The sequence below is a fragment of the Streptomyces sp. AMJ-169 genome, assembly GCF_055597585.1.
The window spans coordinates 1-115,343 of the sequence record NZ_JBVLTJ010000001.1; the positions used below are offsets into that span (position 1 = coordinate 1).

91 protein-coding genes, 1 tRNA gene, 1 rRNA gene and 1 pseudogene (1 of these 94 running past the window's edge) are annotated in these 115,343 nt (G+C 72.5%); 56 read left to right on the plus strand and 38 right to left on the minus strand.

The window, feature by feature from the left end:
• The 3 genes from rrf to ACYUD3_RS00015 form a co-directional block, all read left to right on the plus strand.
• Positions 1–68, plus strand: a 5S ribosomal RNA gene (gene rrf / locus ACYUD3_RS00005); the annotation flags it as partial.
• A gap of 113 nt (positions 69–181) precedes the next feature.
• Positions 182–844: a DegT/DnrJ/EryC1/StrS family aminotransferase gene (locus tag ACYUD3_RS00010; RefSeq protein ID WP_470963849.1), complete on the plus strand. Its 663-nt coding sequence runs from the start codon at positions 182–184 to the stop codon at positions 842–844.
• A 78-nt stretch (positions 845–922) separates the two neighbouring features.
• Positions 923–995, plus strand: a tRNA-Thr gene (locus ACYUD3_RS00015).
• A 61-nt stretch (positions 996–1,056) separates the two neighbouring features.
• Here the strand turns inward: ACYUD3_RS00015 and ACYUD3_RS00020 are convergent.
• Complete coding sequence (locus tag ACYUD3_RS00020; protein ID WP_470961344.1) at positions 1,057–3,795, minus strand: SpoIIE family protein phosphatase; 2,739 nt, start codon at positions 3,793–3,795, stop codon at positions 1,057–1,059.
• Between the two features lie 384 nt (positions 3,796–4,179).
• On the opposite strand from ACYUD3_RS00020, the gene ACYUD3_RS00025 reads away from it, so the two are divergent.
• From ACYUD3_RS00025 to ACYUD3_RS00070, 10 genes are all read left to right on the plus strand, one after another.
• Positions 4,180–9,225, plus strand: coding sequence for a HAMP domain-containing protein (locus tag ACYUD3_RS00025; RefSeq protein WP_470963852.1), 5,046 nt, complete (start codon positions 4,180–4,182; stop codon positions 9,223–9,225).
• Positions 9,226–9,470: 245 nt separating this feature from the next.
• Entirely contained in the window at positions 9,471–10,175 is a 705-nt protein-coding gene (locus ACYUD3_RS00030) for a response regulator (protein ID WP_470961347.1), read from the plus strand.
• A 208-nt stretch (positions 10,176–10,383) separates the two neighbouring features.
• Positions 10,384–13,128, plus strand: a complete 2,745-nt coding sequence (locus ACYUD3_RS00035; RefSeq protein WP_470961350.1) for a DNA translocase FtsK — start codon at positions 10,384–10,386, stop codon at positions 13,126–13,128.
• A 291-nt stretch (positions 13,129–13,419) separates the two neighbouring features.
• Positions 13,420–14,256: a helix-turn-helix domain-containing protein gene (locus tag ACYUD3_RS00040; RefSeq protein ID WP_470961353.1), complete on the plus strand. Its 837-nt coding sequence runs from the start codon at positions 13,420–13,422 to the stop codon at positions 14,254–14,256.
• A gap of 104 nt (positions 14,257–14,360) precedes the next feature.
• Positions 14,361–15,830, plus strand: coding sequence for a 30S ribosomal protein S12 methylthiotransferase RimO (gene rimO / locus ACYUD3_RS00045; RefSeq protein WP_470961356.1), 1,470 nt, complete (start codon positions 14,361–14,363; stop codon positions 15,828–15,830).
• Positions 15,827–16,594 (plus strand): CDP-diacylglycerol--glycerol-3-phosphate 3-phosphatidyltransferase, encoded by a 768-nt coding sequence (gene pgsA / locus ACYUD3_RS00050; protein WP_470961359.1) that lies wholly within the window; start codon positions 15,827–15,829, stop codon positions 16,592–16,594. Before rimO ends, pgsA begins: the two co-directional genes overlap by 4 nt.
• Positions 16,591–17,136 carry a CinA family protein gene (locus ACYUD3_RS00055; protein WP_470961362.1) on the plus strand — a complete coding sequence of 182 codons (546 nt, stop codon included), beginning with the start codon at positions 16,591–16,593 and terminating at the stop codon, positions 17,134–17,136. The genes pgsA and ACYUD3_RS00055 overlap by 4 nt, the downstream gene beginning before the upstream one ends.
• Before the next feature lie 109 nt (positions 17,137–17,245).
• Entirely contained in the window at positions 17,246–17,617 is a 372-nt protein-coding gene (locus ACYUD3_RS00060) for a helix-turn-helix domain-containing protein (RefSeq protein ID WP_470961365.1), read from the plus strand.
• Between the two features lie 179 nt (positions 17,618–17,796).
• Positions 17,797–18,267, plus strand: coding sequence for a Dps family protein (locus ACYUD3_RS00065; RefSeq protein WP_470961368.1), 471 nt, complete (start codon positions 17,797–17,799; stop codon positions 18,265–18,267).
• 123 nt (positions 18,268–18,390) lie between these two features.
• Positions 18,391–18,594: a hypothetical protein gene (locus tag ACYUD3_RS00070; protein ID WP_470961371.1), complete on the plus strand. Its 204-nt coding sequence runs from the start codon at positions 18,391–18,393 to the stop codon at positions 18,592–18,594.
• 108 nt (positions 18,595–18,702) lie between these two features.
• On the opposite strand, the gene ACYUD3_RS00075 is transcribed toward ACYUD3_RS00070, so the two are convergent.
• From ACYUD3_RS00075 to ACYUD3_RS00085, 3 genes are all read right to left on the minus strand, one after another.
• A complete protein-coding gene (locus tag ACYUD3_RS00075; RefSeq protein WP_470961374.1) occupies positions 18,703–19,467 on the minus strand; it encodes an SDR family NAD(P)-dependent oxidoreductase in 765 nt (254 codons plus the stop codon).
• A gap of 32 nt (positions 19,468–19,499) precedes the next feature.
• Positions 19,500–20,285, minus strand: coding sequence for an Fpg/Nei family DNA glycosylase (locus ACYUD3_RS00080; RefSeq protein ID WP_470961377.1), 786 nt, complete (start codon positions 20,283–20,285; stop codon positions 19,500–19,502).
• 78 nt (positions 20,286–20,363) lie between these two features.
• Complete coding sequence (locus ACYUD3_RS00085; protein WP_470961380.1) at positions 20,364–25,226, minus strand: ATP-dependent helicase; 4,863 nt, start codon at positions 25,224–25,226, stop codon at positions 20,364–20,366.
• Positions 25,227–25,460: 234 nt separating this feature from the next.
• Between ACYUD3_RS00085 and ACYUD3_RS00090 the strand changes: the two genes are divergently transcribed.
• The 4 genes from ACYUD3_RS00090 (at position 25,461) to recX (ending at position 29,399) form a co-directional block, all read left to right on the plus strand.
• Complete coding sequence (locus ACYUD3_RS00090) at positions 25,461–25,655, plus strand: DUF3046 domain-containing protein (RefSeq protein ID WP_470961383.1); 195 nt, start codon at positions 25,461–25,463, stop codon at positions 25,653–25,655.
• Positions 25,656–25,866: 211 nt separating this feature from the next.
• Complete coding sequence (locus ACYUD3_RS00095; protein ID WP_470961386.1) at positions 25,867–27,021, plus strand: AI-2E family transporter; 1,155 nt, start codon at positions 25,867–25,869, stop codon at positions 27,019–27,021.
• 479 nt (positions 27,022–27,500) lie between these two features.
• The gene (recA, locus tag ACYUD3_RS00100; RefSeq protein WP_470961389.1) at positions 27,501–28,634 is read left to right on the plus strand and encodes a recombinase RecA; all 1,134 of its coding nucleotides are present in this window, start codon (positions 27,501–27,503) and stop codon (positions 28,632–28,634) included.
• 6 nt (positions 28,635–28,640) lie between these two features.
• Positions 28,641–29,399: a recombination regulator RecX gene (gene recX / locus ACYUD3_RS00105; RefSeq protein ID WP_470961392.1), complete on the plus strand. Its 759-nt coding sequence runs from the start codon at positions 28,641–28,643 to the stop codon at positions 29,397–29,399.
• Between the two features lie 154 nt (positions 29,400–29,553).
• On the opposite strand, the gene ACYUD3_RS00110 is transcribed toward recX, so the two are convergent.
• From ACYUD3_RS00110 to ACYUD3_RS00145, 8 genes are all read right to left on the minus strand, one after another.
• The gene (locus tag ACYUD3_RS00110; protein ID WP_470963855.1) at positions 29,554–29,946 is read right to left on the minus strand and encodes a rhodanese-like domain-containing protein; all 393 of its coding nucleotides are present in this window, start codon (positions 29,944–29,946) and stop codon (positions 29,554–29,556) included.
• The gene (locus ACYUD3_RS00115) at positions 29,937–30,467 is read right to left on the minus strand and encodes a cupin domain-containing protein (RefSeq protein ID WP_470961395.1); all 531 of its coding nucleotides are present in this window, start codon (positions 30,465–30,467) and stop codon (positions 29,937–29,939) included. The genes ACYUD3_RS00110 and ACYUD3_RS00115 overlap by 10 nt, the downstream gene beginning before the upstream one ends.
• Positions 30,468–30,536: 69 nt before the next feature.
• Positions 30,537–30,584 (minus strand): hypothetical protein, encoded by a 48-nt coding sequence (locus ACYUD3_RS00120; protein WP_309506048.1) that lies wholly within the window; start codon positions 30,582–30,584, stop codon positions 30,537–30,539.
• Between the two features lie 125 nt (positions 30,585–30,709).
• Positions 30,710–32,338: an FAD-dependent monooxygenase gene (locus tag ACYUD3_RS00125; RefSeq protein ID WP_470961398.1), complete on the minus strand. Its 1,629-nt coding sequence runs from the start codon at positions 32,336–32,338 to the stop codon at positions 30,710–30,712.
• Positions 32,339–32,513: 175 nt separating this feature from the next.
• On the minus strand, positions 32,514–33,410 hold the full coding sequence (locus ACYUD3_RS00130) for an amino acid ABC transporter permease (RefSeq protein WP_470961401.1): 897 nt from the start codon (positions 33,408–33,410) through the stop codon (positions 32,514–32,516).
• Positions 33,407–34,072 (minus strand): amino acid ABC transporter permease, encoded by a 666-nt coding sequence (locus tag ACYUD3_RS00135; RefSeq protein WP_470961404.1) that lies wholly within the window; start codon positions 34,070–34,072, stop codon positions 33,407–33,409. The genes ACYUD3_RS00130 and ACYUD3_RS00135 overlap by 4 nt, the downstream gene beginning before the upstream one ends.
• 77 nt (positions 34,073–34,149) lie before the next feature.
• A complete protein-coding gene (locus ACYUD3_RS00140; protein ID WP_470961407.1) occupies positions 34,150–34,977 on the minus strand; it encodes a glutamate ABC transporter substrate-binding protein in 828 nt (275 codons plus the stop codon).
• A gap of 110 nt (positions 34,978–35,087) precedes the next feature.
• Positions 35,088–35,864, minus strand: coding sequence for an amino acid ABC transporter ATP-binding protein (locus ACYUD3_RS00145; RefSeq protein ID WP_470961409.1), 777 nt, complete (start codon positions 35,862–35,864; stop codon positions 35,088–35,090).
• A 312-nt stretch (positions 35,865–36,176) separates the two neighbouring features.
• Here ACYUD3_RS00145 and ACYUD3_RS00150 point away from each other — a divergent pair, with 312 nt between their 5' ends.
• A complete protein-coding gene (locus tag ACYUD3_RS00150; protein ID WP_470961412.1) occupies positions 36,177–36,863 on the plus strand; it encodes a response regulator transcription factor in 687 nt (228 codons plus the stop codon).
• Positions 36,864–36,875: 12 nt separating this feature from the next.
• Positions 36,876–38,279 carry a sensor histidine kinase gene (locus tag ACYUD3_RS00155; RefSeq protein WP_470961415.1) on the plus strand — a complete coding sequence of 468 codons (1,404 nt, stop codon included), beginning with the start codon at positions 36,876–36,878 and terminating at the stop codon, positions 38,277–38,279.
• A 2-nt stretch (positions 38,280–38,281) separates the two neighbouring features.
• On the opposite strand, the gene ACYUD3_RS00160 is transcribed toward ACYUD3_RS00155, so the two are convergent.
• Positions 38,282–39,280, minus strand: a complete 999-nt coding sequence (locus tag ACYUD3_RS00160) for a TAXI family TRAP transporter solute-binding subunit (protein ID WP_470961418.1) — start codon at positions 39,278–39,280, stop codon at positions 38,282–38,284.
• A gap of 109 nt (positions 39,281–39,389) precedes the next feature.
• Between ACYUD3_RS00160 and ACYUD3_RS00165 the strand changes: the two genes are divergently transcribed.
• Positions 39,390–39,800, plus strand: coding sequence for a pyrophosphohydrolase domain-containing protein (locus ACYUD3_RS00165; protein WP_470961421.1), 411 nt, complete (start codon positions 39,390–39,392; stop codon positions 39,798–39,800).
• Between the two features lie 87 nt (positions 39,801–39,887).
• On the opposite strand, the gene ACYUD3_RS00170 is transcribed toward ACYUD3_RS00165, so the two are convergent.
• From ACYUD3_RS00170 to ACYUD3_RS00180, 3 genes are all read right to left on the minus strand, one after another.
• Positions 39,888–41,411 carry a hypothetical protein gene (locus ACYUD3_RS00170; RefSeq protein WP_470961424.1) on the minus strand — a complete coding sequence of 508 codons (1,524 nt, stop codon included), beginning with the start codon at positions 41,409–41,411 and terminating at the stop codon, positions 39,888–39,890.
• 696 nt (positions 41,412–42,107) lie between these two features.
• Positions 42,108–43,331 carry a cation:proton antiporter gene (locus tag ACYUD3_RS00175; protein WP_470961428.1) on the minus strand — a complete coding sequence of 408 codons (1,224 nt, stop codon included), beginning with the start codon at positions 43,329–43,331 and terminating at the stop codon, positions 42,108–42,110.
• 6 nt (positions 43,332–43,337) lie between these two features.
• Positions 43,338–43,823, minus strand: coding sequence for a cation:proton antiporter regulatory subunit (locus ACYUD3_RS00180; RefSeq protein WP_470961431.1), 486 nt, complete (start codon positions 43,821–43,823; stop codon positions 43,338–43,340).
• A gap of 247 nt (positions 43,824–44,070) precedes the next feature.
• Between ACYUD3_RS00180 and ACYUD3_RS00185 the strand changes: the two genes are divergently transcribed.
• Together ACYUD3_RS00185 and ACYUD3_RS00190 are read left to right on the plus strand one after the other, a co-directional pair.
• Positions 44,071–45,069 carry a sensor histidine kinase gene (locus ACYUD3_RS00185; protein WP_470961434.1) on the plus strand — a complete coding sequence of 333 codons (999 nt, stop codon included), beginning with the start codon at positions 44,071–44,073 and terminating at the stop codon, positions 45,067–45,069.
• A complete protein-coding gene (locus ACYUD3_RS00190) occupies positions 45,066–45,710 on the plus strand; it encodes a response regulator (RefSeq protein ID WP_470961437.1) in 645 nt (214 codons plus the stop codon). Before ACYUD3_RS00185 ends, ACYUD3_RS00190 begins: the two co-directional genes overlap by 4 nt.
• Positions 45,711–45,732: 22 nt before the next feature.
• Here ACYUD3_RS00190 and ACYUD3_RS00195 read toward each other — a convergent pair whose 3' ends face one another.
• Complete coding sequence (locus ACYUD3_RS00195) at positions 45,733–46,896, minus strand: LLM class flavin-dependent oxidoreductase (RefSeq protein ID WP_470961440.1); 1,164 nt, start codon at positions 46,894–46,896, stop codon at positions 45,733–45,735.
• A gap of 161 nt (positions 46,897–47,057) precedes the next feature.
• Between ACYUD3_RS00195 and ACYUD3_RS00200 the strand changes: the two genes are divergently transcribed.
• Positions 47,058–47,588, plus strand: coding sequence for a MarR family winged helix-turn-helix transcriptional regulator (locus ACYUD3_RS00200; RefSeq protein WP_470961443.1), 531 nt, complete (start codon positions 47,058–47,060; stop codon positions 47,586–47,588).
• An 18-nt stretch (positions 47,589–47,606) separates the two neighbouring features.
• Here the strand turns inward: ACYUD3_RS00200 and ACYUD3_RS00205 are convergent, their stop codons facing one another.
• From ACYUD3_RS00205 to ACYUD3_RS00215, 3 genes are read right to left on the minus strand one after another with little or no spacing between them, the layout of a single operon-like run.
• The gene (locus ACYUD3_RS00205; RefSeq protein ID WP_470961446.1) at positions 47,607–48,674 is read right to left on the minus strand and encodes a ferritin-like domain-containing protein; all 1,068 of its coding nucleotides are present in this window, start codon (positions 48,672–48,674) and stop codon (positions 47,607–47,609) included.
• 37 nt (positions 48,675–48,711) lie between these two features.
• Entirely contained in the window at positions 48,712–50,793 is a 2,082-nt protein-coding gene (locus ACYUD3_RS00210) for a hypothetical protein (protein WP_470961448.1), read from the minus strand.
• A 24-nt stretch (positions 50,794–50,817) separates the two neighbouring features.
• On the minus strand, positions 50,818–51,099 hold the full coding sequence (locus ACYUD3_RS00215) for a hypothetical protein (RefSeq protein ID WP_470961451.1): 282 nt from the start codon (positions 51,097–51,099) through the stop codon (positions 50,818–50,820).
• 288 nt (positions 51,100–51,387) lie between these two features.
• Between ACYUD3_RS00215 and ACYUD3_RS00220 the strand changes: the two genes are divergently transcribed.
• Positions 51,388–52,140, plus strand: a complete 753-nt coding sequence (locus tag ACYUD3_RS00220; RefSeq protein WP_470961454.1) for an EboA domain-containing protein — start codon at positions 51,388–51,390, stop codon at positions 52,138–52,140.
• Between the two features lie 38 nt (positions 52,141–52,178).
• Here ACYUD3_RS00220 and asnB read toward each other — a convergent pair whose 3' ends face one another.
• The 4 genes from asnB to ACYUD3_RS00240 form a co-directional block, all read right to left on the minus strand.
• Positions 52,179–53,930 carry an asparagine synthase (glutamine-hydrolyzing) gene (gene asnB / locus ACYUD3_RS00225; RefSeq protein WP_470961457.1) on the minus strand — a complete coding sequence of 584 codons (1,752 nt, stop codon included), beginning with the start codon at positions 53,928–53,930 and terminating at the stop codon, positions 52,179–52,181.
• Between the two features lie 61 nt (positions 53,931–53,991).
• On the minus strand, positions 53,992–55,095 hold the full coding sequence (locus tag ACYUD3_RS00230; RefSeq protein WP_470961460.1) for a hypothetical protein: 1,104 nt from the start codon (positions 55,093–55,095) through the stop codon (positions 53,992–53,994).
• Between the two features lie 177 nt (positions 55,096–55,272).
• Positions 55,273–56,292 (minus strand): hypothetical protein, encoded by a 1,020-nt coding sequence (locus tag ACYUD3_RS00235; protein ID WP_470961463.1) that lies wholly within the window; start codon positions 56,290–56,292, stop codon positions 55,273–55,275.
• A 246-nt stretch (positions 56,293–56,538) separates the two neighbouring features.
• Positions 56,539–57,246, minus strand: a complete 708-nt coding sequence (locus tag ACYUD3_RS00240) for an SDR family NAD(P)-dependent oxidoreductase (protein ID WP_470961466.1) — start codon at positions 57,244–57,246, stop codon at positions 56,539–56,541.
• A gap of 138 nt (positions 57,247–57,384) precedes the next feature.
• On the opposite strand from ACYUD3_RS00240, the gene ACYUD3_RS00245 reads away from it, so the two are divergent.
• Both ACYUD3_RS00245 and ACYUD3_RS00250 read left to right on the plus strand, forming a co-directional pair.
• Positions 57,385–57,954 (plus strand): P-loop NTPase family protein, encoded by a 570-nt coding sequence (locus tag ACYUD3_RS00245; RefSeq protein WP_470961469.1) that lies wholly within the window; start codon positions 57,385–57,387, stop codon positions 57,952–57,954.
• Complete coding sequence (locus tag ACYUD3_RS00250; RefSeq protein ID WP_470961472.1) at positions 57,951–59,093, plus strand: phosphotransferase; 1,143 nt, start codon at positions 57,951–57,953, stop codon at positions 59,091–59,093. The genes ACYUD3_RS00245 and ACYUD3_RS00250 overlap by 4 nt, the downstream gene beginning before the upstream one ends.
• A 918-nt stretch (positions 59,094–60,011) precedes the next feature.
• Here the strand turns inward: ACYUD3_RS00250 and ACYUD3_RS00255 are convergent.
• Genes ACYUD3_RS00255 through ACYUD3_RS00280 form a run of 6 tightly spaced genes read right to left on the minus strand, consistent with a single transcriptional unit; the run spans position 60,012 to position 66,133 of the window.
• Positions 60,012–61,151, minus strand: coding sequence for a hypothetical protein (locus tag ACYUD3_RS00255; RefSeq protein ID WP_470961475.1), 1,140 nt, complete (start codon positions 61,149–61,151; stop codon positions 60,012–60,014).
• Positions 61,152–61,177: 26 nt separating this feature from the next.
• Positions 61,178–61,987: a histidinol-phosphatase gene (locus ACYUD3_RS00260; RefSeq protein WP_470961478.1), complete on the minus strand. Its 810-nt coding sequence runs from the start codon at positions 61,985–61,987 to the stop codon at positions 61,178–61,180.
• 4 nt (positions 61,988–61,991) lie between these two features.
• Positions 61,992–62,780, minus strand: a complete 789-nt coding sequence (locus ACYUD3_RS00265) for an SDR family NAD(P)-dependent oxidoreductase (protein ID WP_470961481.1) — start codon at positions 62,778–62,780, stop codon at positions 61,992–61,994.
• The gene (locus ACYUD3_RS00270; protein WP_470961484.1) at positions 62,756–63,823 is read right to left on the minus strand and encodes a hypothetical protein; all 1,068 of its coding nucleotides are present in this window, start codon (positions 63,821–63,823) and stop codon (positions 62,756–62,758) included. Before ACYUD3_RS00270 ends, ACYUD3_RS00265 begins: the two co-directional genes overlap by 25 nt.
• Complete coding sequence (locus ACYUD3_RS00275; RefSeq protein WP_470961487.1) at positions 63,820–65,007, minus strand: methionine adenosyltransferase; 1,188 nt, start codon at positions 65,005–65,007, stop codon at positions 63,820–63,822. Before ACYUD3_RS00275 ends, ACYUD3_RS00270 begins: the two co-directional genes overlap by 4 nt.
• A 58-nt stretch (positions 65,008–65,065) precedes the next feature.
• Entirely contained in the window at positions 65,066–66,133 is a 1,068-nt protein-coding gene (locus ACYUD3_RS00280) for an inositol-3-phosphate synthase (protein WP_470961490.1), read from the minus strand.
• A 449-nt stretch (positions 66,134–66,582) separates the two neighbouring features.
• Between ACYUD3_RS00280 and ACYUD3_RS00285 the strand changes: the two genes are divergently transcribed.
• From ACYUD3_RS00285 to ACYUD3_RS00310, 6 genes and pseudogenes are all read left to right on the plus strand, one after another.
• Positions 66,583–67,818: a M16 family metallopeptidase gene (locus ACYUD3_RS00285; protein ID WP_470961493.1), complete on the plus strand. Its 1,236-nt coding sequence runs from the start codon at positions 66,583–66,585 to the stop codon at positions 67,816–67,818.
• Complete coding sequence (locus ACYUD3_RS00290) at positions 67,815–68,678, plus strand: hypothetical protein (RefSeq protein ID WP_470961496.1); 864 nt, start codon at positions 67,815–67,817, stop codon at positions 68,676–68,678. The genes ACYUD3_RS00285 and ACYUD3_RS00290 overlap by 4 nt, the downstream gene beginning before the upstream one ends.
• Positions 68,675–69,793 (plus strand): nucleotidyltransferase family protein, encoded by a 1,119-nt coding sequence (locus ACYUD3_RS00295; protein ID WP_470961499.1) that lies wholly within the window; start codon positions 68,675–68,677, stop codon positions 69,791–69,793. The genes ACYUD3_RS00290 and ACYUD3_RS00295 overlap by 4 nt, the downstream gene beginning before the upstream one ends.
• A complete protein-coding gene (locus tag ACYUD3_RS00300) occupies positions 69,790–70,761 on the plus strand; it encodes an ABC transporter ATP-binding protein (protein ID WP_470961502.1) in 972 nt (323 codons plus the stop codon). Before ACYUD3_RS00295 ends, ACYUD3_RS00300 begins: the two co-directional genes overlap by 4 nt.
• Positions 70,758–71,558 carry an ABC transporter permease gene (locus ACYUD3_RS00305; RefSeq protein WP_470961505.1) on the plus strand — a complete coding sequence of 267 codons (801 nt, stop codon included), beginning with the start codon at positions 70,758–70,760 and terminating at the stop codon, positions 71,556–71,558. Before ACYUD3_RS00300 ends, ACYUD3_RS00305 begins: the two co-directional genes overlap by 4 nt.
• A 121-nt stretch (positions 71,559–71,679) precedes the next feature.
• A pseudogene (locus tag ACYUD3_RS00310) lies at positions 71,680–72,237 on the plus strand (ABC transporter permease); the annotation flags it as partial.
• Between the two features lie 115 nt (positions 72,238–72,352).
• Here the strand turns inward: ACYUD3_RS00310 and ACYUD3_RS00315 are convergent.
• A complete protein-coding gene (locus tag ACYUD3_RS00315) occupies positions 72,353–73,012 on the minus strand; it encodes a helix-turn-helix domain-containing protein (protein ID WP_470961508.1) in 660 nt (219 codons plus the stop codon).
• A 287-nt stretch (positions 73,013–73,299) separates the two neighbouring features.
• Between ACYUD3_RS00315 and ACYUD3_RS00320 the strand changes: the two genes are divergently transcribed.
• The 4 genes from ACYUD3_RS00320 (at position 73,300) to ACYUD3_RS00335 (ending at position 77,210) form a co-directional block, all read left to right on the plus strand.
• On the plus strand, positions 73,300–74,319 hold the full coding sequence (locus ACYUD3_RS00320; protein ID WP_470961511.1) for a helix-turn-helix transcriptional regulator: 1,020 nt from the start codon (positions 73,300–73,302) through the stop codon (positions 74,317–74,319).
• Between the two features lie 107 nt (positions 74,320–74,426).
• Positions 74,427–75,947, plus strand: a complete 1,521-nt coding sequence (gene miaB, locus ACYUD3_RS00325; protein WP_470961514.1) for a tRNA (N6-isopentenyl adenosine(37)-C2)-methylthiotransferase MiaB — start codon at positions 74,427–74,429, stop codon at positions 75,945–75,947.
• Between the two features lie 219 nt (positions 75,948–76,166).
• On the plus strand, positions 76,167–76,394 hold the full coding sequence (locus ACYUD3_RS00330; protein ID WP_470961517.1) for a hypothetical protein: 228 nt from the start codon (positions 76,167–76,169) through the stop codon (positions 76,392–76,394).
• Between the two features lie 33 nt (positions 76,395–76,427).
• A complete protein-coding gene (locus ACYUD3_RS00335; RefSeq protein ID WP_470961520.1) occupies positions 76,428–77,210 on the plus strand; it encodes a class III extradiol dioxygenase subunit B-like domain-containing protein in 783 nt (260 codons plus the stop codon).
• 170 nt (positions 77,211–77,380) lie between these two features.
• Here ACYUD3_RS00335 and ACYUD3_RS00340 read toward each other — a convergent pair whose 3' ends face one another.
• A complete protein-coding gene (locus ACYUD3_RS00340) occupies positions 77,381–77,614 on the minus strand; it encodes an antitoxin (RefSeq protein ID WP_470961523.1) in 234 nt (77 codons plus the stop codon).
• A 230-nt stretch (positions 77,615–77,844) separates the two neighbouring features.
• On the opposite strand from ACYUD3_RS00340, the gene miaA reads away from it, so the two are divergent.
• The 6 genes from miaA (at position 77,845) to hflX (ending at position 86,770) form a co-directional block, all read left to right on the plus strand.
• Positions 77,845–78,783, plus strand: coding sequence for a tRNA (adenosine(37)-N6)-dimethylallyltransferase MiaA (gene miaA, locus ACYUD3_RS00345; RefSeq protein ID WP_470961526.1), 939 nt, complete (start codon positions 77,845–77,847; stop codon positions 78,781–78,783).
• A gap of 108 nt (positions 78,784–78,891) precedes the next feature.
• On the plus strand, positions 78,892–79,458 hold the full coding sequence (locus ACYUD3_RS00350) for a hypothetical protein (protein ID WP_470961529.1): 567 nt from the start codon (positions 78,892–78,894) through the stop codon (positions 79,456–79,458).
• Positions 79,459–79,550: 92 nt separating this feature from the next.
• Positions 79,551–80,420 (plus strand): diaminopimelate epimerase, encoded by an 870-nt coding sequence (gene dapF, locus ACYUD3_RS00355; RefSeq protein WP_470961532.1) that lies wholly within the window; start codon positions 79,551–79,553, stop codon positions 80,418–80,420.
• A gap of 298 nt (positions 80,421–80,718) precedes the next feature.
• Complete coding sequence (locus tag ACYUD3_RS00360; protein WP_470961535.1) at positions 80,719–82,896, plus strand: RelA/SpoT family protein; 2,178 nt, start codon at positions 80,719–80,721, stop codon at positions 82,894–82,896.
• Between the two features lie 213 nt (positions 82,897–83,109).
• Entirely contained in the window at positions 83,110–84,840 is a 1,731-nt protein-coding gene (locus ACYUD3_RS00365; RefSeq protein WP_470961538.1) for a M1 family metallopeptidase, read from the plus strand.
• Between the two features lie 439 nt (positions 84,841–85,279).
• Complete coding sequence (hflX, locus tag ACYUD3_RS00370) at positions 85,280–86,770, plus strand: GTPase HflX (protein ID WP_470961541.1); 1,491 nt, start codon at positions 85,280–85,282, stop codon at positions 86,768–86,770.
• Positions 86,771–86,915: 145 nt separating this feature from the next.
• Here hflX and ACYUD3_RS00375 read toward each other — a convergent pair whose 3' ends face one another.
• On the minus strand, positions 86,916–88,118 hold the full coding sequence (locus tag ACYUD3_RS00375; protein WP_470961544.1) for a trypsin-like serine peptidase: 1,203 nt from the start codon (positions 88,116–88,118) through the stop codon (positions 86,916–86,918).
• Between the two features lie 168 nt (positions 88,119–88,286).
• Positions 88,287–89,486 carry a trypsin-like serine peptidase gene (locus ACYUD3_RS00380; protein WP_470961547.1) on the minus strand — a complete coding sequence of 400 codons (1,200 nt, stop codon included), beginning with the start codon at positions 89,484–89,486 and terminating at the stop codon, positions 88,287–88,289.
• 1,052 nt (positions 89,487–90,538) lie between these two features.
• On the opposite strand from ACYUD3_RS00380, the gene ACYUD3_RS00385 reads away from it, so the two are divergent.
• The 4 genes from ACYUD3_RS00385 (at position 90,539) to ACYUD3_RS00400 (ending at position 97,535) form a co-directional block, all read left to right on the plus strand.
• Positions 90,539–92,476, plus strand: a complete 1,938-nt coding sequence (locus ACYUD3_RS00385) for an aminotransferase class III-fold pyridoxal phosphate-dependent enzyme (protein WP_470961550.1) — start codon at positions 90,539–90,541, stop codon at positions 92,474–92,476.
• Between the two features lie 103 nt (positions 92,477–92,579).
• On the plus strand, positions 92,580–94,412 hold the full coding sequence (locus tag ACYUD3_RS00390; protein ID WP_470963858.1) for an IucA/IucC family protein: 1,833 nt from the start codon (positions 92,580–92,582) through the stop codon (positions 94,410–94,412).
• 77 nt (positions 94,413–94,489) lie between these two features.
• Positions 94,490–95,266: a GNAT family N-acetyltransferase gene (locus ACYUD3_RS00395; RefSeq protein ID WP_470961552.1), complete on the plus strand. Its 777-nt coding sequence runs from the start codon at positions 94,490–94,492 to the stop codon at positions 95,264–95,266.
• 295 nt (positions 95,267–95,561) lie between these two features.
• The gene (locus tag ACYUD3_RS00400; protein ID WP_470961555.1) at positions 95,562–97,535 is read left to right on the plus strand and encodes an ATP-dependent DNA helicase; all 1,974 of its coding nucleotides are present in this window, start codon (positions 95,562–95,564) and stop codon (positions 97,533–97,535) included.
• A gap of 177 nt (positions 97,536–97,712) precedes the next feature.
• On the opposite strand, the gene lexA is transcribed toward ACYUD3_RS00400, so the two are convergent.
• Complete coding sequence (lexA, locus tag ACYUD3_RS00405; protein WP_470961558.1) at positions 97,713–98,492, minus strand: transcriptional repressor LexA; 780 nt, start codon at positions 98,490–98,492, stop codon at positions 97,713–97,715.
• Positions 98,493–99,031: 539 nt separating this feature from the next.
• On the opposite strand from lexA, the gene nrdR reads away from it, so the two are divergent.
• The gene (nrdR, locus tag ACYUD3_RS00410) at positions 99,032–99,598 is read left to right on the plus strand and encodes a transcriptional regulator NrdR (protein WP_470961561.1); all 567 of its coding nucleotides are present in this window, start codon (positions 99,032–99,034) and stop codon (positions 99,596–99,598) included.
• A 162-nt stretch (positions 99,599–99,760) separates the two neighbouring features.
• Entirely contained in the window at positions 99,761–102,637 is a 2,877-nt protein-coding gene (locus tag ACYUD3_RS00415; RefSeq protein WP_470961564.1) for a vitamin B12-dependent ribonucleotide reductase, read from the plus strand.
• A gap of 58 nt (positions 102,638–102,695) precedes the next feature.
• Here ACYUD3_RS00415 and ACYUD3_RS00420 read toward each other — a convergent pair whose 3' ends face one another.
• The gene (locus tag ACYUD3_RS00420; protein ID WP_470961567.1) at positions 102,696–103,226 is read right to left on the minus strand and encodes a TerD family protein; all 531 of its coding nucleotides are present in this window, start codon (positions 103,224–103,226) and stop codon (positions 102,696–102,698) included.
• Between the two features lie 157 nt (positions 103,227–103,383).
• Between ACYUD3_RS00420 and ACYUD3_RS00425 the strand changes: the two genes are divergently transcribed.
• The 6 genes from ACYUD3_RS00425 (at position 103,384) to ACYUD3_RS00450 (ending at position 107,803) form a co-directional block, all read left to right on the plus strand.
• Complete coding sequence (locus tag ACYUD3_RS00425; RefSeq protein WP_470961570.1) at positions 103,384–103,989, plus strand: YdbC family protein; 606 nt, start codon at positions 103,384–103,386, stop codon at positions 103,987–103,989.
• A gap of 104 nt (positions 103,990–104,093) precedes the next feature.
• The gene (locus tag ACYUD3_RS00430) at positions 104,094–104,762 is read left to right on the plus strand and encodes a histidine phosphatase family protein (protein WP_470961573.1); all 669 of its coding nucleotides are present in this window, start codon (positions 104,094–104,096) and stop codon (positions 104,760–104,762) included.
• Positions 104,759–105,664, plus strand: coding sequence for an ADP-ribosylglycohydrolase family protein (locus ACYUD3_RS00435; protein ID WP_470961577.1), 906 nt, complete (start codon positions 104,759–104,761; stop codon positions 105,662–105,664). Before ACYUD3_RS00430 ends, ACYUD3_RS00435 begins: the two co-directional genes overlap by 4 nt.
• A gap of 107 nt (positions 105,665–105,771) precedes the next feature.
• Entirely contained in the window at positions 105,772–106,395 is a 624-nt protein-coding gene (locus ACYUD3_RS00440) for a TetR/AcrR family transcriptional regulator (protein WP_470961580.1), read from the plus strand.
• A 59-nt stretch (positions 106,396–106,454) separates the two neighbouring features.
• Entirely contained in the window at positions 106,455–107,156 is a 702-nt protein-coding gene (locus ACYUD3_RS00445) for a ribonuclease HII (protein ID WP_470961583.1), read from the plus strand.
• Positions 107,157–107,227: 71 nt separating this feature from the next.
• On the plus strand, positions 107,228–107,803 hold the full coding sequence (locus ACYUD3_RS00450; protein WP_470961585.1) for a hypothetical protein: 576 nt from the start codon (positions 107,228–107,230) through the stop codon (positions 107,801–107,803).
• Positions 107,804–108,091: 288 nt separating this feature from the next.
• Here the strand turns inward: ACYUD3_RS00450 and ACYUD3_RS00455 are convergent, their stop codons facing one another.
• A complete protein-coding gene (locus tag ACYUD3_RS00455; RefSeq protein WP_470961589.1) occupies positions 108,092–108,712 on the minus strand; it encodes a hypothetical protein in 621 nt (206 codons plus the stop codon).
• A 248-nt stretch (positions 108,713–108,960) separates the two neighbouring features.
• Positions 108,961–111,126: a RecQ family ATP-dependent DNA helicase gene (locus ACYUD3_RS00460; protein ID WP_470961592.1), complete on the minus strand. Its 2,166-nt coding sequence runs from the start codon at positions 111,124–111,126 to the stop codon at positions 108,961–108,963.
• A gap of 188 nt (positions 111,127–111,314) precedes the next feature.
• On the opposite strand from ACYUD3_RS00460, the gene ACYUD3_RS00465 reads away from it, so the two are divergent.
• Positions 111,315–113,225 (plus strand): DUF4192 domain-containing protein, encoded by a 1,911-nt coding sequence (locus ACYUD3_RS00465; protein WP_470961596.1) that lies wholly within the window; start codon positions 111,315–111,317, stop codon positions 113,223–113,225.
• An 857-nt stretch (positions 113,226–114,082) separates the two neighbouring features.
• Positions 114,083–115,343, plus strand: the 5' portion of a protein-coding gene (locus ACYUD3_RS00470; RefSeq protein WP_470961599.1) for a glycogen debranching N-terminal domain-containing protein. It continues 794 nt past the right edge of the window; 1,261 of the gene's 2,055 nt are visible here — the first part of the coding sequence; it begins with the start codon at positions 114,083–114,085; its stop codon lies beyond the right edge, outside the window.

A 115,343-nucleotide genomic window follows, 5' to 3' on the forward strand; every position in this document is an offset into this window, starting at 1 on the left:
AAGCTAAGCCTCACAGCGCCGATGGTACTGCAGGGGGGACCCTGTGGGAGAGTAGGACGCCGCCGAACTCCTTTTAGAGAGGCGGGCTCTGAACTTCGGTTCAGAGCCCGCCTCTTTTTTGTTGTCCGTCACTTGCAGTTCACGTTCCGCCTCGAACATTCCGCCCATGGGTACTGGAGCAATGCTCAAGGCGGCCGGTGTCGGACTCGGTGACGAGGTCGTCGTGCCGGCCTTCGGGGATGCCGGGCTCGCCGAAGAGGTGGCCCGGGTGGGTGCGATGCCGGTGTTCTCCGATGTCGATCCGGTGAGCTACTGCCTTGACGCGTCGGCCGTCGAAGCGGTCGTGACTCCTCGGACGGCGGCCGTTGTCGTCGTGCACCGGTTCGGGCGGTTCGCGGACCTGGGGCGGTTGCGGGAGGTCGGGGAGCGGCGGGGGCTGCTGGTGCTGGAGGAGCGGGACGGGATGGCCGCCGTCGACGAGATCGCTCAACGGCGGGAGCGGGCCGCTTACTTGGACGCGCGGCTCACGGGAGTGCGGACGCCGGACGGTGGCGACGGGCACACCTACCAGCAGTACGTGGTGCGGGTGCCCGGCAACGGGCGGCCCGACCGGGATGCTTTCGCACGGGCCCTGCGCGGCAAGGGAGTTGCCTGCCGGGTGCCGGTGAAGACGCCCGTGCACCGGCTGCCGGAGTTCCGGCGCTGTGTGTCGCTGCCCGAGACCGAGCTGGCCGCCGACGAGACGCTCGCGCTGCCCGTCGACGCCGCGCTCACGAAAAGGGACATGCAGCGCATAGTGGCCGCCTGTAATGCGCTCGGCGGGCTCTTGCAGCCGGCGTACTGAACGGGTTTGGGAATTCCGGCGCGACCGGGGTAAGGTCTTCCTGTTGCCAGCGGGGGAAACCCCGAAGAAAAGCAACAGGCCCCTATAGCTCAGTCGGTAGAGCGTCTCCATGGTAAGGAGAAGGTCAACGGTTCGATTCCGTTTGGGGGCTCAGCCATAAAACCCCCGCCCTGATCAAGGGCGGGGGTTTTCTCATGTCCGTTTCCGGTTTCTCACGCCACCCGCATGGCGAGGATCGCCATGTCGTCCGAGGGCGCGTCCGAGGCGAAGCGTTCCACGGCGCGCATGATGCGGGCGGCCACCGCGCCCGCCGTGAGACCGGTGCAGGTGGTGAGGACGTCGGCCAGACCGTCGTCGCCGAGCATGCGGGTGCCCTCGCGGCGTTCCGTCACGCCGTCCGTGACGCACAGGAGGACGTCGCCGGGGTCGAGGGTGACCGTCTGCTCGTACAGCTCCAGGTCCTCGATGACGCCCAGCAGGGGCTGGGGTTCGGCGGCCGGTTCGACCGTGCCGTTCTGGCGCAGGCGCAAGGGGAGGGGGTGGCCGGCGCAGACGACCTTCAGTTCGGCGCTGCCGTCGTCCTGGGGGCGCATCTCGCCGTAGAGGAGGGTCAGGAAGCGGCTGCGGGCGCCCTCGTCGAGGATCGCGGAGTTGAGGCGTTCCAGGACCGCCGGGCCGCTCAGGCCCTCCCTGGCCAGCAGGCGCAGGGCGTGCCGGGCGAGGCCGGTGACCGCCGCCGCGTTGGGGCCGGTGCCGCAGACGTCGCCGATGGCGAAGCCGTACGCGCCGTCGCGGATGGGGAAGACGTCGTAGAAGTCGCCGCCGACCTCGTTGCCCTCGCCGGCCGCGCGGTAGATGACGTCGACCTCGACGCCGTCGATCTCGGGCAGGCCCGGGGGCAGGAGGCTGCGCTGGAGGGACTGGCTGATGGCGGTGCGCTCGGAGTAGAGGCGGGCGTTGTCCAGGGCGAGGGCGGCGCGGCGGCTGAGGTCCTCGGCGAGTTCGAGGATCTCCTGGCGGAAGTGTTCGTCGGTGGGCTTGCCGAGGGTCAGCATGCCGATGACGCGGTTGCGGGCGACCAGCGGGAGAACGACCGTTTCGCCTCCGACGGCCGACGCGGTCGCGAGGGTCGGGCCGAGGCTGGTGCCCAGCTGCTGGATGGGGCCGCCGGTGAGGCCGAGGCTGCGCATGGAGCTGCGCAGCGCCGCTTCGTGGGCGGCCTTGCCGGGGGCGGTCCAGACGCGGGCGCCGGGGGTGGGGACCGGGTCGGGCGGGGCGATCTTGGAGAGCAGCGACTTGATGCCGTCGATGAGCTCCTCGTCCTCGTGCAGGACGTAGGAGAGGTAGGGGTCGGAGGCCTGGTCGGCGATGGTGTAGACGGCGCACCAGGTGGCCAGGGTCGGGACCGTCATCTGGGCCATGAGGGCGAGCGTCTGGTCGCGGTCCAGGGTGCCGGCGAGCAGGTCGGAGGCCTCGACGAGGAAGCTCAGGGAGCCTCTGCGCAGCCGTTCCAGCTCGCCGAGGCGGGCGGACTCGACGGCGAGGGCGATGCGGTCGGCGGCGAACTGGAGCCTGAGCGCTTCCTCGTTGGAGTAGCGGGCCGGGGACTCGGAGGCGACGCCGAGGGAGCCGGTGAGGCGGCCCTCGACCTTGAGCGGGACGGTGACGACCGCGCGCATGCCGGTGCCGTTGAGGAGGGGGACGGCGCCGGGGACGGCGGCGAGGTCCTCGTGGACGGCGGGCATGCGGGCGGAGCCGTAGCGGCCGGGGCCGGCCTCGACGGGGACGCGGGCGAAGCGCTGGCGGGTGGAGGGCAGGCCGGTGGAGGCGCGGACCTCCAGTTCGGTCTCGTCGTCGGTGGCCAGCAGCAGGAAGGCGGCGTCGGCGTCGAGCATGTCGCGGGCGCGTTCGACGGTGCGCTGGAGGAGTCCGTCGAGGTCGTCGGGGGCGGGCGAGCCGATGAAGACCTCGAAGGGGTCGGCGCCCTGGCCGCCCTCGGCCGTGGAGTCGGAGGCGGGGACGCGCGCCGGGGTCTGGAGGACGGCGCGTTCGTGGTCGCGCACCAGGAGGCAGACGGTGGAGGGTTCGCCGCCGGTGTCGCGTACGCGCAGGTGGGAGGCGTAGACCGGGGTGACGCGGCCATCGGCGCCGCGGATGCCGTAGCTGCCTTCCCAGCGGGAGAGCTGGAGGGCCTCGGCGATGCCGGTGGCGGTGCCGGGGGTGTGCGGCCAGGCGGCGAGGTCGGTGAGGGGTTTGCCGGTGACCTGGTCGGCGGGGTAGCCGAAGATCTCCTCGGCGTCCTCGTTCCAGGCGGAGATGCAGCCCGCGCGGTCGATCTGGACGACGGCGACGCGGACGCGGCCGTCGGTGAGGGGGAGCAGTCCGACGGGGAGCGCGGGGCCTGCCGAGCGGGTGCCGACCTGGCGTTCGGGCAGGGCGAGCTGGAACCACACGTTCTTGTGGGTGGAGGTGTACTCCACGCCCCAGCGGGCGGCGATGGCCGCGCACAGCTGGAGTCCGCGCCCGCCTTCGCGGTCGGGCCCGGCGAGCCCGGAGAGGGCGCCCTGGAGGGGGATCTCGCGCTCGGGGTAGCGGTCGGCGACCTCGATGCGTACGCCGCCCTCGCTGCGCAGGCACAGGACGTCGGCGTGGGTGCCCGCGTGGACGACCGCGTTGGTGACGAGTTCGCTCGTGAGGACGACGGCGTCGTCCACGATGTCGGCGAATCCCCAGCCTTGCAGGGTGTCACGGACGAAGGAGCGGGCGGTCGCGACCGACCGTCCGGCGGGCTCGAAACTGGCAGCCGCGCGCGCGGTGATCACAGAACTCCTCGGCCGGTCGTCGACGTGCGGGTCTTGCTGCTCGTCCGGGCCGCGCCGCGGTGGTGGTGGGCGCAGGCCGGTCGGACGAGGGTCCGGGGGCTGTTCCCCGGGGATCAGTCCGGTGGTCATGTGCGGCCTGCCCCTCCGATGCCCGTTCATGCGTGGTGCCACCGCCCGGACCGGTCGGGCCGGCGGCGGCACGGCAGCCGTGTGCAAGGTTACTGACCCTCCCCGCCCCCGCGGATGCCGGTCGGCTGTGTTGGCCCCGTTTCCGGTGCCCCGTTCCCCCGCGAGGTGTTCCTGCCTCGGAGGTGTGCGGACGATGTGCGAAGCTGCCGAACTGTTATGGCCTGGTTCGGTGAGGGTGAAACACTGGGCAGGCTTCTGGCGCGAGCGGTGGCAACAGGTGACGGTCGACCCCTGCGGGAGGGACAAGTGGAGTCTGGCACGGCGACGCGCGGCAAGGCGCGCGCGAAGAGCGGACCGTCCCTGGGCAAGGGGGGGACGACCGTGGTGGACACGGCGGCCCTCAACCGGCTGCTGGCCGCTCTGCTGTCGATGCGGGACGGCAATTTCCGCAAGCGGCTGACGGTGTCCGGGGACGGGGTGATGTCGGAGATCGCGGCCGTCTACAACGAGGTCGCGGACCGCAATCTGCATCTGACGGGCGAACTGGCGCGCGTACGGCGGATGGTGGGGCGCGAGGGGAAGCTGACAGAGCGGCTGGAGACCGGGGCCTGCGAGGGCTCGTGGGCGAGCGCCATCGAGCACTCGAACGCGCTGGTGGACGATCTGGCGCGGCCGGTGTCCGAGGTGAGCCGGGTGCTGTCGGCGGTGGCCGAGGGCGATCTGTCGCCGCGGATGGAGCTGCGGGCGCACACGCCGGAGGGGGCGGCGCATCCGCTGCGCGGGGAGTTTTTGAAGGTCGGGCGGACGGTCAACAACCTGGTGGACCAGCTGTCGACGTTCACGGACGAGGTCACGCGGGTGGCCAGCGAGGTCGGCACCGAGGGCAAGCTGGGCGGCCAGGCGCAGGTGCGCGGGATGTCCGGTTCGTGGAAGGACCTGACCGAGTCGGTCAACACGATGGCGGACCGGCTGACGGCGCAGGTGCGGGACATCGCGCTGGTGACGACGGCCGTGGCCAACGGCGATCTGTCGCGGAAGGTCACCGTGCACGTGGCCGGCGAGATGCTGGCGCTGAAGGAGACCGTCAACGCGATGGTCGACCGGCTGTCGGCGTTCTCCTCGGAGGTGACCCGGGTCGCCCGTGAGGTGGGCACCGAGGGCATCCTGGGCGGTCAGGCGCAGGTCGGCGGGGTGGACGGGGTGTGGAAGGAGCTCACCGACTCCGTGAACACCATGGCCGGCAATCTGACGGCCCAGGTGCGCGGGATCTCCGAGGTGACGACGGCGGTCGCCAACGGTGACCTCTCGCGCAAGGTGACCGTCCCCGCGCGCGGGGAGGTCGCGCAGCTCGCGGACACGATCAACCAGATGACGGAGACGCTGCGGATCTTCGCGGACGAGGTGACGCGCGTCGCCAACGAGACCGGCTCCGAGGGGCGGCTGGGCGGGCAGGCGAACGTACCCGGGGTGTCGGGTATCTGGAAGGACCTGACGGACTCCGTCAACACCGTCTTCCGCAATCTGACCACGCAGGTGCGGGACATCGCGGCGGTGACGACGGCGGTGGCCAACGGCGATCTGACGCAGAAGGTCACGGTCGATGTCGCGGGCGAGATGCTGGAGCTGAAGAACACCGTCAACGGGATGGTGGACCAGCTGTCGGCGTTCGGTGTCGAGGTCACGCGGGTCGCGCGGGAGATCGGTGTCGAGGGTGAACTGGGCGGCCAGGCGCAGGTGCTGGGCGTGGCCGGGACGTGGAAGGACCTGACGGACTCCGTCAACACGGCGTTCAGGAATCTCACCGGACAGGTGAGGAACATCGCGCAGGTCACGACAGCTGTGGCCAACGGTGACCTCTCGCAGAAGGTGACCGTCGACGTCTCCGGCGAGATGCTCCAGCTGAAGAACACCGTCAACCGGATGGTCGACCAGCTGCTGCTGTTCGCGGACCAGGTCACCAAGGTGGCCCGGGACGTGGGTACGGAGGGGCGGCTGGGCGGGCAGGCGCGGGTGGACGGGGTGTCGGGGACGTGGAAGGAACTGACCGACTCCGTCAACTTCATGGCGGGCAACCTGACGTCCCAGGTGCGGCAGATCGCGCAGGTCACGACGGCCGTGGCGCGCGGTGACCTGTCGCAGAAGATCGACGTCGACGCGCGCGGCGAGATCCTGGAGCTGAAGAACACCATCAACACGATGGTCGACCAGCTGTCGTCGTTCGCGGAGCAGGTGACCCGGGTGGCCCGTGAGGTGGGCACCGAGGGCATTCTGGGCGGCCAGGCCGAGGTCCAGGGGGTCTCCGGGACCTGGAAGGACCTCACGCAGTCCGTGAACTTCATGGCGAACAACCTGACCATCCAGGTCCGCAACATCGCCGAGGTCACCACCGCCGTCGCCAAGGGCGACCTGTCGAAGAAGATCACTGTTGACGCCAAGGGCGAGATCCTTGAGCTCGTCACGACGGTCAACACGATGGTTGATCAGCTGTCAAGCTTCGCGGAGCAGGTCACCCGGGTCGCCCGGGAGGTGGGTACCGAGGGCATCCTGGGCGGGCAGGCGCACGTACCCGGGGTCACCGGTATCTGGAAGGACCTCAGCGGCAACGTCAACCTGATGGCCAAGAACCTGACCATGCAGGTGCGCAACATCTCCCAGGTCGCCGCGGCCGTCGCCAACGGGGATCTGACGCGGCAGGTCACCATCGAGGCGCGCGGTGAGGTGCAGCAGCTCGCCGACACCTTCAACACCATGGTGCGCACGCTCAGTTCGTTCGCCGAGCAGGTCACCAAGGTCGCCCGTGAGGTGGGCACGGACGGCATCCTGGGCGGGCAGGCGCACGTACCCGGGGTGTCGGGCACCTGGAAGGACCTCACCGAGTCGGTGAACCAGATGGCGTCCAACCTGACCGGTCAGGTCCGCAACATCGCCATGGTGACGACGGCCATCGCGAAGGGCGATCTCACCAAGAAGATCGACATCGACGCGCGCGGGGAGATCCTCGAACTCAAGACGACCATCAACACCATGGTCGACCAGCTGTCGTCGTTCGCCGAGGAGGTCACCCGGGTCGCGCGCGAGGTGGGCACCGAGGGCGAGCTGGGCGGGCAGGCGCGCGTGCGGGACGTCGACGGGACCTGGCGGGACCTGACGGAGTCCGTCAACGAGATGGCCGGCAACCTCACCCGGCAGGTGCGGGCCATCGCGCGGGTGGCGACCGCGGTGACCCGGGGCGACCTCAACCTGAAGATCGACGTGGACGCCTCCGGGGAGATCCTGGAACTCCAGGGCTACATCAACAAGATGATCACCAACCTGAGGGACACCACGATCGCCAACAAGGAGCAGGACTGGCTGAAGGGCAACCTCGCGCGCGTGTCCGCGCTCATGCAGGGCCGCCGGGACCTCGCCGACGTCGCCTCCCTCATCATGAGCGAGCTGCCGCCGCTGGTCGCCGCCCAGCACGGCGCGTTCTTCCTCGCCATGGACCAGAGCGGGCCCGAGAGCTACGAACTGCGCATGCTGGGGTCGTACGGGTACTCCTCGGGGTCGATGCCGACGTCGTTCAAGCCCGGTGAGGCGCTGGTGGGGACGGCCGCCCAGGAGAAGCGGACGATCATCGTGGAGAACGCGCCCAGCGGTTATCTGAAGATCTCCTCCGGGCTCGGGGAGGCGCCGCCCGCGCAGGTCGTGGTGTTGCCGGTGCTGTTCGAGGGGCAGGTGCTCGGGGTCATCGAGCTGGCGTCGTTCACCAACTTCACGCCCGTGCAGAAGGACTTCCTCAGCCAGATCGCCGAGATGATCGCGACGAGCGTCAACACGATCTCCGTCAACACCAAGACGGAGCAGCTGCTGAAGCAGTCGCAGGAGCTGACCGAGCAGCTCAAGGAACGTTCCGCCGAGCTGGAGAACCGGCAGAAGGCGCTCCAGGCGTCCAACGCCGAGCTGGAGGAGAAGGCCGCGCTGCTGGCCCGGCAGAACCGGGACATCGAGGTGAAGAACACCGAGATCGAGGAGGCCCGCCAGGTCCTGGAGGAGCGCGCCGAGCAGCTCGCCGTCTCCATGCGCTACAAGAGCGAGTTCCTCGCGAACATGTCGCACGAGCTGCGCACCCCGCTCAACTCGCTGCTCATCCTGGCCAAGCTGCTCGCCGACAACGCCGAGGGCAATCTCTCGCCCAAGCAGGTCGAGTTCTCCGAGACGATCCACGGGGCGGGCTCCGACCTGCTCCAGCTGATCAACGACATCCTCGACCTGTCGAAGGTCGAGGCGGGCAAGATGGAGGTCTCCCCGACCCGTATCGCCCTCGTCCAGCTCGTCGACTACGTCGAGGCCACCTTCCGGCCGCTGACCGCCGAGAAGGGCCTGGACCTGTCGGTACGGGTCTCCCCGGAGCTGCCGGCCACCCTGCACACCGACGAGCAGCGGCTGTTGCAGGTGCTGCGCAACCTGCTGTCCAACGCGGTGAAGTTCACCGACTCCGGGTCGGTCGAGCTGGTCATCAGGCCGGCCGGGGCGGACGTGCCCGTCGCGATCCGCGAGCAGCTGCTGGAGGCGGGCTCGCTCACCGTGGCCGACGCCCCGCTGATCGCGTTCTCCGTCACCGACACCGGCATCGGGATCGCGGCCGGCAAGATGCGGGTGATCTTCGAGGCGTTCAAGCAGGCCGACGGCACCACCAGCCGCAAGTACGGCGGCACCGGCCTGGGTCTGTCCATCTCGCGGGAGATCGCGCAGCTGCTCGGCGGCGAGATCCACGCGCAGAGCGAACCGGGGCGCGGCTCCACCTTCACGCTGTACCTGCCGCTGCACCCGAGCGAACTGCCCCCGCAGGGCTACCAGCAGACGCCGCCCGCGCCGCCGGCCGGTGAACTCGCCGCCGCCGAGGGCGCGCTCGGCGCGCTGCCGGGGCTCGTGGAGACCGAGATCGAGACGCCGGCCGAGGTGAAGTCGTACCGGGAGACCCAGAACGGCGCCGCCGCGCTCTTCCGGCGCCGGCGGCGGGGCGGGGACCAGGAGCAGGAGACGGTGTCCTACGCGCGCTCGGGCATCCTCTTCGGCGGCGCGAAGGTCCTCATCGTCGACGACGACATCCGCAACGTCTTCGCCCTCACCAGCGTCCTGGAACAGCACGGACTGTCGGTGCTGTACGCGGAGAACGGGCGCGAGGGCATCGAGGTGCTGGAGCAGCACGACGACGTGGCGGTCGTGCTGATGGACATCATGATGCCGGAGATGGACGGGTACGCGACGACGACGGCGATCCGCCGGATGCCGCAGTTCTCGGGGCTGCCGATCATCGCGCTCACCGCCAAGGCGATGAAGGGCGACCGGGAGAAGGCCATCGAGTGCGGTGCGTCCGACTATGTCACGAAGCCGGTCGATCCCGACCACCTGCTGTCCGTGATGGAGCAGTGGATGGGCGAGGGGTGATCGCGATCTTTGTGAAGGTGCGGTGAGGCGCTGACTCAGGGTGTGCGCGCCCGGGTACCGGAGCGGTGTTCGGGGAACCTTCTGGTCCGCTACCGCGTTCCTGCTTCATACGCTGTGACATAGCGGTGACAGGGTGTGGCGGCGGTCGGGGTGCGGCTACCATGACCGGCACAGGGAAGGGCGGCGCAAAGGAGTCGTCCCCAGGGGCGGCGCCCGGTGCACTGCCGGGGCGAGGAGGGCGGGCCATGGTGCAGAAGGCCAAGATCCTCCTGGTCGATGACCGGCCGGAGAATCTGCTGGCGCTGGAGGCGATCCTCTCGGCGCTGGATCAGACGCTGGTGCGGGCATCGTCCGGGGAAGAGGCGCTCAAAGCACTGCTGACGGACGACTTCGCGGTCATTCTGCTGGACGTCCAGATGCCGGGAATGGATGGATTCGAGACAGCCGCGCACATCAAGCGTCGGGAGCGGACCAGGGACATCCCGATCATCTTCCTCACCGCGATCAACCACGGTCCGCACCACACCTTCCGGGGGTACGCGGCGGGCGCGGTGGACTACATCTCCAAGCCGTTCGACCCCTGGGTGCTGCGCGCCAAGGTCTCGGTCTTCGTCGAGCTGTACATGAAGAACTGCCAGCTGCGCGAGCAGGCGGCGCTGCTGCGGCTCCAGCTGGAGGGCGGCGGCCGGGCCTCCGCCGACGGCGGCGCGGGGCGGGAACCCGTGGGCCTGCTCGCCGAGTTGTCGGCCCGGCTCGCGGCGGTCGAGGAACAGGCCGAGGCCCTGTCCAAGCAGCTCGACGACGACTCCGCCGACGCGGCGGCGGTCGCCACGGCGGCCCATCTGGAGCGCAAGCTCACGGGGCTCAGGCGGGCGCTGGACGCGTTGGAGCCGGGGGCGCCGGGGGCTGCCAGCGGGAATGGTGCGCCTACGGTGCCTTCGCAGGGCTGAGATCCACTGGAGTCGCGCCCACGGAGAACGCGGGCGCGGCTCTTTCTGTATGAGGCGGCGTCAAGCGGGTGTCCGGAACTCGCTGTTGGGGTGGGGTTCGCCAAGGCGCTTAACGGAAGCGTCAGTTCCGCGCCTCGCGTCCGGCGACACGATCGGGTGAAGCTCCAACCACACGTGTCCCTTGCCGTCTCCCGGTAACCTCACACCCATGGCCTCACGTCCCTCCGCAGCCAAGAAGCAGCCCGCCAAGAAGGCAGCCGCTCCGGCGAAGAAGGCCGTGGCCAAAAGGGCCCCGGCGAAGAAGGCTCCCGCCAAGAAGGCGGCGGCCAGGAGACCCGCGCCCAAGCCGGCCCCCAACCCCACGGGCGGCGTCTACAAGGTCGTACGCACCCTCTGGCTCGGGCTCGCGCACGGGGTGGGGGCGGTGTTCCGGGGGATAGGGAACGGGGCCAAGAACCTGGACCCCGCCCATCGCAAGGACGGGGTCGCGCTGCTGCTGTTCGGGATCGCGCTGATCGTCGCCGCCGGGACCTGGGCCGATCTGCGCGGGCCGGTCGGCGACCTCGTCGAGATCCTGGTGACCGGTGCCTTCGGGCGGCTCGACCTGCTGGTGCCGGTCCTGCTCGGGGCGATCGCCGTGCGGTTCGTCCGCCACCCGGAGAAGCCCGAGGCCAACGGCCGGATCGTGATCGGGCTCTCCGCGCTCGTCATCGGCGTCCTCGGGCAGGTCCACATCGCCTGCGGCTCGCCCGCGCGCAGCGACGGCATGCAGGCCATAAGGGACGCCGGCGGCCTCATCGGCTGGGCCGCCGCGACCCCGCTGACGTTCACCATGACCGACGTCCTCGCCGTCCCCCTGCTGGTCCTCCTGACCGTCTTCGGCCTCCTCGTCGTCACCGCCACCCCGGTCAACGCCATCCCCCAGCGCCTGCGCCGCCTCGGCGTCAGGCTCGGGGTGCTGCACGACCCGGAGGAGGACTACGACGAGTACGGCCCCGACGACGAGCGCTACGACGAGCAGTGGCGCGAGGCGCTGCCGGGCCGCCCGCGCGGACGGACGGCCCAGGGCGGCGCGTACGACGCCGAGGACGCCGAGGAAGCGGCCCTCTCGCGGCGGCGCAGCCGGCCGAGGCGCTCCGGGGTGCCGCAGCCCGCGATGGACCGCCAGATGGACGCCGTGGACATCGCGGCGGCCGCCGCGGCCGACCTTGACGGGGCCGTCCTGCACGGCATGCCGCCCTCGCCGATCGTCGCCGACCTCACGCAGGGCGTCAGTGTCGGCGACCGCGAGCCGACCATGCCGACGCCCGTCCCGGGGGCGCGGATCAAGCCGGTGCCGGCGGCCGGGGCGGCTGCGGCTGGGACGGCTGCTGCTGCGGCCAAGGGGAAGGCCAGGCCCGGTGTCGTCCCCGATCTGACCAAGGCGCCGCCGGAGGAGACCCGGGACCTGCCCCCGCGCGCGGAACAGCTCCAGCTCTCCGGGGACATCACCTACTCGCTGCCCTCCCTGGACCTCCTGGAGCGCGGCGGCCCCGGCAAGGCGCGCAGCGCGGCCAACGACCTGGTCGTCGCCTCCCTGACGAACGTGTTCACCGAGTTCAAGGTCGACGCGGCCGTCACCGGCTTCACGCGCGGGCCGACGGTCACGCGCTACGAGGTCGAGCTGGGCCCGGCCGTCAAGGTCGAGCGGATCACCGCGCTCACCAAGAACATCGCCTACGCCGTCGCCAGCCCGGACGTGCGCATCATCAGCCCGATCCCCGGCAAGTCGGCCGTCGGCATCGAGATCCCCAACACCGACCGGGAGATGGTCAACGTCGGGGACGTGCTGCGGCTCGCCGACGCGGCCGAGGACGACCACCCGATGCTCGTCGCGCTCGGCAAGGACGTCGAGGGCGGCTACGTCATGGCCAACATGGCGAAGATGCCGCACATCCTGGTGGCCGGCGCCACCGGCTCGGGCAAGTCGTCCTGCATCAACTGCCTCATCACGTCGATCATGTGCCGCGCGACCCCCGAGGACGTCCGGATGGTCCTCGTCGACCCCAAGCGCGTCGAGCTGACCGCCTACGAGGGCATCCCGCACCTGATCACGCCGATCATCACCAACCCGAAGCGGGCCGCCGAGGCGCTCCAATGGGTCGTGCGCGAGATGGACCTCAGGTATGACGACCTCGCGGCCTTCGGGTACCGGCACATCGACGACTTCAACCAGGCCATCCGCGACGGCAAGCTGAAGACGCCGGAGGGCAGCGAGCGGGAGCTGAAGACCTACCCGTACCTCCTGGTGATCGTCGACGAGCTGGCCGACCTGATGATGGTCGCCCCCCGGGACGTCGAGGACTCCATCGTCCGCATCACGCAGCTCGCGCGCGCGGCCGGGATCCACCTGGTGCTCGCCACGCAGCGGCCCTCCGTGGACGTCGTCACCGGTCTGATCAAAGCCAATGTGCCCTCCAGGCTCGCGTTCGCGACGTCCTCCCTGGCCGACTCCCGGGTCATCCTCGACCAGCCCGGCGCGGAGAAGCTCATCGGCAAGGGCGACGGCCTGTTCCTGCCGATGGGGGCCAACAAGCCGACCCGTATGCAGGGCGCCTTCGTCACCGAGGCCGAGGTCGCGGCCGTCGTCCAGCACTGCAAGGACCAGATGGCGCCCGTCTTCCGGGACGACGTCACCGTGGGCTCGAAGCAGAAGAAGGAGATCGACGAGGACATCGGCGACGACCTCGACCTGCTCTGCCAGGCCACCGAGCTGGTCGTCTCCACCCAGTTCGGCTCGACCTCCATGCTCCAGCGCAAGCTGCGGGTGGGCTTCGCCAAGGCGGGGCGGCTCATGGACCTCATGGAGTCCCGGAGCATCGTCGGGCCGAGCGAGGGGTCCAAGGCGCGCGATGTGCTGGTGAAGCCGGACGATCTGGACGGGGTGCTGGACGTCATCAGGGGTGGGGGATAGGGGCCCTGGGCGGGTCCTCCAGGGCGCGCGTTCCGCGCAGGCGTGCTCTATAGGGTTGCCGGTTTCCGTGACTCACCCGTTAGAGAACGCAGGGCAACCGTTTCCCTTTGCCGTACGTCCAGTTGAGCGAGAGACAGGTAAGGGCGCCGTCGTGCCCGGTCTGTCGCGCCGTCGGCGTGTCCGGCCATACCGATGGCGTACAAAGTCCCACCGTCCGGTTGCCCGACCCTTCCGCACCCCCCCTAGACTGAATCTCCAGCACAGGTGGCTACACGCTCGAAAGGCGCCCCCGTGTCCATCGGCAACTCCCCTGAAGACGAGCGTCCGTTCGAAGACGTATCCGAGGAAGCCCACTCCATCGGCCGTGAACTGCGGCAGGCCCGGATCGCCGCCGGGCTGACCGTCGACGACGTGAGCAGCGCCACCAGGGTCAGGATCGCCATCGTCCACGCCATCGAGGCGGACGACTTCGCGCCCTGCGGGGGCGACGTCTACGCGCGCGGGCACATCCGGACCATCGCGCGGGCCGTCCGTCTCGACCCCGCCCCGCTGATCGCCCGCTTCGACGCCGGACACGGCGGCCGGCCCGCGCCCACCCCGGCGGCCCCGCTCTTCGAGGCGGAACGTATCCGTCCCGAGCGGCGCGGGCCGAACTGGACCGCCGCGATGGTCGCCGCGATCGTCGCCGTGATCGGGTTCGTCGCGTTCACCGCCTTCAAGGGCGACGGCGAGGGCGGCGCCAAGGACCAGGTCGCCGACGGCACCAACACGGCCGTCGACGCGTCGCCGGCGCCGGCCCCGAAGCAGGAGAAGCCGGCCGAACCCCGGCCCGTGCCCTCCGACAGCGCGATCGCCGCGGCCCCGCAGGACAAGGTGACCGTGCAGGTCAGCGCCACCGACGGGCGCAGCTGGATCTCCGCCAAGGACCACAACGGGCGGCTGCTGTTCGACGGGCTGCTCAAGCAGGGCGAGTCCAAGACCTTCCAGGACAGCACGAAGATCAACCTCGTCCTCGGCGACGCCGGGGCGATCGACCTGTGGGTCAACGGCAAGAAGCTCGCGAACGACTTCCAGCCGGGGGCGGTCGAGCGGCTGACGTACACCAAGGGCGATCCGCAGGTCGGCTGAGGGGGTGCGGTCGCGGGGGCGAGCGGTCGGGGCGGCGCGGGGGTGGCGGTGGGCGCCAACCCCGTCGACGTCCGATGTCAGTGGGACCACGTAGTCTTGAGCCCATGCCTGAACGCCGTACCGTCGCACTCGTCACCCTTGGCTGCGCCCGTAACGAGGTGGACTCGGAGGAGCTCGCAGGCCGTTTGGAGGCGGACGGCTGGCAGCTCGTGGAGTCCGCCGACGAAGCGGACGTCGCCGTCGTCAACACCTGTGGTTTCGTCGAGGCCGCCAAGAAGGACTCCGTGGACGCCCTCCTGGAGGCCAACGACCTCAAGGGCCAGGGGAGAACGCAGGCCGTCGTGGCGGTGGGCTGCATGGCCGAGCGGTACGGCAAGGAGCTGGCCGAGGCGCTGCCCGAGGCCGACGGCGTGCTCGGGTTCGACGACTACGCGGACATCTCCGACCGCCTCCAGACCATCCTCAACGGCGGCATCCACGCCTCGCACACCCCGCGCGACCGCCGCAAGCTGCTGCCGATCAGCCCCGCCGAGCGGCAGTCGGCCGACGTCGCGCTCCCGGGCCACGGCGCCCCGTCCGACCTCCCCGAGGGCGTCGCCCCGGTCTCCGGACCCCGCGCGCCCCTGCGGCGGCGGCTCGACGGCTCCCCGGTGGCCTCCGTCAAGCTCGCCTCCGGCTGCGACCGGCGCTGCTCCTTCTGCGCCATCCCGTCCTTCCGCGGCTCCTTCATCTCCCGCCGCCCCAGCGACGTCCTCAACGAGACGCGCTGGCTGGCCGAGCAGGGCGTCAAGGAGATCATGCTGGTCTCCGAGAACAACACCTCCTACGGCAAGGACCTGGGCGACATCCGCCTCCTCGAGTCGCTGCTGCCGGAGCTGGCCGAGGTCGACGGGGTCGAGCGGGTGCGGGTCAGCTACCTCCAGCCCGCCGAGATGCGCCCGGGCCTGATCGACGTCCTGACGTCGACGCCGAAGGTCGTGCCCTACTTCGACCTCTCCTTCCAGCACTCCGCGCCCGGCGTGCTGCGCGCGATGCGCCGCTTCGGCGACACCGACCGCTTCCTGGAGCTGCTCGACACCATCCGGAGCAAGGCCCCCCAGGCGGGCGTGCGCTCCAACTTCATCGTCGGCTTCCCCGGCGAGTCCGCGGCCGACCTGGCCGAGCTGGAGCGCTTCCTGAACGGGGCCCGGCTGGACGCCATCGGGGTCTTCGGCTACTCCGACGAGGAGGGCACCGAGGCCGCCACGTACGCGGACAAGCTGCCCGAGGAGGTCGTCGCCGAGCGCCTCGCGCGCGTGTCCCGGCTCGCCGAGGAACTCGTCTCGCAGCGCGCCGAGGAGCGGGTCGGGGAGAGCGTCCAGGTCCTCGTGGAGTCGGTCGACGACATCGAGGGCGTGTACGGCCGCGCGGCCCACCAGGCGCCCGAGACCGACGGCCAGGTGCTCCTCACGAGCGGCGAGGGATTGCAGGTCGGCCGTATCGTCGAGGCGAAGGTGGTCGGCACCGAGGGTGTCGACCTCGTGGCCGAGCCGCTGGGGCGCTCGGACGGGTGGAGTGAGGAGACGGGCAGATGACGGGTGTTCCGGCGTCGGCCGCGGGCGGCTCCTCGCGGGCCCCTGGCGCGGGCGGCGCGGGGCGGGGCACCGAGGGCGCCGCGGAGCGCCGTACGGACGCCTCTGAGGGGCGTGCGGGGTCCGACCGGGACGGGCGGCCCGCGCGCGGGGCGAAGATCGCCGCCGCGGCCGTCAATCAGGCGAGCGTGTGGAACATCGCCAATCTGCTGACGATGCTGCGGCTCGTCCTGGTGCCCGGGTTCGTCGCGCTGATGCTGGCCGACGGGGGGTACGACCCGGCGTGGCGGGCATTCGCCTGGGCCGCGTTCGCCGTCGCGATGATCACCGACCTGTTCGACGGGCACATCGCGCGGACCTACGACCTCGTCACCGACTTCGGGAAGATCGCCGACCCCATCGCCGACAAGGCGATCATGGGGGCGGCGCTGATCTGTCTGTCCGGGCTCGGGGATCTGCCGTGGTGGGTGACGGGCGTGATCCTCGGCCGGGAACTCGGTGTGACGCTGCTGCGTTTCTGGGTCATCAGGTACGGGGTGATCCCCGCGAGCCGGGGGGGCAAGCTGAAGACCCTCACCCAGGGGGTGGCCGTCGGGATGTACGTCCTGGCGCTGACGGGGTGGCTGGCTTCCCTGAGGTTCTGGGTGATGGCTGTGGCGGTCGTCCTGACCGTCGTGACCGGCCTCGACTACGTAAGACAGGCCATTGTGCTGCGCCGGCAGGGGATCGCCGCGCGGAAGGCGGCGGCGGGGGAGACGGAAGCGTGAATTCCACGGCCACTGACGTGGTGCGACTACTGACGGTGAGGGGTGAGCTGCTTGCCGTCGCCGAGTCGCTGACCGGTGGCCTGGTTGCGGCGCAGATCACATCGGTGCCCGGGGCGTCCAAGGCCTTCCGGGGGTCGGTCACCGCCTACGCGACCGAGCTGAAGGCCGGTCTGCTCGGGGTCGACGCCGCTCTGCTGGCCGCCGAAGGAGCGGTGAATCCGCAGGTCGCGGCCCAGATGGCGGCCGGTGTGCGCAAGGCGCTCGGCGCCGACTGGGGCGTCGCGACGACCGGTGTGGCAGGCCCGGACCCGCAGGATGGGCAGCCCGTCGGGACCGTCTTCGTGGCCGTCGACGGCCCCCTGGGAGCCCGTTCCGGTTCCGCCTCTGGCGGAAAAGTGGAGGCCCTGCGGTTGAACGGCGACCGTGAGGAAATTCGTAGAGAGAGTGTACGGAGCGTACTCGCACTGCTCCTGAAGGAGCTCGCGGGCGAACAGACCGGGAATGAGCGGGCACAGGATACGGAACAGAACGGGGGGTTTTGATGTTTGCAGCCCTGAGTGAACACGACATCGCTCCCCGCACGGCCGCAGCGCTAGGCGGTACGGTGGGGCGAGAAGGATGCGGCTACGCGGTCCGAGGAGGGAGCCACCGATGATTCTGCTCCGTCGCCTGCTGGGTGACGTGCTGCGTCGGCAGCGCCAGCGCCAGGGCCGTACTCTGCGCGAAGTCTCCTCGTCCGCCCGAGTCTCACTCGGCTATCTCTCCGAGGTGGAGCGGGGGCAGAAGGAGGCGTCCTCCGAACTGCTCGCCGCGATCTGCGACGCGCTGGACGTACGGATGTCCGAGCTGATGCGGGAAGTGAGCGACGAGCTCGCCCTCGCCGAGCTGGCCCAGTCCGCTGCGGCCACCCCAAGCCAGCCCGTGCCCGCACCGGTGCGTCCGATGCTGGGTTCCGTCTCGGTGGCCGGTGTGCCGCCGGAGCGGGTGACCATCAAGGCGCCGGCCGACGTGGTCGCCGCCTGAAGTCTGTACGTGTGTGGGGAGCCCCGGCCGGGGTGATCCGAGGGGACTCGGGTTCTGGCCGGGGCTTCCGCGTTTCGCCGGGGATTTCGGCTGCGGGGTCCGGGGTTTCTGCGTTTGCCGGGGTTCCGGGGCGCGCGCATCGTGGAGGGGCACGGTTTCGAGCGCCGGAGGTTTTGCGGATGTACGTCGTGAAGAGCCCGCTGTCCGATGCTGATTTGCGCACGGTCTCCGAGGCGCTCCAAGGGGCCCTCGTCGATCTCATCGACCTCTCGCTGGTCGCCAAGCAGGTGCACTGGAACGTCGTCGGGCCGCGCTTCCGGTCCGTCCACCTCCAGCTCGACGAGGTCGTCGACAGCGCCCGGCTGCACTCCGACACCGTCGCCGAGCGGGCCTCCGCGCTGGGGGTCTCGCCGGACGGGCGGGCGTCCACCGTCGCCGCCGGGAGCGGGATCGGGCAGGTCGCCGAGGGGTGGGTGAAGGACGCCGACGCGGTGGGGGCGCTGGTGTCGGCGCTGGGGGCCGTCATCACTCGTATGAGGGAACGGGTGGGGGCTACGGGGGATGCGGATCCTGTCAGCCAGGACCTGTTCATCGGGATCACCGCGGATCTGGAGAAGCATCACTGGATGTTCCAGGCGGAGAACGTGTAGGGGGTGGGGGTGCGTGCGGGTGGGGTGGGGGCTGGAGAGGGGGGTGGGGGCGAGGTGGGGGCTGGGGTTGAGGCTGGGTCTGGGTCTGGGGCTGGGCGAATAGTGCGGCTGGGGGGTGGGTTTGTGCTGGGGGTGGTGTGGTGGTGGGCCGTGGTGCGGCTGGTGGTGTCGCCGGGGGCCGGGGTGGTGGAGGGGGCGGTGGCTGCCGGGGGGTGGGGGTTGAGTCTGCTGCCGGTGCACTGTGTGCCCAAGGGGCGGGCGGTGGGGGTGGTCGCCTCGGGGAGGTGGCGGGAGGCTTGGCGGGGGAGTGGGGGTGGATCGGGGTGAAGGGGGAGCGTGTTCGGCGGTGAGGGGCGCGTTTCGCTGGCGTGCGCCGGGCGCTTTCACCGGCGCGTCAAGGCGTCTCCGGTGTGCTGGAGGCGGCGTACGCCGTCCTCACCCCGGCATCGCCACCCCGCCGTTGGGGCGCAGGTTCTGGCCCGTCACGAAGGCCGACGCGTCCGAGGCGAGGTACAGGACGGTGTGGGCGACGTCCTCGGGTTCGCCGACGCGGCCCAGGGGGGAGCGGCGGGCCATGTGGGACTCGGTGCGTTCCTGGGTCTCGTCGGGGTGGCGGGCGGTCATGGGGGTGCGGATCCAGCCGGGGGAGATTGCGTTGACGCGGATGCCGTGCGGGCCGGCCTCGGCCGCCAGGGTGCGGGTGAGCTGGAGGACGGCCGCCTTGGCCGCCGTGTAGCAGAGCAGGCCCGGGCTGCTGACGTCGACGGCGCTGGACGCCATGGTGATGATGCTGCCGCCGGAGCCCTGTCCGATCATCAGGGCGGCGGCCTCCTGGCAGGCGTACAGGACGCCCTTGAAGTTGACGGCCAGCACCCGGTCGAGGTCCTCGTCGAGGGTCTCCAGGACCGGGCTGCGGTGCATGATCCCGGCGATCGCGGCCAGGACGTCCAGCCGCTCGCAGGACGCCATGGCCTCCCGCAGCCGCGCGCGGTCCGTGACGTCGAGATGGTGGGTGCGGGCGGTGCCGCCCGCGGCTTTGACCAGGGTCGCCGTCTCCGCGAGGCCCGGCGCGTCCCGGTCCGCCGCGTGCACGGTGGCGCCCGCCTCGGCGAGCAGGACGGCGCTCGCACGGCCGATGCCGCTCGCGGCGCCGGTGACGAACGCGGTGCGCCCGGTGAGGTCGTACGCCTTGAGGGTCATGAGGCGACCGTACGAGGATTTCTGACGGTCCGTCAATTGGCTGGGCCGGTCTGGCAGGACGGGCACCAGTAGGTGGGGCGGTCGTCCTGGGTGCCCGCGCGGACGGGTGTCGCGCAGCGCAGACAGGGGCGGTCCGCGCGGCCGTACACGAAGAGCCCGTCCTGGCCGCGGCGGCCGGTCGTGGTGCGGACCGGGCGGGTGCGGTTGGCCTCCAGGAGGCGGTGGGCGAGGGCGGGGAGCCGGGCCGCGCGGTCGGCGGGGAGGGCGCCCAGCGGCAGCCAGGGGGTGGCGCCGATCAGGAAGCACAGCTCGCTCTTGTAGATGTTGCCGATCCCGGCGAGGTTGCGCTGGTCCAGCAGCGCCTCGCCCAGGGGGCGTGCCGGGTCCCTGAGGAGGTTTTCGAGGGCGCGCCCGGGGTTCCAGTCCGGGCCCAGCAGATCGGGGCCCAGATGGCCGACGCAGCGGTCCTCCTCGGGGGTGCGCAGCAGGTCCAGGACGGTCAGCCGGTAGCCGACGGCCGTACGGTCCGCCGTCCCCAGCACCGCCCGGATCTGGTGCCCCGGGCCGCCGCTCCAGCGCTCCCCGCCGGCATACACCCGCCAGGCGCCGTCCATCCGCAGATGCGAGTGCAGGGTCAGGCCGCCCTCGACGCGGGTCAGGAGGTGTTTGCCGCGCGGGGTGACGTCCAGGACGGTCCGGCCGGTGAGGTCGGTCGTCGCGTACTTCGGGACCCTGAGGTCCCAGCGGGTCAGCGGCCGGCCCGCGAGGGCGTCGTGCAGGCGCTTCGCCGTCTGCCAGACCGTGTCACCTTCGGGCATGGGGACAGGGTGGCATGAGGATGCTGCCGGGGCGGGGTGTCGGCGGGGCGGTACGCGCGCGTGCTGTTCGGTTTGTTGTCATGCGCGCAATCGCAATCCGCGCGGAGTGGCGATGAACCCCGCGTTCTCCAGGACGGTGCCGACGGGAGAGGTCAGCGCCTGGGCGCCGTTGATCCGCTCCACCGTGACCGTACCGAGCGTCCCCGCGCGGGCCGCCTCCGCCAGGGCCTGCGCCGCCTCGCGCAGCCGCGGATCGTCGTCCGGGGTGTCGGCCCCGACGGCGGGCCAGGCCAGCAGCGTCTTGCCGCCGCGCTCCATGTAGAGCGCCAGTTCCCCGTCGACCAGCACCACCAAGGAGCCCGCTTTCCGCCCCGGCTTGTGCCCCGCCTCCGCCGGCGGCTCGGGCCAGGACAGCGCCGCGCCGTACGCGTTCGCGGGATCGGCGGCGGCGAGCACGACCGCGCGGGACGCGGGTGTCCCGGGGACTCCGGTTCTTCCGCTACGGCGCTGGGGGGCGCGTCCGTCGTCGTACGGCGCGTCGGCCGGGGGCGGGGCGCTCCAGTCGTAGCCGGGGTCCTCGGCGGGCGTCAGGCCGCGCGCGGCGCTCGCCGGGAAGCCGTAGTCCGCCGGGGTGCGCGCGGGCGCGGGCAGGGCCTCGCCCCGGTCGCGGGCGCTGGCCACCGCGCGCAGCCGGTCCACCGCGCCGTCCATCGCGAACTGGGCCGCGCCCAGGCCCTCCACGACGTAGCCCCGGCGCGCCTGCCCGGACTCCTCGAACACGGACAGCACACGGTAGACGGCCGAGAAGCCGCCCTCGACGCCCTCGGCGGCGACCGCGCCCCGGGTCACCACCCCGTGCCGGTCGAGCAGCGCGCGCGCCCGCGCGTGGGCGCGGACCGTCGGCTCGCCCTCGGCCGGCGGGAGCAGCGACCAGCGTCCGGCGACCGTCGGGGGGCCGCTGCGGGACGCGGGGCGGGCGACGCTGAGCGAGCCGTAGCGCCCGCGCGGGACCGTGCGCCGGGCGCGGTGGGCCGTGGCGCCCGCCGTGCGGCCCGAGCCGAGGAGGGCGCGCAGGGGGGCGAGCGTGTCGTTGGTGAGCCGGCCGGACCAGGCCAGGTCCCAGAGGGCGTCGGCGAGCTGGGGGTCGGTGGCGTCGGGGTGGGTGGTCGCGCGGACTTGGTCGGCGATCTGGCGGAAGAACAGGCCGTAGCCGCCGGAGAGGGCCGTGAGGACCGATTCGTGCAGGGCCGTCGGCTCCAGGGGGTGCGGCGGGGGCAGGAGCAGCGGGGCCGCGTCCGCCAGGTAGAGGGAGATCCAGCCGTCCTTGCCGGGCAGCGCGCCCGCGCCGGCCCAGACGACCTCCCCGGCGGCCGTCAGCTCGTCCAGGAGCGCCGGGGAGTAGTCCCGCACGCGCGAGGGCAGGACCAGCTTCTCCAGCGCGGACGCGGGCACGGCGGCGCCCTGGAGCTGTTCGACCGCGCGGACGAGGCCGTCGGTGCCGCGCAGGGCGTGGTTCCTGCCGATGTGCTGCCACTGGGGCAGGAACTGGGCGAGCGCGGCCGGTGCGACCGGCTCCAGCTCCTGGCGCAGCGCGGCCAGCGAACGCCGGCGCAGGCGCCGTAGGACCGTCGCGTCGCACCACTCCTGGCCGATGCCCAAAAAAGGAGGGGCGGCGCGAAGCGCCTCGTTAGAAGGGTGGTGGTGGGCGACGGGTGGGCGGAACTCGCCCTGGACGACGCGTCCGCTCGCCGTCAGCCGCTGGAGGGCACCCTCGGTGACGGCGGTGCCGAGGCCGAAGCGGGCGGCGGCCGTGGCGGACGTGAACGGGCCGTGCGTGCGCGCGTAGCGGGCCAGGAGGTCGCCCAGGGGGTCCTTCACCGGTTCCGTGAACGCCTCCGGGACGCCGACCGGCAGCGCGGTGCCCAGAGCGTCGCGCAGGCGGCCCGCGTCCTCGATCGCCGCCCAATGGTCCACGCCCGCGATCCGGACCCGGATCGCCCGGCGGGTGCCCGCCAGTTCCTGGGCCCAGTGGGGTGCGGCGCCGCGCTCGGCCAGCTCGGCGTCGGTGAGCGGGCCGAGGACCCGGAGAGCGTCGGCGACCCCCTCGGCGTCCCTCAGACGCCGCTCCTCGGTCAGCCACCGCAGCTCCCGCTCCAGCTCGGCGAGGACGTCGGCGTCGAGCAGCTCGCGCAGCTCCGCCTGGCCCAGCAGCTCCGCCAGCAGCCGCGAGTCCAGCGACAGCGCCGCCGCGCGGCGTTCGGCGAGCGGGGAGTCACCCTCGTACAGGAACTGGGCGACGTAGCCGAACAGCAGGGAGCGCGCGAAGGGGGACGGCTCCGGGGTGGTGACCTCGACCAGGCGCACCTTGCGGGACTCCAGGTCGCCCATCAGCTCGACGAGCCCCGGGACGTCGAAGACGTCCTGGAGGCACTCGCGGACCGCCTCCAGGACGATCGGGAACGACCCGAACTCGCTCGCCACCTGAAGCAGCTGGGCCGCCCGCTGACGCTGCTGCCACAGGGGCGTACGGCGGCCCGGGTCGCGGCGGGGCAGCAGCAGCGCGCGGGCGGCGCACTCACGGAACCGGGAGGCGAACAGGGCCGAGCCGCCGACCTGGTCGGTGACGACCTGGTCGACCTCGCCCTTGTCGAAGACGACGTCCTGCGCGCCGACGGGGGCCTGGTCGGTGTCGTACGCGGTACCGGCCTTCTCCTGGTCGAGGAGGTCCAGGCCCATCAGGTCGGCGTCCGGCAGCCGCAGGACGATGCCGTCGTCGGCGTGCATGACCTGGGCGTCCATGCCGTACCGCTCGGCGAGGCGGGCCCCCAGGGCGAGCGCCCAGGGGGCGTGCACCTGGGCGCCGAAGGGGGAGTGGACGACGACCCGCCAGTCGCCCAGCTCGTCCCGGAACCGCTCCACGACGATCGTCCGGTCGTCCGGGACGTGCCCGCACGCCTCGCGCTGTTCGGCTAGGTACGACAGGACGTTGCCGGCGGCCCACGCGTCCAGGCCCGCCGCGAGCAGGCGCAGCCGGGCGTCGTCCTCGGGCAGCGCGCCGACCTCGCGCAGGAACGCGCCCACCGCGCGGCCCAGTTCGAGCGGGCGGCCCAGCTGGTCGCCCTTCCAGAAGGGCAGCCGGCCCGGGACCCCGGGAGCGGGGGAGACCAGGACGCGGTCGCGCGTGATGTCCTCGATGCGCCAGGAGCTCGTACCGAGGGTGAAGACGTCGCCCACGCGCGACTCGTAGACCATCTCCTCGTCCAGCTCGCCGACCCGGCCGCCGCCCTTCTTGGGGTCGGCGCCCGCGAGGAAGACGCCGAAGAGGCCGCGGTCGGGGATCGTGCCGCCCGAGGTGACGGCCAGGCGCTGGGCGCCCGGGCGGCCCGTCACCGTCCCCGTGACGCGGTCCCACACCACGCGCGGGCGCAGTTCCGCGAACGCGTCCGAGGGGTAGCGGCCCGCGAGCATGTCCAGGGTCGCCGTGAACGCCGACTCCGGCAGCGACGCGAAGGGGGCCGCGCGGCGGACGGCGGCCAGCAGGTCGTCGAACTGCCAGGCGTCCATCGACACCATCGCGACCAGCTGCTGGGCCAGCACGTCCAGCGGGTTCGCGGGGACCCTGAGCGACTCGATGGCGCCCGTACGCATCCGCTCGGTGACCACCGCCGCCTGCACCAGGTCACCCCGGTACTTCGGGAAGACCACCCCGGTGGAGACCGCGCCCACCTGATGACCCGCGCGGCCCACGCGCTGGAGGCCGGAGGCGACCGACGGCGGGGACTCGACCTGGACGACGAGGTCCACCGCGCCCATGTCGATGCCCAGTTCGAGACTGGACGTCGCGACCACCGCGGGCAGCCGGCCCGCCTTCAGGTCCTCCTCGACCAGCGCGCGCTGCTCCTTGGAGACCGAGCCGTGATGGGCGCGCGCGATGACCTGCGGGGCGCCCTGGGCGGCGCCCGAGCCGCCCATCAGCTCGGCCGGCGCGTGATGCTCCGCCAGCGGCTCGCCCGTGGCCCGCTCGTAGGCGATCTCGTTGAGCCGGTTGCACAGCCGCTCCGCCAGGCGGCGGGAGTTGGCGAACACGATCGTCGACCGGTGGGCCTGCACCAGGTCCGCGATCCGCTCCTCGACGTGCGGCCAGATCGACGGGCGCTCGGCCTTGCCGTCGTCGACCGGGGAGCCGCCCAGCTCGCCCAGGTCCTCCACGGGGACGACCACCGACAGGTCGAACTCCTTGCCCGACTCCGGCTGGACGACCTCCACCCGGCCGCGCGGCGCGAGATAGCGGGCGATCTCGCCGACCGGGCGGACCGTCGCCGACAGGCCGATGCGGCGGGCCGGACGCGGCAGCAGCTCGTCCAGCCGCTCCAGGGACAGCGCCAGGTGCGCCCCGCGCTTCGTGCCGGCCACCGCGTGGACCTCGTCCAGGATGACCGTCTCGACGCCGGTCAGCGCGTCGCGCGCGGCCGACGTCAGCATCAGGAACAGGGACTCCGGAGTCGTGATCAGGATGTCCGGGGGGCGGGTCGACAGGGCGCGGCGCTCGGCGGGCGGGGTGTCGCCGGAGCGGATGCCGACCTTCACCTCCGGCTCGGGCAGGCCGAGGCGGACGGACTCCTGGCGGATGCCGGTCAGGGGGCTGCGGAGATTGCGCTCCACGTCCACCGCGAGGGCCTTCAGCGGCGACACGTACAGGACCCGGCAGCGCTTCTTCGGGTCGGCCGGGGGCGGGGTGGACGCCAGCTGGTCCAGCGCGGCCAGGAACGCGGCCAGCGTCTTGCCCGAGCCCGTCGGCGCGACCACCAGCACGTCCGAGCCCGCCCCGATGGCCTGCCACGCCCCGGCCTGGGCCGCGGTGGGCGCGGAGAACGCCCCCGTGAACCAGCCGCGGGTCGCGGGCGAGAAGCCGTCGAGGGCTCGGTGTCCGGAACTGACCATGCGTCCATCCTGCACCCCGGCACTGACAATCGGCCTGACCTGCGGGTTCGGGGGCGGGAGGGGGGGAGTGTGCCGGGAGTGGGGGCTCCTGGTTCGGCCATGCGCGCGGCGGTAGGGCGGCGGGCGGTCCGTGCTCGTGCCTCACGTACGCCTGCTGCGGCGGCGCCGACCCGTGGGCTGCCCGCGCGCGTGCGCACGGGCTGGTGCTACCCCCGGGCGCGGGATACTGGGGGCATGCGGTTGACGGTCTTCTGGCAGCGGATGGCGGAGCACTTCGGGACGGGGTACTCCGAGACCTTCGCGCGCGATCACGTCATGACGGAGCTGGGCGGGCGGACGGTGCACGAGGCGCTGGCGGCCGGCTGGGACGCGAAGGACGTGTGGCGGGTGGTGTGCGGGGTGATGAACGTTCCGAGCGAGAGGCACTGACCGGGGGCGACGGCTGCGGGGCCCGGGGCGAAGATCGCGGGGGGAGTGTCCTGATGCCGGTGGGGTGGGCGAGACTTGGTGTGTGGCACCCACTGACGAGAGCGGGCGATCGGCCCCGCAGGCATCCCCGTCCGGTCCTTCCCCGTCCGCTCCTTCCCCAGCCGCCGGGCCCTCGGGGCCCTCGGACGAAGGGGCCGCAGAGGGGGCGCGGATGCCCCGGTGGCTGCCGCGGGCCATGGTGCTCGCGCTGGTCCTCTTCGGGCTCTTCCAACTCGGCACCTGGGCGTTCCATCAGCTGCTCGGGCTGCTGATCAACATCCTGATCGCGTTCTTCCTCTCGCTCGCCATCGAGCCCGCCGTGAGCTGGATGGCGTCCTATGGGATGCGGCGGGGGCTCGCGACCTTCCTCGTCTTCTTCGGGTTGCTCGTCGTCATAGCCGGGTTCGTCACATTGCTCGGGTCGATGCTCGCCGGTCAGATCGTCAAGATGGTTGAGGGGTTTCCCGAATACCTTGACTCGGTCATCCACTGGATCAATACGACGTTCCACACCGAGTTGCGGCGGGTGGACATCCAGGAGGGGCTGCTGCATTCCGACTGGCTGAAGAAGTACGCGCAGAACTCCGCCGCCGGTGTGCTGGACGTGTCGACCCAAGTCCTCGGCGGGCTCTTCCAGTTGCTGACCGTCGGGCTGTTCTCGTTCTACTTCGCCGCCGACGGGCCGCGGTTGCGGCGGGGGCTGTGTTCCGTGCTGCCGCCGGCCCGGCAGGCCGAGGTGTTGCGGGCCTGGGAGATCGCCGTCGACAAGACCGGGGGGTATCTGTACTCGCGCGGGCTGATGGCGCTGATCTCCGGGATCGCGCACTACATCCTGTTCCAGGTGCTGGGGGTTCCGTACGCGCCGGTGCTGGGGGTGTGGGTCGGGGTCGTCTCGCAGTTCATCCCTACGATCGGGACGTATCTCGCCGGGGCGTTGCCCATGTTGATCGCGTTCACCGTTGATCCCTGGTACGCGCTGTGGGTGTTGGTGTTCGTGGTGGTGTATCAGCAGTTCGAGAACTACATGTTGCAGCCGAAGCTGACCGCTCGGACCGTGGACATCCATCCGGCCGTCGCGTTCGGGTCCGTGATCGCCGGGACCGCGTTGCTGGGGGCGGTGGGGGCGTTGATCGCTATTCCCGCGGTGGCTACGTTGCAGGCGTTCCTTGGGGCGTATGTGAAGCGGTATGACGTCACCGATGATCCTCGGGTGCAGGGGGAGCGGCGGGGGCGGGAGGCCGGGGATGGGGGCGGCGGCGGGGGCGGGGGTGGCGGCCGGGGTGCTGCCGGGGCTGTCGACCGGGTGCGGGCTGCTCTTCGGCGGTAGGTGGTTCGCCTTGTCCGGTGGGTGGGGCGGGGACCCGGCGGGGGGTGTCCCGTCCTCGGTCCGGCGGCCCTCCCTGTTTCAGAGGGGACCGGTGTTCTCGCCGGACGCTGCGGGCGGGACACCCCCCGCCGTGTCCCCTTCCCGCCGTTCGCGGGCTCCCCCCCCGCCTTCCCGCCGTTCTGCCTTCCGCGCCGTTCGCGGGCTTCGCGCCGTTGTGTGTCGTGTCTGCCGGGTCTGTGGGCCGTGTGAACTTAGTGTCTGGGGGTGGGTGTGGTGCTTGACATCGAAATCGAACATCCATTCTCATTGAGGTTCCGGTATGGGGGCCTGTGGAAAACCTCGTGGGTGATTTGTGCCTGGTTAGGTTGATTTGCAAGGGAGTTATCCACAGGCCGGACCGGCGTCGGGGCGCGTTGTCAGTGGCAGGCGTTAGCGTCTTGGACGTGAAGCGATCGACTCAAGCAAATCGGGTGGAACCCATGGCAGGCACTGACCGCGAGAAGGCGCTGGACGCCGCACTCGCGCAGATTGAACGGCAATTCGGCAAGGGCGCGGTCATGCGCATGGGCGAGCGGTCCATGGAGCCCATCGAGGTGATCCCGACCGGGTCCACCGCGCTCGACGTGGCGCTGGGCGTCGGCGGGCTGCCTCGTGGCCGTGTCGTCGAGGTCTATGGACCGGAGTCCTCCGGCAAGACGACCCTGACGCTGCACGCGGTGGCGAACGCGCAGAAGGCCGGCGGGCAGGTCGCGTTCGTGGACGCGGAGCACGCGCTGGACCCCGAGTACGCGCGCAAGCTCGGCGTCGACATCGACAACCTGATCCTGTCGCAGCCGGACAACGGCGAGCAGGCGCTGGAGATCGTGGACATGCTGGTCCGCTCCGGCGCGCTGGACCTGATCGTCATCGACTCCGTGGCGGCGCTCGTGCCGCGCGCGGAGATCGAGGGCGAGATGGGTGACAGTCACGTGGGTCTCCAGGCCCGCCTGATGAGCCAGGCGCTGCGGAAGATCACGAGCGCGCTGAACCAGTCGAAGACCACCGCGATCTTCATCAACCAGCTCCGCGAGAAGATCGGCGTCATGTTCGGCTCGCCGGAGACGACGACGGGTGGCCGGGCGCTGAAGTTCTACGCCTCGGTGCGGCTCGACATCCGCCGTATCGAGACCCTGAAGGACGGCACGGACGCGGTGGGCAACCGCACCCGCGTCAAGGTCGTCAAGAACAAGGTCGCGCCGCCCTTCAAGCAGGCCGAGTTCGACATCCTCTACGGCCAGGGCATCAGCCGCGAGGGCGGTCTGATCGACATGGGTGTGGAGAACGGCTTCGTCCGCAAGGCCGGTGCCTGGTACACGTACGAGGGCGACCAGCTCGGGCAGGGCAAGGAGAACGCCCGTAACTTCCTGAAGGACAACCCCGACCTCGCCAACGAGATCGAGCGGAAGATCAAGGAGAAGCTGGGCGTGGGCGTGCGTCCGGAGCAGCCCGCCGCTCCGGGCGCGGACGCTTCGGGTGCGGCGGCCGACACCGGTGCCGAGGACGACGCGGCCAAGACGGTGCCCGCCCCCGCCGCCAAGGCCGCCCGGACCAAGGCCGCGGCCGCCAAGAGCTGATCTGCCGTGACACGACGAACCGAATGGGCCGAGTACTCCGCCTCCGGCGCCTTCCCGGGCGGCGGGGGCGAGGGCGCCGGCCCTGACTGGGGGGTCGAGGAGCGCGACGGCGGGTGGCTCCAGGAGGAGCGCTCGGGTGACGGCGGCGGAGCGCGCGGGCGCCGTCGAGGGAGGAACCGTGGCTTCGGGGAGCCGTCCGGTGGGCGGTCCGCCGAGGACGGGGGTGCCGCCGACCCGTCGAGGGCCGGGAAGGGGCAGGCCCCCGCGGACCCGGCTGAGCGGGCTCGGGCGATCTGTCTGCGCCTGCTCACCGGGACCCCGCGTACCCGCAGACAGCTCGCGGACGCCCTGCGCAAGCGGGAGATCCCGGACGAGGTCGCGGAAGAGGTGCTGTCGCGGTTCGAGGAGGTCGGGCTGATCGACGACGGCGCCTTCGCGGACGCCTGGGTGGAGTCCCGGCACCACGGCCGGGGGCTGGCCCGGCGGGCGCTCGCCCGGGAGCTGCGGACCAAGGGCGTCGACGCCGCGATCGTCGACGAGGCCGTCGCCCAGCTCGACTCCGAGCAGGAGGAGGCCACCGCCCGCGAGCTCGTGGCCCGCAAACTGCGCTCCACGCGGGGGCTCGACCGCGACAAACGGCTGCGTCGGCTCGCCGGCATGCTCGCCCGCAAGGGCTACCCCGAGGGCCTCGCCCTCCGAGTGGTCCGCCAGGCCCTGGAGGCGGAGGGCGAGGAGACCGACTTCCTCGACAGTGGGCAGGAGTGACAGGAGTGAAGTGAGGGGTGCTGAGTCTTTGCCGGCGGTGGTCGGTTCGAGCACAGTGGTGGGGCGTCGATCGCTTCCGGTCCGGCGTCGGGGGGACGCCCGAAGCGGGCGGTCCGTGAACTCGCCTCGCCCGTACGGGGGTTGCGCTACCCCGCTACCTCGTCACCGGCAGCCCGGCCGCCCGCCATGCCTGGAAGCCGCCGGTCAGGTCGGTCGCCCGGTGCAGGCCCAGCTGGTGGAGGGAGGCGGCGGCGAGGCTGGAGGCATAGCCCTCGTTGCAGATGACGATCACCTGGAGGTCGTGGCTGTCCGCCTCGGGGAGGCGGTGGCTGCCCTGGGGGTCCAGGCGCCACTCCAGCTCGTTGCGCTCGACGATCACGGCGCCCGGGATGACCCCGTCCCGCTCCCGCAGAGCGGCGTACCGGATGTCCACCAAGAGGGCGGCGCCCGCCTCCGCGGCGTCGTACGCCTCCTGGGGGGTCACCCGGTCGTATCCGGCCCGCACCCGCTCCAGCAGTTCGTCTATGCCCTGCGGGGTCACTGCCAGTCCTCCGGGCGTTCCACCTGCTCCAGGCGCAGGACGGGGCCGGTGCGGCTGTAGCGGCGGATCTGGGGGAGCGGGGGGTGGTAGGCGTGGACGGAGATCGCGTGCCGGTCGGGGGACTCGTTGAGGACCTCGTGGACGTGGTGGCGGCCGAAGGCGCGGCCCTCGCCCGCCGGGAGCCTGCGTTCGCGGTCCACGTCCTCGGTCAGCTCCAGGGTCTTCCAGCCGTCCGTGGGCAGCCGGGCCGCCAGGGAGTGCTCCTTGAGCTCGCCCCGCGCGGTGAGGAACGCGCCCACGGAGTCGGCGTGGTCGTGCCAGCCGGTGCCCGTGCCGGGCGGCCAGCCGATGAGCCACGCCTCGCTGCCGCCGGGGCCCTCCAGGCGGATCCAGGTGCGGCCCTCGGGGTCGAGCGGGAGCGACGCGATCAGCTCGGCGTCGGCCGCGGTGCGGCGTACGAAGTCGAGGAGGTCGGCCTGGGTGGGGGCCGCCGTGACGGGGGTGGGGGAAGCGGGGGCTGCGGACATGAGTGCCGTCCTGGTGAGGGTTCGCGGAGGCGCGCTCGGGTGCGGCGGCGCACAAGGGGAAGGGCGAAATCAGCAGGACGGGCGACACACGCAGCCCGCGTAGCGGACGAGGTCCATATGGACCCTCCGCCACAGGCGCACACAGGTGTCGGTCACGAGCGGAGTAGACCATGTCCGGGAAGGGCGGTCAACCAGCCTTCAGCATGCGGACGGTGGGGCGCGCACGGCCACCTCTCACCCCCTCACTTCGCCCCCGCCGTCTCCGTCTCGCTCTCCGCCTCCGGCTCCGCCGTCGCCGTTTCCTCCCGTTCGCCGCCGCCCATCGCCGCGTCCGCCGCCGCGTACAGGTCCGCGGGGCGGACGCCGTTCAGGGCGGCCACCAGGTGGCCGTCGGGGCGGATCAGCAGGACCGTGTGGGCCGGCGCCCCGGGATAGCTCTCCGCGACCAGGAGTTCCGCCGGGTACGGCAGGGCGGCGACGGAGGCGGCGAGGCGGGGCATGAGGCCGGCGCCGACCCAGTGCTTGCGCTCCCAGACGCCGGTGCCGGGGGCGATCAGGACGACGAGGAGGGCGCGGCGGCCCAGGCGGTCGTGCAGGCGGACGAAGGTGCCGTCCTCGGCGGTGACGCGGACGTCGGTGACGGGGGCGCCGGGCGGGGTGTCGACCGGGACCTCCGCCTCCAGGTGCCGGGGGGCGAGCGGGGAGTCCGCGTGGTCGGCCGGGGCGCCGAGCGCGCCGCGGCCCAGGTGGCCGTCGGTGAGCAGCGCGTCGTGGCCCCGGGCGGCGCCGGGGACGTACGCGCGGAGCTTGCCGCCGCCGCGCAGGGTCAGCGACTGGTCGGCCGCGCGCAGGCGGGCGGCGACGGCCGCGCGGCGCTCCGTCTGGTAGCTGTCGAGCAGGGCCTCGCGCGGGCCGTGGTGCCAGGCCGCCGCCAGCTTCCAGGCGAGGCTGTCGGCGTCGCACAGGCCCTCGTCGAGCCCCTGCGTGCCGAACGCGCCCAGCAGGTGCGCCGCGTCCCCCGCGAGGAAGACCCGGCCGGCCCGCCAGCGCCGGGCCAGGCGGTGGTGCACGGTGTGCACCCCGGTGTCCAGCAGCTCGTACGGCGGGGGCGAGCCGCCGCACCAGCCGGTCAGGGTCTCGCGGACCCGGGCCACCAGCAGCTCGGGCGTGACGAGGTCCTTGCCGGGCGGAAGCAGCCAGTCCAGGCGCCAGACGCCGTCCGGGAGGGGGCGGGCGGTGACCTCCCCGGCCGACGGTCCGGACGTCCGCCACGGCGGCATCCGATGGATCAACGCCTGACCCGCCCACGGAAGTTCCGCCCGCAGCGCCGCCACGGCGTGTCGTTCCACGGCGGTGCGGCCGGGGAAACGAATGTCCTGAAGTTTTCGCACCGTCGAGCGCGGTCCGTCGCAGCCGATCAGGTAACTCCCGCGCCACCAGGTGCCCTTGGGGCCACGGGTGTGCGCGGTGACCCCGGACGGCTCCTGTTCGAGGCCGTCGAGGCGGCTGTCCGTGACCAGCTTGACCAGCGGTTCGCTTCCCGCACGCGCGCGCAGGGCGCCCGTCAGGACGTGCTGGGCGAGGTGGACGGGGCCGGGTTCGGCGGCGTCGAACGTGATCTCGCGCATCGTCTGCTTGCGGCGCAGCGAGCGCCAGCCGGTCCAGCGCAGGGCCGCTCCCCCCAGGGGCGCGCCGGTCAGCCGGGCGACGAGGGCGGCGGTGTCCTCCCGCAGGACGACGGTGCGCGCCAGCCGGGGTTCGTCCTTGCCGGGGCCCTCGTCCAGGACGACCGACGGCACCTCCTGGCGGGCGAGCGCCAGGGCGAGCGTGAGCCCGACGGGCCCCGCTCCGACGATGATCACCGGGTCCACGGCGCGGCGCCCCCTGCCTGCGACGGTGCCTTCAGGGACGTGGATGAACCAGAGGGAGGAGCAGGGTGCGCGATCACAGAACGTATGCAACCCATTGCCGCTGCTTGCGTCAAGTGACGGAGGCAGCGGCGCGCACGCCACTGCCTCCGTATAGGTCATGCTTGTTGAGTGGGCGTCAGGTCGTGCCGCCCGCTCCGGTGCCCATGGGTCCGCCGATCGCCGCGTCGGTCGCCGGCAGCACCGCCCCGGAGGACTTCTTGCCGCGCCGCAGCCGGCCCTCCAGCCAGCTCGCGAAGCTCGTCAGGCTGAAGTTGACGGCGATGAACAGGACGGCGACGACCGTGAAGCTGGCGATCGTGTTCGCCCCGTAGTAGCCGCTCATGGTGTTCGCGGCGGCCATGAGGTCGGCGAAGGTCAGGACGGCGCCGCCCAGGGCGGTGTCCTTCACGACGACGACGAGCTGGCTGACGATGGCCGGCAGCATCGTGGTGACCGCCTGCGGCAGCAGGACCGACGTCATGGTCTGCGTCTTGCGCAGGCCGATCGCGTGCGCCGCCTCCGTCTGGCCCTTCGGCAGGGCCAGGATGCCCGCGCGGACGATCTCCGCGAGCACCGACGCGTTGTACAGCACCAGGCCGGTGACGACCGCGTACAGCGGGCGGTCGTCGGAACTGACGTTGCTGTACTGGGAGTACAGCGCCAGTCCGAAGATCATGAGAATCAGCACAGGGATCGCGCGGAAGAACTCCACGATCACGCCGACCGGGACGCGCACCCACTTGTGGTCCGACATCCGGGCGATGCCCAGGACGGCTCCCAGGGGGAGCGCGATCACCATGGACAACGCCGCGGCGATCAGTGTGTTCTTCAGACCGGGCAGGATGTACGTCGTCCACGCCTCGGTGCCGGTGAAGAACGGCTTCCACTTCGCCCAGTCCAGCTGCCCCTTGTCGTCGAGGCCGGTGTACACCCACCACAGCACGAGGACGGCCACGACCACGAAGACCACGGTGAGCAGGACGTTGCGCCGCTTGGCGCGCGGCCCCTGGGCGTCGTACAGGACGGAACTCATCGCTTCACCGCCACCTTCTTGCCCACCCAGCCCAGGATCAGGCCGGTCGGCATGGTGAGGCACACGAACCCGAACGCGAAGACCGCGGAGATCAGGATGAGCTGCGCCTCGTTCTCGATCATTTCCTTCATCAGGGTGGCTGCCTCGGCGACGCCGATCGCGGCGGCCACCGTGGTGTTCTTCGTCAGCGCGATCAGGACGTTCGCCAGCGGGGCGACGACCGCGCGGAACGCCTGCGGCAGCACCACGAGCCCGAGCACCTGGGTGAAGTTGAGGCCGATCGCCCGGGCCGCCTCGGCCTGTCCGACGGGCACGGTGTTGATGCCGGAGCGCAGCGCCTCGCACACGAACGCGGCCGTGTAGACGACCAGACCGAGCACGGCGAGCCGGAAGTTGATGACGTCGAACCTGTCCGCGCCCATCTTCACGTCGAGCGTCTGGTTCAGTCCCAGCGAGGTGAACAGGATGATCACCGTCAGCGGGATGTTGCGGACGATGTTGACGTAGGCGGCGGCGAAGCCGCGCATCAGGGGCACCGGGCCGACGCGCATGGCGGCCAGTGCCGTTCCCCAGATCAGGGCGCCGGCGGCCGAGAGCAGCGTGAGCTGCACGGTCGTCCAGAAGGCCCCCAGCAGGTCGTAACCCTCAAGAAAGTCGAACACGATCTCCCGCGCTTCCGCATGTGGTCGGGCCGGGCGCGCCGCCGTCAGGGCCGGGCGGCGCGCCGTGCAGCCGCTGGTCAGCTCTTGACGTCGCCGATCTTCGGCGCGGGCTCGCTCTTGTAGCCGGCCGGGCCGAAGTTCTTGTCCACGGCCTTCTGCCAGGAGCCGTCCGAGACCATCTCCTCAAGGGCCGTGTTGATCTTGGCCTTGAGGTCGCTGCCCTTCTTGACGCCGATGCCGTAGTTCTCGTTGGTCATCTTCAGGCCCGCGAGCTTGAACTTGCCCTTGAACTGCGACTGGGAGGCGTAGCCGGCCAGGATCGAGTCGTCCGTGGTCAGCGCGTCGATGGCACCGCTCTGGAGGCCGTTCAGGCAAGCCGAGTACGTCGGGTAGTTCTGAAGGTCGGCGTCGGGCGCCAGCTTGTCCTTGACGTTCTGCGCCGACGTCGAGCCGGTCACCGAACAGAGCTTCTTCTTGTCGAGGTCCGCGGCCGTCTTGATGGAGTTGTCGTCCGCGCGGATGAGGACGTCCTGGTGGGCCAGCAGGTACGGGCCCGCGAAGTCGACCTTGGCCTCACGCTTGGGGGTGATCGAGTAGGAGGCGGCGATGAACTCGACGTCACCGCGCTGGAGCATCGTCTCGCGGTCCTGGCTCTTCGACTCGGTCCACTGGATCTGGTTCGCGTCGTAGCCGAGCTTCTTCGCGACATAGGTGGCGACGTCGACGTCGAAGCCGGAGTAGCCCTGCGGGGTCTTCTGGCCGATGCCGGGCTGGTCGAACTTGATGCCGATCTTGATCTTCTTGCCCGACGAGCCGCTGCCGCTGTCCGAGCTGCCGCAGGCGGTCGCGGCGAGGGCGAGGGAGAGGACGGCGGCCGAGGCGGCGGTGACCTTGCGAAGCTTCATGGAGCGTCCTTTGAGGTGAGGTCTGCGGCGGGGCGCCCTGAATGCGCCCCGCGCGGGAACGCGGGTGCGGGTGGCCGTGCTGTGGCGTGCTGGGCCGGCTGGGGCAGGCGTCAGTGGTGCAGGATCTTCGACAGGAAGTCCTTGGCGCGGTCGCTGCGCGGGTTGCTGAAGAACTGGTCGGGTGTGGCCTGTTCCACGATCCGGCCGTCCGCCATGAACACCACCCGGTTCGCCGCCGAGCGGGCGAAGCCCATCTCATGGGTGACGACGATCATGGTCATGCCCTCCTGGGCGAGCTGCTGCATGACCTCCAGGACCTCGTTGATCATCTCGGGGTCCAGCGCGGAGGTCGGCTCGTCGAAGAGCATCACCTTCGGGCCCATCGCCAGCGCCCGTGCGATGGCCACACGCTGCTGCTGGCCGCCCGACAGCTGCGCCGGGTACTTGTCCGCCTGGGTACCCACTCCCACGCGGTCCAGGAGCGCCCTGGCCCTCTCCTCGGCCGCCTTCTTGTCCGTCTTGCGGACCTTCAGCTGGCCGAGCGTCACGTTCTCGAGCACGGTCTTGTGCGCGAACAGATTGAACGACTGGAACACCATGCCGACGTCGGCCCGCAGCCGCGCCAGCTCCTTGCCCTCCTGGGGCAGCGCCTTGCCGTCGATCGTGATCTCGCCGGCGTCGATCGTCTCCAGGCGGTTGATCGTGCGGCACAGGGTGGACTTCCCGGACCCGGAGGGTCCGATGACCACGACGACCTCGCCCCGCTTGATCGTCAGATCGATGTCCTGGAGCACGTGCAACGCGCCGAAGTGCTTGTTGACGCTCTTCAGGACGACCAGGTCGTCGGTCGTGGCCGCGTTCTCCTTGGCCACCGAAACTTCGGTCATCGCTCTCTGGCTCCGTCCTCCTCGGGTTTCGTGGACAGTAGTGACCAGGCACGACCAGCGTCATTACATCTGAGGGGAATCTGAGCATCACGATCCGATAGCAATCGGACACGTGTCGTAGCAAAGGCGACGTGCGCGCATATCGGCCGGATAACGGAAGGGGTGCGCGGCCGGAACCCGCTTGACGGCGTCCTCGTCCATCAGCGTGACTGCCATCGTGCACGCGCGCGTGTGGCGCGTTTTTCACCCTCCGGCCCTCTAGGGATTCCTACAGGCTCGGAGCGACGATCGCATGAACCGGGGGAGGCTGGAATGAGACTGCTGCTCGTCGAGGACGACAACCATGTCGCCGCGGCCCTGTCCGCGGTCCTCAGGAGGCACGGTTTCGACGTCACCCACGCGCGCAGCGGCGAGGAGGCCCTCCAGGCGCTCGTCCCCGAGGGCCCCGGCTTCGGTGTCGTCCTGCTGGACCTCGGCCTGCCCGACCAGGACGGCTACGAGGTCTGCGGCAAGATCCGCAAGCGCACCTCCACCCCCGTCATCATGGTCACCGCGCGCTCCGACGTCCGCTCCCGCATCCACGGCCTCAACCTGGGCGCCGACGACTACGTGGTCAAGCCGTACGACACCGGCGAACTGCTCGCCCGCATCCACGCCGTCAGCCGCCGCACCGTCGCCGAGGACGCCGCGGGCGGCGGCGACAGCACCCTGGTCCTCGGGCCCGTCCACATCGAACTGCCCACGCGCCGCGTGACGGTGGACGGCCAGGTCGTCCAGCTCACCCGCAAGGAGTTCGACCTGCTCGCCCTGCTGGCCCAGCGCCCCGGCGTCGTCTTCCGCCGCGAACAGATCATCAGCGAGGTGTGGCGCACCAGCTGGGAGGGCACCGGACGCACCCTGGAGGTCCATGTCGCCTCCCTGCGCGCCAAACTGCGCATGCCCGCCCTCATCGAGACCGTGCGCGGCGTCGGCTACCGCCTCGTCGCACCGGTCGCCTGAGCGGGTCCCGGGGTGCGCACGAGGCTCCTGCCGCTGCTGATCGTCCTGTTGGCGGCCGTCCTGCTCGCCCTGGGCGTCCCGCTGGCCGTCAGTTTCGCCGGCGCCCAGCAGCAGAAGGTCGTCGTCGACCGCATCGACGACACCGCGCGGTTCGCCGCCCTCGCCCAGTTCGTCACCGTCACGGGGGACACCTCACCCGGCGCGGTCAACGAACGCCACGACACCCTGGAACGGGAGATCCAGAGCTACTACGACGTCTACGGCATCCGCGCGGGTGTCTTCTACCGCACCGAGACCTCCATGGCCAACTCCCCGTCCGCCTGGACGCTGGACACGGCCGGCCGCGAGGTACGCGCGGCGTTCGGCGAAGCCCTCCTCAGCCGGCGCAGCCACGACCCCGAACAGGTGTGGCCCTGGGAGCGCGGCCGGCTGGTCGTCGCCTCACCCGTCATCCGCGACGGCGACGTCGTCGCGGTCGTCGTCACCGACTCGCCCACCGGGGCGCTGCGTTCGCGCATCCTGCACGGCTGGCTCGTCATCGGGGCGGGCGAGATCGCCGCGATGCTCCTCGCGATCGGCGCCGCCCTGCGGCTGACCGGCTGGGTCCTCAAACCGGTCGGCGTCCTCGACGCCACCACCCACGCGATCGCCAGCGGCCGGCTCAAGTCCCGCGTGGCGGCCTCCGGCGGCCCCCCAGAACTCCGCAGACTGGCCCGGTCGTTCAACGAGATGGCCGACACCGTCGAGGACGTCCTGGAGCAGCAGAGAGCCTTCGTCGCCGACGCCTCGCACCAGCTGCGCAACCCGCTCGCCGCGCTCCTGCTGCGCATCGAACTGCTCGCCTACGAACTCCCCGAGGGCAACGAGGAGATCGCCTCCGTCCAGGGCGAGGGCAAACGGCTCGCCCAGGTCCTCGACGACCTCCTCGACCTCGCCCTCGCCGAGCACTCCGAGGCCGACCTCAGGATCACCGACGTCGGCACCCTCACCGCCGAGCGCGTCGCCGCCTGGGCGCCCACCGCCGCGGCCAAGGGCGTCACCCTGACCGGGACCTGCCCGGCGACCACCGCCTGGGCCGACCCCGTCGCCCTCTCCAGCGCCCTCGACGCCGTCATCGACAACGCCGTCAAGTTCACCCCCCGGGGCGAGAAGGTCGAGGTGTCCGTCGCCGCCGACGGCTCCACCGCGACCGTCGTCGTCACCGACGAGGGGCCCGGCCTCACCGACGAGGAACTCGCGCGCGTGGGGGACCGGTTCTGGCGCAGCGGACGGCATCAGAACATCAAGGGGTCGGGGCTGGGGCTGTCGATCTCCCGGGCGCTGCTCGCGGCGGGGGGCGGGACGATCTCGTACGCGGCGCATGAGCCGCACGGTCTGAGGGTGACGGTACGGGTGCCGCGGACGTCGGCGTCCTAGGGCTACAGCTTCACCGAGCGGTAATAGCTCCGCGCCCCGTCGTGCAGGCGCAGCGGGTCCGTGTAGATGGCCGTCCTCAGGTCCACCAGCTGCGCCGAGTGCACGTGCCGGCCGATCTCGTCGCGGCTCTTGATGACCGTCCTGGTCATCCACTCGGCGAGGCGGGTCCCCGTGTCCGCGCGGGTGATCAGGAGGTTGGCGACGGCCACGGTGGCCACGGTCTTGCCGTTCTGGACCGCCGGATAGGCGTCCTCGGGCATGTTGGTGGCCCGGTAGAAGCGGGTCGACGGGTTCTGCTCGTGCATCTTGGCGACGAGGTCGGCCGGGATCGGCACGAAGCGGAACTTGAACGAACCGACCAGCTTCTGCAAGCCCTTGGTGGGCACCCCGCCGGACCAGAAGAACGCGTCGATCCTGCCGTCCTTGAGATGCTGCGGCCCCGAGTCGATGCCCTCGTCCATGGCCGTGATGTCCTTCTCCGGGTTCACGCCCGCCGCTTCGAGCACCCGGTTGGCCATGAGCCGCACCCCGGAGTCCTGAAGCCCCGTACCGACCCGCTTGCCCCGCAGGTCGGAGACCTGTCTCACGGGCGAGCCGGACGGCACGACCAGCTGGAGGTAGTCGTCGTACAGCCGCGCCACCGCGCGCAGGCCGTCCGCCGCGCCCGGGTGCGCGCTGTCGTACGTCTCGACGGCGTCGGCGGCGACGATCGCGAAGTCCGCGTTCCCCGTGGCCACCCGCTGGACGTTCTCCTGGGAGCCGTTGCTCGGGAGCAGCCGCACCTTCAGGTCCGGCATGTCCTTGGCCAGCTCCTGCTTGAGGAGCGTGCCGTACTCGAAGTAGACGCCGGCCTGGTTGCCGGTGCTGAGCGTGACCGACCCGGCCGGCGGCTCGTCGCCCAGGGGCAGCAGCCACCACAGCAGCAGCCCGAGCACGACGACGGCGGCGCCGGCGCCTTCGAGCGCCCGGCGCCTGCCGATACGGGAGAACAGCTTGGCCATGGCCGCGATCCTGCCAGCAGACGTACCGTGCTGAACAGGACGGGGTGCGCGAAGCGGGCGGCGCCGGGGGCCCGAGGGCGTTGTCAGTGGGGGTGGTTACAGTCGGCGCATGAGTTCTTCGCCTGCCGAACTGGTCCGTGAGTTCCACCGCGTCTTCGGCCTCGAGGCCCGTGAGCGGCCCGGGGAGGTCGGCTTCGCGCTGGCCGCGCACCGCGGGGAGCTGCTGGCGGAGGAGGCCGCCGAGGTGGCGGAGGTCTCGGTGGTCGGCCCGCTGGACAGGCTGGCGCACGAGCTGGCGGACGTCGTCTACGTGGCGTACGGCACGGCGCTGGTCCATGGGATCGATCTGGACGAGGTCCTCGCGGAGATCCACCGCGCCAACATGTCGAAGGCCGGCCCCGACGGGGAGATCGTCCGCAGGGCCGACGGGAAGGTCCTCAAGGGGGAGCACTATCAGGCGCCCGACGTGAGCGCGGTGCTGCGCCGCCAGGGGTGGAAGCCGGGCGGCGCAGCGCAGTGAGACGGCCCTGGGGAGGTGCCTTGAGGATCGGACGGCCCTCAGGCGGGCGTCCCCAGGATCAGGAAGGTGTCCTCAGGAAGGCGTCCTTCAGGAAGGGAAGCCGCCCAGCTTCCACTCCCGGTGCAGGGCGCCCAGCGGGATGTTCCGCTGGAACAGCGGGGTCCCGAAGATCGACAGTTGCAGCCGCAGGTTGCCGCTCAGGTCGAGCCCGCCGTACAGCGCCCAGCTGCCCTGGCCGGTCAGCTTCCCGTCCGTGCCGGTGAGCGTGCCCTGGCCCTCGCCGCGGACGTACGGCGCGAGATCGGCGACGACGCCGACGGAGCCGTAGAGACCCACGCTCGCCTCGGCGCCCAGGGCGGCCTTGACGGCGCCGGCGCTGGTGATCGCGGTGCGGACGGGGGTGCTGGTCACCGTGGAGGAGCTGACCGGCGTCCAGCCCTTGGTGAGGCCGAAGCTGCCGCCCGCCTTGAAGTCGCCCTCGGTGCTGTGCTCGATGTCGACGGTGACCTTGCCGTCGCCGGTGATCTGGACGTAGCAGGTCAGATCCAGGTTGACGACGATCGGGGCCGGACCGACCTGGAGGACGGGGGTGGCGTGCAGCTTGGCGAAGGGGATGCGCTGGGCGGTCGCCGTGGCGGCGGCGCGGCCCTTCAGGGCCCAGGAGGACGACCAGTCGCCGGAGACGCCGAGGTACGCCGACAGGGGCGAGGCGTTCGCGCCGTCGCCGCCGTACTTGAAGTCCACCTGGGGGGCGAGCTGGACGAAGCCCGAGACGGAGGCCGACGCCGAGGCGGAGTCGTTGCCGACGGTCGGCAGGGCGGCGGTGACGTCGAGGCGCAGGCTGCCCAGCGGGACGGCTCCGCCCTTCGGGCCGATGTGCGCGCCGCCGGTCTTCGTCCAGGAGAGGTCGACGTCCGGGAGCAGCTTGTCGACGGTGAACGCGGACGGGTCGACGGGGACGCTGCCGTCCGCCGTGTCCTTGCCCAGCAGGGCGTTCAGCTGGGCGGGTTCGGTCTGGACCTCGGTGCCCTCGGGGGTCTCGCCGAGTACTTCGGTGACCTTCGCGAGCAGGCCGTTCGGGGCGCCGGGGGCGGGGGCGCTGGCGATCACGTCACCCACGGAGGTGGGGCCGTCGGGGGCCGGGGACTCGGGGGCGGTCGGTTCGGGGGTATCCGAGGCGCCGGGGGGCTGCGGGGACTCCGAGGGGTCCGAGGGGTCCGAGGGGTCGGGGGAGTCCGACGGGGCCGGGGGCTGCGGGGTCTCGGGGGCGGAGGGGTTGGGCGAAACGGGTGAATCGGAGGGTTCCGGCACCGATGGGGAACTTCCGCCGTTCTGGCCCCCGTTGGAGGAGATGACGGCCCGTCCGGTCTTGCTGTCGTAGGAGGCGACGCTCAGTTCGGTGGCGCGGACCTTGCCGGCGGAGTCGTCACCGGGGCTCGCGGAGGCACTCGGGGCGTCGGCGGGAGCCGCCGCCACGGCAAGGGGGTGACTGTTGGAAGAAGGGGTCGGATCGGCGGAGATCCGTTCGCCCGCCGGGGCGGAGCGGTCGTCCTGCGGGGGAGCGGAGCAGCCCGCCGCGAGGAGGAGGGCGGTCGCGGCTAAGGAGGGCATGAGGATGCGGTGGGGCCGCGTGCGTCGGCGCAAGGTCAGTCCTGGGGGTGGTGAGGGGTGAGGAAGGCGTACCGGTGGGGCGAAGGCCTCTACTCACCGGTAATGGGCCATGAGCATGCCACGGTGGACAGGCTCCGGCTCCACAGTTTGATCACATCCAGGTGTGAGCTGCGTCATGGTCGGGCGAGGGTGGTGCGGTTGCGGGGGATGTGGGCGCGGTTGTCGGCTGGGGGTGGGCTTGGGGGTGGAAGTCGGGTGCGGGGAAAGGGAGTTGGCGGGCGGGAGGGGTGGCGTGAGCTGGGGAGGGGAGGGGTGCGGAGGGTGTTCGCCTGGTGGGCCGGCGGCGGGCGCGGGGGCCTTGCCGGTGGCGTGGGGCGGCTGCGCGGGGCCGGTGTGAAGGAAGGGTGTACGGGTCGGCTGCCCGGCTTCCGCCGTCCGGAAGGAGGGGTTCTCGATGGCCGCGCTCCCGCCGGCCGCGCTCCCGCCGGGTGGGCCCCTGCCGGGTGGGCTCCTGTCAGCCGCGCTCCCGCAGGGTCGCTCCTCGCAGGGTGGGCCCTCGCCGGGTGGGTGCTCGTCGGTCGAGCCCCCACCCGGTGGGCCCCCGTCGGCCGGATCCCCCTGGGCCCGGCCATCGCCGGCCGCCCCGGTGCCCGGAGATCACCCCCCAGCGATCCCGGTTCCGGGGCGGCCGGTTCCTCAGTCCCCCACCGAGGTCTGCTCGCGGGGTTCCGCGACGGTGCTCTGGGGCGGCTCGGACTTGGGGGTCCGGCGGGCGGCCCAGCGCATGGCGAGGGGTTCGGTGTAGCGGGCGGTCAGCGGGCCGAGGACGACCAGGAGGAGGACGTAGGCCGTGGCCAGGGGGCCCAGGGAGGGCTCGATGCCCGCCGTGACCGCGAGGCCGGCGATGACGATCGAGAACTCGCCGCGGGCCACCAGCGTGCCGCCCGTGCGCCAGCGGCCCCGGACGGAGATGCCCGCGCGCTTGGCGGCCCAGTACCCGGTGGCGATCTTCGTACCGGCGGTGACGACGGCCAGCGCGAGCGCCGGCAGCAGCACCGGCGGGATGCTCGCCGGATCGGTGTGCAGCCCGAAGAAGACGAAGAAGACGGCGGCGAAGAGGTCACGCAGCGGGCTCAGCAGCGTGTGGGCGCCCTCGGCGACCTCACCGGAGAGCGCGATGCCCACCAGGAAGGCCCCGACCGCCGCCGACACCTGGAGCTCCTGCGCCACACCGGCGACCAGGATCGTCAGCCCGAGCACGACCAGCAGCAGCTTCTCCGGGTCGTCGCTGGAGACGAACCGGGAGATGACCCGCCCGTAGCGCAGCGCCACGAACAGCACCACCCCGGCGACCCCCAGCGCGATCGCCAGCGTCAGCGACCCCGAGAGCAGCCCGGCGCCCGCCACCAGCGCGGTGATGATCGGCAGGTACACCGCCATCGCCAGGTCCTCGAGGACCAGGATGCTGAGGATGACCGGCGTCTCCCGGTTGCCGACCCGCCCCAGGTCCCCGAGCACCTTCGCGATCACCCCGGACGACGAGATCCAGGTGACGCCCGCGAGGACGACGGCCGCGACCGGCCCCCAGCCCAGCAGCAGCGCGGCGATCGCGCCGGGCAGCGCGTTGAGGCAGAAGTCGACCAGACCGGCCGGGTAGTGCGACTTGAGGTTGGAGACCAGATCGCTCGCCGTGTACTCCAGGCCGAGCATCAGCAGCAGCAGGATGACGCCGATCTCGGCGCCGGTCGCCACGAACTCCTCGCTCGCCCCCAGCGGCAGCAGCCCGCCCTCGCCGAACGCGAGACCGGCGAGCAGGTACAGCGGGATCGGCGAGAACTGGAAGCGGGCGGCGAACCGCCCGAGCAGCCCCAGGCCGAGAATGATCGAGCCGAACTCGATGAGCAGGACCGCGGAGTGCACCGGGGATCACTCCTGCCCGAGTATCGCGGCAGCCGCGTCGACGCCCTCACGGGTACCGATGACGATCAGCCGGTCGCCGCCGGCCAGCCGGAAGTCCGGCGCCGGGGACGGGATCGCCTCCGCCCGCCGCAGCACCGCCACGATCGACGCGCCCGTCTCCGTGCGCATCCGGGTGTCGCCCAGCAGTCTGCCGTTCCAGCGCGAGGCCGCGGCGACCTCGATCCGCTCGGCGACCAGCCCCAGGTCGGTGGTGTAGAGCAGGCTCGGGCTGTGGTGCGACGGCATCAGCGCGTCGATCAGCGAACCCGCCTCGGCCGAGGTCAGCCGGAGGGACTGAAGACAGGAGTCCGGGTCCTCCGTCCGGTACACGTTCACCGTGCGGGTGCCGTCGCGGTGCGCCACGACCGACAGATGGCGCTGGTCGCGTGTCACGAGGTCGTACTGGACCCCGATGCCCGGCAGCGGCGTCGACCGGAGGCGTGGAGCAGACACGTTTCGTTCCCCTTGTTGCTGATCGTCTTGCGTACGGATCTCTGCGGTTCCCAGGGGTCTTCCCGGAGCTTCCGAGGAGTCTTCCTGAGGTGTCCCGGACAGATACCCCGACCGTCATGCTGCCATCCGCCCGTACGGTGGCGATATGGGTGTCATGACGGATGGACCGCGCGGACGGCTCACAGCCATGCTGAACGCGGGTGTGCCGTGGGCACGGAAGCGGGCGGGCGAAGGAGGAGTCGGGAGCGTGTCGCTGTTCTGGCGGATGTTCTGCCTCAACGCGGTCGGGCTCATCGCCGCCGCCGGGCTGCTTCTCGGCCCGGTCACGGTCTCGACGCCCGTCCTGCCGACCGAGGCGCTGGTCGTCGCGGCCGGCCTCGGCGTCCTGCTCGTCGCCAACGCCGTCGTGCTGCGCATCGGACTCGCCCCGCTGGGCCGTCTGGGGGGCGCGATGGCCGCCGCCGACCTGCTCCAGCCCGGCGGGCGCGCGGTCGTCGCGGGTCCGGTGGAGACCGCTGAGCTGATCCGCACGTACAACGCGATGCTCGACCGGCTGGAGGCCGAGCGGGCCGCCAGCGCCGGGCGGGCGCTGTCCGCGCAGGAGGGCGAGCGCAGCCGGATCGCGCGCGAGCTGCACGACGAGGTCGGCCAGACCCTCACCGCCGTCCTCCTCCAGCTCAAGCGTGTCGCCGACCGGGTGCCGGAGGAGCTGCGCGAGGAGCTGGGGCAGGCGCAGGAGGCCACCCGCGCGGGCCTCGACGAGATCCGCCGCATCGCCCGCCGGCTGCGCCCCGGGGTCCTCGACGAGCTGGGCCTGGTCAGCGCCCTGCGCTCGCTCGCCGCCGAGTTCACCACCCACGGCCTGACCGTCCGGCGCGAGCTGGCCTCAGGACTGCCCCCGCTGCCCGAGGAGTCCGAGCTGGTGATCTACCGCGTGGCCCAGGAAGCCCTCACCAACACCGCCCGGCACAGCACCGCCGACCGCGCGGAACTGCGGCTGCGGGCCGTCCCGGGCGGCGCCGAACTTGTCGTCCGCGACAACGGCAAGGGCTTCGGCGGGGCCCCCGAGGGCGCCGGCATCCCCGGTATGCGCGAACGTGCCCTCCTCGTCGGCGCCCGCCTCACCCTGGGCACCGCCCCGGGCGGCGGCGCCGAGGTCCGCCTCCGCATCCCGCTGGGCCCCCGCCACCCCGCGGCCGCCCCCCACCCCGAAACCGCCCCGCACCCCCACGGGAGCCCCAGATGATCCGCGTGCTCCTCGCCGACGACCACACCCTCGTACGCCGCGGGGTCCGGCTGATACTCGACGGGGAGGCCGATCTGACGGTCGTCGCCGAGGCCGGGGACGGCGCCGAAGCCGTGGAGCGCGCCCGCGAAGGGGGCGTCGACCTCGCCGTGCTCGACGTGGCGATGCCCAGGATGACGGGGCTCCAGGCGGCCAGGGAGCTGTCGCGGCGCCTGCCCGACCTGCGCATCCTCATCCTGACGATGTACGACAACGAGCAGTACTTCTTCGAGGCGCTCAAGGCCGGCGCCGGGGGGTACGTCCTGAAGTCCGCCGCCGACCGGGACCTGGTCGAGGCCTGCCGGTCGGCGGCGCGGGACGAGCCGTTCATCTACCCGGGGGCCGAACGGGCGCTGGTGCGCTCGTACCTGGACCGGCTGCACCGCGGCGACGGGCTGCCGGAGCGGCCGATCACCGAGCGCGAGGAGGAGATCCTCAAGCTGGTCGCCGAGGGGCACACCTCCAAGGAGATCGGCAACCTGCTCTTCATCAGCGCCAAGACGGTCGAGCGGCACCGGGCCAACCTGCTCCAGAAGCTCGGCATGCGCGACCGCCTCGAACTCACCCGCTACGCGATCCGGGCCGGCCTGATCGACCCCTGAGCCGCGCCCCCGGCCGGGCCGCTCAGCCCGCGATCTCGAACTCCGGGATCAGCTCGCCCACCAGCCGGATGCTGCGCAGCACGCTCTCGTGGGAGAGACCGCCGACCTGCTGGAAGCACATCAGCCGGTCGATGCCCAGATCGGCGTAGGCGCGCAGCTTCTTGCGGACCGTCTCGGGGCTGCCGACGATCAGGGAGCCCTGCTCGCTGAGCGCCTCGAACAGTTCTTCCTCGGGGACCGTCTCGCCCTGGAGGATGCGGCCGATGGCCAGCTGCGCCGCGTTCGGGCCGGCCGCCGCCTGAGCCTCCGCGCGCAGGAACTCGCCCGCGAGCCCGCCGCCGTCGGGCGCCTCCCGCAGCGCCTGCTCGCGGCCCATGGTCTCCATGAACGCCTCGGCGGCCTCGAAGAACGTCAGCGCCTGCACCGTGTACCAGGCCGCCGCCGCTGCCGCGCCGTCCCGCATGGCCTGCTCGTCGGTCTCCGCGCAGTGCACGAACGTGAAGAACGCGACCTGGTTGTTGACGAACGCCCCCGCCGGCGACTCGCACTCGGCCGCCGCCCGCCGGTAGACCTCCACCAGCCGGGCCACCCGCTCCAGCGACTCCCACAGCGTCGTCCCCAGCACGCCGACGCCCCGGCGGCCCGCCTCCTCGAACGAACCGGGCGTGGACGCCGCCTGCCACAGCGCCGGATGCGGCTGCTGAAGCGGCTTCGGCACGACGGGCACGCCGCCGCTGGCGGAGAGGTCGCCGCCCCAGATCCGCGGGACCGTCTCGAAGACGTCCGCCACGCGCTCGCGCACGGTCGCCGGGTCGACGCCGAACAGCCGCCACTCGGGGGCCGTCGACCGCGTCAGCCCCAACTCGACCCGGCCGCCGCTGAGATGGTCCAGCAGCGCGGCCCGCTCGGCGACCCGGACGGGGTGGTTGATCTCCGGCGGGGCGAGCACCGCCGCGTGGCCGAGGCGTATCCGCTCGGTGCGCTGCGAGAGCGCGGCGAGGAACAGCTCGGGCGCCGAGGAGAGGCTGAACCCCTCCGCGCCGTGATGCTCGACCTGCCACCAGCAGTCGTAGCCCAACTGATCGGCCAGCTCCGCCTGTTCCAGCGCCTGCGTGAAGCGGAGGTGTTCGTGATCGGGGGTCCAGGGCCGGGGGTCCTGGATCTCGCTGAAGATGTCGAGCTTCATCGGAGGAATCCCTTCAGAGGTGCTCCGACCGGATTTGCTCCGATCGCGGTCATCGTACGAGAGCCCACTGACAATCAGAACGGACCCCTCCGCTTGATGGGGGCGCCTCCCCGCTTCGTTCGGCGGATCGGAGGGCCCCGCGCGTCGGGCATGATCGGTGCATGGTGAGGGACGAGAACGGCGCGGTGGGCGCGCAATCGGGGACGAGGTCGAGGATCAACTCCGCGCGTGAGGCCGCGAACGACGAACTGGTGCTGGCGTTCGGGCGGTTGCAGGGCGCGGCGAACCGGCTGGAGTACATCCTCGGGCGGTCCTTGGAGGTGGAGTGCGGGATCACCCACCTCACCTTCGAGGTCCTGCTGATCCTCGGGCGCGCGGGTGAGCCGGGGCTCTCCATGCGGGCCGTCGCCCAGGAGCAGGTCCTCACGACCGGCGGCGCGACCCGGCTGGTGGACCGCATGGAGGCGGCCGGTCTCGTCGAGCGCGTCGACGACCCCGACGACCGGCGCGGGCGGCTCGTACGGCTCACGCGGCTCGGCGAGGAGACCTGTGTCGCCGCCTCGCGCGTGCATGTCGCCAACATCGAGCGCTACTTCGTCAGCCCGCTGCCGGAGGCCGGCCGCGCGGTGTTCGCGGAGAACCTGCGGGTGCTGAGCCACGCGGCCCGGGACATGCTGCCCCGCCTGCCCTGAACCGCGCGGCTCCCGCGGCTACCCGCGCGGCAGCGCCGTGAACGTCGGCCCCGCCTGTTTCGTCTCGTCCGGCGGATAGGGGAACCGGAAGACCGCGTCGGCCAGCACCCGCAGTTGGTGCATCTTCCCGATCGCGGCCTGCACCCGGTCCGGCTGACCGGTGAAACCGAATTGCAGATCGGTGAGCATCGCCGTGTACATTCCGCTGAACTCCTCGTCCGCCGTGAGGAGTTCCTTCACATACGCGCCGCGCCGGGGATTGCGCGCCATCGGTACGACCTGGCTGTCACCCCGGGGCACCTGAATGGGCGGGCCGGACGGGCGGCACGGCCGGTCGCCGGCACGATAGGCGCGCTCCTGGGCGAGTTCGTCGAAGGCGTAGAAATGGGAGAGTTCGCCGTTCTCGTCCCACAGATTCCCGCCGTCGCCCTCCCCTTCGTCGACGATGTCCTTCAGCAGTCCGATCGCGTCGGCGCTGGTGCGGACGGTGAGGTCGTCGGGCCCGAAACGCCGCAATTGCCTCTCCACGTGGGCGCCGTCGGGGAACGGCCGGTCCGCGCCGTAATACTTCTCGACCGCCTCCCAGATCGCTTTGTAGAACTCGCCGATGGACGGGTAGGAGTGCAGGTCGAGGACGTGTACGCCGTCCGGGAGCCGGTCGGCCGTGAAGAAGCGGACGGCGCCGCCGCCCAGGAATCCGGCCGCGCAGGAATCGGGCAGGTCCTTGGGGCGCTCGATGCTTTTCGAGGTGGTCAGGAACGCGTCGCCGTAAGGGTTCTGGTCGATGAGGAGATAGCCAGGACTCCCCTCGCGGGAGATGTCGGGAACGGCCACCGGGTATTTCACCGGGGCCGCCGCCAGGATGTCGGGGCTGCCGCCGATCGCGGTCAGCACATTGGCCGCGATGGCGAGATGGCGCATCTCCATGACGACGATGCGCTGGACGACTTTCGCGGCCTGGTTGCCGGGGTCCTTCACCGTCCAATAGCCGCTGAGATAGGCCGGGATGGTGGAGAACTCGATGGCCATCGCTTTTTGCAGGGCGAGGGTGAGTTCGCCCTGCGGGATCGGGTCCGGTGCGTTCACGCGAGTTCCTTCGCTGGCTTTCTGGAGGGGGACGGGCTCACGCGCCCGAGTGCAGCAGATCCCGGTACATCCTCAGCACCGTCCGCTTTCCCTGGGACAGATCGCGGGACGCCGGCATGTACAGCGAGGAGTCCAGCATTTCCGGTGCACAGAGCTGGACGATCAGATCGATGTTCCGGTCCACCGATTTACGATCCCCGAGATCCAGACTGCCGTAATACCGCATGACCGGGTACACGGCGTCGTACATATAAAGCACCCGCTGGTACACGAACTCCCAGGCCGCGTCCGGGTCGTTGCCCGTGGTGTCCAGGAGTTCCTGGAAACGGGACGGGAGGGCGTCGTCGAAGGGGAGGACGCGGACCGTGCTGTAGTACGCCGACATGAAGCCGTTCAGCTGCTGTCCGAACGGCGGGAGGAAATCCGGCGGGACGGGCTGGGCGGCGTCGGTGAAATACGGGAAGAAGGCGATCAGCGGGAATCCGGGGCGCACGCTGTCGAAGGTGACGGTGGCGCGGCCGTCGCGCACGGACAGGATCCCGGTGCGGGACTCGCCCGGCCCGCGGCGGAAGCGGACCGGCTCCTCGGCGGGCTCCGCGCGCTTCAGGTAGTCGCCGGGGGCCGGCGGGGGCGGCGTCGGGACGTACTGCTGGAGCAGCACCAGGGTGGGCCTCTCGGGGATCGCGCCCCGGTCGCGCACCTCGACGGTCAGGGTGTTGCTCGCGTTCTGGTCGACGTACAGGCCCCGGTTCTCGCACCACGCCGTCAGCCTCTGTTCGACCAGGAGCCGGTCCTGGCCGCCCGCGCGGTCGCGCACCAGGACGAAGTTGCCGGCCGCGAGCTGCTCGCCGGTGGCGTCGAGTTCGACGTCGACGATGCCCGCGCGCTCCTCGTACGGCGCCTTCTGGTACGCGCTCTGGGGGAGTGTGGCCACCGTCCTGGGGGTCCCCGAACCCTGCGGCTCCAGGAGGAGTTTGAGGTCACCCAGGGGCACCTTCTCGCAGGACTCGTCCAGCTCGGGGACCGTGTTCGTCAGGTCGAGGCTCGCGAACCGCTTGCCCGCGCGGGTGCTCGTCTCCAGGGCCGCGCAGCCCAGCCAGACCTGCCGCTTCTGCTGCCGCACCTCCACCGGGGTCGTCGCGTTGGCCGCCAGGTACCGGCCGCCCGGGACGGTGACCGTCTCGTCGCCCTTCCACAGCCCGATCGAGCCCACGACCCGCGACACCGCCGGGTTCTGCGCCGGCATCTGACCGGACGCCAGCTGATCCCGCCACAGCTTCGTCAGCCGCGCGTACCGCTCCGTCGTACCGAGACCCTGGAGGTCCTTGACGGCCGGGGCGGTGAAGTAGACGGTCAGGTAGGCGGTGAAGCGGACCATTAGACCGCGTACGTCGTCCGAGCGCAGGCCCGCCGCGAGCGCCTCGAGCGCCGGGCTCGTCCCGTCGGACTCCAGCCGCAGGGCCTCCTTGGGCAGACACGTCTGCTGGAGCGAGCCGCCGACGCCCGCCGAGGTCACCTTGCCGGTGAGGTTCAGATTGCGGCCGTAGTGCAGCCAGCGGGAGCTCAGCCACGTACCCGGCACCACCGTGCCCCGGATCAGCCGCTCCGGCGCCGTCTTCGTGCCGACGCGCAACGCGCGCGCGAGGAACGTCGTGCTCCAGGAGGAGTCCGGGTTGTTGTCCAGCATCCGCGGCTGGGTCGGGAACTCCGAACCCGGGTACGCGTCGCCGACCAGGTCCAGGACCGCGCCGATCAAGGGGTCGGCCCTGTCGCTGTGCACCGGGCCGCCGACCTCGTACTGCACGCCCGTGACCACCGTCGGCTCGTCGTCGGTGTGCAGCCACCAGCTGCTGCCGCCGTAATAGTTCCATTCACACGGCGGCTGACAGGATTTGTTGCCGCCCGGGATCTCGAAAGGCTGCGGAGTCAGCGCCCACTTGGGGAATTCGGTCCGTACGTTCGCCGGGGTGATCGGCGGATCCTGCGCGGCGAGCAGATCCCAGTTCAGCTCGCCATTGGTCATGTCGAACGTCGGCCACAGGTCGTTGTTGTTCATCGTGGCCGGATTCCAGGACGATTTCCCCTGGAAGAAGACGCGGGGGGTGGAGAGCACACTCACGATCGGTCTCTTTCCGCACGGGAGTTACGACGGGCAGGGCTGGGTGAGTTCCGGCTGCGGGGCGGCGATTCCGATGACGACCGGAGTCCCGTTCACGGTCAGCCGCAGATGCGCCACATCGGGGTTGCTTTTCAGTGCGGCCCAGATCTGCTGCCACTGCGCATACGTCACTTCCAGGGAGAGCGTGGGGAACGAGCCGCCGCCGGACGCCAGTTCGAGCAGCGAGCGGGTCTGTTCCGGGGTGGGATCGGGAACTTCCTCTTCCGCTGGATCGCGCCGCGAGAAACGGGTCAGGTCACCGACCATGCGATTCCGCCTTCGGAGTAGGAGCGTGGGGCCGTGCCCCCTACGCAAGCGCGCCCGCACGCGGTTCGGCAAGGGCCCGGAGGGAAGTGCGGAGCTAATACGCTCATTGCCGTATTCCGTGCGGCAGCACAGCAGGAAGCTTTTTTCTGTCGTCTCCCGGGAACGGAACGGCCGGATCTCTGTTCACCCGATCGGGTTAACGCGTGAACCGTTTACCCGGCGGCTTCCGATCCCCTTCTAGACTGCCCGGCACCCCATCGCCCCCGCCGGCAAGGAAGGACGCGAGACATGTGGCCGACTCCGCTCGTACGCAAGGAAGTCCAGCCGAGGCCGACCCGGCTCGAGGCGCTGGTGACCGCTGTCCTCGGCAACGCCGCCCGGCCGGCCGAGGAGCCCCTTCACGACGCTCTCGTGCAGCGCCTCGAACCCGCGGGCCGGGCCTGGCTGCGGGGCGCGCTGAGCCGGGCCCGCGCTGATCCCGGGAGCCTCGCCCGGTCGTTCCCCGAGGCCGGCCGCAGATGCGGGCGCGGCGTCCTGCCCTGGCCGGACGGCGGCCCGCCGCCGCTCGCCGACGTGCCGTACGAGACGCTGGCGTGGACCGTGGACGACGCCGCCCGCGCCCTGCTGCTGGCCGCCGTGCCCCGCACCGGACGCCCCCTGGCGGAGCTCGCCGAAGCGCTCTACCGGCACGGGGACGCGGCGGAACGGCGGGGCGTGCTGCGGGCGCTGGCGCTGCTGCCGGTCGGGGAACACGCCGTCCCACTGTCGCTGGACGCGCTGCGCACCAACGACCCCCGGCTGCTGGCCGCCGCCCTCGGCCCGTACGGCGCCCGCGCGTTGGACATGGACGCGTGGCGGCAGGCGGTCCTGAAGTGCCTGCACACCGGAGTCCCCCTGGCCGTCGTCGCCGAACTGCCCGCGCGCCGGCGGGAGCCGGAGCTGGTGCGGATGGCGGAGGCGTACGCGCACGAGCTGCGGCGGGCGGGGCGGGCGCTCCCGGCCGATCTCCATCGGCTGACCGACCCGGGGGAGCGGCTGTGAGCCGGCCGTCAGCGGGGCGCGTGCCCGGGGGAGCGCCGTCAGTGGGGCGTGTGCTCCCGGAGGGACAGCTCCAGGACCATGAGGGCCCAGACCAGGCGGGAGTGGCCGGCGCCCCGGCCGTGCTCGTCCAGGACGCGCCGCACCGCCTGCGGGTCCAGGTAGCCGTCGGCGCACAGGCGCGGGCGGGCCAGCACGTCCGCCGCGAAGGCCGACAGCTTGGCGCCCGGCGCCAGGAACGAGTCCACGGGGAAGGTGAAGGGCTGCTTGGCCCGGTGCAGGACCTGCCCGGGCGCCAGTTCGGCCGCGGCGTCGTAGAGCAGGGCCTTGCGCCGGGAGCCGTCGATCTTGGCCCGGTCCGGGGACCGGCGGGCGAGGCGGGTCACCGACGGCTGGCAGTACGGGACGCGCGCCTCGACCGAGTGGGCCATCGAGAGGTGGTCGAGCTTGCGCAGGTTGAGGGCCGGGAGCTTGTGGACGCGGTCGAACTGGAGGAGCTGTTCGAGGCGCGTGGGGCCCGGCTCGTCCAGCAGCGCCCTGGCCTCCTGGCGGCTGTCCTCGCCGGCGGCCAGGAAGGCGCGGTACTCGGCGGAGTAGAGGGCGTAGTACTCCTCCCGGGGGAGGAGGGAGACGCGGTCCAGGTAGCGGTCCTGCCAGCCGTCGCCGTGGCCCAGGGCGGTGCTGTAGCGGCGGTAGCCGCCGAACTGCTCGTCGGCGCCGTCCCCGGTGAAGCAGACGCGGAAGCCCCGCCGGGAGATCTCCCGGAACAGGACGTACGCGCTCAGGGCGTGCGGGGTCGCGTTGGGGGTGCCCAGGGCCGTCACCATCTGCGGGAGCAGCTCGGTCAGTTCGGCCTCCCGGACCTCGATCACCTCCAGCTCCACCCCGGCGTGGGCCGCCGCCGCGCGGGCGTGGACCTCCTCGTCCGAGTCGTGCACCCCTTCATGGGTGATGTGGAACCCGGTGACGTCGGGCCGCCGCCGCTTCAGGAGCGTGGCGAGGACGGCCGAGTCGAGCCCGCCGGAGACCTGGACGGCCACCGGAGTGCCCTGCAAGCTCATCAGCTCGACCTCGTGCTCCAGCAGACCGCGCAGCTGCGTCGCCGAGGGCCCGGGGTCCCCGGTCTCCGGGGCCGGCCGGGCCGGGGTGTGCAGGACGGCCCGGGTGCCGTCGTGCGTCAGGCGCTCGCCGGGGCCCAGGGTCGCCACGCCCGCGTACCAGGAGGTGCCCGAGGGCAGGGACTGCCAGGTGAAGTAGCGGTCGACCGCGTGCCGGTCGATCCCGGGCCGCGCCGGGTCCATGGCGGCGAGACCGGACTGCTCAGAGGAGAACAGGACACCTTCCGAAGTCGCCCGGTAGTAGAGGCTCTTGACCGCCAGCGGGTCGCACCACAGCTTCAGCCGCCGCCCGCCGCGCAGATCCACGAGGGCGATGGTGTACATGCCTTCGAGCCGGTCGGCGAAGCCGTCACCGTGCAGCTCGTAGTACGGGACGAGGACCGACCCGTCGGAGTCGCCGTCGATCCGCACGCCGTGCGCGGCCAGTTCCTCGCGGATCGCGCGGAAGTTGTAGATCTCGCCGTTGAACACGGCGTGCACCGACCCGTCGGCGTTGCTGAAGGGCTGGTCGCCGTGGGCGGGGTCCTGGATGGACAGCCGGTTGCAGCCCAGCGCCCAGCCGGGGCCGCGCGCACTGGTCTGCCGGTCGGGGCCGCCGGGCAGCTGGGCGTCCCGCGCGGCGTCGAGGGCGTGCACCGCGAGCGGGTGCCCGAAATGGCCGTAGATGCGGCACACGGCTAACTCCCTTGGTGGGGCGGAGGTGTTGGAGGCCGGGCCGGCTGGCCGGCCGGGGCGGTCAGGCCGACTTGTTGTCCTCGCCGGCCGGGGCGGCGCGGCCCGCGGCCCACTCCCGCAGCGGGAGCCGGTGCGCGGCCTCCGCGCGGGCCGTCAGGGCGGTGAGCAGGTCCCGCAGGCCCGGGACGTCGGCCTCGGCCTCGCGGGCGCGGAAGGAGTACTCGTTGGACAGCTCGGCGTTCCACTGCATGGACTCGTGCAGCTCGCCCTTGAGCAGGCCGAGCCAGTCCGCGGAGCCGACGAAGCCGTCCGCCGCGTCACGCCGGGCGCGGATGTGGGCGAAGGCGGCGTCGATGAGGTCGAGCCACTCCAGGACGGCGCCGGCGGCGCGGCCGGGGTCGCCGGTGCCGTAGGCGTTGAGGTGGCGGAAGCGGGCGGTCAGGCCGGACAGTCCGGCGGGCAGCCGGTCCAGGAAGCGGGCCAGGTACTTGGGGTTGCGGTTGGTGTTGCCGTAGGCGTGGGTCAGGCCGCGGAAGGTGTCCACGCCCAGCTTGCGGGCGGCGATCAGCGTCGACTCGTAGTCCTTCTGCGCCCACATCCCGGCCAGGTCCCGGAAGTCCGGGTAGCTGCCGACGGCCGTGCGGAACGCCGTGTACGCGACCTCTCCGGGCCGGATCGCGTCGGTGAAGGCGGCGAAGGCGTCCGGGTTCGTGAGCGGGACCGCGTACGTCAGCCGGGACAGCAGGCGGAAGTCCACGGCGGAGGAGGCGAAGCCGGAGGACTTGCGGGCGCGGCGGCGCAGGTGCGCGTACAGCTCGCCGTGGGCGGCCAGCATGCGGTGGATCTCCGGCGCCGTCCAGTACTCGACGTCCACGCCCAGCAGGCTGCCGGGCAGGTAGTCGAAGCTCGCCCGGACCCGGTCGCCGCTGGTGTAGTAGCGCATGTGCCGCTCGCGCGGGAAGGTCGCGCGGTGGAAGCGGTCGTCCTGCTCGGCGGCGACGACACAGAAGTCGAAGTCCGAGGAGGGGGTGCCCGAGCCGTCGACGAGGGAGCCGGACAGCAGCAGGAGGTCGCCGTCCCGCAGGTGGATCTTGTCCAGCACCTCCTGCTCGTCGAAGTCGTCCAGGCCGGTCACGGCGGCGAGGTGGGCGCGGAAGGAAGGCACGGGGCTGGCTCCTCTGCTCGGGGTGGGGGTGGGCGGGGGCCGTCCGGGCGGCTCCGGGGTTCAGGTTGGTCGGGGTCGGGTCGGCCGGCGCCGGCGCTGGCGCCGGGCCGGTCCAGGTCAGGACGGTCCAGGTCAGGACGGTCCAGGTCAGGACGGTCCAGGTCAGGACGGTCCAGGTCACGCCTGCGGCAGGGCCGAGAAGTGTTCGGCGAACCGGGCGGCGGCCTCGCGGGCGTCCTGGAAGCGGTAGCGCAGCCGGTAGGTGGGCAGGGCGGTCAGCGCCTGCCGGGTGCGGTGCGCGGTGTCGTCGGCGGGCTCGTGCCCGAAGACGTTCAGGTGCTTGTTGGGCAGGTTCAGCACATGCCGGCCGAGGAGCTCGGCGCGCTCGGCCGCCGGGACCTCGGTGAGACCGGTCTCCCCGGGGTCGTCCGTGAGCCCCAGGTGGACGAGGACGTCGACCCGCGCGGAGGGCCGGACCTCGGTGCCCAGCAGGTCCGCGTACTCCCAGGGGTAGAACAGGGCGGTGCCGTGCCGCTCCACCCCCGAGTCCTTCAGGGTGTGCAGGGTCTCGTTGGCGGGGTGGGTGAGCGAGGCCAGCGCCTCGGCCGCGCGCCCGGCGCCCAGGAGCAGGTCCAGGCTGTCCAGCCGGACGGAGACCGAGCGCGGCCACCCGGTGCCGCGTACGGCGCCGTCCGGGCCGGCGGTCAGGCTCACGTCGTCGTTGCACACCATGAGGCCGTGGCCGGCCAGCGCGCAGGCCATGATGAACGTGGTCTTGCCCGCGCGGCTGCCGCCCGCCAGGGCGACGCCGACGCCGTTCAGGTCGACGACCCCGGCGTGCAGGAACAGCGCCCCCTGGCGGGCCGCCGCCGAGCGGTGCGCCGCGCGGGAGGCGCGCAGCAGGGACTGCACCTCCCAGGCCTCGCCCTCGGGGGCCAGGTGGTAGAAGTCCTGGCGGCCGTGGTCGACGGCGTAGGTCACCGCGGTCTCGCCCTGCGCGGCGACGGACTCCGCCGCCGCCTCGGCGGGCGGCTGCGCGCCCGCGGCGATCCGCCAGGTGCCCGGCTCGCGCGGGCCGCCCGCGACGGACAGGTAGGGGGCCACCAACTGGCTTATGCGCTCGGCGGTCGCGGGGGTGCAGCTCAGGCTGGTGCTCGTGAAGTCCGAGTGAACGGTGTACTGGCCGCTGGGCAGCATGGTGCTCCGGCTCCTCACTCGTGGTGCGGTGTGGTGCGCGGGCCGGCGGCGGATACGGCGTCGGCTCATGCCGGGCGGAGGGACACCGGCGCACGCTCGTGGCTCCCAGCATGGCAAGCGTCCGGGGCGGGCGTCCGGGGCGATTTCAGTGAGCGGAACACCAGTTCCGGAAGGTCAGCAGCGGAGCGTCAGTTCCGCAAGGCGCGCCGGTCAGCAGCGGAACGCCGGTTCCGGAAGGCCCGCCGGTCAGCGACCGGGGGCGTGCCCCACCAGCGGCCCCCGCGTGTCCCACCCGAGCTCCCGGGTCCCCCGGAAGAACCGCCCGTTGGTCCGCGCGGCCGGCAGGTCGAGCAGGGTCACCAGGTCGCGGGCCGCCCGCGCGGGGTCGTGCGGGGCCGCGTCCGTCCCCATGCCGGTGCGGATCCACCCCGGGCAGCAGGCGAAGGCCGACACGTCGTCCCCGGCCGCCGCGAACTGCCGGGCCAGCGCGAGGACGAGGGAGTTGACCGCGAGTTTCGAGGAGCGGTACGCGAACGACGCCCCGTCGGCGTCCTGGAGCCGGCCCATCCCCGAGGACACGCACACGACCCGGCCCGTGCCCCGGGCGAGCAGCCGGGGGGCGTGCGCCAGGGCGATGCGCGCGGTGCCGAAGAAGTTGACGTCGAAGGTGGCGCGCAGGTCCGCCGCGGTCAGGGCGAACAGGTCGCCGTAGCCGCGCCGGGGGTCGTCCAGGTAGACCCCGGCGTTGCAGATCAGGACGTCCGCCTCCTCGCCGGGGAACAGTTCGTCGGGGAGCTCATCGCGCAGGTCCGCGCGGCGGTAGGCGTCGAGGGCGGTGTGGGCGGGAGCGTCGGCCAGGCCCACGCCGAGCACACGGTGCCCGGCGGCCTTGAGCGCGTGGCAGAGGTGGGCCCCCAGGCCGCGGGAGACGCCGGTGACCAGGGCAGTTGACATGGGCCGGAGCGTAACCGCGGGGCAGGTGCTGCGGAATGGGGCAACTCACCTGCTGGAACGCTCCGTTGGTGGCCCCCTTCCCCGTGGCTATGGTGAGCGCGCCGGCCACGCAACGATCAGGAAGAAGGTGGGCGCCGCATGCCAGGACAACGGCTGCTGGTCACGGGAGCGACCGGCTCGGGCAGTACGACCTTGGGCCGCGCCCTGGCCACCCGGTACGCGGTGCCCCACGCGGACGTCGACGACTACCTGTGGCTGCCGACGTCGCCGCCCTACACCGACAAGCGTCCGGTGGAGGAGCGGGTCCCCCTGATGCGGTCCCTGTTCGTGCCGCGCGCCGCGTGGGTGCTGTCCGGCACGCTGCGCGGCTGGGGCGACGAGGTGATCGCTGAGGCGGACGCCGTGCTCTTCCTGACCATCGATGTGGAGGCCCGCATCGAGCGCCTGCGCCGGCGCGACACCGTCCGCTACGGGGCGGCGGTCGCGCCCGGCGGCGAGATGGAGGACGCGCACCACGACTTCCTGGAGTGGGCCCGCGGCTATGAGGACAGCGCGGAGCCCGGCCGGCGTACCAAGGACGAGTGCTGGCTGGCCGGGCTGAGCTGTCCCGTGCTGCGGCTGGCCAGTGACCGGCCGCTGGAGGAGCTGGTGGCCGAGGCCGCCGCCTGGCTCGACGCCGGGGCGGGGCGAGAGGCGCGGGTCCGGTGACCGGGGGGCTCGACGCGGTCCGTGCGCATCGGCGGGTGCTGTCCGGGCGGGCGGAGTTCCTGGAGGGGCGGGGGCTGAACGCCTCGTACCGGGTCGTCGACGGCGGTGCGGTGTACTCCGTGAAGGTGCACGGTCCGCAGCAGTCGGGGGCGCTGTGGCTGCGCCGGGTCAGGGCGGTGGACGCGGTGCTGCGCGGGGCCGCCTGGTATCCGCCGCTGGTCGACGCCGGCCTCTCGCCCGGCCGGCGGCTCGTGGTCGTACGGCCGTTCCTGGAGGGCACGCCGGTCGAGGACGGGCGGGGGCGGGTCGGGGAAGTGGTCGCGGTGCTGGGGGAGTTGAGGGAGCGGGCGGTGGGGCTTGCGCCTGCTGGGGAGCTGGTGGGGGATTACGTCTCCCCGTGGCTCGGGTTCGGTGGGGCGGTGCTTGGCGGTGCGGCGCCTGGTGGGGCGGTGCCTGGTGGTGGCACGGTGCCTGGCGGTGCGGTGCTTAGCAGCGCGGCGCATAGTGGTGCGGCGTCTCGTGGTGCGGTGCTCGACCGCGCTCTGTCCGACCGCGCTCTGTCCGACCGCGCTCTGTCCGACCGCGCTCTGTCCGACGGCGCGGCGGCCCCCGACCCCCAGCTGCTCACCCGACAGCTGGCCGACCCCGGCCGGGCGGCGCTCGCGCGGCTGCTCCACGAGCACTTCGCCGCACTCCGGGCGGCGGCGCTACGGCTGACCCGTACGGACGCGCCGGTCGTCAAGCACGGGGACCTGCACGGCCGTAACCTCGTCGCCGGCCCCGCCGGTATCGGCGTCATCGACTGGGACGAGGCCGGGTTCAGCCACCGGCCGGTGGACGCGGGCAAGGCGCTGTGGTTCTCCTGCCGGCGCGGGCGCGGGGACTTCGAGCTGGACGCCGGGGCGGTGACGGAGTTCCTGCTGGCCGCGCACCGCACACTGGGGCTCGCCCCGGCGGACGCCGTCGACGTGGCGCGCACCGGGGCGATGTGGTTCCTGCCGACGGACCCGCACGTGACGGCCCTGGCCCGCCGCGCTCCGGACCAGGCCGAGTGGTACCTGGACTGGGTGACACGGTTCTGGGAGCGGCTGGGGGCGAACCTGGAACTCGTGGGGAGGGTTGCGAGGACGATGCCCTGACGGATACTCCAGCCGGAGCCGGAGCCGGAGCCGGAGCCGGAGCCGGAGCCGGAGCCGGAGCCGGAGCCGGAGCCGGAGCCGGAGCCGGAGCCGGAGCCGGAGCCGGAGCCGGAGCCGGAGCCGGAGCCGGAGCCGGAGCCGGAGCCGGAGCCGGAGCCGGAGCCGGAGCCGGAGCCGGAGCCGGAGCCGGAGCCGGAGCCGGAGCCGGAGCCGGAGCCGGAGCCGGAGCCGGAGCCGGAGCCGGAGCCGGAGCCGGAGCCGGAGCCGGAGCCGGAGCCGGAGCCGGAGCCGGAGCCGGAGCCGGAGCCGGAGCCGGAGCCGGAGCCGGAGCCGGAGCCGGAGCCGGAGCCGGAGCCGGAGCCGGAGCCGGAGCCGGAGCCGGAGCCGGAGCCGGAGCCGGAGCCGGAGCCGGAGCCGGAGCCGGAGCCGGAGCCGGAGCCGGAGCCGGAGCCGGAGCCGGAGCCGGAGCCGGAGCCGGAGCCGGAGCCGGAGCCGGAGCCGGAGCCGGAGCCGGAGCCGGAGCCGGAGCCGGAGCCGGAGCCGGAGCCGGAGCCGGAGCCGGAGCCGGAGCCGGAGCCGGAGCCGGAGCCGGAGCCGGAGCCGGAGCCGGAGCCGGAGCCGGAGCCGGAGCCGGAGCCGGAGCCGGAGCCGGAGCCGGAGCCGGAGCCGGAGCCGGAGCCGGAGCCGGAGCCGGAGCCGGAGCCGGAGCCGGAGCCGGAGCCGGAGCCGGAGCCGGAGCCGGAGCCGGAGCCGGAGCCGGAGCCGGAGCCGGAGCCGGAGCCGGAGCCGGAGCCGGAGCCGGAGCCGGAGCCGAAGCCGAAGCCGAAGCCGAAGCCGAAGCCGAAGCGCAAGCCCAAGCCGCAGCGCAAGCCGATCCCCAAGCCCCGCCCCCGCCCGCCCCTCTCAGCCCACCCCCCCTCACCTCCGCACAGCCCCCAGAAAATCCTCCGCCAACCGCCCCGCGTCCCCCGCCCCGCTCATCGAGCAGCGCAGCACGGTCAGCTTGCTCAGGTCCGCCAGGAACGTCTCCAAAGACGGCGGTGCGGCGCGTTCGGTGACCGGGACCTCCAGCCAGTCCTCGCCGTAGAGGTTGTCGTCGAGGGAGAAGCAGTTGCGGCCGAGGACGTCCGCCGTGTGCTCGGGGGTGGAGAGGCCGAAGGAGTAGGGCGACTCCAGGTCGACGCGGGGCAGCACCACGCCGGCCAGCGGCGCCTCCGGCAGGACGGGGACGTCGAGACAGCGGCCGACCTCACGGGAGCTGAGCTTCAGCTTGTCCTCCCCGTGGAAGCGGTCCCAGTCGGACTCCGGCGGCGGGAAGCCCGCGCGCAGGTCCCAGGACCGGAAGTCGGTGATGCCCATGACGTCGAGCGAGCCCTTGTTGATCGCCAGCGGCAGCGGACAGGCCGTCACGTCGTAGCCGGAGTCCGTGCGGTCCAGGTGCATCCGGTCGTTGCCCATCCAGCCCGCGTCGGGCAGCAGCCGGGCCAGCGCCACGGCGGTGGTGGACTTGCCGGCGCCGGAGTCGCCGATCACGAGGTAGGCGCCGCCGTCGTGGACGAACGCGGACGAGTGCAGGACGAGCGAGCCGGCCGCCTTGGCCGTACGGGTGGCGACGTCCCGGGCGATGCGGGTCAGCCAGCGGTCGCCGAGGGTGGTCGCGGGACGCACCAGGGTGTGGTGGCGGCCCGCGCGGACGAGGACGGCGAGTTCGTCGGAGTTGGCGTCCCGCAGCTCGAACAGGGTCCAGCCGTCCCCGTCCCAGCGGGGCTCGGGGCGGTGCCGGGTGAGTTCGTAGGTGCCGGGGCGGGCGGCGCCGCGGGCCTCGTCGACGAGGGCCTGGATCGCGGCGGGGTCGCGGACGAGGTCGACGACGGTCAGGTCGGCGCCGTCCGCGCCGTCGGTCTCGGTGACGCCGAGCATGCCGGGCGGGAAGAAGGTCTCCGACACCAGCGCGTCGGCGCCGGCGGACGCGGTGACCAGGCGGACGGTCAGACCGCGGACGCGCAGGTGCCGGGTGCGGGCGCCGTCGGGCTCGGCCGGGAGGCGGGTGATGCTCATGAGGAACGCTCCAGGTTCTGCTGGGTTCAGGACAGGGGCAGGGTCCGGGGCTCGCGGCGGCGGAACACGGTCCAGGTCCGGAAGCCGATCCCGTCGAGTACGCGGACGACGTCCGGGTACTGGTCGCAGAGCCGTTCGGGTACGTGCGCGTCGGAGCCGAAGGTGATCGGGACGCCGTAGTGGTGGGCGCGTTCCAGGAGGTCGTGCTCCGGGTACCAGCCGCCGCACGCCTTGGTCCCGCCGGAGGTGTTGATCTCCATGACCGCGCCGGAGTCGCGGATGGCCAGCAGCATCTCGTCGGCGGCGGCCGGCGCCGGTACGGACGCCAGGCGCGGGAAGTTGCCCTTGAGGGCGTCCACGTGCCCCATGACGTGGAACATCCCCGTCCGCGCGGCGGCGGCCACCGCCTTGAAGTAGCGGCTCTTGACGCCGGGCAGCTCGTCCTCGCGCAGCCCGTCCCAGCGGGCGGTGTCGAAGATGTCCCGGCCCTCGAACATGTGGACCGAGCCGATGACGTAGTCGAGGGGCAGGCCCGCGAGCGCCCGGGTGTAGGGGTCCATGCGGCCTGCGAAGAAGTCGGCCTCGGTGGAGACCAGGATCTCGATGCTCCCGGCGAACTCCTCCTTCAGCGCGAGGGCTTCGGCGACGTAGGCGGGGAACGCGGACTTGGCCATGGCCACGCGCGGCATCGCGTGGTCCGCCTCCTCCGCGAACCAGGGCGTGTGGTCGGAGAGCCCGAGGACCTTGATCCCCTTGTCGAGGGCGGTCGTGACGTAGTCGCGCAGGGTGCCGGTCGCGTGGCCGCAGCGCTCGTGGTGGGTGTGCAGGTCGATCACGTCGTCACACCGCCAGGTATCCGCCGTCCACGGGCAGGTCGGTGCCCGTGATGAAGGCCGCGTCCCGGGAGAGCAGGAACACGATCGGGGCGGCCACCTCTTCGGGGTCGGCGAACCGCTTGAGGAGGAACTTGCCGCCGTGCTCCGGGTCGGCCTCGGCGCTCGCCCGGTCCAGGCCCAGCACCTCCCGGTGGAAGCGCTCGTTGTTGGCGTTCCACACGGTCCCCGGGCTGACGGAGTTGACCCGTATCCCGCGCGGGGCCAGCTCCTCGGCGACGCAGCGGGTGAAGCCGAGCACCGCCGACTTGCCGGTGTTGTACGTCAGATAGCCGCTCTGCGCGATGTGCGCGGAGATCGACGCCATGTTGACGACCGCCGCGCCCGCGTCCTTGTCGGGCAGGCCGCGCACGAACTCGCGGGTCACCAGCGACAGCCCGATGATCGTCGGGTCGAGAGCCCCCCGCCAGTCCTCGACGGTCGCCTCAAGACCCCGGAAGACGAACCCGGCGGCCAGGTTGACCAGCAGCGTGGGGCGCGGCCAGTCCCCGGGCAGCCCGGCGAAGGCGGCGGCCACCGCGCCGGCGTCGGTCACGTCGCCGACGGCGAGTCGGACGTCGTACCCCTGCGCCCGCCAGGCGGCCACGGCGCTCTCGCCGTGTTCGGGGCTGCGGTCGTAGACGAGGACGCGGCAGCCCTCCGCGCACAGCCGCTCCACCACCGCGGCGCCGATGCCCTGGGCGCCGCCGGTGACGACCGCCGCGCGTCCGCTCAGCCCACGTGTGTCTCGGTGCATGTCTTCTCCGTGTCGTCCGGGTGCCGTGCGGTGTCCGCGGCGGCCCACCGCGCCACGAGGTCGAGGACCGTGTCGCGGCGCAGGTTCTCCGTGACCCCGTGCGGGGCCGAGGTGCCGGGTCCTGGCCCGGCCGTCCGGTTGTGGTCGGCGGCCAGTGCCTCGACGGCCGTGAGCGGCACCTGACGCGCCGCCAGGGCCGCGCCGAGGGCGGTGGCGCGCAGGCCGTCGCCGTCGGCCGCCGCGAACCAGCGCCACACCTGGAACATGGCCTCCAGGTGCCCCGCCGACAGATGGACGGCGTTGCGGCCGGGCGACAGCGCGATGCCGTGCCGCCGGGCCACGGCCGCCAGCGCGCCGCGCAGGGTGTCCGGCGCGGCGGCGGCCGGGTCCAGCTCGCCGAGGACCGCCGTACGCAGCTCCTCGATCTCGCGCGGGCTGTGGCACTCCAGCAGCCCCACCAGCGCCCCCTCGGCCGTGTACCCGGCGGCCAGGGCCGGCAGGAAGCCGTTGAGGACGACGCTCTCGCGCCCGCCGACGGCCGCCCGCGACGCGTAGGAGCCGGAGCCGAGCTTGACGATGCCCGCGGCCCGGCAGCGCGCCTCCAGCTCCCCGGGGGACAGCTCCGCCTCCCGGGCCAGCGCCTCGTAGGCGCCCAGCACCGGCGCGCCGCCGGCCCGCAGGGCGCGCAGGAGGTCGCGGGCGCCGGTGGTGAGGGCGTGCGCGCCGTCCGCCGCGACCCGGTGCAGCCGCGGGTAGTGCAGCAGCAGCTGCCCCCGGCGCACGAAGTCCCCGGCGGCGAGGACGGCGCCGCGCCGGACCCCGACGCCGTGCCCCTGGAGCACCCGGACCGTCTCGGCCAGCGCCTCCCCGGCCGCCGCGCCGGTCATCACCTCGGGCTTGACCAGCACGGCGAAGTGGCTCCCGGCGGCCGGCGGGGCGAGCGCCGCCGGCCCGCTGTCGACGCGCCGCCGGGCGACGCGCGCCGCCGTCACCAGCTGGCGCGCGTCCGCCTGCGTCACCGCGCCGGGCGTACGCGCACTCACCACAGGGTGATGCCCTTTTCGATCAGCTCGGCCGTCAGATCCCCGTACCCGGCGACCGCGCGCTCCACCAGGTCCCGTATGACGCTCTCGTCCGCGTCGGCGGACACGGCGACCTCGTCGGGGCTGCCCAGGGGGGCCTCCTTGGAGGTGAAGATGTGCACCTGGGTCGGTCCGCCGCAGGCCTCGTGCACCTGCTGGGCGAGCCGCATCGCCATCACGTTGTAGATCTTGCCGGTGTGGTCCAGCGGGTTCTTGCCGGCCGGGGCCTCGATGCTCATCGGGCGCATCGGCGTGATCAGCCCGTTGACCCGGTTGCCGCGGCCGACGACGCCCACGTCACCGGTGTCGGCGACCGAGCCGAGCGCGGTCAGGTAGGGGCGGCCGTTGCGGTCGGTGGCGTTCATCAGGATCGAGCAGTCGCTCAGCCCCAGGCCCGCGACGTACTCCTCCAGCTCCGTCAGCACCTGCGCCTTGCGGGCGAGGTAGTGGTCCATCGACTCGATGTCCGCGGCGAGGAACGGCATGTTGACGACGAGGCTGAAGCGGTCCTCGCGGCGGCTGCCGAACACCTTGACGTCCCAGCCGCTGTCCTGGTGGCGCCGCTTGAAGTCGGCCCCGTTGATCAGGTTCTCCAGCCCCAGCACCGCCGTCTCCAGGCGGGACAGCGGGGCGTAGCCGTGCAGCAGGTTGGTGTCGTTGGAGACCAGGCCCGGGGCGTGCAGCGGCACCAGGTCGGCGGCCGACGCCGGCTGGTAGCGCGAGACGCCGCGCCCCGACCCCTGGTGGTCGACGATCCCCAGCTCGATCACCAGGTGACGGGCCGGGTCGAACCCGGTGGTGACCTCGGCGAGCACGTCGGCGGCGGCCCGGAACATGATGTCCTGCACCGGGATCTCGTGCGCGCCGACGCGGTAGGCGCCCTTGCCGAAGACCTTCACCCGGTACGGGGCGGTGATCTCGCCCTGCCCGTAGTCGATGTCCGCGCCCCCGCCGTACAGGGTGACCTTGTCGAACCAGTGGTGGGCGACGCCACCGAACTCCGCCAGGCAGTACTGGGAGTAGTAGCGGGACATGCGCTCCGCCATCGCGTCGCACATGGTGTCCGGGTGGCCCACCCCCTTGCGTTCGACCAACTCGTAGGAGAGGTCCTCGACCGACTGGGCCCGCCTGTGTATCGACAGCATGGACTGCCTCTTCTTTCCCTGCGATGTCCGTCTGGGTGTGGTCGTGCCGTGCCGCGGCTCAGGCGGCGAAGTCGAGGAAGGCGGCGCGGGCCTCGGTCTCGGGCAGGCCGTGGCGCGGGCTCTTGAACAGCAGCGCGGAGGGCCCGTCGACGGCGCCGGACAGCCCGCGGTCGGAGGCCGACTTGGCCGCGCGGACGGCGTTGGCGATGACGCCGGCGGCGTTCGGGCTGTCCTCCACGGTCAGCTTCAGCTCGATCTCCACCCGGGAGCCGAGCACGGAGGTGCCCTTGATGTTGGCGAAGCACAGCTTGGTGTCCGCGAGGTGCGGGACGAAGCCGGTCGGGCCCGCGACGCCGTCGGCCTCGGTCAGGCCCGCCGCGCGCAGGGCGTTGGACTTCGACGTGAACTTGGACGCCGAGCGGCTCAGGTCGGCCAGGTTCAGGAAGTCGGTGTTGCCGCCGACGTTGAGCTGGTAGCTGCTGTCCACGTTGACGCCCCGGCTGAGAGCCAGTTCGACCAGCGCCGTGTGCAGGGTGGTGGCCCCGAGGTGGCTGCGCAGGTCGTCGCCGAGCAGCGGGACGCCGGCCTCCGCGAACCGGGCGCTGAGCGCGGCGTCGCGGGCCAGCTCGGCCGGGGTGCAGTTCACCACGGCGGTCGCGGTGGCGAGGGCGGCCTCCGCGAACATGCGGATGGCCTGGGCTGAGCCGGTGGGCAGGGCGATGACGAGGACGTCCACCTCGTACTCCACCAGGGCCTTGGCGATGTGCTCCGCGGTGGCCTCGCGGGCCGCGTCCGCGACCGTCACGACCGCGCCGAGCGGACCGTCCAGACCGTCCAGGACCGGGGCCGCGAGCACGGGGGCGGCGGCGTCGGTGTCCAGCTCCGCGAAGCGCGTCGCGGTGATGGTCGGCGCGGTGAACGCCTCGCGCAGCGGCCGGCCGACCTTCTCCTCGTCGATGTCGAAGGCGGCGACGACGCTCACGTCCGAGAGGCGGTATCCCCCCAGGGTGTGGCACATGAGACCGGGCAGCCGGGTCTCCGGGTCGGCCTGCGCCTGGGCGACGAACTGGGTGAAGCTGTAGGCGCAGTTCCCCGTGCCCGCGAGGGCTACTTTGATGGGCTTCATAACGGGTGGATCCTCTCTGGACGGATACAGCGCGGTCGCTGGGATCAATACGGCGGTCCCCGCCTGAAAAACATTAAGCAGCCCTGCCCTGAAGGCGGGAGAGGGTGTTTCTCCAGACGGAACAGAAATTGCCGTTCCACTCATTGAAACGGTCGCCGATCTTCTCTTGAACCGGCTCGACCGGCGCTGCTACAAATTTGTCATCGGCCCGGCGCACCGGAATACCGGAAGCGAACGGCCGGACCTTCCCCCGGGAAAATCCCGAGGGTACTTATGAAAGGAAAATGACATGACTCGTCGTGCCGTCTCCCTCATCTCGCCCCGCCTGGAGAAGGTCGTCGCCAAGAAGGCCTGAACCCGAAACACCACGCCCTAGTGCGTGAAGTGCCGCCACGGGACTTCCCGTGGCGGCGCTTTGTTTCCCCCCGCGCGGAAAGGACACAGCTGACATGCCCCACGCACCCGTCGTGCCGGCCGCCGCACCCGTGACGGGCTCCCCTCCCGTCGTCGGGGTCTACGAACCAAGGCTGCGCACCACCAGCATCTGTCTCGCCGTCGGCTACGGCGCGAGCCACGACCCGGCCGGCGGCTGCGGCGTCGCCCACCTCCTGGAACACCTGCTGTTCTCCCTGCCCGCGCAGGGCGGCCCCGCGTTCGCCGAGCGCATCGAGCGGGCCGGCGGCCAGGCCAACGCCGAGACCGGCGCCGAGACCATGCTGTTCTACGCGCAGGTCGCCGCCGAGGACGCGCGCGAGGCGGCCCCCGTCCTGCTGCGCTCGGTGCTGCGCCCCGAACTCCACGACGCCGCCCTCTTCGACCGCGAGCGCGAGGTCGTCGTCAAGGAACTGCTGACGGCCGCCGCCGACCCCGCCGACGCCGTGCAGGACGCCGTCGTCGAGAAGCTGCTGCCCGGACACCCCCTGTCCCGGCCGATCGGCGGGCGCATCGACGAACTCAACACGCTCTCCCTCGCCGACGTCGTCCGCGAGCACCGCGCCTCCCTGCTGCGCCGGCCGATGGGCCTGTTCGTGGTGGGCCCGCAGCCCGTGGACGGGGTCGAGGAGGCCCTGGCCGACGTCCTGGGGCCTGCCGCCGCGCCCGCGCCCGTCGACGTGCCCGCCTTCCCCGCCCCGGACACCAGCGTGCCCGCGTGGCCCGCCGGCGAGGACTTCGCCTGGGTCTGCCTCGCGGGCCGCTCACCCGAGACGGGCGCCCCCGGCCGGGCCGCCTACCAGCTGCTCGCCACGCTCCTCGGCTCCAGCCCCTCCTCGCTGCTCTACCGCAAGCTGCGCGGCGAGGAGTCGCTGTCGTACTCCTTCGCCGCCTGGGACCGCGCCTACACCGGCACCGGGATCTGGCGGCTGCTGGCCGGGGTCGAGCCCGCGAGCGCCGGGCGGCTCGTCGACATCGTCCGCGGGCTGCTCGCCGACGTCGCCGAGGACCGGGTGCGGCCCGAGGACCTGCTCGCGGCGCGCCGCAAGGCCGAGATGAAGCTCGTCCTCCAGGCGGAGGCCCCCCTGGACCACGCCATCCTGCTCGCCACCCGCACCGCCGCCGGGACCCGGCCCTGGTCCATCGACCAGGGCCGCGCCGAACTGCGCGCGGTGACACCGCAGCAGCTCGCCGACGCCGCCGCCGCGCTGCGCGACAACCTGGTCGTCGCCGTCCGCCCGGAGGCGTCATGAAGACCCGCGACGTCCTGGCCGACCTCACGGCCGGCGCCTACACCGACCCCCTCACCGGCGAGCACTTCGCCCTCGTCCAGGACCTGGGCCCCGCCGCGCTGTCCGACGCCGGCGTGCTGCGCGCGAGCCGGCGGGCCCTGCACGAGCGCTACCCCGACGCGACGGCGATCCTGGCCCGCACCCCGGCCGGCGCCGAACTCCCCGCGCCCTGGCGCCGCCACCTCACCTACGTCCGCTGCACCGACCCCGTCGCCCTCCCGGACCCCGCGCACGACCTGGAGATCGGCCCCGCCGAGGGCCCGGACGACGACCAGGTGCGCGCCTGGCTCGCCGACGCCTTCGTCAAGGGCGCCGCCGACTCCGGGGCGGACACCACCCGCGCGGTCGCCCTGGACATGGCCGCGCAGATCTGCGCCCTGCCCAACCGCGTCTCCCTGGTGGCCCGCCGCGAAGGACGCTCCCTAGGGCACGCGACCGTGCTGACCGGCATGGAGGACGAGGTCACCGGGGAGCGCACGACGGAACTGGTCGACATCCTGGTCGCTCCCGGGGAGGAGATCAGCAAGGTCACCCTCGTCCTGAGCCGGGCGGCGGCTGTGTACAGCCAGGGGGACGGGCTGCCGATCGTCGGCAATGTCGTCCACTGCGCCGACCAGGACCCCGCGACGGGCGGACGGGACACCTGGCGGATCGTCACCCGGCTGCTGGAGCAGGGGTGGAGCGTCGACCATGAGTACTGGCGGGCCGACGCCCCTAGGGATGCGGCTCTCTCTAGGGATGGCGCTTTCCCTGGGGATGCCGCTTTCCCCGGGGACCCTGCTTCCTCCAAGGACCCTGCTTTCTCCGGGGACCCCTCATGACCGCCCCCGCGCACGACGGCATCCAGCCCGTCATCACGCTCGACGTCCTGCGCCGCCTCCTGGACGTCGAGGAGCACGACAGCGAACGCCGTCTCGTCCGCCAGGCCGCCGCCGTCAACGCCGCGTTGCCGCACCTGGTGCTCTCGGCCGCCGCCGCGGAGGGCGAACGCCTCGGCACCGGCTCGCGCGACCTGCTGCGCCGCGCGAACGCCCGCGCCCGCCGCTACGCCGGCCTGCTGCGCCGGATCACCGACGAGGTCCCCGTCCGCCCCCTCAAGGGCCCCACCCTGGCCCGCCTGTACCCGCGCGGCCTGATGCGGCCGGTGGGCGACCTGGACCTGGTCGTGGCGGACGAGGAACAGCTGTGGCGGGCCGTCGCCGTGGTCGCGCGGTGCGCCCCCCTGGAACGCGTCAACCTCACCCTGATCCCGCACGCCGGCGCCGCCCATGTCGTCGTAGGGCTGCTGTGGCCCTCCGAGGACGTCTACTACGACCGCCCGCACACCGTCGAGATCAGCACCGCCCCCTTCCACGGCGACCTGACCGGGACCGTCCCGCCCCGCACCGCGCTCCCGGACGACCCGTGGACCATGAACGCGCTGGCCCTGGCGGAGGAACGCTTCCAGCGGCCCTTCGGCACCAAGGACGTCCTCGACGTGCTGGTCCTCCTCGCGGACCCCGGCGCCCCCGCCCCGGCCGCCCTCGCCGAGGCCGCCGCCGGCCTGCTGCTCGCCCCCGAACTCCTGGAACTGCTCACCCACACCGCCGAGACGGCGGGCGAGATCCCGGCGCACCACCCGGTCAGCTCCTACACAGCCGCCCTGCGCGCCCCGGCCGAGACCGAACGGGCCCGCCGCGCGGCCGTGGTCCCCTCGGCCACAGGCACGTCCGTAGACGCCCGCCTCACGTCCGGCCGCCCGGTGTACGGCATGCCCCTGGACGACACCCCGCGCCTGCGCCCGGGCCCCCCGCGCGCGCAGCGCCACGACGAGGACGGCGTCAGCCTGCTGCGCACCCGCATCGGGGACTACCTCCTGGTCGACGGCGAAGTCGTCGCCCGCCAGGCCTACGACACCGCGCTCGACGTCCTGAGCCGACTGGAGGAGACCCGGTGAGCACCACCGATGCCGCCGTAGAAGTCCGCGCGCTGCGCCGCACGTTCACCTCAGGGCGCGGCGCGCAGGCACAGGAACGGACCGCCCTGGACGGCGTCGACCTGACCGTCCGCCAAGGCGCGGTGCACGGGCTGCTCGGGCCCAACGGCGCCGGCAAGAGCACCCTGTGCCGCATCCTCGCCACCACCCTGCTGCCGACCGGCGGGGACGCCCGCATCCTGGGCCACAGCGTCGTCACCGACACCCGCGCGGTGCGCCGCGTCATCGGCATCGTCCTGGGCGGCGACCACGGCCTGTACGGGCGGCTGACCGCGCGGCAGAATCTGGAGCTGTGGGGCGCCCTGTACGGGCTGCACGGCCGGCCGCTGCGCGCCAAGGTGGACGCCCTGCTGGAGGAGGTCGGCCTGGGCGACCGCGGCGGCGACCGGGCGAACGGCTTCTCCCGGGGCATGAAACAGCGCCTGCACCTCGCGCGCGGGCTGATCGGCGACCCCCGTGTGCTGCTCCTGGACGAGCCCACCACCGGCATGGACCCGGTGGCCGCCGCGGGCTTCCGCGACTTCGTCGCCCGGCTGCGCGACGCGGGCCGCACCCTGCTGATCACCACCCACGACATGGCCCAGGCCGAGGCCCTGTGCGACACCGTCAGCCTCATCGACCACGGCCGCATCCTCACCGAGGGCAACCCCCGGGAACTCGCCCGCGACCTCCTGGGCGGCGACCGGGTCGCCGCCGCACAGGTACCCGCCGACACCGCCGAGACCATCGCCCGGCTGCCCGGCGTCACCGCCGAACCCCCGGGCGCCGACGGCGAACTGCGCTGGAACACCGACTCCGCCGACACCACCCGCCAGGTCCTCGCCCACCTCGTGGACGCCGGCGTCACCTCCGTACGCACCGGCCCGCCGGGACTCGGCGAGCTGTACGTGCGGATGTTCGGGCAGCGCAAGATGGGCGTCTCCCGGTGACCGCGCCGGCCCGGGAGCTGCGTGACGTCCTGGTCACGTTCACCGGCTCGGTGCGCTTCCAGCTCGCCGTCGCGCGCACCAGCCCCGACGTGCTGCTCGTCCTCGTCCGCGCGCCGCTGACCACCGTGGTGCTGCTCGCCCTCAGCGAGCACGCCGGGCGGCGCGACCTCGCCGCGCACGCCGTCCTCGCGCCCGTGCTCATGGCGCTGTGGGACATGGCCCTGCTCATCGCCGGCGACATCATCGCCAAGGAACGCGCCTGGGGCACCCTGGAGCTCCTCGCGGCGACCCCCGCGCGGTTCGCCGTACTGGTCCTCGCCCGGATCGGCACCGTCACCAGCCTGAGCCTGCTCAGCGTCGCCGAGGTCTGGCTCGTGGCCCGGGGCGTCTTCGGGATCACGGTGACCGTCGCCCACCCCTGGCTGTTCGCCCTCACCCTGGTGGTCTCCTCGCTGGCCATGGCCGGCACCGCGACCCTGATGTCGGCGCTGTTCGTCCTCGCGCCGCACGCCCGGTTCGTGCAGAACACCCTGTCCTACCCCTTCTACCTGCTGGCCGGTGTCCTCGTCCCGATCAGCATGCTGCCGTCCTGGGTGCGGCCCCTGTCCGACGCGGTGTTCCTGTCCTGGAGCGCCGACCTGCTGCGGGCCACCCTGACCCCGGGCCCGGTGTCCGGCGCGGCCGGCTCCCTCGCCGTGATCACCGCCCTGGGGCTCGCGGGCGGGGCCGCCGGCGCCGTCGCCCTCACCGCCGTGCTGCGCCGCGCCCGCGCCGCCGCGACCTTCACCGAGGTGTGATGTGCCCAGCTCTCCCGTTCTCCGGCAGGCGACGATCGTGCGGTACGCGGCGCGGGCCGCCGTCGCCGAGTACCGCCACACCCACACCTGGCGCTCCTGGGTCTTCGGCTGGCTCGGCCGGATGCTGTCCCAGGTCACGTTCTTCGCCCTGGTCGGACGCCTGCTGGGGTCCGAGGAGAGCGTGCGCTACCTCGTCGTCGGCAACGCGGTCATGGTCTGCGTGGTGGAGACCATGATGGTCACCTCCGCAGGCGTCCGCGAACGCCACGACGGCACCCTGGCCCTCCTCGCCGGCGCCCCGGCCCCCTGGGGCTCCCTGCTCCTGGGCCGCGGCCTGTACGCCCCCGTCGGCGGCGCCCTCACCAGCGCCGTCTCCCTGCTGCTGCTCGCCCCCGCCTTCGGCGTCCCGATGCCCTGGTCCCGCACACCCGCCCTGCTCGCGCTGATCCTGCTCACCGCGCTGGCCAGCTACGGCGTGGGCCTGTTCCTCGCCGCCCTCGTGATGGGCGCCCCCGGCGCGCGCAACATCATCTCCATCTCCGCGACCTTGCTGATGATGGCCGTCTGCGGCGTCCAGGTCCCCGTGTCGTTCTGGCCCGGCTGGGTGCGTACGGCGGCGGAACTGCTGCCCCTCACCCACGGACTGGCCGCCGTCCGCACCCTGGTCACCGGCGGCTCCGGGCTCACGGCGGCCGTCCTGCTGACCCTGCTCACCGGGGTGTGCTGGCACGCGCTGGCCCACCTGGCGTTCGCCGGGGTCCGGGCGCGGGGCCGGCGCACGGGCGCCCGGGGCCTCAGTCCAGCCGGCGCAGCTCGCGGCAGATCTCCTGCACGGTGTCCCACGCGCGGCGGGCCTCGGCGGGGGACAGGGCCGTGCGCGGACCGACCAGGATCAGTACGGCGGCCGGCGCGTCCAGGTCGTGGAAGAGCGGCAGGCACACACTGGCCAGCGCCCCGCTCTCGGGCTGCGGCAGCCCCTGCCCGGCGGGCTGCCGCGCGCCGGGCTCGGCGAACGCCCTGCGCACCACCCGCCCGCACACCAGCCGCCGCTCGCTGCGCTGGAGCTCCCCCAGCGCGGCACTGTGCACGGCCGCCAGGTGAGTGGCGCTCTCCCCGTCCCAGACGACCAGATAGGCGCTCGCGTCGACGGAGGCCTGCAAACGGCGCATCCGGGGCAGCGCGGCCCCGCGCAGGATCGGGTGATACGGAACCCGCGCGCCCAGCCGCACCAGGGAATGCCCGAGCCGCACTCCTTGTCCGCCGCGTTCCAGAAAACCCTCCTCGATCAATTCCTTGATGAGCCGGTGCACGGTCGGCTTGGGCAATTCCGTGCGCCGCGAAATAGCGGAGAGCGTCAGTTCGGTCTCACCGGCGCGGAAAGAATTCAGGACGGACAGACCACGCGAGAGTTTGGATTTCCTGCCGTCCGGCTCCAGCGCGGACGGCGACTGCATCGGCATATTCCACCTTTTCCCTGTCGGCCGCGGAATCGGGGCGGACCTGTCACCGGGACGGCACGCGATCCGGCCGGACGGCGGCGTCGAACGTGCCGAAGAGGGCAAGGGCGGTCGACTTGTCGGTCCGCACGCAGGACGCTCCTCTTATGCCTTCGGTGACTGGACCAAAGCGCGAGCCGCGCCCGCCCCCTCCGGCGCCTCAAGACTCGCCCGCCGCGGGCGGCTGAGGCCAGACAGCCAGGCGCTCATCAAGCTGCCCCGCAGGAAGACGAACAGGGGACGAAATGTTTAAATCCGAGGAAACAAGGACGATCGACCCGGCCGCGCCCCCCGGCGCCGACGAGATCGCCCTCTACCAGTGGCTGGCCGCGAACGAACGGCTCGACCTGGCGCGCGCCGGGTACGAACTGGGCCTGGACCGCGCCCGGATCACGGCGGCGGCGCGGATGCTGACGGAACTGGGCCTGCTGCGGGCCGACCCCGACGACCCCGACCGGCTCAGCCCGGTCGACCCCGACCTCGTGGCGACCGTCCTCACCGTCTCCCTGGAGGAGTCGATCCGCGAGCAGCAGTCCCGGCTGCACCTGATCCGCGACCAGTTCGCCGCCCTGCGCGCCCCCTACCGCGACAGCCTCAGCCGCACGTCCGTCGGCCTGGAGGTGATCCCCGGCCCGCAGGAGGTGCGCGCCGCGCTCAACCGGGCCTCCGCCGCCTGCGACGAGGAACTGCTGACCAGCCAGCCCGGCGGCAACCGCGCCCCGGACGCCCTCCAGGAGGCCCTGGCCCGCGACACCGAGATGCTCTCCCGGGGCGTGCGCATGCGGACCCTCTACCACCACACGGCCCGCTTCAACGGCCCCAGCCAGGCCTACGTCGCCCTGGCGGCCGGCCTCGGTGCCGAGTACCGCACCGCGCACGAGCTCTTCGGCCGGCTGATCGTCTTCGACCGCCGGGTCGCCTTCATCCCCGAGCGGGGCGGCGACGGCTGGGGCGCCGTGATGATCCGCGAACCCTCCGTCGTGCACTACCTGGTCGAGCTGTTCGAGCACTACTGGACGTGCGCCGAGCCGTTCTCCGACGCGGCGGCCGACGGCCTGGAGACCGTGGCCAAGGACATCGACCGCACGATCCTGCGCCTCATGGCCGCGGGCATGAAGGACGAGACCATCGCCCGCCGCCTGGGCATGTCCCTGCGGACCGCCCGCAAGCACATCGCCGAGATCATGGAGAGCCTGGGGGCGGAGAGCCGGTTCCAGGCGGGGGTGCTCGCGGCGGGGCGGGGGTTGCTGGGGCGGCGGGGGTGAGCGGCGGGGGGCTTCATGGCGCCTGGCGGGGGTGCTGCACGGGGTCCGGCGGGGGCGCTTCACGGGGTCCGGCGGGGGCGCTCGCGGGAGCACCTACCCTTGAGGTCATGACCACCAGCAGTGACCGGAGCCAGACAGTGGACGCCAAGACCTACGAAGTGCGCACCTACGGGTGCCAGATGAACGTCCACGACTCCGAACGCCTGGCCGGTCTGCTGGAGGGCGCCGGGTACGTCCGCGCGCCCGAGGGGTCCGACGGCGACGCCGACGTCGTCGTCTTCAACACCTGCGCGGTCCGCGAGAACGCCGACAACCGGCTCTACGGCAACCTCGGCCGCCTCGCGCCCCGCAAGACCTCGCGGCCGGGGATGCAGATCGCGGTCGGCGGCTGCCTCGCGCAGAAGGACCGCGACACGATCGTCAAGAAGGCCCCCTGGGTGGACGTCGTCTTCGGCACGCACAACATCGGCAAGCTCCCGGTGCTCCTGGAACGCGCGCGCGTGCAGCAGGAGGCGCAGGTCGAGATCGCCGAGTCCCTGGAGGCGTTCCCCTCCACTCTGCCCACGCGCCGGGAGAGCGCCTACGCGGCCTGGGTGTCGATCTCCGTCGGCTGCAACAACACCTGCACCTTCTGCATCGTCCCCGCCCTGCGCGGCAAGGAGGAGGACCGCCGCCCCGGCGACATCCTCGCCGAGGTCGAGGCGCTGGTCGCCGAGGGTGTCTCCGAGATCACCCTGCTCGGCCAGAACGTCAACGCCTACGGCTCCGACCTGGGCGACCGCGAGGCCTTCAGCAAGCTGCTGCGCGCCTGCGGCCAGATCGAGGGCCTGGAGCGGGTCCGCTTCACCTCCCCGCACCCGCGCGACTTCACCGACGACGTCATCGCCGCCATGGCCGAGACGCCGAACGTGATGCCGCAGTTGCACATGCCGTTGCAGTCCGGCTCCGACACCGTCCTGAAGTCGATGCGCCGCTCGTACCGGCAGGAGCGCTACCTCGGGATCATCGAGAAGGTGCGCGCCGCCATGCCGGACGCCGCGATCTCGACCGACATCATCGTGGGGTTCCCCGGCGAGACCGAGGAAGACTTCGAGCAGACCATGCACGTCGTCCGCGAGGCCCGCTTCACCAGCGCCTTCACCTTCCAGTACTCCAAGCGCCCCGGGACCCCCGCGGCGACCATGGACGGGCAGATCCCCAAGGAGGTCGTCCAGTCGCGCTACGAGCGGCTCGTCGCCCTCCAGGAGGAGATCTCCTGGGAGGAGAACAAGAAGCAGGTCGGGCGCACCCTGGAGCTGATGGTCGCCGAGGGGGAGGGCCGCAAGGACGGCTCCACCCACCGCCTCTCCGGCCGCGCCCCCGACAACCGCCTGGTCCACTTCACCAAGCCCGACCAGGAGGTGCGCCCCGGTGACATGGTGACGGTGGAGATCACCTACGCCGCCCCGCACCACCTCCTGGCGGAGGGCCCCACCCTGTCCGTACGCCCCACCCGCGCGGGTGACGCGTGGGCGAAGCGGACGGCGGAGGCCTCCGCCAAGCCGGCGGGCGTCATGCTGGGCCTTCCGAAGATCGGGGCACCTGCGCCGGTGCCGGCGGCTGTTGGAAATGGCTGCGGCTGCGACTGAGGGGGCTTGGAGCGGGGCTGCGGCTGCGGGGGCTTGGAGCGGGGCTGCGGCTGAGGGGCCGGCTGCGGGGAGTTGGGCGTGGCTGTGGCCGAGGGGGCCGGTTGGAGCTGCGGAGGCTCCTGGGAGGGCTGCGGTCGCGGCTGAGGGGCTGCCACAATACGGGCGGAAAGGGCCCAAGTGCTGCCGTACCGGCTTGTGTTCACCGAAGAGGCCGCCCGTGTGCGCGACGGCCTCCCCGCCGACCGGCGTGATGTGCTGGAGCGTGGCCTGGCCGTACTGGCCGCCGACCCGGGACACAGGCTCTCCCGCGCGGTCCGGGGCGACGGGACGACACGGGGGGTCGCGCTGTCCCGGAACCTGTTCGCCGAGTACGTGATCGGCGGCGGCCGGCTCGTGGTGCTCGCCCTCACGGTGATCGATCCGACCGACGTGCTCATCGGGGACTGACCGCCGGCCGACGGCAGCGCTACCCTGCGGATCATGCTTGTCGCCGCAGCCTGCTGCCCCTGTCCGCCGCTCCTGGTCCCCGAGGTCGCCTCCGGCGCCGCGACCGAACTGGACGCGGCCAGGGCCGCCTGCATGGACGCCCTAGGGGTCCTCGCCGCCGCCCGCCCGGACCACCTCGTGGTGATCGGCCCGACCGCCGGGCCGGGGCACGGGTTCTATCCGGAGGGCACGGTGGGGTCGTTCCGGGGGTTCGGGGTGGATGCCGCTGTGCGGTTGGGGAGGGGCGGGGGTGGTCGTGAGGGTGGTCGGTTTCAGGAGGCCGGTCCGCTTGCCGCAGGCAGCCCCTCTGAGGCCGACGCCGATGACACCCCCGCGCGCGTACTCCCACCCTCCCTCGCCGTCGCCGCCTGGCTCCTCGACCGGGCCAACTGGGACGGCCCCGTCGAGGGACTCGGAGTGGGAGAGCAGCTAGGGGCCGGACGGTGTCTGGAGATCGGCCGGGAACTCGCCCCGCGCGCGGAACGGCTGGCGCTCCTGGTGATGGGCGACGGCACGGCCTGCCGGACCCTGAAGGCACCGGGCTACCTGGACGACCGCGCCGCCCCCTTCGACGCCGAGATCGCACGAGCACTCGCCAAGGCCGACCTCGCCGCCCTGGAGTCCCTGGACGCCGCTCTCGCCACCCAACTGATGGCCTCCGGCCGCGCCCCCTGGCAGATCCTCGCAGGCGCCGCACACGGGTCGGACCTCGCGGGAACGCTGCTCTACGAGGACGCGCCCTATGGGGTGGGATACGTGGTCGCGGCTTGGTCCTGAGGGACGCAGGGCAGCCGGGCCGCCTCTAAGCAGGCTGCCTCCAAGCCGGGCCGCCCTGAAGCCGGGCCGCCCTGAAGCGAGGGCCGCTTTAAGCCACCCTCAACCTCAAGCCGCTCAAGCCACCGACGACCGCCCTCAAGCCGCTGCCCCCACCCTCAGGACCCCACCCCTCAAGACGCCGGCGGCGGGTTCTCGTCCTTGTGGGCCAGCTTCTCCATCGCGTCCTTCGCCTTCCCCGTCCCCGTCTGGATCTTGTCGCTGTACTTGCCCTTGGTCCGCTCGTCGACGGCCTTCGCCGCCTTGTCGATGCCGCTCTGGATCTTGTCCCCGTGCTGCTGGGCGAGGTCGGAGACCTTGTCCTTCGCCGGGCCGAGCTTGGCTTTCAGATTGTCCAGCAGACCCATGGGGTCACCTTCCCTCGCGCGGGTCACGCGCGGGCGTACATGCCCGGCGTGCTCTCGGTCGCCTTCTTGCTCTCCCGTTACCCCCACCGGAGGTGCGGAAATCAGCAAGAAACCAGCAACCGAAAAAGCTCAATAACCATGCCCATATATGGTCATACAGTACTCGCGACGATCCTGGAGCGTCACCCGATCCGTACGGGAGGACCCCTCACGTTTGCGAGACTGGTCCCGTGAGCAGCGCATCCCCCGCCCCCCGCGTCATCGCCGTCGTCGGACCGACCGCCGCCGGAAAGTCAGATCTGGGCGTCTTCCTCGCCCGGCGGCTGGGCGGCGAGGTCATCAACGCCGACTCGATGCAGCTCTACCGGGGGATGGACATCGGCACCGCCAAGCTCACCACCGAGGAGCGCGACGGCGTCCCGCACCACCTCCTGGACATCTGGGACGTCACCCAGGCCGCCTCGGTCGCCGAGTACCAGCGCCTCGCGCGCGCGAGGATCGACGCCCTGCTCGCCGAGGGCCGCTGGCCGGTCCTGGTCGGCGGCTCGGGCCTGTACGTCCGCGGCGCCGTCGACAACCTGGAGTTCCCCGGCACCGACCCGGAGATCCGCGCCCGCCTGGAGGAGGAGCTGACCCTGCGCGGCAGCGGCGCCCTGCACGCCCGCCTGGCCGCCGCCGACCCGGAGGCCGCGCGCGCGATCCTGCCCAGCAACGGCCGCCGCATCGTGCGCGCGCTGGAGGTCATCGAGATCACCGGCCGCCCCTTCACGGCCAACCTCCCGGGCCACGACTCGGTCTACGACACCGTCCAGATCGGCGTCGACGTGGAGCGGCCCGAACTCGACGAGCGCATCGCGCGCAGGGTCGACCGGATGTGGGACGAAGGACTCGTCGCCGAGGTGCGCCACCTGGAGGCGCAGGGCCTGCGCGAGGGGCTCACGGCCTCGCGCGCGCTGGGCTACCAGCAGGTTCTGGGGGCGCTCGCGGGGGAGTGCACCGAGGCCGAGGCGCGCACCGAGACGGTGCGTGCCACCAAGCGCTTCGCGCGCCGTCAGGATTCCTGGTTCAGGCGTGACCCGCGCGTGCACTGGTTGAGTGGGGCCGCGGCGGACCGCGCGGAACTTCCCGGCCTCGCGCTGGCGTTGGTCGAACGACCGGTTACAGCCTGATCACGTCATGGCATCGGGACGCCCAGGCCGTCATCCGGGCCTGTCGTGCCGTGCCATCATCGAGCTTCGATCGACCAAGTGGAGTCCGAGTTGGGAGGGCGCGTGGCGATGGAGGCCGGCCCTCGCGACACCGCACAAGGCACCGAGAACGTCACCACCCGGCAGGGCGAGCGGAAGCCGGACGACGATCTTCCGGGCGCGGCGGCCGACGGCCCCTGGCGGCCCGAGGACGGCCCCGGGGCCGAGCTGCCCGCCGACGGCTTCGACGACGGCGACGAGACCCCTGACGGCGTCACCGACGACGGTCCCGAGCCCGAGGAGATGTTCGCGGGCGGACCCGAGGTCGAGGTCGAGCTGCGGCCCCAGCGCCGGCTGCGGATCTGGCAGCTCGCCCCGATCGTCGCCCTGGCCACCGTCGGCTCCCTGATGTTCGCCTTCCCGCTGGCCTTCGACTTCGGCGACAGCGGTGCCGTCGTCGCCATGCTCGGCCTGCTGATCTGCTCCTGCGCGGCCGGCTGGGGCATGATGGCCGCCCGCCGCGTCGGCCACGCCTGGCCCGGCCTGCCCCTGCGCGGCTCGGGCCGCCGCCCCGACTGGCGGGTGATCCTCGCGTACGTCGTGGTCGTCGCCGCCGTCGTCGTCCTGGCTGTCTGGCGGGTCGCGCGGCTGCGCTGAAGCCCCCGCCGAGGCCCGTTCGCAGCCGCTCTGTGAAGAGGCTGTAACCCCAGGTGGGCGGGGTTGTCACAGGCACATCGTACGATCGAGGAATGAGCACGCGGATCGCCTTCCTCAAGGGGCACGGCACCGAGAACGACTTCGTGATCGTCCCGGACCCCGACAACGCCCTCGACCTGCCCCCGGCCGCCGTGCGCGCCCTGTGCGACCGGCGCGCGGGGCTCGGCGCGGACGGCCTGCTGCACGTCGTGCGGTCCGCGGCGCACCCCGAGGCGAAGCGCATGGCGGCCGAGGCGGAGTGGTTCATGGACTACCGCAACGGGGACGGCTCGGTCGCCGAGATGTGCGGCAACGGCGTACGCGTCTTCGCGCGCTACCTCCAGCACGCGGGCCACGCGGGCGCCGGTGACCTCGCGGTCGCCACGCGCGGGGGCGTGAAGCACGTGCACATCGACAAGGAGGGCGACGTCACGGTCGCCATGGGCGCCGCCCGCTTCCCCGAAGAGGGCGTCACGGTCAGCGTGGACGGCCGCAGCTGGCCCGCGCGCAACGTCAGCATGGGCAACCCGCACGCGGTGGCGTTCGTCGAGGACCTCGCGCACGCGGGCGACCTCCAGGCGCCCCCGCCGCTGAGCCCGGCGTCGGTCTACCCGGAGGGCGTGAACGTCGAGTTCGTCGTCGACCGGGGTCCGCGGCACGTGGCGATGCGGGTGCACGAGCGGGGTTCGGGCGAGACCCGCTCGTGCGGCACGGGCGCGTGCGCCGTCGCCGTCGCCACCGCCCGCAGGGACGGCGCCGACCCGGCCGTCACCGGAACTCCCGTGACCTACACGGTGGATGTGCCCGGCGGACGCCTCGTCATCACCGAACACCCCGACGGACAGGTCGAGATGACCGGCCCCGCCGTGATCGTCGCCGAAGGTTTCCTCGAACCCGAGTGGCTGGAAAACCTTCTCGGCTGACCCGCGCGCGGGTTGCGGATCGCAGGCGGCGGGCGCCTCAGTTGTCGTACTGGAGTGCCCCGGAATGTGATCAGACGTTTGAATCCATGGCCAGGGCCGTACGGGTGGCTCGAAACCGTAAACCTCCCGAGCGTCCCTCGAATGGGTGATCCGTTTCACGCTCGGCGAGAGGCGGTCAGTCGCACGTGATGGGCTCGGTAGCATCAAGCACCGGCCCGGACGGGAGACCGTCACCAGTCCCCTGAGCCGTGTCCGCCCTGGGGCACCCGTCCGCCGGTCCACGCAGCCGGAGGTGCCCATGAGTGCGGAGGCCACGAATCCCGCGACCCCAGGCCCGGTGGTGCCCGCCGTGCCCCGGCGCCGCAGCCGCCCCCGGCTCGACCTGCGCCGGCTCGGCCGCGCCGCGTTCCTCGGCTCCGCCTCGCGCGGCCGGCTGCCCGACGCCATCGGCCATGTCGTCGAGGCCCACCGCGCGCACCACCCCGACGCCGACCTCGAACCCCTGCGCCGCGCCTATGTGCTGGCCGAGTCCTCGCACCGCGGCCAGATGCGCAAGAGCGGCGAGCCGTACATCACCCACCCCCTCGCGGTGACCCTGATCCTCGCCGAACTCGGCGCGGAGACCACGACCTTGACGGCCTCGCTGCTCCACGACACCGTCGAGGACACCGATGTGACCCTCGATCAGGTCCGGGAGCAGTTCGGCGAGGAGGTTCGTTATCTCGTCGACGGTGTCACCAAGCTGGAGAAGGTCGACTACGGGGCCGCGGCCGAGCCGGAGACCTTCCGCAAGATGCTCGTCGCCACCGGCAGCGACGTACGCGTGATGTCGATCAAACTCGCCGACCGGCTGCACAACATGCGCACGCTCGGTGTGATGCGTCCCGAGAAGCAGGCGCGCATCGCCAAGGTCACCCGGGACGTGCTCATCCCGCTCGCCGAACGCCTCGGCGTGCAGGCCCTCAAGACCGAGCTGGAGGACCTGGTCTTCGCGATCCTCCACCCCGAGGAGTACGAGCACACGCGCGGGCTGATCGCCGGCAACGCCGCCTTGGCCGACGATCCCCTCGCGGAGATGGCCGAGGACATGCGCGGCGTCCTGCGCGAGGCCGGTATCCCCGCCGAAGTCCTCATCCGGCCCAGACACTTCGTCTCCGTCCACCGGGTCTCCCGCAAACGCGGCGAGATGCGCGGCGCCGACTTCGGGCGGGTCCTGGTCCTCGTCCAGGAGGACGCCGACTGCTACGCCGTCCTCGGCGAGCTGCACACCTGCATGACGCCGGTCGTCTCGGAGTTCAAGGACTTCATCGCCGTACCGAAGTTCAACCTCTACCAGTCGCTGCACACGGCCGTCGCCCGGGAGGACGGGCAGGTCGCCGAAGTCCTCATCCGCACGCACCAGATGCACAAGACCGCCGAGGCCGGCGTCGTCGCCCTGGGCAACCCCTACGCGCCTCCCGCCGAGGAGCAGTCCGCGGGCGACGAGCGCGTCGACCCCACCCGGCCCGGCTGGCTCTCCCGCCTCCTCGACTGGCAGGAGGCCGCGCCCGACCCGGACACCTTCTGGTCCACCCTGCGCGAGGACCTCGCCCAGGACCGCGAGATCACCGTCTTCCGCCCCGACGGCGGCACTCTGGGCCTGCCCGACGGCGCCACGTGCGTGGACGCCGCCTACGCGCAGTACGGCGAGGACGCGCACGCCTGCATCGGCGCCCGCGTGAACGGCCGCCTGGCGACCCTGAGCACCGCTCTGCGCGACGGGGACACCGTCCAGCTCCTCATGGGCCAGGACCCCGCCCTGGAGCCCTCCAGGGAGTGGCTGGAGCACGCCCACACCCCTGCCGCGCGGATCGCCATCCAGCGCCGGCTCGCGGCGCACCCCGCCGCGCGCGTCCCCGACGACGCGGCGGACACCCCGGCGGAGCCCGAGGACACCGGCTCCGGCGCCCGGCCCGTCTTCCGCGCGCGCGGCAGCCGCCGTACGGCCGAGGGCCCGCTGCCGCACCCGGTCTCGCGGCCCGGCGCCGCGATCACCGTCCCGGAGCGGCCCGGCGCCGGGGTGCGGCTCGCCGGGTGCTGTACGCCCGTCCCGGCCGACGAGGTGACCGGCTTCGCCGTGCGCGGGGGATTCGTCACCGTCCACCGCGTCGGGTGCGCCGCCGTCGCGCGCATGCGGGACGCCGGGCGGCCCGAGACCGGCGTCCGCTGGGGGGACGCCACCGAGTGCCGCGTCACTCTCGTCGCCGAATCGTTCGGCCGCCCCCATCTCCTCGCCGACCTCACCGAGGCGATCGCCCTGGAGGGCGCCGAGATCGTCTCCGCGACCGTCGAACCGCCGAGCCAGCAGCGGGTGCGGCACACGTACACCCTGGAGCTCGCCGACGCGGCCCAACTGCCCGGGCTGATGCGGGCGATGCGGAACGTGCCCGGGGTGTACGACGTGGACCGGGCGCAGGACCAGGCGGTGGCGCCGTGAGGTTTTTAAAGCGCTTTAAGTTGTTTAAGTAGCTGAAGGAACTTCAAGCGCTTTAAGGCTTAAAGCGCTTTAAAAAGGGAGCCGTCGATACGAGGGCTCCCGCGCGCGTATAGCTCCTCTGTTCGGCAAGGCGTCCGTATAAGGGCAACTCGTTCGGGTGGGGCGGGCGCGCGTCGTCGGCGGCGGGCGGGCGGGCGCTGGTAGCGGTGGTCCATGCTGCGCAGCCCCCACGACACCACCGGCCGTACCGCCCCCGCCCCCCGCCCCCGGACCGGACGCCGCCGCCTGGTGCGGTCGGCCCTCCTCGCGTCCGCCGTCTCCCTCTGCCTCGTCGCCGCCGGCGCCCCGCCCGAGCCCCTGGGCATCGGCGACCGTCTCTTCCCGTACCTGGGCAACCCCGGGTACGACGTCGCGTCGTACGACCTGGAGTTCACCTATCCCGGGAGCAACGACAAACCCCTGCGCGCGGTGACCACGATCGACGCCTGGACGACCGCGCCGCTGGAGCGCGTCAACCTGGACTTCGCGCAGGGCAAGGTCGAGTCGGTGGAGGTCGACGGGGAACCGGCGACCTACGCGCGCGCGGGGGAGGACCTGGTGGTCACCCCGAGGAACCCGCTCCCGGTGGGCAGTTGGATGCGGATCACCGTGCACCACACCAGCGACCCCGTGCCGCCGAAGGGCGGCGAGAGCGGCTGGGTGCGCACCGCCGACGGGCTCGCCATGGCCAACCAGGCCGACGCCGCGCACCTGGTGTTCCCCTGCAACGACCACCCCTCCGACAAGGCGATGTTCACCTTCCGGGTGACCGCCCCCGACGGCTACACGGCCGTCGCCAACGGGCTGCCCGCGGGCGTCGAGCGGGCCGGCGGCAACACCACCTGGACGTACCGCACCCAGCACCCCATGGCGACCGAACTCGCCCAGGTCTCCATCGGCCACTCCGCCGTCCTGCGCCGCGAGGGACCCCACGGGCTGCCGCTGCGCGACGTCGTCCCCGAGAAGGACCGCGCGGCGCTGGAGCCCTGGCTGAAGAAGACCCCGGAGCAGATCTCCTGGATGGAGCGGCGGGTCGGCCCCTACCCCTTCGAGACCTATGGACTGCTCATGGCGAGCGCGTCCACCGGGTTCGAGCTGGAGACGCAGACCCTCTCGCTGTTCGAGAAGGACCTGTTCACCGAGCCCGCGTACCCCGTGTGGTACATCGAGTCGATCATGGTCCACGAACTGGCCCACCAATGGTTCGGCGACAGCGTCAGCCCCCGCACCTGGTCCGACGTGTGGCTCAACGAGGGGCACGCGACCTGGTACGAGGCGCTGTACGCGGAGGAGGTGTCGACGGCCGGGGCGAAGGACGGGGCGAAGGCCGGGGCGAACGGGGCGGCCGGGGCCAAGGCCGGGGCGGGCGATGAGGCGAAGGCCGGGGCCAAGGCCGGGCGCACCCTTGAGGCCCGTATGAAGAGCGCCTACGCCAACTCCGACCGGTGGCGGGCCTCCGGCGGACCGCCCGCGCGCCCCAAGGCGGCGGCCCCCGGCCAGAAGATCAGCATCTTCCGCCCCAACGTGTACGACGGCGCCGCGCTGATCCTCTTCGCCCTGCGCGAGGAGATCGGCCGCCCCGCCTTCGAGAAGCTGGAGCGCGCCTGGGTGCACCGCTACCGCGACGGGGTCGCCAGCACCGACGACTACGTCCGCCTCGCCTCCCGGACCGCGGGACGCGACCTGCGCGGGTTCCTGGAGGGGTGGCTGTACGGGGAGAAGACGCCGGCGATGCCGAACCATCCGGACTGGAAGGTGACGGCGCCCGCGCAGGGGACGCCGGCGGTGAAGGGGGCTCCGCCGGTGAAGTCGGCGTCCTCGGTCAAGGGGGCGTCCTCGGCCAAGGGCGCCGAGAAGGCACCGGCCGGGAAGGGGCTGGCGGAGGTGGCCGCGGCGAAGGGGTAGGCGCGGGGGCGAGGGGACTCCCCCCCCCGGCCCCCGCCCCCTCCCCCAGCGAAGGGGTAAGCGCGCGCGGGGGAGTGGCTGGAGCGGGTGGGGGAGTGACAGGCCGGGGGCGCTGGGCATGAGGTGCGGGGAGCGAGGACCCGGGTATGCGTCTCCCCGCCGCCCGCCGCCCGCCGCCCGCCGCCCGCCGCCCGCCGCCCGCCGCCCGCCGCCCGCCGCCCGCCGCCCGCCGCCCGCCGCCCGCCGCCCGCCGCCCGCCGCCCGCCGCCCGCCCCTGCGATAAGACAACCCCACGCCCCCGCGATAAGCCGGTGACGGGACCCGGCGCCCCATGCGACCATCGTCGGACCCGATCGGCGCGGGCCGGGAATCTTTCCGGTGGGCCGTGCGTTGGGGTGATACGGGCCGGCGGACGGCTATCCGACGACGTAAGGAACCAATGACCACCTCCTCTTCTTTCTCCCAGGACACCCAGCGCTCCGCGCACGCCCCCGACGGTCTTCGGGCCGATGCCCTGATGGAAGAGGACGTCGCCTGGAGCCACGCGATCGACGAGGAGCGTGACGGCGAGCAGTTCGACCGCTCCGAGCGCGCCGCCCTTCGCCGTGTGGCGGGCCTCTCCACCGAGCTTGAGGACGTCACCGAGGTCGAGTACCGCCAGCTGCGGCTGGAGCGGGTCGTCCTGGTCGGCGTCTGGACCTCGGGGACCGTACAGGACGCGGAGAACTCCCTCGCGGAGCTGGCCGCCCTCGCGGAGACCGCGGGCGCACTGGTCCTCGACGGCGTGATCCAGCGCCGTGACAAGCCCGACGCGGCCACGTACATCGGCTCCGGCAAGGCCGACGAACTGCGGGACGTCGTCCTGGAGACCGGCGCGGACACCGTGGTGTGCGACGGCGAGCTGAGCCCCGGCCAGCTGATCCACCTCGAGGACGTCGTCAAGGTCAAGGTCATCGACCGCACGGCCCTGATCCTCGACATCTTCGCCCAGCACGCCAAGTCCCGTGAGGGCAAGGCCCAGGTCGCGCTCGCGCAGATGCAGTACATGCTGCCGAGGCTGCGCGGCTGGGGTCAGTCGATGTCCCGCCAGATGGGCGGCGGCAAGGGCGGCGGCCTCGCCACCCGAGGCCCCGGTGAGACCAAGATCGAGACCGACCGGCGCCGCATCCGCGAGAAGATGGCGAAGATGCGCCGGGAGATCGCGGAGATGAAGACCAGCCGCGACCTCAAGCGCCAGGAGCGCAAGCGGCACAAGGTGCCGTCGGTCGCCATCGCGGGCTACACCAACGCCGGGAAGTCCTCCCTGCTCAACCGCCTCACGGGCGCGGGCGTCCTGGTCGAGAACGCGCTGTTCGCGACCCTGGACCCGACCGTCCGCCGCGCGGAGACCCCGAGCGGCCGGCTGTACACCCTGGCGGACACCGTCGGCTTCGTCCGGCACCTCCCGCACCACCTGGTCGAGGCGTTCCGTTCGACGATGGAGGAGGTCGGCGAGTCCGACCTGATCCTCCACGTGGTCGACGGCTCGCACCCGAACCCGGAGGAGCAGCTGGCCGCCGTACGCGAGGTGATCCGGGACGTCGGCGCGACCGGCGTGCCCGAGATCGTCGTCGTCAACAAGGCGGACGCGGCCGATCCGCTCGTGCTCCAGCGGCTGCTGCGGGTCGAGAAGCGGTCCATCGCGGTCTCCGCGCGCAGCGGCGAGGGCATCGCCGAACTGCTCGCGCTGATCGACGACGAGCTGCCCCGCCCGTCCGTCGAGGTCGAGGCGCTGGTGCCGTACACCCACGGCAAGCTCGTCGCCCGCGCGCACAACGAGGGCGAGGTGATCTCCGCCGAGCACCTCGCGGAGGGCACGCTGCTGAAGGTGCGGGTGCACGAGGAGCTGGCGGCGGACCTGGCGCCGTACACGCCGGTGGCGGCGGTCTGAGGGGCGTGTTGCTCCGAGGGGCTGTGCTGCTCCAAGGGGCGCCGCTCCGAGGGCTCCGGCGCTCGCACTGAAGAGCTGAACATCTGAAAATACGCCGAAGCGCCGTCCCCGGAGATCCAGGGAGCGGCGCTTCAGTGCGTCGGTGTCACTGTCCGCCGTACGTCTTGCTCATGTTCTGGTACAGCGACTCGGCCTCCGGGCCCAGCTGCGGGCCCGCGAGCCAGGTGTTGTCGGACGGGCCTATGGAGGTGTTGGAGACCAGCTTGGTCACGCCGTCCACGACGCGGAACCAGCCGCCGCCGGAGGAGCCGCCGGTCATGGTGCAGCCGATGCGGTACATGGCCGGCAGGGCGGAGTCGAGCGAGAGCCGGCCCGGGCGGTCGAGACACTTGAACATCTTCAGCCCGTTGTACGGCGGCGCCGCCGGGTACCCCCAGGCGCCCATCGCGCTCACCTGGGCCGCCGAGGGCGCCGAGAAGTCGACGTCCAGCGCCGCCCCGACGGTCTCCTCCAGCGACTTCGCACCCTTCTCCGGCCGCACATGCAGCACCGCGTAGTCGTACGGAGCACCCGCGCCGCCCGTCTCCGAACCGCCCGAGATCCACTGGTTCGAGGTCGACGCCCAGTCGGCCCACCACACGCCGTACGGCGAGATCTCGGTGGCCGAGGCGTTCTTCAGCCGGTCCTCGCTCTCGCCGAGGTCGTTGTAGGCCGGGACGAACGCGATGTTGCGGTACCAGCCGCCGGTCCCGCCCGCGTGCACACAGTGCCCGGCCGTCCAGACCAGGTTGGACTTGCCCGGGTGGTTGACGTCCTTGACGACCGTCCCGGAGCAGACCATCGACCCCTCGGGCGAGTCGAAGAAGACCTTCCCGACCGGCGCCGCGTTCTCGTGGTACGGCGTCTTCTCGGCCCGCGCCTGGACGGGCGCGGGGTCCGGGTCGCTGACGCCCTGATCGGCGGCGGCGTCCTTGGAGGTGAGCGTCTTGTCGGCGTCCTTGGCGGACGTCATCCGCTCCGGCTTCCACAGCCCCGCGATCACCGGGTTGACGAAGTCCCCGGCCTTCCTGAGCCAGGTGTCCTTGTCCCAGTTCTTCCAGCCGCCCTTGGCCCACTGGTCGACGTCGATGCCGTGCTTCTTGAGCCGGCCCGCGAGTTCCGCGGCGAGGGCCGCGCCGCCGCCTCCGGCGCTCGCCTCGGCCGTGGGGGAGGAGTCGGCCGGCCGGGCCGCGTCGTCGCCGTTGCAGGCGGTCGCGGTGAGGGCCAGGGCCGCGGTGAGCGCGGTGGTGGCGAGGAGGGTGCGACGCCGGGCGCGCGGGGGCGCGGCGGGCGTACGGGTGGATGGCATGGTGCGGTGACCCCCGTGGTCGTCCGTGATGGTGAGGCGGCCCCGGGGCTGATCTCGCGGGGCGACACCCCACTATGCCCGGGGAGTTGAGGGTGAACGGCGGCGGGTGCGTGAAGGTTCCTGTGGATCCTGTGAGTTGTCCGCCGCCGGGGTTTCAGCAGCCGCGGCTCACTGCTGCGCGGCGAACTTCTCGCTGACCGAGTCGTACACGCCCTTGGCGACGGGACCGAGGCGCGGGCCGGCCAGCCAGCCCGAAGTGGCCGGGCCGATCGAGGTGTTGGAGACCAGCGCGGGCTTGCCGTCGGAGCCGGCCGCGACCCAGCCGCCGCCGGAGGAACCGCCCGTCATCGTGCAGCCGATGCGGTACATCGTCGGGTCGGTCGCGGTGAGCGAGAGCCGCCCCGGCTTGTCCGCGCACTGGTACAGCTTCTGGCCGTCGTAGGGAGCCGCCGCCGGATAACCCGTCGCCGTGAGCGCGGGAACCTTCGGCACGGCCGGCGCGTTGAAGTCGACAGGAAGCGCCCCACCGACCGTCTCCTCGAGCGACTTCCCCGAGCCGCCCTTCTCGGGGGTGACATGGATGACGGCGTAGTCGTACGACGCCCCGTCGCCGCCCGTCGGCCCGCCCTGGTCGATCCACTGCTGGGAGGTCTTGACCCAGTCGCCCCACCACACGCCGTACGGCGCGACCTGCTCCCGCGTCGCGCTCTGCAACGCCGCGGCCGGCAGGGCGGAGTCGTTGTACGACGGCACGAAGGCGATGTTGCGGTACCAGCCGCCCTTCTTGCCCGCGTGCACGCAATGGCCCGCCGTCCACACGAGGTTGGACTTGCCGGGGTGCGCCGGGTCCTCGACGACCGTCGCCGAGCAGACCATCGTGCCCTTGGGCGAGTCGAAGAAGACCTTGCCCGCCTCGGGGGCGCTCGCGTGGTACTTCGCGGCCACCGCCTTTGCCCGCACCGGCGCCGGCTCGGGGTCGGTCACGCCCTGGTCGCCCGAGAGGTCGTCGTCCTCGACGCCCCGGTCCGGGTCCTCGGCCCGCCGCATCCGGTCCGGGTCCCACAGGTCCTCGATGATCGGGTTGACGAAGTCGCCGGCCTTCCTGAGCCAGGTGTCCTTGTCCCAGTTCTTCCAGGCGCCGTTCTTCCACTTGTCCAGGTCGATGCCGTGTTCCTTCAGCCGCTCCCGGATGTCGGCGGGCAGCTGGAACCTGCCGCCGCCGCTCTCCGAGGCGGAGGCAGTCGGACCGCTCGCCGTGTCGTCGCCGCCGCAGCCGGTCGCGGTGAGCGCCAGCACGGAGGTGAGGGCGATCGCCGTCAGCGCGCTCCCCCTCCGGCGGGCGGCCGACGACGGACGTATGGATCGCATGCTTCTGACTCCCCCTGTTGGACAACGAGTTGACGCGAGCCGCACCGCCCGGCGGCCGAACTCACGCGCTTCTCACGCCGAGTTCAGAGCGGGCTCACAGCCATGTGGAACGGCAACACACGATAGGCGCTCGCTGTGGGGGACTTCCGCCGCTACGGCAACGGTTCCGTCACGGCAAGGATCTTCCCCGGACCCGTAACCCCTTGGGCCGAACGGGGTTGGTGGGGGTGGGGGGTCGCGGGCACGGGGGTGTGCTCGGGCGGGGCTCTGCGGGGTCCTTCCGGGGAGCGGAACGGAGGGGGCAGCGGGAGATGCGGGCCGGTGCGGGGGTGTTCGGCGCCGGCCGGGTCGCGGGGCGTGGGGCGCGCGGCTTTCGGGCCGGGTGCCTTTCGGGGGCTTGCCGGGGGGCTTCTTGGGGCGTGGTCCTGCGAGGGGCGCGTTCCGCCGGGGCGTGTGCGGGGGCGGGTTCGCGGTGAACTCGCCAGCGGATGACGGGAGGTCAGGGAGGAGTGGCTGTGATCGAGAGGGTGGGCGAGGGGAGTGGGGTGGGGGTGTCTGGTGGGTGGGGTGTGGATGCAGGGGTGGGCTGGGTGTCCGGTGCGCGGGGTCTGGAGGCTGGAGTGCCTGAGGTGTCTGATGCGTGGGGTGTGGAGGTCAGCGTGGCTGGGGTGGCCGATGCGCGGCGTCTGGAGGCTGGCGTGGCTGGGGTGTCCGGTGCGCGGGGTCTGGATGCCGGAGTGTCTGGTCAGCCGGGTGTGCGGGCGGGTGTGGCTGCGGGTGTCCGGCCCGCTTGTGAAGCGGTGCGGTCCGTTTGTGAAGAGGGGCGGGCCGGTCATGGCGGGGCGTGGTCCACCTGCGAAGAGGGGCGGGCCGGTCATGACGGGACGCGGTCTGCTTGCGAGGAGGCGTGGGCTGGTCATGACGGGGCGCGGTCCGTTTGCGAGGAGGCGTGGGCTGGTCATGACGGGGTGCGGTCCGCCTGCGAAGAGGTCCGGGCCGGTCACGACGGAGTGCGGTCCGTTTACGAAGGGGCCCGGGCCGGTCACGAAGGCGTGCGGTCCCCGTACACCGGGGTTTCGCGGCGGCGGTCCGTACGCGAGCCCATCGCGCGCACCTACCCGAGGTCCCTGCCGATCGTGCCGGTACGGGCGCGCGGGTTGACCGTCGAGGGGGCCGACGGGCGCCGCCACCTGGACTGTCTCTCCGGCGCCGGCACCCTCGCCCTCGGCCACAACCACCCCGTCGTCCTCGAAGCGATCCGCAAGGTCCTCGACTCCGGCGTGCCCCTGCACGCCCTCGTCACCCCGGTCGAGGACGCCTTCGTCACCGAACTGCTCCACACCCTCCCACCCGGACTCGCCGACCACGCGCGCGTACGGTTCTGCAGTCCCGCCGAGGCGGACGCGGTCGGTGCCGCCCACGAACTGCTCCGCACCGCTACCGGCCACACCGGCCTGCTCGCGTTCTCCGGCGCCGACCACGGCATGTCCTGCGGCCCGGAGGGAACCTTCGCTCACCTCGGTATGCCCTGGGGCCCCGGGGGAACCTCCGCCCACCCTGGGATGCCCTGCGGCCTTGAAGGAACCTCCGCCCCCGGCGGCCCCGAGGTGACCTTCGCCCACCCCGGCGGCCCCGAGGTGACCTTCGCCCACCCCGGCGGCCCGGAGGGAACCTTCGCCCGTCCCGGCCCACCCCGCAGCTCCGAGAACACCTCCGCGCATCCCGTCGGACTCTGCAACCTCAGGGGAACCCCCGCTCACCTCGGCCTGCCCGGCGGCCCGGAGGGAATCCCCGCCCACCTTCGCCTGCCCCGCAGCCCAGGGGAAACCTCCGGCCACGCCCCCATCACCCGCCTCCCCCACCCGTACGACCACCGCTGCCCCTCCGCCGCCGAACTCACCGCCCGCTGGGCCGAGTCGCTCCTCGGTGGCCCCGGGACACCCCGGCCGGCCGGGATGATCCTCGAACCCGTCCAAGGCGAAGGCATCCTCCCCGCGCCGGACGACTGGCTGCGCCGGATGCGGCGGCTCAGCTCCGACCGGTCCGTCCCCCTGATCGCCGACGAGACCACGACCGGCGTCGGCCGCACGGGCGCCTTCTGGGGGATCGGGCACAGCGGCATCACCCCCGACGTCATGATCCTCTCCAAGGCGATCGGCGGCAGCCTGCCCTTGGCCGTCGTCGTCCACCACGAGGACCTCGGCGCCGACACCCACGCGGGCGCCTTCCGCGGCAACCAGCTCGCCATGGCCGCGGGCACCGCCACCCTGGCCCACGTCCGCGAACACCACCTCACCGCCCACGCCGCCACCCTCGGCGCCCGCATGCTCTCCCAACTCCGGAGCCTCGCCGAAGAGTTCCCGCAGCTGGGCGATGTCCGGGGGCGGGGGTTGATGATCGGCCTGGAGACGGCCGATCCGGAGGGGAACACCAGGCGCGCTGACTGCCGGGGCGTCGGCCCGGGATGCATGGGTGGCTGTGCCGGCTCCGGGTCCACCGCGCGCGGACCCGGAGCCGGCCTCGGGACCGTCCCCCCACAACCCGATACCGCCGCACGGCTCACGACAACAGCTCTCAGCGCCCCACTCCTCGGCGGCGCCGACTACCCGGAGTCCGCCCCAGGCCGCATCTCCGGAGGCCCCGTTCGCGAGCAACGACGGCCCGATCCGCCGACCGGGCCCAAGACCGCCGCCCGCCGCTCCACCTCCCACCCGGCCGCCCCCGACACCGCCGCCCGCCCGGCCGCCCCCACCTTCGCCGCCGCCCTCCACCGCGCCTGCCTCGCCCGCGGCCTGATCGTCGGACTCGGCGGCCGGGACCGTGACGTCGTACGGCTGCTGCCGCCGCTGACGATCAGTGAGGACCAGGCCGCCGCCGTCCTCGACCGCTTCGCCGACGCCGTCGAGGCGGTCAGCCGCAACTCCGATCACTCCCGCACCCCGCAGCGGAACCCCCGCCCGCCCGGCCGCCACCGGCCCCCCGACGACTGACCCGCGCCCCCGCCCCACCGCCACCGCGCCCCCACCACCCGCACGCCGGCGCAGGGCCGCCCGAACCCCCGCGAGGAACCCCCTGTTGAGCATCGAACCCACCATCCACACCGTCCCCCACCAGCAGGAAACCAGCCAGGACCGGTCGCCGTACGACCCCCTGGACCACCCCGACCCGGCCGCCGCCGCCCAGCGCGCCACCCTGGAGAACCTGCTGCGCTGCTGGGTCCGCGAGAAGGGGCTCACCGCCCCCGAACGCGGCCCGCTGCGCATCCCGCTCCCGTCCACCGGCCTCACTCTCCTCACTCCCGTCCACCACTGGTCGCCGACCGGCCTGCACCGCTTCGGCCTCCCGCATCTCGCCTACGCCCCCGATCCCTCGCCGCCCCTCGACGCGATCACCGTCGCCGCCCTGCTGGCCCGCGAGGCGAACGCCGGGCCCGACGGCAGCGTCGACCTCGTCGGCCGCGTCGCCGACTCCGTCCGCCGCACCGCGCTCTTCCTCACCGAGCGCCGCGCGCACCCCGCCGACACCCCCGACCTGTTCCTCGCCGCCGAACAGGCTCTGGTCCTCGGGCATCCGCTGCACCCGACGCCGAAGAGCCGCGAGGGACTCTCGGAGAGCGAGACCCGGCGCTACTCGCCGGAACTGCGCGGCTCCTTCCCGCTGCACTGGCTGGCCGTCGACCCCTCCGTCCTCGTCACCGACTCCGCCTGGACCGAACGCGGCCGGCTGATCCCCGCCCTCGACCTGACCGCCCGCCTGGCCGGCCCCGGGCTGCCGCTGCCCGAGGGCCACGCCGCCCTCCCGCTGCACCCCTGGCAGCTGCGCGAGATCCGCCACCGCCCCGAGACCGCCGCCCTGCTGGACGCCGGACTCCTCACCGACCTCGGCAGCCACGGCCCGCCCTGGTCACCCACCTCCTCCGTCCGCACCGTCCACCGCTCCGCCGCCCCGGCCATGCTCAAGCTCTCGCTGGCCCTGCGGATCACCAACTCCCGCCGGGAGAACCTCCGCAAGGAACTCCACCGCGGCGTCGAGGTCCACCGCCTGCTGCGCACCGGCCTCTTCCGCCAGTGGCAGGCGGCCCACCCGTCCTTCGACATCGTCCGCGACCCGGCCTGGCTGGCCGTCGACACCCTGGACGACATTCCCGTGCCCGGCCTCGACGTGGTGATCCGGCACAACCCGTTCGCCCCGTCCGACGACGTGTCCTGCGTCGCCGGCCTGACCGCGCCCCACCCGCGGGCCCCGCGGACCACCGGTCCGGACCGGCCGGGGGCCGACTCCCGCTCCCCGTACGTCACTTCATCGCATCACTCCCGTCTGTCCTCGGTCCTCACCCGTCTCACCACCCGCACCGGCCGCTCCCGCGAGGCCGTCGCCACCGAGTGGTTCCTGCGCTACCTCGAACACGTCGTCCGGCCGGTGCTGTGGCTCGACGGGGAGGCGGGCGTCGCCCTGGAGGCCCATCAGCAGAACACCCTCATCCTGCTCGACGCCGACGGCTGGCCCGCCGGCGGCCGGTACCGCGACAACCAGGGCTACTACTTCCGCGCGTCCCGCCGCGCCGAACTGGACGCCCGGCTGCCCGGGATCGGCGAACGCAGCGACACCTTCGTCTCCGACCAGGTCACCGACGAGCGCTTCGCCTACTACCTCGGCATCAACAACGTCTTCGGCCTGATCGGTGCCTTCGGCTCGCAGCGCCTCGCCGACGAGAGCCTGCTGCTCGCGGCCTTCCGCCGCTTCCTCGCCACGGCCGCCTCAGGTCCGCAGCGGATGCGCAGCACCCTGCCCGCCCGGCTGCTCGACTCACCCGTCCTGCGCTGCAAGGCCAATCTGCTGACCCGGCTGCACGGCCTCGATGAACTCGTCGGCCCCGTCGACACCCAGTCCGTCTACGTCACCATCGCCAACCCCCTCCATTGCTGACTGACCTCGTCTCTCCGGGCACCCGCCCGCCGACCCCGTCCACACCCCCTTTCCGACTTTCCGAGAGGAGCGGCTCCGTGCCGTCCACCGACGTCGACACCAGCCGTACCGCCCCCACCGAGGACAACGAGAAAACCCTGATCCTGCGTCTGCCTCGCGAACTCCTTTCCGCCGTGGGCGAGTTGCCGCCTCCCGAGAGAGCCCTCTCCTCTGACACCCCCCTCCCCTCCGACACCTCCCTCTCCTCCGACACCTCCCTCCCCTCCGACACCCCCCTCGCCCACATCTCCGACTGGCCCCCGGCGCCCACCTCAGCAGGCGACTTCCGCCTCACCCCCGTGCACCTCGACCGCGACCTCCCCCTCATCGCCCGCTGGATGAACGACCCCGCCGTGTCCGCCTTCTGGGAGCTGGCCGGGCCCGACGACGTGACCCGGCGGCATCTGCGCGGCCGGCTCGACGGGGGCGGGCTCGGTGTGCCCTGTCTGGGGCTGCTGGACGGGAGACCGATGAGCTACTGGGAGCTCTACCGGGCGGACCTCGACCCGCTGGCCGGCCACTACCCGGCCCAGCCGCACGACATCGGGGTCCACCTCCTGATCGGGGGCGCCGCCGACCGGGGCCGGGGGCTCGGCGGGACGCTGCTGCGGGCCGTCGCCGCACTCGTTTTCGACCGGTACCCCTCCTGTCCCCGCGTGATCGCCGAACCCGACGTCCGCAACACCCCGTCCGTCGCCGCCTTCCGCACCGCCGGCTTCCGGAAGGCCACCGAGATCGGCCTCCCCGACAAGAGAGCCGCCCTCATGATCTTGGATCGCACCATTCCGCTACCTCCTGTGACATTCGCCGATTGATCCGTCACTCTCTGCAACGGCCTGCGTTCGGCCCCAGTTCCCGTCCCCGAAATTTTTTCTCGCGGACTTCGCGGACTTCTCGGAGTCGCGGACTCACAGACTTCGCGGATCAAGCGGACCTCGCCGATTCCGCCGCCCCGACTTCCGCCCCCACTACGCCCCCCGCCCCGCCCGCCCAGCCGCCCTCACCCCACCCCGCACCCGGAATCCAGCCCGTGACCCACCCCCTCCCCACACCCCCCGCCGCCCCTCCCCGCCCCCGGCTGTCAGTCCCGACCCGTAGGGTGGTCGCGCTATGACGAAGCCCTCACTCCCCGAACTCCTGCATGCCGCCGTGGCCGCCGTCGGCGGTGCGGAGCGCCCCGGCCAGGTGACCATGGCCGAAGCCGTCTCCGAGGCGATCGACGACGGCTCCCATCTGCTCGTGCAGGCCGGCACCGGCACCGGAAAGTCGCTCGGATACCTCGTTCCCGCGCTCGCGCACGGCGAGCGGGTGATCGTCGCGACCGCGACCCTCGCCCTCCAGCGCCAGCTCGTGGAGCGGGACCTGCCGCGCACGGTGGACGCGCTGCACCCGCTGCTGCGCCGCCGCCCGGAGTTCGCGATGCTCAAGGGCAGATCGAACTACCTCTGTCTGCACCGGCTGCACGAAGGGGTCCCGCAGGACGAGGAGGAGGGCCTCTTCGACCCGTTCGAGGCCGCCGCCCCCACCAGCAAGCTGGGCCAGGACCTGCTGCGGCTGCGCGACTGGGCGGACGAGACGGAGTCCGGCGACCGCGACGACCTCACCCCGGGCGTCTCCGACCGCGCCTGGGCGCAGGTGTCGGTCTCCTCCCGCGAGTGCCTGGGCGCCACCAAGTGCGCCTACGGCCCGGAGTGCTTCGCCGAGTCGGCCAGGGAGCGGGCCAAGCTGTCCGAGGTCGTCGTCACCAACCACGCGCTGCTCGCGATCGACGCCATCGAGGGCGCCCCGGTCCTCCCGCAGCACGAGGTGCTGATCGTCGACGAGGCGCACGAACTGGTCTCCCGGGTCACCGGCGTCGCCACCGGCGAGCTGACCCCGGGCCAGGTCAACCGTGCGGTCCGGCGCTCCGCGAAGCTGGTCGACGAGAAGGTCGCCGACCAGCTCCAGACCGCCGCCGAGGGCTTCGAGCGGCTGATGGAGCTGGCCCTGCCCGGCCGCCTGGAGGAGATCCCGGAGGACCTCAACTACGCGCTGATGGCGCTGCGCGACGCCGCGCGGGCCGTCGTCTCCGCGCTCGGCTCGACCCGCGACCGCTCGGTCCAGGACGAGGACGCGGTCCGCAAGCAGGCGCTGGCGTCGGTGGAGACGGTCCATGGGGTGGCCGAACGGATCGTGGCCGGCTCGGAGTTCGACGTCGTCTGGTACGAGCGGCACGACCGCTTCGGGGCCTCCCTGCGCGTCGCTCCCATGTCCGTGTCGGGCCTGCTGCGCGAGAAGCTCTTCGCGGACCGCTCGGTGGTCCTGGCGTCCGCGACGCTCAAGCTGGGCGGTGACTTCAACGGCGTCGGCGCCTCCCTGGGGCTCGCCCCGGAGGGCGTCGAGGGCGAGGACCTGCCCCAGTGGAAGGGCGTCGACGTCGGCTCGCCCTTCGACTACCCCAAGCAGGGCATCCTCTACGTCGCCAAGCACCTCTCCCGCCCGGCCCGCGACGGCGACCGCGCGGACATGCTGGACGAGCTGTCCGAGCTGATCCAGGCGGCCGGCGGGCGCACCCTCGGCCTGTTCTCGTCCATGCGGGCCGCCCAGCAGGCCGCCGAGGAACTGCGCGTGCGCATGCCCGAGTTCCCGATCCTGCTCCAGGGCGAGGAGACCCTCGGCGAGCTGATCAAGAACTTCGCGGCGGACCCGAAGACCTGCCTGTTCGGCACGCTGTCGCTGTGGCAGGGCGTGGACGTGCCCGGCGCCAGCTGCCAGCTGGTCGTGATGGACAAGATCCCGTTCCCGCGCCCGGACGACCCGCTGATGAGCGCCCGGCAGAAGAAGGTCGAGGAGTCCGGCGGCAACGGCTTCATGTCCGTCGCGGCCACCCACGCGGCGCTGCTGATGGCCCAGGGCGCCGGCCGGCTCGTACGGGCCACCGGGGACCGGGGCGTCGTGGCCGTCCTTGACCAGCGCCTCGCGACCGCGCGGTACGGCAGTTACCTCAAGGCGTCCATGCCCGACTTCTGGTACACCACGGACCGCAACCAGGTCCGCAGGTCCCTCGCGGCGATCGACGCGGCGGCGAAGCAGAACGGCGCCTGACCAGAGGAACGTGTAAGGGGTGCCCCACCATGGGAGGCACCCCTTACACGTGTGTCGTCCTGGGCGTCCGGCAGGGCGGCCTCACGACAATCACAGGGCCCCGGAATCGGCGCAGAGATCCCGGGGCCCAGTCACAGGGCGGGAGCGAGAAGGAGGGCCCGCCTGCCGCCGGCGCCGTCAGACGCGCCGCAGTACGGCGACCACCTTGCCGAGGATGGTCGCGTCGTCACCGGGGATCGGCTCGTACGCCGCGTTGTGCGGGAGGAGCCAGACATGGCCGTCCTCGCGCTTGAAGCGCTTCACCGTGGCCTCACCGTCGAGCATCGCGGCGACGATGTCGCCGTTCTCGGCGACCGGCTGGCGGCGGACCGTGACCCAGTCGCCGTCGCAGATCGCGGCCTCGATCATCGAGTCGCCGACGACCTTGAGGACGAACAGCTCACCGTCGCCGACGAGCTGACGGGGGAGAGGGAAGACGTCCTCGACCGACTCCTCGGCGAGGATCGGACCACCGGCGGCGATCCGGCCGACCAGCGGGACGTACGACGCGGCCGGCTTGCCCGCGGTGTCCGTGGGCTGCACCGCCACGGCCTGGTCGGAGCCGCGGACCTCGTACGCGCGTGGGCGGTGCGGGTCGCGGCGCAGGAAGCCCTTGCGCTCCAGGGCCATCAGCTGGTGCGCGACCGACGACGTGCTGGACAGGCCGACCGCCTGGCCGATCTCCCGCATCGACGGCGGGTACCCGCGGCGCTGCACGGAGTCCCGGATGACCTCGATCACCCGCCGCTGCCGGTCGGTGAGGCCCGAGCTGTCGGCCCGGATGCCTGGGGGTCGGCCCGGCAGGGAGCGCTTGTGCCCCTCGGGACTGCTGGCTTCGTTCATCGCATGCACCGGGTCGAGTCGGCCCTGGGAGCGGTCCTGGGCGGTGATGGTGGCACTGTCAGCGGTGGTGGTCACGGCGGCCCCTCTCGATGGTCTCCCTGCTGGACAACGGTAGTTGCTTTCGAAAGGTTGCGCCAAACACACGTTCGAGTGAAAAACCCGGGAGTGGTGCACTTGATCATGTGTCCGGGTGTATGGCGCATACCGTGCTCGGTGGGGCCGAGCGTCCAGGGCCGCACGCTCCGTGTCGGGACGCCGCCCAGTCTGCCACCGCTCGCCCCGCGCGGAGGGGACCGCGCCGCGAGTCCCACCTCTCCTCCCTGCGGCGCTCACGCTATCTCCGCATGTATTACGGCGAACGGCCGTATGTGCCCGCGCGGTGGCGGAGGCTGGGTCCGCGCGGTGGCGCCGCCGCTGTTACGCAAGAACGACACGCCGCCGAGGTGTTGCGTGTCAATCCCCCATATCTAGTGGTTGGATTCGGGGCGTAGCCCACAAGTTGTGTTCCCTGGTGCGGAAGACGCTCCGGGATCGCCTATGCTGGGGGCTGCTTCGCGCGGCCCCTGGGGCTGGCGAGGCCATCGAGTCTGCATGTTGAGGGAGGGTTGGGAACCATGCACTGCCCCTTCTGCAGGCACCCCGACAGCCGTGTCGTCGACAGCCGTACCACCGACGACGGAACGTCGATCCGCAGGCGCCGCCAGTGCCCTGACTGCTCCCGCCGTTTCACCACGGTGGAGACCTGCTCACTGATGGTCATCAAGCGCTCCGGGGTCACCGAGCCGTTCAGCCGCACCAAGGTCATCAATGGGGTGCGCAAGGCGTGCCAGGGACGGCCGGTCACCGAGGACGCGCTCGCCCAGCTCGGGCAGCGGGTCGAAGAGGCGGTGCGGGCCACCGGGAGCGCCGAGCTGACCACCCACGACGTGGGGCTGGCCATACTCGGACCGCTCCAGGAGCTCGACGTCGTCGCGTATCTGCGCTTCGCCTCCGTCTACCGTGCGTTCGACTCGCTGGAGGACTTCGAGTCCGCGATCGCGGAGCTCAGACAACAGACGGGACACCTCGCGGCGGACGACGTCGTCCGTGAGAACGACGCGGGGGCTGTCTCGGGGGGCCGGGAAGAAGCCGGCGGGACCGGGACCACGCGGGTCCCCGAGCCCGTCCGCGCCGCCGACTGACCCGCGGACCGGAGCCGGGCGGGACACCGGGCTCCGGGCGGGACGGCGGTCAGCCAGACCTGTCGTGGGCGACGCTGCGTCAACCCCACGGCATCGAAATCACACTGTGTCACGGGAACAACGTGGCATTTCTGGGCGTTTTTGCCTGTACAGGGAGGCGGCATGACAGAGACGGCGAGCGGTCCGGCGCGAGGTTCCCGAGCCAAGGGAGCCAAGCCCGCCAAGGGCCTGCGCATCGAGCGCATCCACACCACCCCCGGCGTGCACCCGTACGACGAGGTGGTCTGGGAGCGCCGTGACGTCGTCATGACCAACTGGCGCGACGGCTCGGTCAACTTCGAGCAGCGTGGCGTCGAGTTCCCCGACTTCTGGTCGGTGAACGCGGTCAACATCGTCACCAGCAAGTACTTCCGCGGAGCGGTCGGCACCCCCCAGCGCGAGGTCGGCCTCAAGCAGCTGATCGACCGCATCGTGAAGACCTACCGGAAGGCCGGCGAGGACCACAAGTACTTCGTCTCGCCCGCCGACGCCGAGATCTTCGAGCACGAGCTGGCGTACGCCCTGCTGCACCAGATCTTCAGCTTCAACAGCCCCGTCTGGTTCAACGTCGGTACCCCCCAGCCCCAGCAGGTCTCCGCCTGTTTCATCCTGGCCGTCGACGACTCCATGGAGTCCATCCTCGACTGGTACAAGGAAGAGGGCATGATCTTCAAGGGCGGCTCCGGCGCCGGCCTGAACCTCTCCCGCATCCGCTCCTCCAAGGAGCTGCTCTCCTCCGGCGGCAACGCCTCCGGCCCTGTCTCCTTCATGCGCGGCGCCGACGCCTCCGCCGGCACCATCAAGTCCGGCGGCGCCACCCGCCGCGCCGCCAAGATGGTCGTCCTCGACGTGGATCACCCCGACATCGAGGACTTCATCGAGACCAAGGTCAAGGAGGAGGAGAAGATCCGCGTCCTGCGCGACGCGGGCTTCGACATGGACCTGGGCGGCGACGACGTCGCGTCGGTGCAGTACCAGAACGCCAACAACTCCGTCCGCGTCAACGGCGAGTTCATGACCGCCGTCGAGCAGGGCGGCAAGTTCGGCCTGCGCGCGCGCATGACGGGCGACGTGATCGAGGAGGTCGACGCCAAGGCGCTCTTCCGCAAGATCGCCGAAGCCGCCTGGGCCTGCGCCGACCCGGGCATCCAGTACGACGACACCATCAACAACTGGCACACCTGCCCCGAGTCCGGCCGGATCACCGCGTCGAACCCGTGCAGCGAGTACATGCACCTGGACAACACGTCCTGCAACCTCGCCTCGCTGAACCTGATGAAGTTCCTCAAGGACGACGGCAAGGGCGAGCAGTCCTTCGAGGCCGAGCGCTTCCAGAAGGTCGTCGAGCTGGTCATCACCGCGATGGACATCTCCATCTGCTTCGCCGACTTCCCCACCCAGAAGATCGGCGAGAACACCCGCGCCTTCCGCCAGCTCGGCATCGGCTACGCCAACCTCGGCGCCCTCCTGATGGCGACCGGCCACGCGTACGACTCCGACGGCGGGCGCACCCTCGCCGGCGCCATCACGTCCCTGATGACCGGCACCGCCTACCGCCGCTCCGCCGAGCTCGCCGCGGTCGTCGGCCCCTACGACGGCTACGCGCGCAACGCCGACGCCCACAACCGCGTCATGAAGCAGCACGCGGACGCCAACACCACGGCCTACCGGACCGACGACCTGGACACCCCCGTCTGGGCCGCCGCCACGGAGGCCTGGCAGGACGTCCTGCGCCTCGGCAAGCAGAACGGTTTCCGTAACGCCCAGGCGTCGGTGCTCGCCCCGACCGGCACCATCGGCCTCGCGATGTCCTGCGACACCACCGGCGTCGAGCCCGACCTCGCCCTGGTCAAGTTCAAGAAGCTCGTCGGCGGCGGCTCGATGCAGATCGTCAACGGCACCGTCCCGCAGGCCCTGCGCCGCCTGGGCTACCAGGAGGAGCAGATCGAGGCGATCGTCGCCCACATTTCCGAGCACGGCAATGTGATCGACGCCCCCGGCCTCAAGACCGAGCACTACGAGGTCTTCGACTGCGCCATGGGCGAGCGGGCCATCTCCCCGCTGGGCCACGTACGGATGATGGCCGCGATCCAGCCCTGGATCTCCGGCGCCATCTCCAAGACGGTCAACATGCCGGAGACGGCGACCGTCGAGGAGGTCGAGGAGATCTACTTCGAGGCCTGGAAGCTCGGCGTCAAGGCCCTCGCGATCTACCGGGACAACTGCAAGGTCGGCCAGCCCCTCTCCGCGAAGACCAAGCCGGCCAAGGACGAGAAGGCCGAGGTCACGGAGAAGACCGAGGCGACGATCCGCGAGGCCGTCGAGAAGGTCATCGAGTACCGCCCGGTCCGCAAGCGCCTGCCCAAGGGCCGCCCCGGGATCACGACCTCCTTCACGGTCGGCGGCGCCGAGGGCTACATGACCGCCAATTCCTACCCGGACGACGGCCTGGGCGAGGTCTTCCTGAAGATGTCCAAGCAGGGCTCCACCCTCGCGGGCATGATGGACGCCTTCTCCATCGCGGTCTCCGTCGGCCTCCAGTACGGCGTCCCGCTGGAGACCTACGTCTCCAAGTTCACCAACATGCGCTTCGAGCCGGCCGGTATGACGGACGACCCGGACGTGCGGATGGCCCAGTCGATCGTCGATTACATCTTCCGCCGCCTGGCGCTCGACTTCCTGCCCTTCGAGACCCGCTCCGCGCTCGGCATCCACTCCGCCGAGGAGCGCCAGCGCCACCTGGACACCGGCTCCTACGAGCCCAGCCTGGACGACGACATCGACGTCGAGGGCCTCGCCCAGTCGGCGCCCCTCCAGGCCGAGCCCGTCGCCGTCGTGACCCCCGCTCCCCGGCAGGCGCACACCAGCGCCGAGCTGGTGGAGATGCAGCTGGGCATCCAGGCCGACGCCCCGCTGTGCTTCTCCTGCGGCACGAAGATGCAGCGGGCCGGCTCCTGCTACATCTGCGAGGGGTGCGGCTCGACCAGCGGTTGCAGCTGACCTAGGCGCATGACAAGGGGGCGCCGGTACGACACCGGCGCCCCCTTCGTCGTACCCCTCAGGACGGGCGGGTCTCGCCCATCACGGCGGTGAAGTGGGCCGGGTCGTCCGTGTGGCCGTGGACTCCGGGGTGGAACTCCCAGCCGTCCTCCGGGTCGCGGACGAACTCGGCGACCGTGGCCGCCGTCGCGCTCTGGACGGCGCCGAAGCCGCCCTCGGCCAGCACGTCGTAGCCCTCGCGGATGCGGAAGGCGGGGCTCGCGACGCTGGCGAAGGTGCGGTGGGCGGGGCGCTGCTGGATGATCGCGCCGACCACCACGCGCGTGTAGCGCGCGTCCAGCCGGTCCAGTTCGAGCGTCATCACCTCGTCCCAGCCGAACCCCTTGCCGTCCTTGCTGTCACGGTTGAGATAGATGGTGCCGTCGGGGGAGCGGCTGTCGAAGTACACGATGTACGCGGGCGTCCCGCGCGAGTCCCCCTGATAGGTCGCGGCGACGAGGTCCAGATCGGTGGCGGGCGCACCCGCCGCGCTCGGATCCCACTTGAGCGAGATCTCGACCTTGCGGATTCCCTTGATGAGGCCGTTCATCAGGCTTCCCTTCCCCGTCTCACCTGCGGTAAGCGCCCCGAACTCCCCCGCCGCCAGGGCCGGTTGCCCATCCTGCCACGCCCGCGTGCACCTGTGCGCCGCTCTCCGCGCACGCACGCGTGACCGGCGCCACGTCCGTTGGCCTTACCATGGCGCGGTGCTGGTCAAGTGGATTCGCTGCACCGTGGTCGACCGCCGCGGTTTCGAGCGGGGGCAGCGGAAGTGGGCGGGGCTTCTGGGGGAGCCGGGATTCCGCGGGCAGGGCGGGGGCTTCAGCCGCAGCCGCCCGTCCGTCGCGCACGTCTTCGCCTTCTGGGAGAGCCGCGCCTTCTACGACTCCTTCATGGCCCGCTCCCACGACCGGCTGGCCACCGCCCAGGCGGGCACCTTCCGCGACGCCCAAGTGCGCCTCTTCGACCACCGCTTCGACGTCAAGACCGGTTTCGAACCCCGCTTCACCGACGCCGACCTGCTGCGCGTCGCCCTCTCCCGGGTCCACGAGGAGCGCGCCGAGCACTTCACGCTGATGCAGGAGAAGGTCTGGAACCCCGCGATGGCCGGCTCGCCCGGCATGATCCGCGGGCTGTTCGCCGAGGCGCCCGGCAACGAGTTCATGGTGCTGTCCATGTGGCGCTCGCAGGCCGAGCACGGCAAGTACCGCACCGAGCGCATCGAACGCCTCGCGCTGCGCGCCCAGACCGAGGCCGACATCGCCGCGCTCACCGGAGACATCGTCGACATGGAACCCACCTGGACCGTGTGACGTGTGCACACCCAAGTGACCCCAGGGGCGGGAAGCGTGTGACCTACGCCGTATGGGGGCCGTACGAGTGCTCGAAACGCCCCGACTCGATCTAGGGTCTTGGCATGGCACGACCACGGCGCATCGTCCTTGTCCGGCACGGGGAGTCAACGGGCAATGTTGATGACACCGTCTACGAACGCGAACCAGACCACGCCCTGGCCCTCACCGACAAGGGCCGGCGGCAGGCGGAGGAGACCGGGAAGACCATCCGGGAGATCTTCGGCGCCGAGCAGGTGAGCGTGTACGTCTCCCCCTACCGGCGCACCCACGAGACCCTGGGCGCCTTCCACCTCGACCCCGACCTGATCCGCGTGCGCGAGGAGCCCCGGCTGCGCGAGCAGGACTGGGGCAACTGGCAGGACCGCGACGACGTCCGCCTCCAGAAGGCCTACCGCGACGCTTACGGCCACTTCTTCTACCGCTTCGCCCAGGGCGAGAGCGGAGCCGACGTGTACGACCGGGTCGGCGGCTTCCTGGAGAGCCTGTTCCGCAGCTTCGAGGACCCCGACCATCCGCCGAACGTCCTGCTCGTCACCCACGGGCTCGCGATGCGCCTGTTCTGCATGCGCTGGTTCCACTGGACGGTCGACGACTTCGAATCGCTGTCGAATCCCGGGAACGCGGAGATGAGGATGCTCGTTCTAGGAGATGACGGCAGGTACAGCCTCAACCAGCCGTTCGACCGCTGGCGCCAGCCGCACGGCATCGGCGGATACGGCGCGGGCAGATGACCGCCGGCGCGACAACTGAAGAGCGACTGGCCCGCGCCCTGGCCAGCCTGCGGGGCCTCGCGGTGGGGGACGCGCTGGGCTCGCAGTACTTCGTCCCCGAGAACTACCCCCTGCTCGGCCGCCGCGAGCTGCCGCCCGGCGACTGGCAGTGGACGGACGACACCGAGATGGCCGCCTCCGTCGTCGCCGTCCTCGCCGCCCACGGCCGGATCGACCAGGACGCCCTGGCCCGCTCCTTCGCCGTCCACCACGACTTCGACCGCGGCTACGGACCCGCCGTGAACCGCCTGCTGCGCCTCGTCCGCGAGGGCGGCGACTGGCGGGAGCTGTCCGCCGCGCTCTTCGACGGACAGGGCTCCTGGGGCAACGGCGCGGCCATGCGGATCGCCCCGCTGGGCGCCTGGTACGCGGGCGACCCCGAACAGGCCATCCACCAGGCGGAGATCTCCGCCTACCCCACCCACCAGCACCGCGAGGCCGTCGCGGGCGCCATGGCCGTCGCCGCCGCTGCCGCGCTCGCGGGGGCGCCCGAGGGCCCGCCGAGCGCCGGCGCGCTCCTCGACGGCGTCATCGCGCTCGTGCCCAGGAGCGCGGTCGGCGCGGGGCTGCGGCGCGCGCGGGACATGCTCGACTACGCCGACGCCGGGACCGTCGCCGCGGTCCTCGGCTGCGGGCGGCGCACGACCGCCCACGACACCGTCCCCTTCGCCCTCTGGTCCGCCGCGCGGGCGCTCGGGGACTTCGAGTCGGCGTTCTGGACGACGGCTCAGGCGGGCGGCGACGTCGACACGACGTGCGCGATCGTGGGCGGGGTGCTGGCGGCGGGAGCGGCGGGGGCGCCGCCGGAGGAGTGGGTGGCCCGGACCGAGGGGCTGCCGGGGTGGATGGGCGGGGCGGAGTAGCGCTGGGGGCTCCGGATCTCGCGGAAGGGCGCTGTTCACAAACGTGCCGCGGGGCACGACGATGAGGTCAGACGTGCCCCGGACCCCCGCTCGCTGGAGACAAGCAGATGGTTACCTCGCGCCGGCCGGCCGCCCCCGCGCAGCCGGCCTCCCCCCGCCGGCGCGGCGCCGTACTCGAACGCGCCATCCTGGACGCCGCGTTGGAACAGCTCGGCACGGTCGGCTGGAACGCCCTCACCATGGAGGGCGTCGCCGCCGGCGCCCAGACCGGGAAGGCCGCGGTCTACCGCCGCTGGTCCTCCAAGGAGGACCTGGTCGCGGACGCCCTGCGGGCCGGACTGCCGCTGCCGGACCCCGCCCCCGACCTGGGCGACGTCCGCGCGGAACTGCTGGACCTGTGCCGCAAGGCCCGCCGGGTGATGTTCTCCCGCCCAGGCTCCGCCGTCCGCGCGGTGATTCACGAATGCGATCCGGCCCAGGCCGAACGCTTCCACGGCATCATCCGCGACGGGGTCGTGGAGCCCACCGTGAAGCTCCTGCGGGACGTCGTCGACCGCGGGATCGAGCGGGGCGAGGTGCGGCCGGGGGCGGCGAACGGCTACGTCCTGGACGTCGTACCGGCCATGATGATGTACCGCACGAAGATGTGCGGCAGCGAATGGGGGGACGCCGATCTGGCGGAGATGGTCGACGAGTTGATGCTTCCGCTGCTGCGCCCGGGGGCCGGCTGAGGCGGGCGGGAGGGCCGGGGTGTCGCGCACCGATCCGGGCGGCGTAGGCTAAGGACGCCATGCCGTACGAACCACCCACACACACCGTCGAGCGCTCCCTCCGCGCAACGACCGGAGCGAAGGTCATTGCCGGTGTCGACGAGGTGGGCCGCGGTGCGTGGGCCGGTCCTGTCACCGTCTGCGCGGCGGTCACCGGACTGCGCCGACCCCCCGAAGGCCTCACCGACTCCAAGCTCATCGCCGTCAAACGGCGCACCGAACTCGCCGGAGAACTCCGGCAATGGGTGACGTCGTACGCCCTCGGGCACGCCTCACCCGAGGAGATCGACGAGAAGGGGATGACCGCCGCACTGCGACTCGCGGCGGTCCGGGCCCTGGAGGCACTGCCGGTACGGCCCGACGCGGTCATCCTCGACGGGAAGCACGACTACCTCGGCGACCCGTGGCGGGTCCGTACGGTGATCAAGGGCGACCGGTCGTGCGTGGCCGTCGCGGCGGCCTCGGTGATCGCCAAGGTCCAGCGCGACAAAATGATGGCCGAACTGGGTGCCGACCATGCAGACTTCGGTTTCGCGGACAACGCCGGGTATCCGTCACCCGTGCACAAGGCCGCGCTGGAGGAGCGGGGACCCACCCCGCACCACCGGCTGTCGTGGGCGTATCTTGATGCGCTGCCCCAGTGGCGGCATCTCAAGAAGGCCCGCAGCTGGGCGGACGGCGGCGCTCCGGAGATCGAGGGCCAGCTCGGCTTCGACTTCTGAACACCCACCGGCTCGCAACTGTGCACCACCCGTGTGCGCGAGTCGCACCAACGTTTGATAGATATCAGCTCATGCCTCTCATTCCCGAGGAGCCTCAGATTCACGAGAGTGCCCAGGGTCCCCGCACCGCGTCGACCCCTCGTCCCGTACCCGGCCCCCGTCCCGCGGCTCCGGCGCGTCCCGGCCGGCCCGGGCCGCGGCCCACGGCCCCGGCCCAGCGCACCCCGCGCGACACGGCCACCCCCGCCCCGGCGGCGGCCCCGCAGATCCAGCTGATCCCGGCCTCGGCGGAAGGCGCCCTGGACGCCGCCGAGGAGGCCGTGGACCTGCTGCTCGACTCGGGCCGCACCCCCGGCGACATCCTGTTCGTCACCACCGGCCAGCAGCACCCCTGGGCTGTCCACGAGCAGTCCTTCGGCGAGGCGTCCTACTGGGCGCAGGCCGACGCGCGCGACGACGTCTTCTACACGGACGCCGCCGGAGCGGGCCGGGCCGCCGGACGCCCTGTCGTCGTGGTCGCCGTCAACGGCGGACCGGAGGCGGTTCCCGCCACCGTGCTGCCGCTGGCCCGCGCCAAGGCCTCCAGCCTGCTGGTCGTCTGCGGCGACCTGAAGCAGGTCGACGCGGTGCTCGGCGCCGGGGTCTGAACCGGCGCCGGCAGCCGCCGGGGCCGGTGGCACGCGTGCGCGGGCGGGACGGGGGTCGCGGCGCACGCGTGTTTCGGCGTACCCGGGAGCGGGTGCTGTAGGGGGCGCTTTTTGCGGGCGTGCCTTGTGGGGCGCTCGCGGTAGTGGTGAAACAGCCCTGGATCAGGGGGAGTTCAGGGCGTGACTGCGCCCCGGGACCCTTCCGGTCCGGGGCTGTCCGCTTCGGTCGCCGGCCCTTCCGCGCGGCCTTGCGCGGCCCCCGCGCGGTTAGGCGCGGCCCCCGCGCGGTTAGCGGGCCGCCGCGCGGCGCAGGACGTCGGAGACCGCGCCGCCGGTGCGCGGCAGGGGCGGCGGGGCCTCGGAGAGGCCGAAAGGCTCAGGATCCGACTCGGAGTGGGGGCTCCGGCCGCCGCGGCCCTCGCCGAGCACCTGCCAGCCGTCCTTGGTGAGCGTGATGTACGCCCCGCAGCGCAGCCCGTGCAGGGTGCAGGCGTCGCGCAGGCCCCACATCCAGGCCCCGTCCTCCTCCGTCCAACGCGCGTCCCCCTCACGGCAGTACAGCAGGACGGCCGTGCGGACCGGGGTGCGCCGGCGCAGGTCGTGCGGGATGACCCGGCGCAGCTGGGCCAGGAGCGCGTTGCGGAACATCCAGCCGTCGGCCTGGGCCGGCCGGCGCGCGAACGAGGCGCTGGCGCGCAGCCGTTCGTCCGGATCGAGCACGGCCACGACGGCGGTGGCGGGCCGGGGGCGGTGCCGCGCGTGCAGCCCGCTGACCACCTCTCGCGGATTGCGCAGCAACGGGATCCCCGCGGCGGCCCACTCCGCGGGTTCGAGCAAGCGGTTGGCGGAGGTGGCGGACGCGGACGTCGAGAGCGATGCCGCCGAGGACGGAGCGAATCCGAAGGTCACGATCCTCCCTTCGGCTACGGCCCACAGCGGGCGGGCGAATTCGGGGGAGCACACACCTCACCGGACCACGGACGAACCGATGCGGGGAGCGGACCTCAATTCTTGCTGTCGAACTGGGATGCGGCAACGAGCAATTGGGATCACCGGCTGTTATGTGCTGTTACGTGGCTTATATCACTACCGTGAGTTCCTATGTGTGACGCCTGCGTCAGGACATGCGGACGTTCCGCCCACAAGCCCTACACCGTTCACCCCTGGACCGCCAGTACCAGGGGCAGCACCTCCCGGGCGCCCGCGCGGCGCAGCAGCCGGGACGCGACCGCGAGCGTCCAGCCCGTCTCGGTGAAGTCGTCCACCAGGAGCACCGGTCCCGGACTCGCGGCGAGCGCGGCGGCCAGCGCGGGCGGTACGGACAGGGCGCCGTCGAGCGCCTTGAGCCGCTGGGCGCTGTTGCTGCGCGCCACGCGCGGGGCCTCGCCGTCGTACTCCAGGCCGCCCAGCAGCGGCAGGCGGCCCACGCGCGCGATGTGCGCGGCCAGCGAACCGATCAGCTGCGCGCGCGTGTGCGAGGCGACGCTGACCACGCCGACCGGCCGCGCGGGCGCCCCGGCCGCGCCCGACGCCCAGCCGCCGGGCCCCTTCGCCCAGTCGGCGAGGACGCCCACCACGGCCTGCGCCACGTCGTCCGGCACCGGCCCGTCCGGGGCCTGCGGGGCGAGCATCGGGCGCAGCCGGTTGCCCCAGCCGATGTCCGAGAGCCGCCCGAGGGCCCGCCCCGGAGCGGCCTGTTCACCGGCCGGGATACGTCCCTTGAGGTCCATGCCGACCGAGGCGAGCCCCGTCGGCCACATCTTGCGGGGCTCCACCTCGACGCCCGCGCGGACCAGGTCGGCGCGCGCGGCGTCCAGCGCCGCCGAGGAGGCGTCGGCGGTGAAGCGCGCGCCCGCGCAGTTGTCGCACCGGCCGCACCGCGCGGCCGTGTCGTCGTCCAACTGCCGCTGGAGGAACTCCATCCGGCAGTCCGCCGTCGTCCCGTACTCCCGCATGGCCTGCTGCTCGGCCGCCCGCTGGCGCGCCACCCACGCGTAGCGGTCCGTGTCGTACGACCACGGCCGCCCCGTCGCGGTCCAGCCGCCCTTGACGCGCTTGACCGCCCCGTCGACGTCGAGGACCTTCAGCATCGTCTCCAGCCGGGAGCGGCGCAGTTCGACCAGGGGCTCCAGGGCGGGCAGCGACACCGGGCGCTCCGCGCGCGCGAGGACGTCCAGCGTGCGCCGCACCAACTCCTCGGGCGGGAAGGCGAGCGAGGCGAAGTACGACCAGATCGCCTCGTCCTCCTTGCCCGGCAGCAGCAGCACCTCCGCGTGCTCCACCCCGCGTCCCGCGCGGCCCACCTGCTGGTAGTAGGCGATGGGGGAGGAGGGCGAGCCGAGGTGGACGACGAAGCCCAGGTCGGGCTTGTCGAACCCCATCCCGAGCGCCGACGTCGCGATCAGCGCCTTGACCTTGTTGCCCAGCAGGTCGTCCTCCGCCTGCTGCCGGTCGGCGTTCTCGGTACGTCCCGTGTACGACGCGACGGTGTGCCCGCGCTGACGCAGGAACGCGGTGACCTCCTCGGCGGCGGCCACCGTGAGCGTGTAGACGATGCCGGAGCCCGGCAGGTCGTCGAGGTGGTCGGCGAGCCAGGCCAGCCGGTGCGCCGCGTCCGGCAGCCGCAGCACGTTCAGGCTCAGGCTCTCCCGGTCCAGCGGGCCGCGCAGCACCAGGGCGTCCGACGCGCCGCCCGTGCCGAGCTGTTCGGCGACGTCGGCCGTCACGCGCGCGTTGGCCGTCGCCGTCGTCGCCAGCACCGGCACGCCCTGGGGGAGGTCGGCGAGCATCGTGCGCAGCCGCCGGTAGTCCGGGCGGAAGTCATGGCCCCAGTCGGAGATGCAGTGCGCCTCGTCGACCACCAGCAGGCCCGTCGCCGCGGAGAGTTCGGGCAGGACCTGGTCGCGGAAGTCGGGGTTGTTCAGGCGCTCGGGCGAGACGAGGAGGACGTCGACGGCGCCGGCCGCGATCTCCGCCCTGACCTCGTCCCACTCCTCGGCGTTGGAGGAGTTGATGGTGCGGGCGTGGACACCGGCCCGGGCCGCGGCCTCCACCTGGTTGCGCATGAGGGCGAGCAGCGGGGAGACGATCACCGTCGGTCCCGCGCCTCTCGCCCGCAGCAGCGAGGTCGCCACGAAGTACACCGCGGACTTGCCCCATCCCGTGCGCTGCACGACCAGGGCCCGGCGCTTGTCGGCGACCAGCGCCTCGATCGCCCGCCACTGGTCCTCCCGGAGCCGGGCCGTACCGCCGGGGTCCCCGACCAGGCGGGCGAGGACCGCGTCGGCCTCGGTCCGCAGATCCGTGTCGCTCGTGTGCTGCATGGGTCCATACAACAGGACGGGACTGACAGTGGGGGGCGCGCGAGGGGCGCGCGGGGTTGTGGGCGACGTGAAGGATGCGGGGCGTTGTGAGGGGCGCGGGGCGTTGTGGATAAGTGGGGTGGCATGTCCCTGATCCGGGTTATCCACAGGGGCAAGCGGAGGATTTCATTCCGCGAGAAGGTCTCGGCATGACGAATCACAGCGAAACGACCGGACCATTCGAAAACGCCGCATACGGCACCCCCGCGCCGCTCGGCGCCGACACCCACCGGGTCGTCCTGCGCACCCCCGGCGAACTGGCCGACGCCCTGCCGTATCTGCTGGGCTACCGCCCCGAGGACAGCATGGTGCTCGCCGCCGTCCAGGACCCGGGCGGAGCCGGCCGCTTCGGCTCCCGCGTACGCCTCGGCATCCCAGAGAACCCGGACGACTGGGCCCCGGCGGCCCGCGAACTGGCCCGGGGACTGATCGAGGGCTCCCGGCGCCGGGGCGTGGCCCCCGACCAGATGGTCGTCTACGTCTGCCGGGAACCGGGCCCCGGGCAGCCGGCCAGGGACGTCATGGAGCGGCTGAGGCCGCTGGTCCAGCACCTGCGCGTCGAGTGCGGCCGGCTGGACGTCCCCGTCGTCGAGGCTCTCTGCGTCTCCGGCGGCCGGTTCTGGTCCTACTGCTGCGCGAGCGACAGCTGCTGCCCGCCGGAGGGGACCGCGATGGCCCTGCCCGGTACGTCCGTCCTGGCCGCCGCCGCTGCCTACGCGGGCGTCAGGGTCCGCGGCACCCTGCGCGAACTGCGCCTGCGGCTCGTGCCGTTGGAGACCTCCGTCGTCCAGGAACAGGAACGCGCCCTGGACGCGGCCAGCTGGGGGCTCGTCCCCCGGATCGTGCGCCCCGAGGAGCGCGCCGAGGTGGCCGACGAGACGATCGCCCTCGCCGAGCGGCTGATGCGCCGACTCGCCGCGGCCCCGGCCGTCCCCGGACCGCACCTGTCCGACCGGCGCGACGACGGACTGATCGCGCCGGACGAGGCGGCCCGGGTGCTTCTCGGCCTCCAGGACCGGGAGACCCGTGATCTCGCGGCGGCTTGGATGGAGGGCGACGAGGCTGCCCCGGCCCTGCGCCTGTGGCGTGCCCTCGCCCGCCGCTGTGTCCCCGCGTACTGCGAGTTCGCCGCCGCGCCTCTCACCCTGGCCGGCTGGGTCGCCTGGTCCTGCGGCGACCGGCTCGAGGCGCGCGAGGCTTTCGCGATGGCTCTCGCGGCGGATGCCGACTATCTCTTCGCCGCGCTGCTCCATCGGGCGTGCAATGAGGGGCTTGACCCGGAGTCGGTGCGGCGCAGTTTGCGGCGGACTCGGGGGCAGTGGGGTGGGGCGATGGGGGAGGCAGATGGTGGCGGGGTGGTTGGGGGGAGTTCTGGGGGTGATTCGGCTGGGGGTGGCTTGGTTGAGGGCGGTTCGGCTGCTGGGGGCTCGGCTGGGGGTGGCTCGGCTGAGAGCGGTTCGGCTGGAGGTGGCTTGGCTGCTGGGGGTGGCTCGGTCGGTGCTGGTGAGGGGAACGGCGGGTGCGGCCTTGGTGGACTTGGCGGGGGAGCTGCTGGTTGTGCTTCGGCTGACGCTGGGGAGGGAGCCTCTGGTTGTGCTCCGGCCGATCCCGGCGAGGGGACTCCTGGCTGTGCTCCGGTCAACCTCGGCAAGGGAACCGCTGGTTGTGCTCCAACCGACCTCGGCAAGGCAGGTTCTGGCTGTGCTCCAACCGGCCTTGGCAGGGGAGTTTCGGGTGGTGGCTCCGCCGACCTGGCCGGAGCGGATCCCGGCAGCGAATCGGCCGGCCCCGTCGGAGAAACCCCCGGTGATGACACGGCTGCGGACGAGGAGACTCCCGACCCCCGTCGTCGGCGGCGTACCCGCATTCCCCGGATCAAGGGCCCCGCATCCGCGCCCGACGCGGCCACCCGCCGCCCCATGAGCCCGCGGGCCAAGGCCGGAACCCGGCCTCCGGGCAAGGCTGGGGCCGGGGCCGAGGGAAGGAGTGCCGCTCGGGGCAGTGTCCGCGCGGAGGGTGCCGCGGTGGCCGGTGAGGGGGAGGAGGCGGAGACGGAGTGAGGGCGGCGGCGCCGGGCCGGGGCGTGACGGGTCTCGATGTGCAAGGAGAGGTGGGGGGTGTCCGCGAGAGCGGCGGCGCCGTTGCTGACGGGCACCTGAGCGCGGGGGGTGAGCAGCGGCCCCGAACGGGAGTCCACCGTCGGCTCGGAGGCCCCGGAGGCCCCGGAGGCCCCGGAGGCCCCGGAAGACTTGGAGGGCTCGGCGGACCCGGATACCGGCCCCCGGCGCATCCTCGCGCGGTACCCCACCTCCATTCGGAGGGCCCATGTGGTTCGGAGCGTGACTCTGGCAAGGCCCGCCCCGTTCACCTGAGTGGCGGTACACCCGCGTCGCCGGACCGCCCCAGTCCTGTCGGAGCCCTTGCCCGGCGTCGCACCCGCCCGAGGCGCACAGAGAGCAGAAGCCACCGCATGCACCAGCCGACTCCGCCCTCCGCCGAAGGCGACCGCCCCCGCACGGCACAGCCGCCCACCCCTTGGCACACCGCGTCTCTCGCAGGCCGGGACGAACCGCCCGGCCGGTCCCCGGACCCCGACACGGACCGCCCCCTGCCGACGGAGCCGCACCCTCCTTGGCACACCGCATCCCTCTCCGACCGGGACGTGGAGCCGCACCTCCCCTGGCGCACCCCATCCCTCCCAGACCGAGATGCCGAGCCGCACCCCCCTCGGCGTACCGCGTCCCCCTCCGACCGAGACGCCGAGCCCCACCCCCCTTGGCACACCCCGTCCCCCTCCGACCGAACCGAGCCCCCCAACCGCCGCCCCCCACTACCCCCTCCGCCCCGCCCCCGCCGCCCAGGCACCGCCTCCGTCCCCCCGCCCCGCACCGCCGCCCTGCCCCCCACCCACACCGCGATGATCTGCATTGCTCTCCCCGGCCTCGCCATCTCCGGCGAGGACGGCCAGCTCACCGGACGCGGGCTGGAAGGCTTCTACCGGGCGGGGCGGCGCATCCTGGCCCGGTGTCAGGTGCGGGTCGCCGGGCGGGAGCCGCTCGCCGTGCAGGGGCGGATGACCGGCGCCGACCAGGCGCGTCACGTCGGCACGCTGAAGGTCTCCCCGCAGGGCGGCCCGGACCCGGACGTGACCGTCGAGCGGGCCCGCCACGCCGACGGCACCGAGCGCATCACCCTGCACAACGCCGGCCCCCGCCCGCTGCGCCTCCCGCTGGAGGTGTCCCTGGGGACCGACCTGGCTGACCTCGGCGCGATCGCGGCCGGCGCCGCCGGGCCCGAACTCCCGGCGTCCGTCCATGACTCGGGGCTGCGCTGGAGCGGCCCGGCGGGCGCCTCGTCCGTGACCGCCGATCCGCCGCCCGCCGACGCGGTGGCCTCCGCCGGACTGCTGCGCTGGGACCTGGACCTGCCCCCGGGCGGGAGTGCCGTCGTCGAGCTGAAGGTCCGGCTCGACGGGAGCGGCCCGCTGCGCGCCGCGGGCCGCGCGGCGACCAACCCGCTCGCCCCCGCGCGGGCCACCGGCGACGACCCGCGCGTGGAACCCCTGTGGCGCACCGCGGTCGACGATCTGCACGCCCTGCTGCTGCGCGACCCCGCGCACCCCACGGACACCCACCTCGCGGCCGGCGCCCCCTGGCGCTGCGGCCTCGCCCCCGCCGACGCCCTGAGCGCCGCCCGCGCGGTCCTGCCGCTGGGCACCGGCCTCGCGGCGGGCACGTTGCGCACCCTCGCCCGCACCCAGCGCGCGAACGGCCTCATCCCCGGCCCCCTCCGCGACGCGGGCCCCCACCTGCCCCCGGCGTGCACGGGCACCGAGGCCACCCTGCTGTTCCCGGCGCTCCTCGCCGAGGCCTACCGCTGGGGACTCGCCCGGTCCGAGACGGCCGAGCTGCTGCCCACCGCCGAGCGCTGCCTGACCTGGCTGCGCACGACCGTCGGCGACAGCACCTACCTGCGCGACCCGCAGCCCGGCAACGCCGCCTCGCGCGACCCGCAACCGGGCGGCACCTCCTCGGGCGCCCCTCAGCCCAGCGGCCCCTACCTGCGCGCCCCGCAGCCGGGCGGCGCCTCCTCGCGCGACCCCCACCCCAGCACCCCCTACCTGCCCGACCCGCACCCCGGCGGCCCCATCCGCTGCGAGACCCAAGCGCACGCCCACC

Bases quoted from the DNA above. Each gene is read 5' to 3' on its own strand.
- ACYUD3_RS00010 (WP_470963849.1), top strand. From the start codon at position 182: ATGCTCAAGGCGGCCGGTGTCGGACTCGGTGACGAGGTCGTCGTGCCG.
- ACYUD3_RS00020 (WP_470961344.1), bottom strand. From the start codon at position 3,795: ATGACCACCGGACTGATCCCCGGGGAACAGCCCCCGGACCCTCGTCCG.
- ACYUD3_RS00030 (WP_470961347.1), top strand. From the start codon at position 9,471: ATGGTGCAGAAGGCCAAGATCCTCCTGGTCGATGACCGGCCGGAGAAT.
- ACYUD3_RS00035 (WP_470961350.1), top strand. From the start codon at position 10,384: ATGGCCTCACGTCCCTCCGCAGCCAAGAAGCAGCCCGCCAAGAAGGCA.
- rimO (WP_470961356.1), top strand. From the start codon at position 14,361: ATGCCTGAACGCCGTACCGTCGCACTCGTCACCCTTGGCTGCGCCCGT.
- pgsA (WP_470961359.1), top strand. From the start codon at position 15,827: ATGACGGGTGTTCCGGCGTCGGCCGCGGGCGGCTCCTCGCGGGCCCCT.
- ACYUD3_RS00060 (WP_470961365.1), top strand. From the start codon at position 17,246: ATGATTCTGCTCCGTCGCCTGCTGGGTGACGTGCTGCGTCGGCAGCGC.
- ACYUD3_RS00065 (WP_470961368.1), top strand. From the start codon at position 17,797: ATGTACGTCGTGAAGAGCCCGCTGTCCGATGCTGATTTGCGCACGGTC.
- ACYUD3_RS00075 (WP_470961374.1), bottom strand. From the start codon at position 19,467: ATGACCCTCAAGGCGTACGACCTCACCGGGCGCACCGCGTTCGTCACC.
- ACYUD3_RS00080 (WP_470961377.1), bottom strand. From the start codon at position 20,285: ATGCCCGAAGGTGACACGGTCTGGCAGACGGCGAAGCGCCTGCACGAC.
- ACYUD3_RS00085 (WP_470961380.1), bottom strand. From the start codon at position 25,226: ATGGTCAGTTCCGGACACCGAGCCCTCGACGGCTTCTCGCCCGCGACC.
- ACYUD3_RS00090 (WP_470961383.1), top strand. From the start codon at position 25,461: ATGCGGTTGACGGTCTTCTGGCAGCGGATGGCGGAGCACTTCGGGACG.
- ACYUD3_RS00095 (WP_470961386.1), top strand. From the start codon at position 25,867: ATGCCCCGGTGGCTGCCGCGGGCCATGGTGCTCGCGCTGGTCCTCTTC.
- recA (WP_470961389.1), top strand. From the start codon at position 27,501: ATGGCAGGCACTGACCGCGAGAAGGCGCTGGACGCCGCACTCGCGCAG.
- ACYUD3_RS00115 (WP_470961395.1), bottom strand. From the start codon at position 30,467: ATGTCCGCAGCCCCCGCTTCCCCCACCCCCGTCACGGCGGCCCCCACC.
- ACYUD3_RS00130 (WP_470961401.1), bottom strand. From the start codon at position 33,410: ATGAGTTCCGTCCTGTACGACGCCCAGGGGCCGCGCGCCAAGCGGCGC.
- ACYUD3_RS00140 (WP_470961407.1), bottom strand. From the start codon at position 34,977: ATGAAGCTTCGCAAGGTCACCGCCGCCTCGGCCGCCGTCCTCTCCCTC.
- ACYUD3_RS00145 (WP_470961409.1), bottom strand. From the start codon at position 35,864: ATGACCGAAGTTTCGGTGGCCAAGGAGAACGCGGCCACGACCGACGAC.
- ACYUD3_RS00150 (WP_470961412.1), top strand. From the start codon at position 36,177: ATGAGACTGCTGCTCGTCGAGGACGACAACCATGTCGCCGCGGCCCTG.
- ACYUD3_RS00160 (WP_470961418.1), bottom strand. From the start codon at position 39,280: ATGGCCAAGCTGTTCTCCCGTATCGGCAGGCGCCGGGCGCTCGAAGGC.
- ACYUD3_RS00165 (WP_470961421.1), top strand. From the start codon at position 39,390: ATGAGTTCTTCGCCTGCCGAACTGGTCCGTGAGTTCCACCGCGTCTTC.
- ACYUD3_RS00170 (WP_470961424.1), bottom strand. From the start codon at position 41,411: ATGCCCTCCTTAGCCGCGACCGCCCTCCTCCTCGCGGCGGGCTGCTCC.
- ACYUD3_RS00190 (WP_470961437.1), top strand. From the start codon at position 45,066: ATGATCCGCGTGCTCCTCGCCGACGACCACACCCTCGTACGCCGCGGG.
- ACYUD3_RS00195 (WP_470961440.1), bottom strand. From the start codon at position 46,896: ATGAAGCTCGACATCTTCAGCGAGATCCAGGACCCCCGGCCCTGGACC.
- ACYUD3_RS00200 (WP_470961443.1), top strand. From the start codon at position 47,058: ATGGTGAGGGACGAGAACGGCGCGGTGGGCGCGCAATCGGGGACGAGG.
- ACYUD3_RS00215 (WP_470961451.1), bottom strand. From the start codon at position 51,099: ATGGTCGGTGACCTGACCCGTTTCTCGCGGCGCGATCCAGCGGAAGAG.
- ACYUD3_RS00220 (WP_470961454.1), top strand. From the start codon at position 51,388: ATGTGGCCGACTCCGCTCGTACGCAAGGAAGTCCAGCCGAGGCCGACC.
- ACYUD3_RS00235 (WP_470961463.1), bottom strand. From the start codon at position 56,292: ATGCTGCCCAGCGGCCAGTACACCGTTCACTCGGACTTCACGAGCACC.
- ACYUD3_RS00240 (WP_470961466.1), bottom strand. From the start codon at position 57,246: ATGTCAACTGCCCTGGTCACCGGCGTCTCCCGCGGCCTGGGGGCCCAC.
- ACYUD3_RS00245 (WP_470961469.1), top strand. From the start codon at position 57,385: ATGCCAGGACAACGGCTGCTGGTCACGGGAGCGACCGGCTCGGGCAGT.
- ACYUD3_RS00255 (WP_470961475.1), bottom strand. From the start codon at position 61,151: ATGAGCATCACCCGCCTCCCGGCCGAGCCCGACGGCGCCCGCACCCGG.
- ACYUD3_RS00265 (WP_470961481.1), bottom strand. From the start codon at position 62,780: ATGCACCGAGACACACGTGGGCTGAGCGGACGCGCGGCGGTCGTCACC.
- ACYUD3_RS00275 (WP_470961487.1), bottom strand. From the start codon at position 65,007: ATGCTGTCGATACACAGGCGGGCCCAGTCGGTCGAGGACCTCTCCTAC.
- ACYUD3_RS00280 (WP_470961490.1), bottom strand. From the start codon at position 66,133: ATGAAGCCCATCAAAGTAGCCCTCGCGGGCACGGGGAACTGCGCCTAC.
- ACYUD3_RS00285 (WP_470961493.1), top strand. From the start codon at position 66,583: ATGCCCCACGCACCCGTCGTGCCGGCCGCCGCACCCGTGACGGGCTCC.
- ACYUD3_RS00290 (WP_470961496.1), top strand. From the start codon at position 67,815: ATGAAGACCCGCGACGTCCTGGCCGACCTCACGGCCGGCGCCTACACC.
- ACYUD3_RS00295 (WP_470961499.1), top strand. From the start codon at position 68,675: ATGACCGCCCCCGCGCACGACGGCATCCAGCCCGTCATCACGCTCGAC.
- ACYUD3_RS00315 (WP_470961508.1), bottom strand. From the start codon at position 73,012: ATGCAGTCGCCGTCCGCGCTGGAGCCGGACGGCAGGAAATCCAAACTC.
- ACYUD3_RS00320 (WP_470961511.1), top strand. From the start codon at position 73,300: ATGTTTAAATCCGAGGAAACAAGGACGATCGACCCGGCCGCGCCCCCC.
- miaB (WP_470961514.1), top strand. From the start codon at position 74,427: ATGACCACCAGCAGTGACCGGAGCCAGACAGTGGACGCCAAGACCTAC.
- ACYUD3_RS00335 (WP_470961520.1), top strand. From the start codon at position 76,428: ATGCTTGTCGCCGCAGCCTGCTGCCCCTGTCCGCCGCTCCTGGTCCCC.
- ACYUD3_RS00340 (WP_470961523.1), bottom strand. From the start codon at position 77,614: ATGGGTCTGCTGGACAATCTGAAAGCCAAGCTCGGCCCGGCGAAGGAC.
- ACYUD3_RS00350 (WP_470961529.1), top strand. From the start codon at position 78,892: ATGGAGGCCGGCCCTCGCGACACCGCACAAGGCACCGAGAACGTCACC.
- dapF (WP_470961532.1), top strand. From the start codon at position 79,551: ATGAGCACGCGGATCGCCTTCCTCAAGGGGCACGGCACCGAGAACGAC.
- ACYUD3_RS00360 (WP_470961535.1), top strand. From the start codon at position 80,719: ATGAGTGCGGAGGCCACGAATCCCGCGACCCCAGGCCCGGTGGTGCCC.
- ACYUD3_RS00365 (WP_470961538.1), top strand. From the start codon at position 83,110: ATGCTGCGCAGCCCCCACGACACCACCGGCCGTACCGCCCCCGCCCCC.
- hflX (WP_470961541.1), top strand. From the start codon at position 85,280: ATGACCACCTCCTCTTCTTTCTCCCAGGACACCCAGCGCTCCGCGCAC.
- ACYUD3_RS00375 (WP_470961544.1), bottom strand. From the start codon at position 88,118: ATGCCATCCACCCGTACGCCCGCCGCGCCCCCGCGCGCCCGGCGTCGC.
- ACYUD3_RS00380 (WP_470961547.1), bottom strand. From the start codon at position 89,486: ATGCGATCCATACGTCCGTCGTCGGCCGCCCGCCGGAGGGGGAGCGCG.
- ACYUD3_RS00400 (WP_470961555.1), top strand. From the start codon at position 95,562: ATGACGAAGCCCTCACTCCCCGAACTCCTGCATGCCGCCGTGGCCGCC.
- nrdR (WP_470961561.1), top strand. From the start codon at position 99,032: ATGCACTGCCCCTTCTGCAGGCACCCCGACAGCCGTGTCGTCGACAGC.
- ACYUD3_RS00415 (WP_470961564.1), top strand. From the start codon at position 99,761: ATGACAGAGACGGCGAGCGGTCCGGCGCGAGGTTCCCGAGCCAAGGGA.
- ACYUD3_RS00420 (WP_470961567.1), bottom strand. From the start codon at position 103,226: ATGAACGGCCTCATCAAGGGAATCCGCAAGGTCGAGATCTCGCTCAAG.
- ACYUD3_RS00430 (WP_470961573.1), top strand. From the start codon at position 104,094: ATGGCACGACCACGGCGCATCGTCCTTGTCCGGCACGGGGAGTCAACG.
- ACYUD3_RS00435 (WP_470961577.1), top strand. From the start codon at position 104,759: ATGACCGCCGGCGCGACAACTGAAGAGCGACTGGCCCGCGCCCTGGCC.
- ACYUD3_RS00440 (WP_470961580.1), top strand. From the start codon at position 105,772: ATGGTTACCTCGCGCCGGCCGGCCGCCCCCGCGCAGCCGGCCTCCCCC.
- ACYUD3_RS00445 (WP_470961583.1), top strand. From the start codon at position 106,455: ATGCCGTACGAACCACCCACACACACCGTCGAGCGCTCCCTCCGCGCA.
- ACYUD3_RS00450 (WP_470961585.1), top strand. From the start codon at position 107,228: ATGCCTCTCATTCCCGAGGAGCCTCAGATTCACGAGAGTGCCCAGGGT.
- ACYUD3_RS00460 (WP_470961592.1), bottom strand. From the start codon at position 111,126: ATGCAGCACACGAGCGACACGGATCTGCGGACCGAGGCCGACGCGGTC.
- ACYUD3_RS00465 (WP_470961596.1), top strand. From the start codon at position 111,315: ATGACGAATCACAGCGAAACGACCGGACCATTCGAAAACGCCGCATAC.